Raw genomic sequence first — 115343 nt, forward strand, 5'->3', positions numbered from 1 at the left:
AGGATCTTCCGTTGGAATCAATGATTTCGCAAATGCTTTAGCAACAGCAACGCCATGGCCGAGCCAGGAATGTTCGTTGCCATTCCCTGAACATTGGGAAGCGCTGTCGCAAATTGGTTGCTGAATGGGGTGCTGAGCGGGTTGCTGAATCATAAACAGGGCTCTTAATGTTGTAATGCATAACAGCAAATTAGAGAGCACAAAAAATTACCGGGCACTCTCTTATTCGAAAATGCAGTGTCGTAAAAGTTCCCGGTTTAATTTTTTTATTTAAGGGTACGTGTTGAAGACGTCGTGTTATTTTTATAAATGAATGGTTGTATATATTTGAATGATTGTAAGGCCAATGGACATTAGCGAAAAACTTTTTAATCACTATCCAGAGTTTGCATCGAATACGCAGCCAATATCAGCATTTAAAAATGGCCGGGAAATGGCAGCCTGGCTTGGACTGGTAACCAAACAGCAGTCTACCGGTGGCGTACCCACCTTGCCGGGGATCAGTAAACGGGGCGATACCTACCTGCGAACCCTGCTGATACACGGTGGCAGAACCGTTGGCAGGGTAGTCTATAAACACGACAATCGACGTAATAACTGGATTAAAGAGCTTGATCAGCGCAGGGGCAAGAATATATCAGCAGTGGCTGTTGCCAATAAAAACACTCGCATTGTCTGGGCTGTGTTAACCAGGAAAGAGCCGTACAAGGCAGCAGCATGAGCATCGGCATCAAACTATTAAACATTTGTCGTTAGAAAAGAAAAGCAAAAGCGGTTAATCAGTGTAAGAAGCCTGCAACGAGTTGCGCGGATAAAGTTCAAATGATGGCATAAAAGGTAAGACCTGCACTCCCTTGAACCTGACCGGGGTCAGGGCCCGAAGAGGCCGAAGACCTGATGAGGTGGGAGTGAGCGGATTCCATCAGGGCCAGAGGCATTGAGACCTCACTCCAAAGGCCGGTCTCTTTATTAGGAGAATGGAAGCATTACTCTTTAGTCATGATGGAAAACTTATCCTTGCAAAGCGGGGCGGACCATATATGACGCTGGTTTCGTCGGCCAATAAAACCATAACCTTGACGCCTCTGCGTATTCTGGCGAGCGCGAACACCTATTCTGGTTAGCGTGAACACCTCCAAGCCCTTAACCCGGGTATTTCATAAACATGCTCCCGTAGAGGCAAAGCAGGTTTTACCGTTTGCTTATCCGGAGGACAGTGACCTATACCTTCTTACTTTTAGATTGCTGACTGTTCACTCAGGTTGAGACAGGCTCATTCGGGACGGTAAATATTCCTTCAGCTTGAAGACTGAAAGTGGAGGGGGGAGAGCCATCAAAAATTTTACTGGAACTATGGTTTGTTTCAATTGAATTAGAAGTCAGCGTTAATTCACCGGAGTTTCCAGCTGAATGGATTGACTTGAGATACTGCTTTTTTGCGATATTCGCTTGCTTTGAAGCTTCTTCCTTGTTGGCGGTTTGTCTTTTGATTCTGTCGTAAGTATTCCTATAGATTCTTTGCCCCTCTGCAAAGACGGGATCTTTGCGACGCTCCCTTTGGTACTCCCTTTGGCGCTCTGCGAAAGCGAGATCTGTCTTGTAGCGCTCCCTTAGGCGCTCCCTTTCGCGATCTGCGAAAGCGGGATCTGTCTTGTAGCGCTCCTTTTGGTACTCCCTGTGGTACTTCCTTTCATGCTCTGCGAAAGCGGGATCTGTCTGGTAGCGCTCCTTTTTGCGCTTCCTTTGGCGCTCTGCGAAAGCGGGATCTTTGCGACGCGCCCTTCGGTACTCCCTTTGGTACTCCCTTTGGCGCTCTAAGAAAGCAGGATCTTTGCAACGCTCCCTTCGGCGCTCCCTTCGGCGCTCCCTTCGGCGCTCCAACCGAGAGGCTTTGTTGTCAGTTATTTTTTCTGGTGGGTTTGAAACAGATTTATTACTCAAGTTATCAGCATGAATTATCGGACTGAGTTGCTCCATCACGTTAGAATACTGATGGCTGTTATTAACAGAGTGAGAGCCACCTTCACCAGCCATACTCCAAACTCGCACAATTTTTATTTCTGATTCAGTGCCACTATCAGCTTTCTGAAATGTTTCTGGTCTTACGGATAATTCAGAGGGCTCATCCAGGCAGGTTTCTTTAGAATCAAGAATAGTGATTGACATTTGTTTAATTCTTGAATCATCGAATCGGTTATGGAGTCTATCCCCATCGGGTATGGAGGTGTTATTGATTGGGGCCGTTTGTTCCACTTTCTGACCGAATGCTATAGCATTTTTTTGTGTATAGCGATTGGAAAGTGACTTACCGCCGGACATAAAAGCATCATATGCGGTGAGAAAATTCGAATAACAGCCTTGTAAGTTACAATCTGGATCAGTCATTAATTCATAAATTCATTAAGTTATTGAATCACAGCTTAAGACTCCCACTTCGTTACACAAGTTCCTTCCCAGCTATATTCCGCTGAATATACGCCTTTGAGCGTCTAATAAATATCAAGCACACTATGTTCACAGTACACAAAAAGCGGCCTCCACTCTTGGTGGCTATTTGATGATCAAAAAACTGGAAGAAATAGAGGTGTATTTATTTTTTGTAACCTCGCAGGGCGCGAAAATCACTAAGTCCGTAAAAAAAAATTACGGATTCTGCCATAACCCAGGCAGGGTCAGCACTTAGTTCACACACAGGGAAGGAATATCGAAACTTTTTAGCCCGAATATTTCATAAACGCTGCTACAGTTCGAGTGTTTGATGTTTTTTCGAACAAACATGGTCTGTCAGATTGTATCAGCGTATTTCTCTGCGGTGACATTGCATCCCGACATGTTTTTTTTCAAAAAAAAGACCGATTTACCTGACTCCAGGCGCAATGAACCCTCAACCTCTTTCAGTTGATTCAATAAAACGCCAGGTAACTGACTGGCAATTAAAAAGTCGTGTCTGTTATCCCGGTTTGAGAACTGGCAGGGTAGCAAAAGCTTCTGTCACTCGTTCCAGCAACACTTTCATTGGGTTACTGCTGGGCAGATGTAACTTCACACGATCTTTATACTCAACCACTTTAACGGCAATTTTGAACAACTTGGCGATTACTGTTGAAGGCTGAGCCTTCTGCAGCTCTGTATCCTTCAGTACAGTGGTTCTCATTTCGTAATGCAAAACATAAGCGGCACAGGCATAGTACATCCGCAATGCATTCGCCCGAAAGCCCATATCCGATGTCCGATCACAGGACAGATCATTTTTCAGGTGTTTAATGTAGTTTTCATCCTGACCTCTGGGGCAATAAAATTGCTCATAAATGCACTTGGCTGAAGCGTTTTTGATTGATGTCACGACAAACCGGGGATTGTCACCCATCTGATTCACTTCTGCCTTGTAGATGACTCGTGTATCCAGACCTTTCCAGCTCTTCGCCTGATACTGAGCCTCTCCATACACACGCACCCGGTAGGGTTCCTTCAATTTGTTCGACCGGGCGTATGCTGTACGTGTTTGCAGACAGCGGCGGGCTTCAGCCATGCTCTCGTCCGCCATGGGGCGCAAGGCTGTTGGATGACCAGCACCTTTGCCCAGTATGTAATCAGCCGCTTTATCCTGCTCAACAACGCGCATCAGCTCCGGCTGGGCGAAATGGCTGTCTCCCCGGATGATGAGATGTGTTTTCGGCCAGGACTCCCGAATCAGCGTCAAAAGACGTTTAACAATGGCAGCATTTTCCCGTCCTGAGGGTGTTTTACCCGGCCGCATAATGGCGGTAATCAATTTCCCGCTCAAGCCTTCAAAAATCATCAGCGGCAAGTAGCAGGTATTGCCGTATTTGGTGTTGAACAGGCTGTACTGTTGAGCACCGTGTGTCAGGCTGGCTGTGTGGTCCAGATCAATGACTGCCAGCTTGGGTGGTTTTTTATAACTGCGGAGAAAATGTTCAGCAAAGGGCCAGGTTGTGTATATCCCTGCGGGACAAACCCTTCCCGAGTCGTGAAAATGTGGGGGCTGAAGCCAGATGAGTCTCGACATTCAAAGGGCTGCGACCGACAGCCAGCTTGAACATGGGGTCCTTACGCAAATGGTTGCTGTCATTGGCATCCTGATAACCGCAGGCCATTTGCAGCACTCTTTGCGTCAGAAGATCCTGCATGGAATGGTCAATATAGGATTGATGTCGTTTGTCCTGGATTGCCTTGACAAGCCGGGGAATTAGCTCACTGCGGATGGCCATTTCACGCAGTAACAGCGCGCCAAAATCGGAGGACAACTCTCCTCCGTTAAAATCAGCTCTGACAGTTTTACCATTAACAGGGTGAAAACGAAGGGTTTCTTGTGTATGTTTCGCCATAGCAGGTTCCGGTTTGCTTCTTCCGAAGCTTTCTTTTGGTCGACCCAATCATATCAAGTGATTGGGCGGAACCTGCTCTTATTTATGAAATATTCGGGTTAGAAAAAATCAAGTCCATTAATGAATTGATAAGTAGTAAAAGCGGTCTCAGGAAACTCTGAAAAGGTACATTTTATGGAATCAACTGGTTCTTGCACTGATCATTATTTATGCCCCAATCAAGATGATAACATGTGTAAATGTTCCAGCTTTACATGTGGAGTATTCTGTTGTACTTCCAGTGGGTTTGTCAGCATGGAGCTGGCACAAACTTATACTGCAATGTTTGTCGGCTTTGGGGTGGGGGCAGCAGTAGGCGTTGCGACAGGCACTTCAGCAGTGGCGATATATGTTGCCTGTTGTCGCAAGAATGCGAACGATACCAATGCCGTTGATCATGGTCACATCAGGTCTTTCTTTTTGAACACACTCAAGTTCAAGACCTCACCTTAAACCCTCCATGAGAAGCGAGCCTTCCATCTCGTCAGCACGTGGAGTAGACGGCTTAGCCTTACTCTGGGGCAAATTATAAAAAGAAATATAAAAACGGGGGAACTATTACGCCAATGGACAGACTAACTTAAGCACTTAGTTAATTGTACGGTCATATACGTACGTTTGTTCAGCTTATACCAACAATGCCACAGGAGCTTAAGTTATGTATGGCGTACCATCTAATGCCCCTAAAATTAGTACATTAGTACCCGCCGATTTGGTAGTCTCTGACGCAGCTAATACGGAAACTGATAAATGCAATATTTGCTTTGGCAGTCTGGGTACTCAGCGCACTATTGTGGTGGTTCCCTGTACCCATAGCTATCACAAGTCGTGTATTGATCAATTGCCAAAAGCCCCGGATATTAAAGATTGTCCAAGCTGCAGTCGTAGCGTTACCCATTGTTTATCGTCTGAGGAGATGCCGCTTCTTGTGGCTGCAGCCAAAGGTCGGCCTGATGCTGTCAGTTGCCTGCTTGACCTCGGTCTAAATGTTAATTGCAGCACCAAAGACGGGCTAACTCCCCTCCATTGCGCTGCCATCAAAGGTGATGTAGCGACTATAGAGCATCTTCTCAGCCATGGAGCCAGCGTCAATGCCGTAACAAGCGGTAAGACTCCCCTACATTTTGCGGCGGAACACGGGCAACAGGATGCCATCTGGCTCTTGCTTGAAAAGAGGGCTAATATCAATTCTCAGGCGCTATTGATGGAAACGCCCAGTGAAATCAGTGACAGGCGGTTATTCCACGCGCTTTATTATCAGTCGGAACGGCTCCAGGGCCTCCCTGGCGATATTCACTTAAAATGCCTTTCAACAGAGGCGCAAATAAAAAGCTACGGGAATACTCCCCTGCACAGTGCCATTAAAGCCGGGCAAGAACAGGCTGTTAACGCTCTGGCAAATGCTGGTGCCGACACTGAAGTACTCATTGGTGAAGACAAGACACTGCTCCGCTGGGCAAAAGATGAAGGGAAACTGTCGAAATCTCTGGTCAGTATTTTAGCCCAAGCAACTTGTGATACTGAGGCCCCCTGCAAAGGGACACGTGCAGCGCTGCTAGGTGCATTGATTGAGATCAATGAGTGGAATCTATTTGACAAGTTGCGAGCCAAAACCAGGGGCGTTGATCTTGATAAACTTAAATGTCCGGGGTCCAGTCAGCTTGCATTTTACCGGTCAGTTGAATGCGGTCAGCCAGAAAATATCAAGGCCATGATTAAGAGAGGCGCTGACGTTAACGCCCGTGACGATGATTGTCGGACTCCGCTTTTCTGTGCAGTCAACAAAGGGCGGCCTGAAAGCATCATTGCAACCTTGATTGAAGAAAATGCTGATGTCAATGCCCCTATGAAATTCGGGTGGACCGCCCTTCATCTTGCGGCTCGAAAAGGTCTGGCATCTACTGTTGAACTCTTGATTGACGCAAATGCTAATGTCGATGCCAGCATCTCAAGCGGGGAGCCGACCTCCCCCAGCACTGCGGCTGACAGATATAAGGATAATAATACAAACGGTGGCACTCCCCTTCACATTGCGGTTGAGAGTTGTCAGCCAGAGATTGTTAAACGCCTGATTGCTGCAAATGCTGATGTCAATGCCCACAACACTGCAGGACATACCCCTCTTAAAATTGCACAAGTGCTTGGCAGTATTGAAATTTCACGTGCATCCCGAAATAGCTCTGCCGCTCTTGAGAGGATTGAATCTTACATAAATATCGTTCATCTCCTGAAGAGTGCCCCGCAGGCTGTCTACAGGATGGATTTCCCAGGAACGTGAGATCCAGTGCTGACCTGAGTGCGACAGCCATTGGCTCTATGGCTGAACAGAGCCCCGGCGGAGCGGATGTGAAGCAACACTCAGGAGTCCGGAAGCGAATAATCCATAAGTGACCGCAAAGCTGGGGTCAAAAGCAGGGGGCAGGTCTTTCTTCTTGACGCTAAACCAAGGAGCCCGAAACTGGGTTAGGGCTTTCTTTTGAATGGATTCAAGACCTGGAATGGTCCGCCCCGCTCCCAAAACGGCTTCAACAAAATAGGCCAAAATAGATTGCTAATCTGCCTCAATGCGCTAGGAGGCTGTCCGAGAATAGCGCCCGTAGCGAGGACGGCAGAAAATTGAGGATAAAAATTCGGTTTTGTGAGGTGAATAGCGGGGCTATTTGCCGAACAAAAGCGGATTTTTAGACCAATTTGCTGTCGCCGCAGCAGGGCAGTCTATTCTCGGACAGCCTCCTAGTGCAGGAAAGCGCTAATACCCGTACACCCCGTTCATCCTGAGCGGAGTCGACGGATGGGAGCACCGCACCTCGACTCCGGTCAGTGCGAACGGTATGGATATCAACGCTTGCCTGCACTAGGTACTGTAAATAATTTTAGACTTAAGTTGTAACTATGTTTGTTTTCGAATAAACAACCGGTAAATCTGCTGTGCCTCTGCGGGAGCTCCATTGAAACGTTCAAAAGCTGCGGAGAACTGCCGGTTGTCCGCGAGCATCAACGCCATGGATTTATTGGCTACCCCGAAAAAAACAAACAGGTTCATAACCGTTAGTCTCGAAAGGACGATTTCAATTCGTTGTTACTAGAGGGGCTGAAAAATCTGGGTTACGATCAACAAAGTCAAACTCCCGTATTAAAGCTTGAACTGTTACGAAGTTGCGATATTATCCATGAAAATCAGATGTTTCAACTGGATGATGTTTGTCCTGACTTACTGAATCATCTGGAACCAATAACGGTAACGGGAGAGTCATTAGACTTAAGTGATTTTAACTTTCCAGTAGCATTACGAATTGTCGGTGAAAATCCCACCCTTTCGAAACCCTTGGCCCTCTCCATTGGCACTCCCTTCAATTTGGAATACACAAGAAGAGTTGAAGGTGAATGCCCGAATGATTTCACAAAAGCAATGCTTACATTTCTGAATGATCTTGCCCTTGGAGGTTATAAGACATCTGTTCTGATTGATCCTTTAAAATCAACTACCATAGGGCGGGTGGATCTTGCTGATAAACTGAAAATGGCCTTACAGAATTCATAACACTGACCTGCGTTGTACTTCCGGCTTGAAATCTAACCGGATGCAAAACTGAACGTAAGTATTAATTTTATACTGTCAGCTATTGGCATAAAAATACTGCGGTGTGATAATCAAACGGCACCGCTATGCAGTTCTAACGATTGATACTTAAACCCAAGCATAGAGGTGATCTCTGAAAGCAGGCCTGTTAGGCTAAGTCCTCAAAGTATCCACTATCTCTCCTGCCCTTATTTCAATCAGACTGATCATCCACTCACCAGACAACCACCGACTTTCAAACCGTGATAACGCTGACTTTCGAAGAACTTTACATCATCATTCTAAATATCTGCAGCATAATTTTATGCCTTGTTGTCATAACGAATGGGTTGTTTGTTTTTTGTTTAAAGGCGGAACTATTTTAATAAGAAGAGGTCTGAGTATTGATTCAATAATTCAATAGCCTCATTATGTTTTTTAATACTAATAATTTGCCCCCAGTTCCTTATTTCACATTCATTGGTCCGGTTCCAGTCTATATTAATCAGATCAATAATGAATCACACCCAGCCTTATACCAACAGTTTTCTGTTACCTCTGTACCTGAGGTACAAAGCTTAACTAACGTGTCTGAAGAAACACCTTCTGATCGTGACCCAACTGAAAAAAAACCTGACAACAAGAAATTTATGTGTTCCTATTCAGGGTGTGGTAAAACATTTGTAAGGGAAGGTACGCGCCGGATTCATGAGAGATCGATTCATTTAAGAGAAAAAAATTTTAAGTGTCAAACCTGTAAAAAAAGATTCTTTCACAGATATGATTTTATAAAACATACTTATATTCACTCAGGAATTAAACCCTATCTTTGCCTGAAGTGTAAAACATCTTTTGCTCAGTCTTCCAACTTATTTACCCATATAAAAAAACATCATCATATTCAGCCTGTAAAACAAGATAACTGGGTTAAACTGTGAGTAATCAGGGAATCAGTAGATAGTGATCTCTATCCATCAGGATAAAAAACGGCAAAAACGTGGAGAAACTTTCATATAAACCCTTGGTCTTAGACTATAATTAAATAGTTCAATAACTCAATGAGTCTATCAAATAAGCCAGCTCTATTTGAATCTGCTTTTCCTGATCCTTGTTTCAGTCCATCATATTTATTAGGAAGAATTGGTAAATCTGGTTCAGGCAAATGTCATTTGACGTATCAGGGTATGCCTGTTCAGTCATTGAAAACTCCTTTTCCCATTTACCATAACCAGTCAGACATACCCAAAAATAACAACAATTCTTGTAATTCATTGAATAAATATGGCATTAAACCTATAACGCCTGACGATACAGAAGACTTTATCCGTACTGATGATCCTGACATACCAGAATCAGTGCTTAATCAATATTTACCCCGGAGCTCCAGTGATAAATCTGAAGATGAAACGTTATCATTAATACCAAATATTCCTTTTCTTCAGGGGCTATGCCTATCAGAGAGTGAGCCTCGGATCAGGGAGCCAACAACAGCGAGCCATTGGAACCCCGATGATCAGATAACCAATCTTTCTGTCGCATCTTCCAAGCCACAAAGCCTGAACAAAAAAACAAGTGACAACCACACGAAACAGTCAGAGGAAATTGTTAATAATGACGCTTCAATAGCCAGGTGCCAGACAAAGCATCGCGGAGATCCTGCGTACGTTAAGCGGGAAAGGGTGCTGCACAAAGAGCGTTGCAAATATCCTGCTTACTTGAAGCGCAAGAGGGAGCGCCAAAGAGAGCTTCGTAAAAATCCTGCTTACATAGAGCGCGAAAGGGAGCGCCTTAGAAAACGTTACAAAGATCCTGCTTTCGCAGAGCGCCAAAGGGAGCGTATCAGGCAGCGTCGCAAAGATCCTGTTTACGCCGAGCGCGAAAGGGAGCGTCGCAGGGAGCGCTATAGAGAACGTTACAAAGATCCTGCTTTCGCAGAGCGCGAAAGGGAGCGCATTAGGCAGCACCGCAGAAATCAAGCGAACTTAAAACGTCAATGTGCGCAGCAAACAGCTGGCTGCGAAGAATGATCCCGGTTATACAACAGATGAGTGTCTCAAGCCATCCTGTCCATCTGAATTGACGTAAAGATTAAGTGTGGGTTGTCATCAGGGGAACTTTTTATAAGAACATCTGTCATAAGCCGGAATTCCTTAATTCAAGCATTTAATGGAAATACCTACTTATTCTACTCAATTGATTGCAGCTTCAGATGATTTTTCTAATTATCACGATACTACTTTTTCTGAATTCGGCTTATCAGGTCAGGTATTCTCCCGTGAAGTTGTAGAGGCAGCGAACATTCTATGTGCCATGCATACTGATAAAACCAGAAAATACCTTCAGCAGCCGATGGAGCCTGTTCATTTTTTAACTGATACTCCCCGGCTGGAAAAAAGGTCGATAGTGATCATCACCAGCCATACTAAAGAAGATCAATCACCTGCCGGAAATAAGTTGGATATTACAACTTCGGCTTCCGAACCGGGTCAATCTCAGACCATTTTTCAAGGTAAGACTTGCCAAAAGGCTTACGCAAGATCTGAGAAACGGAAAGCTTACCTGAAGGCTTACGCAAGCACTGAAAAACGAAAGGCTTATCAAAAGGCTTATCAAAAGGCTTACGCTAAGACCGCGAAACGGAAGGCTTACCTGAAGGCTTATCACAAGGCTTACGCTCAGTCCGAGAAAGGGAAGGCTTACCGGAAGGCTTACAGTAAGTCCGAGAAACAGAAGGCTTACCAGAAAGCTTACCGTGAATCAGAGAAAGGGAAAGCTTCCCGGAAGGCTTACGCTCGTTCCGAGAAACGTAAAGCTTACCTGGAAGCTTACTGTAAGTCCGAGAAACACAAAGCTTACATTAAAGCTTACAATAAAGCTTACTCACAGACCGAGAAACGGAAGGCTTCCATACGGGCCTGGGCTCAGTCTGAGAAAGGCAAGGCTTACCATAAGGCTTACCGCCAGTCCGAGCAACGGAAGGCTTACCAAAGAGCTTACTATAAAGCCTTCAAGAATACCGGCGATAGAGAACAAGCAAGAATCGCTGGCAAGCAAGCTTCTACCTTGATAAGAGAATAACATATAGCAGAAAATTTATAATAAAAAGTTCAACTATTGGAACCAAAACAGTAAATCAGCAAAAACGTCAGATCACTTGAGACAAATTAGTTTTTTTTCAGGTAGGAACTTTTTTAAAAAAATAGCGGTCTTAATCTATAATTCAAGAGTGCAATAATTCAATGGACAGACTTAACGTAGACTCATCTTTCGCTTCTGTCTCTTCCTGTGTTCAGGACTCTTCAGACGTAGCTGTAATACCACCTGATGATTCCAGTCCGATGCCCAGCATGACTGGCCATTATGTGCGGAAACATGATCCACCTCACAATGTTTTTTTAGTGGATAGATTGTTCAATCAGGTCACACTACCATCTCCATGCTCACTTAATGATTTTTCAATATCTTATTCACCATTATTTGAAAAAGAAATAATGCGCCCGGATCTTTATTCACCGGAGCCACCTGACGACATTTTTTCCTGTGACCATTCATGCACAGATCCAGCATTAACAAACGCAGAACAAACCGCCCATCAATTACCTCCGGAAAACCCATTGGCAGGTTTGTCTCAGCCGTCATCACACCCAGAGACTACACCTGATCTGTTGCATAAAGACACACAAGAGCAAGTTATAACTGCAACCATTGAGAGTAAGACACATGAATCGTGCAGTTCTGAGGGCCCCCTGCCCCTGACACACGCAGAAGCTAACAAACAGTCCGGGAAAAGGAAGGTAAACGAGAAAGGTTACGCTCAGCCCAGAAATACCAAGCCTTATAAGAAAGCATACCGTGAGTCCAAGGCAGGAAAGGCTCGCATCAAAGCTTACGCTCGTTCCCGGAAGCGAATATCTTCCAAACAAAAATGGGCAAAGTCCGAGAAAGGGAAGGCTTACATGAAAGCTTACCGGAAGGCTTATAATTCAGTTTTAAACGGAGTCGATGGTGATCGGAAAAAGGCAAGAATTGCCGGAAAGGAAGCTGCCGCCATTATCCTGGATTCGTATCGAGTAATAAAAAACTGAGCTTGATTCAAGCTCTATTTTATTTCAATTTATTTAACAACCTGAGCAAATAGTCATAAAAAGCTTTTCATTGTTATTGACTTAAATATTGATTATTCAGAGATGAACTTTTATAAGATAGAGCAGTCTTACTGTAAAACTCAACAACTCAACAATTCAATAATTCAATGGAAATTTCTGATTTTTCTGTTCAATCAAATATTACTTCTGAGTTCTTCCCTTATTTTAAAGATAATACTTATTCTTTATCTGGAGTATCGGTTCAGGCTTTCTCCCGTGAAGTTGTCGAAGCAGCTAATATTCTATGTTCGATGCGTATTGATACAACCAACAAATATGACCCTCAGTGTCCGACAGTGATTTTTCATAAATCATCTGATAATCCAATGCTTGGAAAAAGGTCAATAGCAATCATTAATAACCCTGCAAACGAAGATCAACCTGTAGTAAGTCGTTTATCTCAGGCCAACACTTTCGAAGAAAGTATATCAATGTCGTATAAAAGCATGATGATTAATGATAAAGGATGCGATAAAGTCAGAACGTACCAAGCCAGATACGAAGTATCTGATAAAGCTAAGAAAACCAGAACCAGATACGAAGCATCTGATAAAGGTAAGAAGGCCAAATCCAGATACGAGGCATCTGACAAAGGCAAGGAGACCAGAGCCAGATACCGCACGTCCGACCACGGCAAGATGGTCGTATACAGGGCTAGAGCCAAATATTATTCATCCACCAAAGGCAAGGTGAAAAAGGCCATATACAGTGCCAAGTTAATGGCCTATAAAAAAGCTATAAGTAAAGGCTATAGTGATAAAGTAGCAAGGGAAAAAGGAAAAGAGGCAGCTAATGCAAAACAAGCAGAACTTTCTTCATTGCTCCCCCATCCTCTGCCGTTGAATGAAAGAAAAAATCTCAACAATCCGGTTCAAACCCAACCTATCTAGATTGGACGGTCAACAAACAAAAAGTAAGCAGGTGTTGTTCACTGCTCCCTGGATAGATAGACAGCAAAACTCTATATTTGGTTGACATAAATATTGATCAGTTTTTTCAGGAAGGAACTTTTTTATAAAATAATTGTCTCAGCCTTTAATTTGACAATTTCATAATTCAATGTATCTCTTTAATAACTTACCCTCATTTGAGCCTGCCTGTTCCGATACTCTTTCCTGCTCATTATATTCAATGGAACAACTGATTCCACCTGATTATAACGATCAGCAGCCTTCATATCATGGTAAGTCTGTTCACGCGCTGGAATTATCTTTACCTGCTTACCATAATCAATCAAATTTTTGCCAAAATAATGTTGATTCTTTTCATTCCCTGCTTGAATATGATATTGATAATCTGATTATTACCGATTCAGCAGCTACTTTCAGCAATGAGCTCCCTGACATACAACAATCAGACCTTGATTACTATGTACCCTGGGATTCTGATAATGAACTTGTTGAGGCCAGGCCAGCACCAGAACCAGTTCCCCCTTTTATTCCACAGGCATTCTTATCGGTGAGTGAGCCAGAAACCAGAAATCCAATACCTGCATGCCATTGGCATCCAGATGATCAGAAAATCAATTTTTCTACCGCACCTTATAGCCCACAACATCTAAATCAAACGACAAGTTATAGCAAAATACCCCAAACAGAGGTGTTCGCTGACGGTAACGCTGCAATAGTCGAGGGTCAGAGGAAGTTTTGCAATGCCCCCCCCGCCAACGATGCATGTAAAAGGCAAATAAACAGGAACTCCGTGCGTTACAAAGATCCCGTTTATGCAGAATATTTAATGAATAGAAACAGGGAGTACCAAAGGCAGCGTCGCAATGATCCCGCTCAATCAGAGCTTGAAAGGGAGAAAAGCAGGAACTACCAAAGGAATCGTCTTAAAGATCCTGTTAACGCAGCACGTAACAGGGAGAGAAGCAGGAACTACCAAAGAGAGCGTCGCAAAGATCCCGCTTACGCAGAGTATAAAAGGCAGATAAACAGGGAGTACTACAGGAAGCGTAGTCAGGATCCCGCTTTTTTAGAGCGTAAAAGAATACAGCGAAGGATAAACAATAGACGCCGCAACCAGAATACTTTGAATAATGCAAAGCACCAAAAAGAGATTAGCGACTACCATGCTTACCTGGCGTATGAATGTGAGCTTCGAAAAGCTACGCCTGATCAGGAGATCAACATCTTCAATCAGCCAATTCAGCTGTAAACTCTGATGAATCATTCCATTTGGTGGCGCGCTCGGGAGGATTCGAACCTCCGACCGCCTGGTTCGTAGCCAGGTACTCTATCCAGCTGAGCTACGAGCGCGTGTAGACTGAAACGATTACAAACTGTGTCCTTCACCGTCTGCATTCAGTGGCGTGGATCATACATAAACCAAGGCCCTATGTACAGTACTCATGGAACAAAATATCACCGGTCAATTCAGGGGTGGCAGTCGCCAGTCTATAGGCTGTATTCCATGACTGACCAGATAATCATTGCTCCTGGAAAAAGGTCGGCTGCCAAAAAAGCCTCGATAAGCTGATAGTGGCGATGGGTGAACAGATGTCAGAACCAGGTGTTTACCGGTATCAATAAACCGCCCTTTTTTCTGTGCGTAGCTGCCCCACAAAATAAAAACAATATGTTCTCGCTGCTCATTCAACGCGGCAACAATCCGGTCAGTGAATGTCTCCCACCCCCTGCCCTGATGAGAAGCAGCCTGCTTATGCTCGACAGTCAACACACTGTTGAGCAGTAACACTCCCTGATGGGCCCAGTGTTCCAGAAATCCATGATTGGCCGGCGGAATGCCCAAATCTGACTCCAACTCTTTGTACATGTTAACCAGCGATGGAGGAATGACGATTTTGGGACGTACCGAGAAGCTTAACCCATGAGCCTGACCCGGCCCGTGATAAGGGTCCTGCCCAAGAATCACCACTTTGACCTGTGCAAACGGCGTCAGGTCCAGGGCCCGGAAGTATTCTGCCCCCCTGGGGTAAATCATCTTGCCCTGAGCCTTTTCATGTTGCAGAAAGCTGCGCAGGGTCTGCATATACTCTTTGGTAAATTCATCCTGAAGCATGGCTTTCCAGGAAGGTTCCAATTTGATGTCTGGCATCACCCTACCTCAACTAACATTGACAAATAAATTACCTCCAACCGCATAAGAGCCAACTACACTCTTTGCCAGCCAACGCACTTTAGCACAGCAACACCTTTACTAATAACAACTCAGTCTTCGTTACGGATCGCCTTCAATACAATGCAAACTTTTAATAAAGCATCTATCAGAATTTCTGCGGTTGCAGCCCTTCTTTTTAGCTGCCAGTCCCTGGCAATGCTCGAACGCAGGATGGCCATCGAAATCAATGCCAATTCTATTCATTTTGCTATCGCCGACGTAAACAACAAGACCGATAAAGTTTACCGGCACCTTGATTACGGTTCTCTGGAAGCGGGTTTCTACGATGACCTGTCAGCTAGCGACAACCGTTTTTTCAGCAGCTTTATGCTAAAAAAGGCTCAGAGACTCTTTCAAAAACTGCGAACCCGACAGGAACATTTCAAGGCAGTTCAGGTAAGAGCCATTGCTACTGACATTTTCAGGGAGGCTCATAACGCCGAAGAGCTGGTGCAGAAGATACGGCGTACAAGCGGTATCAATATTCGCATTCTATCCCCTGAAGAAGAAGATCGAATGGATTTTTTCTCAGCTTTAACGGCGACTGATAATTCTGAAACGCCTGTCGTCTGGGATATCGGGAAGGAGAGTTTTCAGTTGATTATCTCCGATCCTGAAGCTGGTCCATTTGCCCACAAAGGTGATTTTGGTTCTGTTTCCTTTATGGAATACCTGAAGGAAGTTGTCCAGAATAAACCAACACATTTGCCGAGGTCATTATCCCCCATATCATCTGAAGAACTCGAAGCAGGTATCACCTTCGCACGATATCTTGCCCGGAAAACGCCGGTCATTATTCGCAATGAACTGAAGAAAGATCAGGTTAAAATCACCGGTATCGGCCCGGTATTTCAGGAAGGCTTCGCAGAAGATATCACCATGCACCAAATGTCTTTGGACAAGGGCAAACTGGAGAGATATATCCTGGATCAGGCCTCATCCATCGGTACCAATGAAGCCAGTCTTTCAAGTGCAATTCTGGTATTTGGTTTCATGGAAGAGCTGGACATTACGCAAATGTTTATCTCCGACCACAACAGCACTGTTGGAATGCTCGAATTTCCAATACTCTGGCACTAATAGACGTTTTCATTAAGTTTGCTAATTCCCTCTCTGAATGGACATTTAGGATGTAGCTGTGAATGCCACAAAGAGTAAAAGGAAAAGAAAATATCTTCTTTTGCTCTTCGTTAATTTGTAGTTCCGTGTCTTTTGCTTCCATGCACTGAAAGAATCGTGAAAGCCTGAAGAATCATGAGAGTTTAAGGGTATTCAAATGGTTCTGCTGGCTTTCCCACGGTGGACGAAGTTGTGACGCAAAAGGCAGAAAATGTCTGTACTAACTGTATACACCCAGCATCAACTCTATCTGACGCTTGAGCATGACCCGGAGCCTGTCCACTGTTGTTTCGTCTTCAAAACCTGCAATTAATCCCTGGTACTCAACATGAATGATAATACTGCCAAATAGTTCAGCATCAATATCAGGATGGTTAGAGCCGATTTTAGAAAAGAATGTTTTGAGACTATCGAGAAAGAACTTTTGGTGACTGAAGGCAATGGGCCTCAGGTTTTCGTTACGCAGGCACTCCTGCTGGAAAGCACGCTCTGCGATCAGGTAGTCACGATGTTCTGCCAGCTGAATCAGCACATACTCAATAGCAAGATCACTGATCCGGTCAGCAAATACCTGACGACTGGCCTGGTCCGATGGCACAAGCTCTTTCATGGCCATTTTCAGCATACTGTCAGACTCTTCCCAGTACGCCTTGAATTTCTGGGCACCCATCTCCACAAACAGAGTGAAGGTGTCAGTGATGAGATCCGTAATATCTTTAAAATAATAAGTGGTTGCAGAAAGAGGAACATTGGCTTCCTTGGCAACAGCACGATGACGGACACCCCTGACGCCATCTCTGACAACGATTCTTAAAGCCGCCTCAAGAATTGTACGACGACGCTGTTCGCTATTGGCACGACTGGTTTTTCGCCCCTGATATTTCAGTTTCATATCACTGTCTTGCATACCAGAGCTTTTCATGCCTTCTGATGAGGAATCCATTGTTGAGACCATATTAAGACTGCCTTACAGTTGCCTGATTGTTTTATAGCGTTCGTCCAGTACCGTCGCTTGAACAAGCATCTTAGTACAGAAATCAACCATACGTATGAAAACCGGCCCTGCCACTATTCAGGGTTATCAGACCGCCATACCTGGAGTACTACCCATATCCTTATAGACCGATTAGACCGGGCGTATGGCAAACTCCTGGCTTCACCAGCAAAGCGCATCGACTTAACTTCAGGCTCCCGGATACTACATGAGCAGGCTTGGCCTGCTCATGTCATCAATCCCGAACTATCAGCGACTCAGAAAATAACTGAGTTAAGCAGGTAATTACTAATACGGTAACCAAACGGCAGGTTCATATAACCAATGCAAATGATACCTGCATCGTCGATTCACATATTTGACAAGTACAAACTTAAGCACAATTACTCCTGCGTCAATATCTACTGAGGACGCATATGAGGGAACAACAACACATCCCTGATTGACGGCGCATCCGTAAACAGCATCACCAGCCGGTCAATACCAATACCTTCTCCGGCAGTTGGTGGCAGACCGTATTCAAGTGCATTGATATAGTCTGCATCATAATGCATTGCCTCATCGTCCCCGGCATCCTTTTCAGCTACCTGTTGTCTGAAGCGCTCAGCCTGGTCTTCTGAGTCATTCAACTCAGAGAAGCCATTAGCGATTTCCCGACCCCCCACAAAGAACTCAAAGCGCTCAGTAACAAATGGGTTGTCGTCATTTTTACGGGACAGAGGCGACACTTCGGTCGGGTAATCCGTGATGAAGGTAGGGTTAAGCAAGTGATGTTCCACCGTTTCATCAAAGATTTCCATCTGAACCTTGCCAAGCCCCCAGATCGGCTTCACATCAATGCCCAGTTTACCGGCAACCTGTGTGGCTGACTCCAGGTTGTCAATATCAGCGGCATCAAGATCCGGGTTGAAATGCAAGATAGATTCAAATACCGACATCCGCGCAAACGGCTTGCCAAAATCAATCATCTGCCCCTGGTACTCGAACTCAGTTTTACCCAGAACGTCCTGAGCCAGCTGTTTCAGCATGGTTTCAGTGTGATCCATCATGTCGGTGTAATCCGCGTAAGCCTGATAGAACTCGATCATTGTAAATTCCGGGTTATGTCTAGTAGACAGCCCTTCATTGCGGAAGTTCCGGTTAATCTCAAATACCCGTTCAAAACCACCAACGACCACACGCTTCAGGTACAGTTCCGGGGCGATACGGAGGTACATATCGATATCCAGCGCGTTGTGATGGGTCACAAACGGTCTGGCCGTGGCACCACCGGGAATCACCTGCAGCATCGGCGTCTCAACTTCCATAAAGTCCTGACCCAGGAAGTAGTTACGGATACCCTGAATGATTCTGGAACGGGTCCGGAAGGTTTCCCGGGAGTGTTCACTGGTAATCAGGTCAACATAGCGCTGGCGGTATCGCTGCTCGGTATCGGTGAGGCCTTTGTGCTTTTCAGGCAATGGACGCAGAGACTTGGTCAGTAGCTGGACAGCACTCATATCAACGTAAAGGTCGCCTTTGCCAGAGCGCTGAACAGCACCTTCTACACCGATAATATCCCCCAGGTCCCAGGTCTTGATGGCATCCAGGGTCTCTTTTGGCAGCTGTTTGCGGTTCACATAGAGCTGGATACGGCCAGACATATCCTGCAGTTCCATGAACGCGCCACGGTTCAACATAATACGGCCAGCCACTTTAACGTGGTGGTTCAGGCCTTCCAGGGCAGCCTTGTCATGATCTTTGAACTGTTCCTGAAGATCGCCAGCCAGCGAATCACGACGGAATTTATTGGGAAATGCCACGCCTTTTGCGCGAATGGCCGCCAGTTTTTCCCGGCGCAGGGTAACCAGGCGGTTCTCTTCATGGGCTTCAGCAGCCTTTTCTTCCTGCACCTGTTGCGACAAAAAATGTTCTTCAGACATAAAATATTCTTCCAGTTACAGACCTTTTTTCAGGCTCGCCTCAATGAACTTGTTCAGGTCACCATCCAGCACAGACTGGGTATTCCGGGTTTCTACCCCGGTACGAAGGTCCTTAATACGGGAGTCATCCAGTACATAGGAGCGAATCTGACTACCCCAGCCGATGTCCGACTTGGAATCTTCCATCGCCTGAGACTCCGCCGTTCTTTTTTGCATCTCCATCTCATAAAGCTTGGCCTTCAGCTGCTGCATGGCCTTGTCTTTATTCTGGTGCTGGGAACGCTGATTCTGACACTGTACAACAATTCCCGATGGCCCGTGGGTAATACGCACGGCAGAATCGGTGGTGTTGACGTGCTGTCCACCGGCACCACTGGAACGATAGGTATCAATACGCAGATCCGCCGGATTGATTTCGATATCAATATTGTCATCAATCTCAGGAGAAACGAAGACGGAAGCAAAGGAGGTATGGCGACGATTACCGGAATCAAACGGTGATTTGCGCACCAGGCGATGAACGCCGATTTCAGTTCTCAACCAGCCAAACGCATAATCCCCGTTAAACTGAACCGTTGCCGATTTGATCCCTGCCACTTCACCGGCAGAGACTTCAATGATGTCCGTTTTGAAACCGTTGGCCTCACCCCAGCGCAGGTACATTCTCAGCAGCATATTGGCCCAGTCCTGGGCCTCAGTACCGCCGGAACCGGCCTGAATATCCAGAAAGGCGCTGTTAGGATCCATTTCACCGGAGAACATACGACGAAATTCAAGTACTTCCAGTTTCCGGGCCAGCTCATCAAGCTCATCCACAACGCCCTGAACACCCTCTTCGTCTTCTTCTTCTACCGACATTTCCAGCAGTTCTTCAGAATCCCCCAGGCCACTGGTCAGCTCATCAATGGTAGAAACAATCGCTTCCAGGGTGGAACGCTCTTTGCCCAGCTTCTGGGCGTACTCCGGATCGTTCCAGACGTTCGGGTCTTCCAGCTCCCGCTCTACTTCCTGCAACCGCTCACTCTTGTGAGCGTAGTCAAAGATACCCCCTAAGCACGTCAGTACGCGCTCTCAGGTCCTTGATACGCTCCTTAATGGGATTGACTTCAAACATTGCCCTATATCACTCACTTTTTCAGGTGCACACGGCACCAACACTTTATACTGCATAGACCCATCAAGAGCTGACCAATAATGACCGCTCTGGAAATACAATGGGAATGAAGTTGGCAGCACATGGCTGCCTATGAAACACTGCTCACAACAACAGCTGGCCGACAAGGCCATTACCAAAACGTGTAATACAACTGAATGATTTTACAACAATAGCCTGTTGGTTGGAATTGCTCCGGTATCCAGATGCCTGGAACTGTCGAAGTTGTCTTCCCAACACGGGGATCCAAACACTGCATACCCGCCCATTGACTCATGTCATGACATCACACTACGCCTTTACTTAACAGTAAGGTAAACTCCCGCCCGCTACTTCACCCTCACCCGTAGCCAGAGCCCCAAAGCCCCACGGCCTGTGTGGCAACAGGATCTTCTGCTCTGGGTACATAACAGAAGCACTCTTCATCATGTCACGTGACACTTTATTGAATGACTCAATGGCACTGGTAGCTGATATCGGTGGCACCAACGCAAGATTTGCACTCTCACTGGGTGGCAAGCTGCAAACAGACTCGGTACAAGTGCTGGCCTGTAATGACTACGATAACCTTGATCATGCGGTCAGCCATTACCTGAAGCATCAACAAGTTGCCGTGGATCATGCCTGCATGGCATTTGCCTGCCCGGTGAGTGGCCAGACGATAAAAATGACCAACAACCATTGGGAATTCAACCAGTCTGACATGAAAGACACGCTGAAATTGCTGTCCTTCAAAGTGATCAATGATTTTACCGCCCAGGCGCTTGCCCTCCCTGCCCTGCCTGAAAACACCCTGGTCAAGATTGGCAACGGAGAGGCAATCCCGGGGGCCACCAAACTGATTATTGGACCAGGCACGGGCCTTGGCGTCGCCGCATTGAAGAAGGCCGGCGATCATTGGCTGCCTCTGCCCGGAGAGGGCGGACATGCGGCGTTTTCGCCCATATCCGCCATGGATAAGGAGATTCTCGGTATTCTTCAGCAGCAGCTGGGCTATGTTTCCTGGGAATCGGTACTGTGCGGTTCTGGCATTGAACGGCTGTATCAAGCCCACAGTATGTTGTCTGGCCGAACACAGACACTGAAAAATCATGAAATCACGGCTCAGGCCCTGGACGGGGAACCCCTCTGTCGACAGACACTACTGCATTTCTGTGAATTGCTGGGCAGGGCCGCCAGTAATGCGGCACTGACCACCGGAGCCCAGGGGGGCGTCTATATTGCTGGCGGCATTATTCCACGCTTCCCGGAGTTCTTCGCCCAATCAGATTTCAGGACATCGTTCGACCTTAACGATAAGATGGCCGATTATCTGGCTGCTATCCCAACCAGTCTGATTATTCACGACAACCCGGGCCTGATCGGTGCGTGTGAAGCATCAGGCAACCCATTCATCCATTGATTTTTCGTGGCTGACCCTGATCCGGGTCAGCTTCCAGAGATACTGGAAGAGCAGCAATTCGTCCACAACTGCCAGACAAATTTTCAAACAACCTGCTCAGGGTCATGACTGATAATCCCTGTAAACCGTACAGGTGATTCCGTCGGGGCTACATGCCGACACTGAACATACACATGCTCGGCGATCATACCTGCAACACCACCTACGACAAAACCTGTCAAAAAACCTGCCAAACTACTTGCATAAGCACCGGCAACCCCCCTGACAACATGTTCGACACAAATGGCAACACCAGAGGCTATAGGCAGGCTAACAACCAGATTAACAGCTGTTCGTTCCAACAGTGAAACCGTGCGTCCCAGACACTTAAACTGACAAGATATCGGTTCTGGAATATCTGGTAAATCAGAGGCTTCCGCACTCTGAGTCGGAAGTATTTGAATAATTGATGACATTGATGTGGATGCTTGCATTAAATTACCCTGAAAGATGTCTAAATCTTTTAAGAGCCTGAATTTAGAAATTAGTTCCATAATTTTTCATTTTTCCGATCTTCTAAAGAGCCCCATAACGCACCTGAAACGGAACCTGCTCATCATTTTGAGGTCTGATAACGATATTTACAGTCTGATGCGCGCAGGGCTTTATTCTGAAAGCAACCACATCAACCTACGCCCACCCAAAGCCTGCTGACCGGTTTCGCCAACAAACCGTTTCAAGCAGGGTTCCTGGCCGCAACGGAAGCACTTTTCATGGCAAAAGAGTCTCAAACCATCCATCCCACAGGGATATAGCCCCACCCCGGGATGATCCCAAAGGTATTGAGGACGCTTTTTGGCAAAAGAGACCATTACAGGGACGGCAAGTCACCCCCGCTGTGGTACTTAACGCCTATGGAAAAGATAGAACCTCTCTCAGAGGTGGCTTTTTTCTGTCAAAACTTTGCTTGCAGAACATTCTACTCAACCGTAGAAAAGTGACCCCGGATCAGGTCATTCAGGAATTCACCCGGAAGCCAGATCGAAATAAGTATCTGGTGGCGATAACGCGCTTCAAAGCAGAATGTTGTCAGAAAGGCCTGCTGTTGAAAGGCCGGCGGATCTCACCGGATGAGGTGGTTAACGAGTTTCAGGCCGCCCGGGCAACACTGGAGCTGGCTCGCTTTATGGAAGAATGTTGTCTGAAGGGCTTGCTGTTAAAGGGCCGACAGGTCACACCGGAAGCGGTGGTCAGGGCCTTCCCGGATAGTCTGCCAGGCAAACTGGGGATCGCACGCTTTATGGAACAATGTTGCCTGAGGGGTTTGCCGTTAAATAGCCAGCAGGTGACACCGGGCGACGTGGTTAAGGCTTTCCCGGAGAGTCCGGAAGGCAAACTGGGAAAAGGACGCTTCACAGCGGAATGCTGCCTGAAGGGCCTGATATTGAATGGCCAACGGGTCACACCGGATGCCGTGGTCAGGGATTATCAGGCAGCCAGAGCAACACTGGAGCTAGCGCGTTTCAAAGCAGAATGCTGCCTGCAAGGCTTGCTGCTGAGAGGCCAGCAGGTCACACCGGATGTGGTGGTTAAGGATTTCCCGGACAGTCCGCAAGGCAAACTGGGTATTGCACGCTTCAAAACGGAATGCTGCCTGAGAGACCTTGCATTGCATGGCCGACAGGTCACACCAGACGAGGTGGTTAAGGATTTCCCGGATAGTCTGCATGGCAAACTGGGTATTGCACGCTTCAAAGCGGAATGCTGTCTGAGGGGCCTGATGTTGTATGGCCAGCAGGTCACACCGGATGCCGTGGTTAACGATTATCAGGCAGCCAATGCGACACTGGAGCTAGCGCACTTCAAAGCAGAATGTTGCCTGAAAGGCCTGCTGTTGAAGGGCAGGCACATTACACCGGATGAGGTGGTTAAGGATTTCCCGGATAATCCGGAAGGCAGACTGGGGCTGGCGCACTTTAAGGAACGATGTTGCCTGAAGGGCATGACATTAAATGGCCAGCAGATCACACCGGAAACGGTGGTTAAGGGGTTCCCGGATAGTCCGGAAGGCAGACTGGGGACATTACGCTTCAGCGAACAATGTTGCCTGAAGGGCCTGGCGTTGCATGACCAGCTGGCCAAACCGGAGGTGGTGTTTAAGAATTATCAGGGGGCCGGGGCAACACTGGAGCTGGCGCGCTTCAAAGCAGAATGTTGCCTGAGGGGGCTGCCGCTGAACGGCCAGCAAGTCACACCGGATTTGGTGGTTAAGGGTTATCAGGCAGCCGGGGCAACACTGGAGCTGGCACGCTTTAAAGAGGAATGTTGCCTGAGAGGTCTGGTGTTGAATGGCCAGCAGGTCACACCGGATGCGGTGGTGAAGGATTTCCCGGATACCCGGGAAGGTAGACTGGGGATAGCGCGCTTTAAGGAACAATGTTGCCTCAGGGCCCTGGCGTTGAATCACCGGCAAGTCACACCGGATGAGGTGGTCAGGGGTTTCAGGGCAGCCAGAGCGTCTCTGCCGCTGGCACGCTTCAAAGTGGAATGTTGCCTGAGAGGACTGGTGGTTAATGGCCAGCAGGTCACACCGGATGCAGTGGTTAAGGATTTTCCGGAAAGTTCGGACGGCAAACTGGGAATAGTACGCTTCAGGGATCAATGTTGTCTGAGGGGCCTGGCGTTCAATGGTCAGCAGATTTCACCGGAGGCGGTGGTTAAGGATTATGAACGCGGTGGCTGGTTGCTCGAAAAAGCTGTTTTTTATTCTCAGCTGGCATTGAATGCAAGAGAGCTGAATAGCGCCTGTCTGGATAATCGGAAAGTACTGGCAGCGTTTAATGAAGTACCCGGGGATCACTCTGCAAAGCAAATCAGGTATCTGATTCAAAAGTTGAAACAATCTCAAAAGTACGAGGAAACCAGCGAAGCTCAGGAGACACTTCAAGAGGCCTGGCAAATCCTGAACAGCGTATCGGTCAAAGACGATGAGCATGATCGACTGCAATGTCTATTGAAATTCATGGCTATGCAGCATGGGCTGACAATTGATCATCAGGTGGTGTCAGCGAAACAGGTATTGCAATCCATCACCCCCCTGAGGCACTCATTCAAGAATTCACGTATACATTTTTTCTTCCTGGCACACTGTTATATCACCAGCCATTCTATTAATGGACAAGTCATCCATAAGGAACAGGTTCTGAATTGCCTTCAGCATTTTCCGGAAGGAAGCAAACGGCACCATGCGTTGGTCTCCTGGTTTGAGCAACGCAACTGCGAAGTTCACAAAGCCAGGATAATTGACAGTATGCTGCGGGCAAATACCGTTGCCTCAGGGGGCAGTCCCCAGGGGTACGCAGCCTCTGCCAGTCAACACACAGCGGATGTTCCCGTGCACAGGAAGTATACCGTAGCAACAGCAGGCGGACCGGGCTTACCGGAAAGGCAGGCTTCCCGGTTAAATGTGCTGATACTGAGAACACTGGAGATCATCCAGGAAATCAATGACGCCTGTGACGTTCCCGCCCTACTGGTGACCGGTTCATACGCGCGCTATTTACAGAACCTCTGCTCATCATTCAATGATATTGACATTATTTGCACGACAGATGAGTCTGCCAGAACCCTCTTTGAAAAGCTGCAGGTACTTAACACCGACAGGGATTCAGAAATCCCCAAGAGCATGACCATCAGCCGGGTTCCGGGATGTCCGGCGATTAAACTCCCGACAGCTTACAATATTCAGCTTAAAGACGGTGATCTGGGTATGAAAGTAATGGACTTTCAGGTCAGTATTGACGCCCTGGTAACAGACAGAAATACAGCACGATTGGTCATTGACGTTCCTGGCGTGAGCAGGCCGGTGTGGTGTTTGTCGTTTGCTGAAGAAACCGGATTACTGAACAATACGCTGGCATACCTTGCCGATAACCTTGACCTGCTGACAGATCGGTTGCAAAGAAGAGAGATATTTTCCATACCACGAACCATTCTGTTTAATTTTCCACAAAACCCGGAGGAGCATATTTATGGCCTGCTGATGCGCTCCCTGCTCACCCTGAATAAAGCCAGGCAGTTCATCGCTCTGCACCGTGAAAGCAAGCCCGAAAAACCTGACTGCCAGACTTACCAGCGGCAAAAACAACAACAGCACCTGCAAGTGCTGACTGAGAATCTTCAAGTGAAATTGAAGAGCCATAGTTACCGCCAAGCGTTTGAGCACAGAGTTAACAGATGGCTATTGACAGCTCCCCATGAGAGTGATTACGAGATCAAAAGAAGGGACTTTATCACAACACTGCTTGCGATGATTCAGCTTGACTAACATCAAGGCCGTCAACCGCTTGCATAAAATGATAAGCCCCCCTAAAAAAGAAGTATGCCCTGAGTTTTCCAACACCTTGAGAAATCACAACAATCACTGCCATTAAGAGGTTGCAAAATAATATGCTTGTATCCGCTGTTACCCATCACAATAGACGACTTATTGATTATAAAAAAACCCCGAAAAACCGTCAAAACAAAAGAAAACAGCGACAGGAAAACAACAATCCCTCGAAAAAGGTCAGGCTGGATACTGTCCGGATAAACCATCAGGGGCGTGTTAAACAGGCGGGATTAAAAAAGAAACTACCGGAATACCAGGTGGCTACGGCAAAAAGTCAGCCTGTTCACCAAAACTCTCAGATAAGTGAACTGCAGATTGATTCAAAGCAGAGCACTGAAAGTCATTCAATTCCCACAATACTGAATAGAGTGCTGGATGATATTCGTAAAATGGATATTGAGTATGCCATAGGTCCTGATAAATCCGCTCAAATGCCAAAGCATAAGAGATTATCCATTCACGGTAATTTCACCTATGTTGAAAAGATTTATAAACATTTACTGGTACCGAAGATTCATCACTTGATACAGGAATTTTCCCCTATTAATGACTTAAAACAACGGCAGACCAAATACGCCATGCAAATAGCAGAGTTAGTCAAAACCTACAAAGTAGCCCAATGCGATGAGATGACTCATTTAATGGCTTCCTGCTGCCTGGAAAATCCGACCATCAGCCTGTTTAAAATGGTGATCAACTTTTTTTTTGCGAGAACCGGATCAAAGAAAGGAAAGCTGGATAGATCCACCACTCATGTCTGTTTGGTGGTATGCCCAAATCGTTCAGGTGATAGTGTGCAGATGCAAAGCCAATGGTATGAAGCGGGATACAAACATGCCTATAGTGATCTGCATTGTGCTGACGGGAGCTACCATCAGCCGTCCTATATGGCTACTTCTGATCTTTACATTGCTGATCCGTGTCAGCATGAATATTGGCCAGGAAGCCAGTGGCAGCAATTTATCAGCAGTATTGCCGATCAATATCTCACACCAACGGGTAAAGATTTTAAGAAAATAAAGGTACAAATAACGCGCTATCACTCGGAAACTGCCGTTAAGGAGCTACCGGCCGCAGATATACAGACAGTGCCAGTTAACAGGGCTACCACAGACTATTCAGCCATACCCGCCTATTTTTATCTTGAAGAATTCGTAAACAAATTAAGGAAAAAAGTTCAGGGAGAAAAACAACGGGCTATTGAGATCACCAAGCAAAGACTGGTAAGAAATGGTGTAAAAATCCCGGCTTTTGACACCGTAAAATCAAAACACAGGAAAAAATGGTCAACAAATTTAATACGCGTTCTGGCCTGGAAAATGAACCTTGATGTTAACGTTCTGTGCCGTGAAGATTTAGCCATTATTAATCCAAAATCAGAGGACTACTATCAATATATAATTGACTTTTTAGGCAAATCAATAATCGAATCATCAAAACATATTAACAATATGACCAACAGCTTTAACAAGTATGGATTTCCATTTCCTGAACCATGCAGTCGATGTTTTTTACCATCAAAAAAGTGGCTGCCGGGCCATATCAGGCATCTGCTTAGAGTGGCCAAACCTGAACGATCATTTTCGGACGGCGAACTGATTAAAGTATTGAGAGTACTGAATCCTGTGGAACTACAAGATACCTATTTACGCTATTTACATGAGTATTTGCAAAATAAGCTGGTTGACAACCAGGGCCCCCGAATACTGGAAAATGCCTTGAGCAGCATTAAAGATGGGCCCCACCCCATCCCCCTCCCGGCCATTGCAGGATTCACCAGCTGGAATATATTGACTTTACGAAAACTGGCTGATTTATGTGTAGAAAAGTTTGGTGGCATCTCCGCAAAAACAGTTACCCCCTACCCTTCTGTTAGCAAAAGAGAAGTGATACCAACCTCACCCGATGAGTTTTCCGCCTGGTTTCTCAATAAAATCACCAATAATCAGTTTAATTTCAATAATTTCGATGGCAAGCTAAAGACTGCAAACCTGATTGTTCATATCCCCCCGATAGAAGGTATCACATTTAACCCCGTACCAAAAAGGGCTGACTGGATATTGTACTATGTCTATCAATACGGTTTTGACAAAAAAGAGATTTTCCATCAGACCTCTTCAACAACACTCTATCAAATGCTGAAACGCATTACCTCGCGGGTAAAGCAATCAGAGCTATACGAAAGATTATTGTATCTCAGCTCAACATGGAGTGACCTCAAAGCCAGCAGTTATTTGACAACCTTGAGAACACACAATATCAAACTGCCCGATGATTTAATGTATTGCACAGCCAAAAGCAGAATGGTTAAGATGCACGCAAGAGCAGAAAAACTGAAGGAATCTGGCTGGCTGGCAGCGGATATAGACCTGTCGCAGCATAGAACACCAAAACATAGAAAAGTTCTCTAACACCTTGAGAAACCATAACAATCACTGCCAATAACAGGTTAAATCATAATATGCTTGTAGCCACTGCTATCAATCAAAACACACGGCTTATGGATTATCAAAAGCCCCCAAAAAACTGTCAAAATAAAAGAAAACAGCAACAGGATAACAACAATCCCTCAAAAAGGATCAGGCTGGACAGTACCCGGATGAATCATCAGGGGCGTGTCAAACACGCAGGAGTACAAAAGAAACTACCAGAATACCAGGTTACTATGGCAAAAAGTCAACCTGTTCACCAAAACGCTCAGAAAAATAAACTGCAAATTGATTCAAAGCAAAGTGCTGAAAGTCATTCAATTCCCACAATACTGAGTAAAGTACTGGATGATATTCGTGAAATGGATATTGAGTATGCCATAAGCTCTGATAAATCCGCTCAAATGCCAGAGCATAAAAGGTTATCCATTCACGGCAATTTCACCTGTGTTGGAATGATTTATGAGCATTTACTGGTACCAAAGATTCATCACTTGATACAAGAACTCTCTCCTGTTAATGACTTGAAACAACAGCAGACCAAATACGCCATGCAAATAGCAGAGTTAGTCAAAACCTACAAAGTAGCCCAATGTGATGAGATGACTCATTTAATGGCTTCCTGCTGCCTGGAAAATCCGGCCATAAACCTGTTCAAAATGGTTATCAGCTTTTTTTCTGAAAGAGCCGTATCAAAGAAAGGAAGGATGAACAGACCTACCACGCATGTATGTTTGATGGTATGCCCAAGTCTTTCAGGTGATAATGTGCAGATGCAAAGCCAATGGTATGAAGCTGAACACAAACATGCTCATAGTGATCTGCATTGTGCTGACGGTAGCTATCATCAGCCATCCTATATGGCTACTTCCGGGATTTACGTTGCTGATCCGTGTCAGCATGAATATTGGCCAGGAAGCCAGTGGCAGCAATATATCAACAGTATTGTCGATCAATATCTAACACCAACGGGTAAAAATTTTAAGAAAATAAAGGTACAAATAACGCCTTATCATTCGGAAACTGCCGTTAAGAAGCTACCGGCCACAGATGTACATGAACTGCCAGTTAGCCGTGGTACCACAGACTATTCAGCCATGTCGGTCTATTCTTATCTTGAAGAGTTTGTAAAGAAACCAATAGATAAACCACGGACTACTGACATCACTATGCAAAGACTGGTAAGAAATAATGTAAAGATCCCTTCATTTGAGACCGTAAAGTCAATACACAGGAAAAAATGGTCAACAAGTTTAATACGAGTTCTGGCCTGGAAAATGAACCTTGATGTTAAAGTTCTGCACCGTAAAGATTTAGCCATCATTAATCCGGAATCAGAGGACTACTATCAATATATGATTGACTTTCTGGGTAAATCAACAATCGAATCATCACTAGATACTATCAAGATGACCAACAGCTTTAACAGGCATGGGTTTCCATTTCCTGAACCGTGCACTCGATATTTTTTACCATCGAAAGAGTGGCTGCCGGGCCATATCAGGCATTTGATTAGACTAGCCAAACCTGAACGATCATTTTCGGACTACCAACTGATTAAAGTATTGAAAGTACTGAATCCTGTGGAACTACAAGATACCTATTTACGCTATCTACATGAGTATTTGCAGAATAAGCTGGTTAAAAACCAGGGCCCCCGGGTACTGGAAAATGCCATCGGCTACATTAGGCGGGGAAAAATCCCTCCCCCTGCCATTCAAGGAATGACCAGCTGGAATATATTGACATTACGAAAACTGGCTGATTTATGTGTAAAAAAATTTGGCGGCGTCTCCGCAAAAACGGTTGTTCCCGATCCTTCTGCTGGCAAAAAAGAAGTTATACCAACCTCACCCGATAAGTTTGCCCACTGGTTTCTCAACAAACTTACTAACTGCCAATTTAATTTCAATAGATTCAATGGCAACCTGAAGACTGCAAACCTGATTGTTAACATCAGTCCGATAGAAGGTATTACATTTGATCCCGTACCGCAGAAGGCAGACTGGATGTTGTACTATGTCTATCAGTACGGTTTTGACAAAAAAGAGATTTACTACCAAGCCTTTTCAACAACACTCTATCAATTGTTGAAACGCATTACCTCACCAGAAAAGCACACAGAGTTATACGATAGATTACTGTATCTCAGCTCAACATGTAGTGGTCTTCACACTCACCATTATTGGAAAAAATTGAAAGAACACAACATCAAACTACCCGATGATTTAATGAATTACACAGTCAAGAGCCGGATAATTGAGATGCATGCAAGGGCGGAAAAACTGAAGGAATCTGGCTGGCTGGCAGCGGATATAGACCTGTCGTACCATAAAAAATCAAAACATAAAAAAGTTTTCTAACACCTGGAGAAACCATAACAACCGCTGCCAGTAACAGGTTAAATCATAATATGCTTGTATCCACTGCTACCCATCAAAACCCACGGCTTATGGATTATCAAAAGCCCCCGAAAAACCATCAAAATAAAAGAAAACAGCAACAGGATAACAACAACCCCTCGAAAAAGGTCAGGCTGGACACTACCCGGATGAATCATCAGGGGCGTGTCAAACACGAGGAAGTACAAAAGAAACTACCAGAATACCAGGTTACTATGGCAAAAAGTCAGCCTGTTCACCAAAACTCTCAGAAAAGTAAACTGCAAATTGACTCAAAGCAGATTTATGAAAGTCATTCAATTCCCACAATACTGAGCAAAGTACTGGATGATATTCGTAAAATGGATATTGAGTATGCCATAAGCTCTGATAAATCCGCTCAAATGCCAGAGCATAAAAGATTATCCATTCACGGTAATTTCATCTGTGTTGAAAATATTTATAAGCATTTACTGGTACCAAAGATTCATCACTTGATACAAGAACTTTCTCCTGTTAATGACTTGAAACAACAGCAGACCAAATACGCCATGCAAATAGCAGAGTTAGTCAAAACCTACAAAGTGGCCCAATGTGATGAGATGACTCATTTAATGGCTTCCTGCTGCCTGGATAACCCGGCCATCAGCCTGTTCAAAATGGTGATCAACTTTTTTTTTGCGAGAACCGGATCAAAGAAAGGAAAGCTGGATAGATCCACCACTCATGTATGTTTGATGGTATGCCCAAGGCTTTCAGGTGATAGTGTGCAGATGCAAAGCCAATGGTATGAAGCTGAACACAAATATGCTCATAGTGATCTGCATTGTGCTGACGGGAGCTATCATCAGCCACCCTATATGTCTAATTCCGAGATTTACATTGCTGATCCGTGTCAGCATGAATTTTGGCCAGGAAGCCAGTGGCAGCAATTTATCAGCAATATTGCCGATCAATATCTCACACCAACAGATAAAGATTTTAAGAAAATAACCGTACAAATAACGCCCTATCATTCGGGAACTACTGCTAATGAGCTAACGACTGCAAAGGTACAGGCGGCAGTACCCGTTAACAGTGATACTACAGACTATTCAGCAATACCTGCCTATTTTTATCTTGCGGAGTTCGCAGCCAATACAGCGAAAAAAGCTAAGAAACTGAAACAACGGGCTGCTTTGGTCACTAAGGAAAGACTGGTAAGAAATGGTGTAAAAATCCCTTCATTTAACACCGTAAAATCAAAGCACAGGCAAAAATGGTCAACAAACTTAGTACGAGTTCTGACCTGGAAAATGAACCTTGATGTTAAAGTTCTGCACCGTAAGGATTTAGCCATCATTAATCCAAAATCAGAGGACTACTATCAATGCATGATTGACTTTTTAGGTAAATCAACAATCGAATCACCACAACATGTTATCAATATGGTCAAAAGCTTTAACAAATATGGATTTCCATTTCCGGAACCATGCAGTCGATATTTTTTACCATCGAAGGAGTGGCTGCCAGGCCATATCAGGCATCTGGTTAGAATAGCCAAACCTGAGCAATCATTTTCGGACAGTGAACTGATTAAAGTATTGAGAGTACTGAACCCTGTAGAACTACAAGATACCTATTTACGCTATCTACATGAGTATTTGCAAAATAAGCTGGTTAAAAACCAGGGGCCCCGAGCACTGGAAAAAGCCTTCAGCACCATTAGACAGGGGAACATCCCCCTCCCTGCCATTGAAGGAATCACCAGCTGGAATATATTGACATTACGAAAACTGGCTGATTTATGTGTAAAAAAGTTTGGCGGAATCTCCGCAGAAACGGTTGCACCCTATCCTTCTGTTGGTAAAAAAGAAGTGATACCAACCTCACCCGATGAGTTTGCCCACTGGTTTCTAAATAAACTTACTAAATATCAATTTAATTTCATTAGTTTCGATAGCACTCTAAAGGCTGCAAACCTGATTGTTAGCATCAGCCCGATAGAAGGTATCACATTTAACCCCGTACCACAGAAGGCAGACTGGATGTTATACTACGTTTATCATTACGGCTTTGACAAAAAAGAGATTTACCATCAGGCTCCTACAAACACAGTCTATCAAATGCTGAAACGCATTACCTCCCGAAAAAAGCATTCAGAATTATACGATAAATTATTGTATGTCAGCTCAACAGGTTGTGGTCTTCGATCTCTCAGTATTATCAGGAGCCTGAAAAGACACAACATCAAACTACCCGATGATTTAATAGATTACTCAGTCAAAGACCAGGTGACTGAGATGCATGCAAGAGCAAAAAAACTGAAGGAATCTGGCTGGCTGGCAGCCGATATAGACTTATCGCACCATAGAATATCAAGACATAGAAAAGCTTTATAGTGTCTTGAGAAATCACAACAACCGCTGCCAGTAACAGGTTAAATCATAATATGCTTGTATCCACTGCGACCAATCAAAACACACGGCTTATGGATTATCAAAAGCCCCAAAAAAACCGTCAAAACAAAAGAAAACAGCAACAGGATAACAACAATCCCTCAAAAAAGGTCAGGCTGGACACTTCCCGGATGAATCATCAGGGGCGTGTTAAACAAACGAGAGATCAAAAGAAACTACCGGAATACCAAATTGCTATAGCAAAAGGTCAGCCTGTTCGCCAAAACTCTCAGAAAAGCAAACTACGGATTAACACTAATAGGAGCACTGAAAGTCATTCAATTCCCACAATACTAAGTAAAGTACTAAATGATATTCGTAAAATGGATATTGAGTATGCCATAACTTCAGATAAATCCGCTCAAATGCCAGAGCATAAAAGATTATCCATTCACGGCAATTTTACCTGTGTTGAAAAAATTTATAAGTATTTACTGGTACCAAAGATTCATAACTTGATACGAGAACTTTCTCCTGTTAATGATTTGAAACAACAGCAGACCAAATACGCCATGCAAATAGCAGAGTTAGTCAAAACCTACAAAGTAGCCCAATGTGATGAGATGACCCATTTAATGGCTTCCTGCTGCCTGAAAAACCCGTCCATCAGCCTGTTCAAAATGGTTATCAGCTTTTTTTTTGCGAGAACCGGATCAAAAAAAGGAAATCTGCTGGAAGGAACCACCACTCATGTATGTTTGATGGTATGCCCAAGTCTTTCAGGTGATAGTGTGCAGATGCAAAGCCAATGGTATGAAGCTGAACACAAACATGCCCATAGTGATCTGTGTTGTGCTGACGGGAGCTATCATCAGCCATCTTATATGGCTAATTCCGAGATTTACATTGCTGATCCGTGTCAGCATGAATTTTGGCCAGGAAGCCAATGGCAACAATTTATCAGCAATATTGCCGATCAATATCTATCACCAACGGGTAAAGATTTTAAGAAAATAAAGGTACAAATAACGCCCTATTATTCGGAAACTGCCGTTAAGGAGCTACCGGCCATAGATATACAGGCAGTACCAGTTAACAGGGATACCACAGACTATTCAGCCATTCCCGCCTATTTTTATCTTGCAGAGTTCGTAAATAAACAACAGGCTACTGAGATCACCAAGCAAAAACTGATAAAAAATAAAGTAAAGATCCCTTCATTCAACACCGTAAAATCAGTATACAGGAAAGCATGGTCAATACGTTTAATACGAGTTATGGCCTGGAAAATGAAACTCGATATTAAAACTCTGTACCGTCAGGATTTAGCCATCATTAATCCAAAATCGGAGGACTACTATCAATATATGATTGACTTTTTAGCTAAATCAACAGTCGAATCATCAAATCATATTAGCAATATGGCCGAAAGCTTTAACCTCCATGGGTTTCCATTTCCTGAACCATGCAGTCGATATTTTTTACCATCAGAAAAGTGGCTGCCAGGCCATATCAGGCATCTGCTCAGAGTAGCCAAACCAGAACGACCATTGTCGGACTGGGAATTCATTAAAGTATTGAGAGTACTGAATCCTGTGGAATCACTAGATACCTATTTACTCTGTCTACATGAGTATTTGCAAAATAAGCTGGTTAAAAACAATAGAGGACGAATACTGGAAAATGCCTTGAATAGTATTAAAGATGGGTCCCACCCCATCCCCCTCCCGGCCATTAAAGGAATCACCAGCTGGAATATATTTACATTACGAAAACTGGCTGATTTATGTGTAGAAAAGTTTGGCGGCATCTCCATAAAAATGGTTACTCCCCATTCTTCCGTTGGCAAAAAAGAAATTATACCAACCTCACCCGGAGAGTTTGCCACCTGGTTTCTTAATAGACTTACCAGATATCAATTTAACTTCAGTAATTTCGATGGCAAGCTAAAGCGTACAAACCGGATTGTTAACATCAGTCCAATAGAAGGTATCACATTTAACCCCGTGCCACAGAAGGCAGACTGGATGTTGTACTATGTCTATCATTACGGCTTTAACAAAAAAGAGATTTACCATCAGGCATCTACAAGAACGATCTATCAAATGCTGAAACGCATTACCTCCCGGAAAAAGCATTCAGAATTATACGATAAATTATTGTATGTCAGCTCAACAGGTTGTGATCTTCGATCGCTCACTGTTATCAGGAGCCTGAAAGAACACAACTTCAAAATACCCGATGATTTAATGGATTACACAGTCAAAGACCAGGTGACTGAGATGCATGCAAGAGCGAAAAAACTGAAAGAATCTGGCTGGCTGGCAGCCGATATAGACTTATCGCACCATAGAATATCAAGACATAAAAAATAAGAGCACTCCATAACCGATAAGGCAACACTCGATGGCCTGATGGCCCGTGACACCAATAATTCGGTATATGTTGGTATTGAAAATTGCTCTCAAACATCCGTTAATCGCCACCCGCAACACCATAACAAGCAGTTGATATCTGAGGGTACACTTGAACGAATTACTATTGATTGGCCAGCTTTTGTTATTTTACGGTATGGTCATTTTAACTTACCGCCTGTTCGGTAAAATGGGGCTCCTCTGTTACACCGTGCTGGCCATCGTGGCCGCTAACATAGAAGTACTGGTGCAGATCAATGCCTTCGGTATGGAGATGACCCTGGGGAATATCATGTTTGCCACCACCTTCCTGGTGACCGATATCCTCAGTGAGGTGGGTGGTAAAAAATGGTCTAACTACGCAGTCAATGTCGGCTTCTTTACCTCGGCACTGTTTATTGCCATTTCCCAGAGTTGGCTGTATTTCATGCCCAATTCACTGGATTTTGCCATGCCGCATATTCAGGCCATCTTCAGCAACACGCCTCGCCTGATGGTTACCGGCCTGCTGGTTTATGCCATTACACAGCGCTTTGATGTGTGGCTTTACCACAAAATCTGGCGCTGGACCGGGTTTACCAAGAATTATCTGTGGCTGCGCAACAATGTGTCCACCATGATCTCCCAGTTCTTGAATGCAATTCTATTCACCTTCGGTGCATTTTACGGGACGTTCCCGGTGCTGGACCTGCTCAGTATCATTATCACCAGTTATGGCATCTTTATGGTGACCAGTCTGTGTGATACACCTGCCGTGTATCTGTGCAGAAACATCAAGGTCAGGGAAATATGGGAGCGTACATGAAAGTCATTATTACCGGAGCCAGCGCAGGTATTGGCCTGGCGGTTTGTCAGCGTTTTCTTCAGGATGAGCGCATCACCGTGGTGGGTATCGATGTTAACCCCGGCGAACTTGATAACGCCCGTTACCACCATTTTGTGGCCGATGTGGCAAACCCGGAATTGCTCCCTGACATTAAGGGCGTAACACATCTGATCAACAACGCCGGGGTGCAAAACACCACACAGGACATCGCCATCAATTTAGGCGGGGTGATGAACTGTACCAGGCTGTACGGCCTGCAACCGGCGATTCAATCCATTGTTAATGTTGCCTCTGCCAGTGCTCATTCCGGTGCTGAATTTCCAGAGTATGTTGCCTCCAAAGGCGGTGTTGTCGCCTACACTAAATGGACTGCGCTTCAGGTTGCTCAATACGGTGCCACCTGCAACAGTATTTCCCCCGGAGGCGTGCTTACCGAACTGAACAGGCCGGTCATGGACGATCCTGAAAAATGGCAGGCCATTATGGATGAAACGCTACTGCCAAAATGGGCCAGTTCTGAAGAAATAGCACAGTGGGTTTACTTTATGGCGGTCATCAATCGCAGTATGACCGCACAGGATATTCTGGTGGATAACGGCGAGATGGCGAAGGCTAACTTTGTCTGGTGATCGATACCAGAGGTAGCGCTGAGTAACCCGGGTCAGAACTCGAAAGGAATTTGCGGCAGGTGATATTCACAATAATGTCATGGGTAAAGTTTATCCTGATTGACACGATATAAGGACTCCACTCTTGAAGACTGAAAAAGATTGAGTTCGCTAACGCTCCCAAAAAACAAAAGCAACGAAGCGTGTTTCAGTATTTCACTGCAAAGGAATTGCAACCATGAAAAAGCACCTTTTTCTACTACCCGGCCTCAAAACTGCCAGAGAACTTTCCGAACAACTGGAAAGTGCTGGGATTGATCACAACCGCATTCATATCGCTCACCAGGATCATTCATGTGACACAAACTACAACCTTAACCATCTCAACTTGCTGAAAAAAAACGACACCATTCACAGTGGTGCTATAGAATTCAAGGTTGGTGTCATTCTGGCAGCGACGGTTGGATTCCTTACCTACAACCTTTGGGAAGGTCATCCTGCCGGCGGTATTGGCACCGTCTTCGCCTGCCTGATCGCCCTTGGCTTCCCTGCCTGGCTCGGCGGGATGATCGGTGGCTCGAGTGATAATGGTCGTCTGCAGCCCTGTCATGATCATATTCAGCAAGGTGGCGCGGTAGTTATGGTCAATATCAAAACCCGAATAGAATGGGAAAGAATGAACGAAACCGTATCAAATTATGCACCCGCAAGAGCTGCCGGTGTGGCCTGTGGACTTGAAAACCCTTTTTCGGGACAATTGATTCCGGGAAGATCTCTACGATAAATCGTCGTTTTCTTCATCAGCGGGCAAATAAGGAGAAGATCAATGACCCTTAGAGAACTGAAAAAAGCCTTTAAAGAAAACCATCTGCCTGTCGAGCTGCTGAGTCAGGAAGGAGATATCTATTTATGCCGGGTGGATGGGAAGCACCTGCTGAGTAATCACGATGCCACCCCCACTATTTTCCATAGCATTAGTGAGGCAAAAGAGGTCCTTGGGGATGATATTGCTCATCACTTGCAGCTGGTTTATTCCGAAACCTATGATGAGATGATCCATCCTGAAAACCAGGCCAACTCATCAAAATGAGCCTGGGAAAAGTATTTCTCAGGCTCATAAGCCAATCATCGATTTGGCGTAGACCGTCCGCTCCATATCAACCACGTCAACAGTAATGGAGACATTATCCAGGGGAGTTCCCTCTACAGCATCCAGCAAAATACCGGACAGTTCCTGTTTCTGTTGCAAACTCCGTCCGGATAGAATTCGAGCCGTTACATGAATAAACCGTATCCCCTGTTCCGTACCTACACGATAATGGTCGTAAGGTAGCGCCCGGACCTTAATGGCCGACGTGTCAAACAGCCCGGAGCTGACAGCTCCCTGATACACACTTTCCATCAGGGCCTCTGGACTGACAATTGCTTCCAGTGGCCGCGAGTATTCGATAATACAGTGTGGCACGCAAAACCTCCTTGCAAATGACATAAGGACGAGATTAACCCAACTTCTGTTTAGATGCCCAGATTGCCAGTTTGTGCTTCATGGTCACCTGGGATACCTGATCCTCTGGCAAAGGCTGGATGAGGTTATCATGGACCAGCAGCCGGTATATATATTCAATTTTTTCATTGGCAGAATCGGTCGCCTCAAATTTCACAACCCCCCGCTTCTCACCATACTTCATGCCATATTCAATGGCCTTCTTTACCAGCTCTTTTTCATTCTTCAGTTTCTTCATTGGTGCCTCATTCGATCCAGTAGTGTATTAGGACATTAGCTTTTATAAACCATTTATGGCAAATCAGGAGACTGACCAGCAACACTATTACCGGTGCAGGTTTACTCTGAAATTCCCAAACACATCAGCCTGTCATGCGCTATTCCCAACGGTTATTACCAAAAGCGCTATTCCCTCACGGGTTCAAATAAGGTAAAAGTTCCTTATGAGAACCCCGAAACGAATCCAACCCCTGGTTGATGAAGGACTGGTGGATGAAGTACTCCGCCAGCTAATGAGTGGTAAAGAAGCCGATGTCTATGTGGTGCGCTGTGGCAATGATATCCGCTGCGCCAAGGTTTATAAGGAAGCGGCCAGGCGCAGCTTTAAAAAAGCCGTCCAATATCAGGAAGGTCGCAAAGAGCGCAACAGTCGCAGGCAGCGAGCCATCGAGAAAGGCTCCAGATATGGCCGGAAACAACAGGAAGAGACCTGGCAGAGTGCCGAGGTTGACGCCCTGTTCCGCCTGGCCAGAGCGGGCGTAAGAGTCCCACAGCCTTATATCTGCCTGGATGGCGTACTGTTGATGGAACTGGTGACGGATGATGAAGGCCAGGTTGCCCCACGCCTGGGTGAAGTGACCATGTCCGCCGATCAGGCCCGTGAAGACCACGCCACCATGATGCATTATGTCATGCTGATGCTCTGTGCCGGCCTGGTTCATGGTGACCTGTCGGAATTCAATGTTCTGGTGGATGATTACGGTCCGGTGATTATTGACCTGCCCCAGGCCGTGGATGCCTCGGCCAACAACCATGCCCGCTCGATGCTGGCCAGGGACATCAACAACATCACGGAATACTATGGACAGTTTGCACCGGACCTGTTGAACAGCCAGTATGCCAAAGAGATGTGGGCACTCTATGAAGATGGCGAACTGATCCCGGAAACCGAACTGACCGGCCTGTTCACCGAAGCGGAGCAAGCCGCCGATGTGGACTCAGTGCTGGCCGAAATAAAAGCGGTTCTGGCTGAGGAGCAGAAACGGCAGGAACGTCTGCGAGAATCTGATAATCCTGATGCCTGACTGAGACGGAAGCCAGCCCTACCGGTCAGGTGGGGCAGGCCCGATCAAAACAACGCTCAGGCTTGGGTGTTGCAGCGCCAATCGATCAGTTACTTCATTTAACTGGCGGTATGTTGATGTTCCTGAATATCTGATTAGCCCTTTGACAACAGGTTTCAGGGAAATATCAACATCATTTTTAATTGATTATTATTTGACCTCTGTCAATCTTTCCAGTTGATTTAATAAATACAATCAGAACCAGAATTTTATCTCATTAATGGTTCTTTTTCCTACAGAACTGTTTTGAAAGCCATGGGACAGAATATATGCAGGAAATATTGATAACAGGAAACAATTGAAACAACGCGTTCATTATTGTTTTCAAAAAATATTTACAGGTGGTATCGCCATCTGAAAAGCAGGCAGGCAAAATCCTTTGCAAGGATTAACGAACAGCAATGCCCTGTGCTACTTACTTTTCTTTTTTCTTTGCCGTGGAAAATCGTTTGTTTATTGCTGTTATTTGTTTTTCTTTTTTTATTTAACAGTGGTACTAGCTGTTTTATTTTGGCATTGATATTTGGATAACAAATACAGCATTCGGTTAGTGACAGAAATTATAAACCTGGTTTTAAGTGAGGCATCAATGGCAACTGGTACGAATCGTGGCTGGGTCGTAGTGACGGCTGGCCTGGCGATTAACTTAATGTTCGGCAGTCTTTACACGTGGAGTATCTTCTCCGAGAATTTTATTAACACTCAGGGCTGGACCGCTTCTCAGGCATCCACACCCTACGCAGCGGCCATTGCCGCGTTTGCGCTGGTCATGCTGGTAGGTGGTAAGCTGCAGGATCGCCTTGGGCCGCGCGTAGTGATCACCATCGCAGGTTTGTGTACTGCGGCAGGTATGTTCCTGTGCAGTGCCATGCCCACGGAAACCGGCGTTATCCTGGGTTTTGGTGTCCTCAATGGTGCAGGCATCGGTCTGGGTTATTCCGCAACGGCTCCGGCAGCGGTGAAATGGTTCAAACCGGAGCAAAAAGGGTTAATTGTCGGTCTGGTTGTCACCGGCTTTGGTTTGGCACCGCTGTATGCGGCTCCACTGGCCAAATACCTGATCGCAGAATACGGCCTGTTTGCCAGCTTTAATATACTGGCGGTGTTCTTCGGTAGTGTGATCGTAACTGGTGCCCAGTTCATGAGTGTTCCGGAAACCACAACAAGCATGGCGACTGCGGATAAAAAGGCCAAAGAGACCCCGGTTGTTGCTGATGGCCCGGAGACCGGTGAGTACAACTGGAAGCAGATGATCAGGACGCCACAGTTTGCCATGTTGTGGCTGATGTTCCTGGCAGGTTCCATGACCGGCCTGATGATGATTGGTCATATTGGTAACATTGCCAAGCTGCAACTGTCCGATACATTTAACATTACCCTGCTGGTTCAGGCGTTCTCTGTCGCCAATGCTTTGGGCCGTCCGGGTGCTGGCTTAATATCTGACAGGATCGGTCGCGCCCGCACCATGAGCATTCTATATACGTTGCAAGGTGCTGTGCTGTTGATGTTCGGTGGTTTTGATACCTTTAGCATGATACTGATGGGTTCATTGGTTATCACCTTCGGCTATGGTGCAATGCTGGCAGTATTCCCGTCTGCAACGGCAGACTTCTTTGGTACCAGAAACCTGGGCTTTAACTACGCTATCCTGTTCAGCGCGTGGGGTGTTGCGGGCATGGCGGGTCCGAAACTGGCAGGTTATCTGCTGGACACCACGGGCGGTTATGAGAGCACCTTTATGATCTGTGCCGGAGTCAGTTTTGCAGCGGCTGCTATCGGTCTTATGGTCAAACCGCCGAAAAAAGCGGCTGATTTTGCGGGAGTGCAAGTTGCTCAGGCCGCTTGAGTATTTTAATCAGGCTCTTGATGGATTTCGGGAGATTCCTGATCAACAACACCTGAAGTCCAGATAGAGTCGCTTGACCACGCTTCTGGATTAAAAGCCCGGCATGTTCCGGGCTTTGTTTTTGCCACTTGCCATCAGAACCATGACAATAATGAATAAATAGCAAAAACTTTACGACCAGAAACCCGCATACAACAAACCAGTCCGCAGCGTAATTGACCTGGGGCTTTCACAGTCCTTGTTGCACCAATGTAATAAAGAATTTTCGACAGTCTGGATGGCAATGGGGCCTCCTATACCAAGTTTACCGATGCAGAAACCGGAACCTATGTAAGTCATGGAATGAATCCACTCTTGTGTATAGGTATCTGACAGATTCAGATAACTAAATGGCTTAACTGTTTTTATATCATTGACAACAATTTCGTTATAACAGGTCATCACTTTTTTAAAAGAGAATCTGTTGACTCCACAGTGTAAAAAATGTTCAAACTGATGACAGGATGATTGCTGATCCTTACTGTCTTCGGAAGTCGTACAGTAGCTTTCTCCTTGTGAAATCCACTTGATAAATCGTTTCCCCCAGGCGACTGGAGGGTGATATTCATACTCCCTGCCATTCTGGTCTTTGGCAACAAAAGAAATGTCATCATCCTGGCCTTGAAAAAGCGACCTTATGTATTCATCAGTGCCCTCACCACAAATTGCTTTATAAGCCCTTCCTCCGATTTCAAAGCGGTGAATTATTGTTTTATTGGTAATAGCGGGATTAATTAATGACTGATCTGTCTGTATAAACGATTCCTTTATATAAATCTTAACAGTCTTTGCATGGCCTGTTTTCTTACTGGCAAATAAAGTGTTACTGCTGTCCTTCTGAGGACTGTTCGCTGTTTGTATGGGGTAAAGCTCTGTGGTTGCGTTAGAGGGTATATTCATTATTCATGGCTTCGTGATAACTTGGGGGTGCATCGTGCATGGGTTCATACGGCGGTGGATGGAGAGGAGGAGCAGTTATGTCCTGAGCCATAGACAAATTGTTATTGTGATACAAGGGTTGAGTATCAATAATCTCAGCGTCGGTAACCGGGACCGGTATCTTCTGGTCTTTTGCACCAGTACGATTAGAAAGCATATTGGCCGCAATATGGTCATCTTTTTTGCCAGTACAGGTTGATAGCTGCTCCCGGTTCGCGTAAAGATATCCCACCAGGCCTCCTGCCAGGCCTCCGGCCATTGCCATTGCTCCGGTAATGCAGTAACAGCCACAAGCCTTAACAGTCAACGTACAACAAGCGTCTACCCCCTTTGACATATTCTTGCCCGAAAAATTCCCATGCCAGAAATAAAGATTCAGTATTCACCTTGTCGATTGTAAACAGACAGTTCCTTTTACTAGTTTTGCGACAACGGATGAAATATTCGGACTAATCCATAGCAGGCCATGGACGATAAAAGTAAAGCTGGAAACAACATCACAGGGACGAACCATGATCATCAGAACTGCTACCACCATAACTCTTATTGCAGGATTAGCCATCAGTGCCGCATCAGCCATCGCCAACGAGAGAAGGGTCACTGGAGGTGATAATGCCTACTACATTGCTGACCATTCAGGCCCCACCTTCAGTTCCACCGACTTTGTCTGGCCTGAGAGCCGATTCAAAGGGGGTGACGGTTATGACGGCCCCGAAGATAACAGCAGCGCCTTTGAAGTTTATGTAATCCATGAAGAGAAAAAAGGCGGTGATAATCAATAGTTGATCCAAACCATTAAAAAAGCCCTCCGGAGAGGGCTTTTTTTTATACTACAGGCACAAGATGCCCATCTTCCAGGCGTAATGCCCGGTCCATCTGCCGGGCAAATACCATATCATGGGTCACGACAATAAAACTGGTGGTCAGCTGTTCACTGAGGGATTTCATCAACTCATGAATCTTGCTGGCGGTATGGGGATCCAGATTGCCCGTTGGCTCATCCATCAGAACCAGGTCCGGACTGCCGACCAGTGCCCGGGCAATAGCCACCCTCTGCCGTTCACCACCGGAAAGTTCTGCCGGCTTATGGCTGGCCCGTTTCGACAGCCCCACTATACCCAGCATTTCTTCAGCTCTCATGCTTGCCTGCCCCACGGATACCTCTTTTCGCAGCAGTAATGGCATGGCAACATTTTCCAGGGCCGTAAATTCTGGCAGCAAATGATGGAACTGGTAAACAAACCCCAGGTGACGGTTCCGCAATTCACCCTGTTGTTCAGATACCTTCATCAGCTGATGGCCACAAAGTATTACCTCACCGCTGGAAGGGTGATCCAACCCGGCCAACAGCTGCAGCAGCGTTGTTTTTCCTGAACCGGAAGTGCCGACAATCGCTACTCGTTCAGAGGGTGATACCAACAGGTCTATGCCTCTTAGCACCTCCAGTTTTTCAGGCCCTTCAGCAAATACTTTGGTGAGACTGCGGCACTCCAGAACTGCTCGGTTTTCAGGATTATTCATAACGAAGAGCCTCCGCAGGCTGGGTTCTGGAGGCTCGCCATGCCGGATACAGGGTTGCCAGGAAACTCATCAGCAAACCGGACACACTGATCACTGCGACATCCTGCCACATTAACTCCGATGGCAGGTAGCTGATAAAATAAACATCAGGGCTCAGAAAGTGGATACCCAATAATTTTTCCAGGGCACCTACAATTTCGGAAACATTCAGCGCACCGGCAATGCCCAGGGCAACCCCCAGCAGCGTCCCGATAACACCAATCAAGGATCCCTGAACCATAAATATTCCCATAATCATTTTGGGGGTCGCACCAAATGTGCGGAGGATGGCGATATCCCCCTGCTTATCGGTCACCACCATGACCAGCGTGGAGACAATATTAAAGGCGGCAACGGCAACAATCAGGGTGAGAAGCAGGCCGACCATGGTCTTTTCCATCTGAATCGCCTGAAACAGACGTCCATGGCTGCGGGTCCAGTCCTGAACGTAGTAGCGACCGGGCAAGGTAATCGCTACATCCCAGGCCAGTTTCGGTGCGGCAAACAGATCATCCATTTTCAGTCGTATACCTGTTACCCCTTCAGGCACCCGCAGAAAACGGGCCAGATCTTCACGATGGGCGTAGGCCAGGTTGCCATCCACATCGGCACCTACCGAGAAAGTACCAACGACAGTGAATCGTTTCAGGCGAGGCAAAACACCCGCCAGGTTGACACTGGCTTCAGGCAGAACCATGGTCACTTTATCGCCAACGGCCAATCCCAGATAATTGGCCAGAATATCACCCAGCAGAATACCAAACTCTCCGGGCTGCAGGTCTTCCAATGCGCCCTGCTTCATATGATCGGCAATAATAGAGACCCTTCTTTCATAGCCGGGATCAATACCGTAAACCAGCGTTCCCCGCACCAGATCACCATTGGCCAACATACCCTGGGCATCGACAAACGGCGCAGCCGCTTCGATGCCTTCTTTGTCCGGAATGGTATTGACCAGCGCCTGCCAGTCTTCAATACCACCACCGGCCGCCGTGATGGTGGCATGGGGAACCATACCCAGCACTCGCTGCTTTAGCTCCCGATCAAAGCCATTCATCACTGACAGCACAATAATCAGTACCGAAACACCCAGCGTCAGCCCCACCATGGATGTTCCGGAGATGAATGAGATAAAATGATTCCGTCGCTTTGCGCGGGTATAGCGCAAACCGATAAAAAAAGGTAATGGTCTAAACATTTATTCTGCCAGTATTCCTTGCGCCATCGGCGTGTCAGGGGCGGATTGGCCACTTGTTTGAAAAGCCAGTAAGCTGGCATTATGCCATAAAGCCGCATAATTCCCGTCGAATTTTCCTGCGCTTTGCGACTGTTTCCTCCCCCCTGTACGACGCAAGAAATATTAGCTTTTCGGTCTTACATGAGCAATGACGGTAAATAGCTTCCTGGGCAGATGCGGATTGTGGCTGGGAAAATAATTAGAACTCACTTTCAATGAACCACTGGCAGGAGTAATCTCTTTGCGTGATGCCTGATTAGCGCTTCAGCCTTCTTTTCGAGTCAAGCAGGACGCAAATATGATGAAAACACTTGTTGGTACTCTTTCCGTGACTATAGCAATTATTTGTTCGTCGTCTATTGTCCAGGTCACTGCCAATGAGCTTGCTCCCGACCAGACTCCGTATTCCGAAGGCATCACTGTGACCCCCGTGGGCAGTCAGTCTCAGGAGTTGCGCCAATCTCTGGCTTTACCAAAATACGGTCAAACCATGGATACAGTCAGGGAGATGCTGGGCAACCCCAGCCAGACGGAAACCATTGGTGAACCCGCCATCACCCGCTGGTATTATCCAGACCGGAAATTGACGGTGTACTTTGAAGGTAAACGGGTCTTGAGGTCAGTGGTTGATATCACGCCCTGAGTTATAAAAGCTGTTTTCTGAATTGCCCCGGCGGCATACCAAAATAACGCTGAAAAGCTTCATAAAAGCGGCTGAGAGAACTGAAACCACAGGCATAGCCAATATCGGCAATGGGCCGCTTGCTGTCCATAAGCAGCAATTGGGCTTTTTGCAGGCGCTGGAACTGCAGATATTGCTTGATAGAGACCCCCATCACACTGGTAAACAGGTTGGTCGTATAATTCTTGTGCAGGCCAAGATGAGCCGCCACATCGGCGGTTGAAATAGGCCGATGCAGGTTTTCCCCGATAAAGTGAATCATGGTAGAAACATGGTGAGCACCTTTCAAACGACCACTGCCCGGATGACCGGCAGCCGGTGCCTGCTCAAGATGGTCTTCGGCGAAGACACTTTCCGGGTGATCCCACCCCTGAAAACTGATGCGTTTCAACAGCAGTGACAGCTCTCCCAGAATAATCTCCTTTAATTCCGGGTGATCGCTGCGAAAATCCTCATGCCAGCGACTCAATCTCATGACCAGGTAGTCATGGTCCGGCTTTGCCAGGGCAATAGCGCCGGACATCACCTCCTGACGAAGTTGTCCCATCAGTGGCCACTGAAGAAATTCCGGTAAAGGGATATAGAGATTATAAAGGGTACCTTTTCCCGGATTTTTTTCCACCAGGCCCACCAGTCGATGGGGCATGTTGGCCCAGAAGATGGCCAGCCGGTTTTCAGGAATGCACTGCTCCCTGCCATTGACAATATAAGTGGCCGAGCAACCCAGCAGATAGTTCAGTTCAACATGGCCATGAACATGGCCACTGTCCATAATATAAGGGGCCCGGTTTTCGACATAAAAGATGTCCCCCTGAATATCGGAAATCGAGCCGGGCATGGGGACCACACCTTCGGTTCTGCGACCGGTTCCACGACACTGCCTGGCCGACAATAGCTGCTGACTGCTCACAAATATTGACCCTTATCAAAAAGCCCCACAATGATACCCATTGCCGTGGCACAAATCTTTGTTTTCGGGAAAAACAGAAAAAAAACCGTAAAAGAAATATCCTGCTGCCTGTTCGTAAAATGACCACAATCGATTATTTAACAGGCAGACAAACTGCCTGAACGAGGTAGACAATGAGTATCCTGATCACCGGCGGGGCTGGCTACATTGGCAGCCACACCTGTCTGGAATTACTGAATGCCGGTTATGACGTGGTCGTCGTAGATAACCTGTGCAACAGCCATGAGACCGCGCTACACCGGGTGGAAAGCCTGACGGGTAAGCAGCCCGCTTTTTATCCTGTTGATATACGCGATAAAGAGGCGCTCCGCACCGTATTCACCAAACACAGCATTGAAGCGGTGATTCATTTTGCCGGGCTAAAAGCCGTTGGTGAGTCTACCCGGATACCGTTGGCTTATTTTGACAACAACGTCAACGGAACAGTAAAACTTCTGGAAGTCATGGATGAGTTTGACGTACGACACCTGGTCTTCAGCTCTTCTGCCACCGTGTATGGCGACCCCCATGAAGTGCCGATCAGGGAAGACTTCCCGGTTGGCCAGGTTACCAACCCCTATGGACGCAGCAAATTCATGGTGGAGGAGATCCTGCGTGATACGGCGGCTTCTGATGATCGATGGAATTTCAGTATTCTACGCTACTTCAACCCGGTGGGAGCCCACGAATCCGGCTTTATCGGTGAAGACCCCAGTGGTATACCCAACAACCTGATGCCGTATATTGCCCAGGTGGCCGTTGGCAAGCTGGAGCTGCTCAACGTCTTTGGCAACGACTACGCGACCCACGATGGTACCGGTGTGCGTGACTATATCCATGTGGTTGATCTGGCCCTTGGCCATCTGGCGGCATTGCGAACCCACTGGACCGATCAGGGCGTCCACACCTACAACCTGGGTACCGGCAAAGGCAGCAGTGTTCTGGATATGCTGCACGCCTTTGAAAAAGCCTGTGGTAAACAACTGCCTCACCAAATCCAGCCACGCCGTCCCGGGGATATCGCCCAGTGTTACGCCGACCCTGCCTATGCAGAACAAAAGCTGGGCTGGAAAGCCACCCGCACCGTTGACGATATGACCATCGATACCTGGCGCTGGCAGTCAGAAAACCCGAACGGATTTAACCAATGACACAATTTAATCCTGTTGATCACCCACACCGTCGATTCAACCCGCTGATTGGCGACTGGGTACTGGTATCTCCCCATCGAGCCAAGCGCCCATGGCAGGGGCAGGTGGAAAAAACAGCGCCGGACTTTCGCCCCGTGCATGATCCGGAGTGCTTTCTCTGCCCGGGCAATGACCGTATTACCGGTGACCATAACCCGGACTACACCGATCCCTACATATTCCCCAATGACTTCCCGGCGCTGCTGACGGATACCCCGGATGCCACCAGCGAGTCAGACCTTTTCCAGAGCAGCTCTGCCAGGGGGGAAGCACGGGTGATCTGTTTTTCACCGGATCACAGTAAAACCCTGCCACAGTTGACCGAACAGGAAATCCGCAAGGTGGTGGATACCTGGGCAGAACAGGTCATCGAACTGGGGGAGACTTACCCCTGGGTGCAGCTGTTTGAAAACAAAGGGGCGGTGATGGGCTGTTCCAATCCCCACCCCCATGGGCAAATCTGGGCCAGCAGCTTTCTGCCCAACGAAGCCCGCAAAGAAGACGACAACCAGCGTCAATGGCTGCAGGAAAAAGGCACCAATCTGCTGGTTGAGTATGCCCTGCGGGAATCTGAGTCCGGTGAACGTACCGTCGTTGAAAATGATCACTGGATTGCCGTAGTTCCCTACTGGGCAGCCTGGCCGTTTGAAACGCTGCTGCTGCCCAAGCGACAGGTACTGCGCATGCCGGATCTGACCGAAGTGGAACGTGATGCCCTGGCCGACATCCTGAAAAAACTGACGACAAAGTACGACAATCTGTTCCAGACGTCATTCCCCTACTCTATGGGCTGGCACGGTGCGCCCTGTCATCAGGGTGAAGTCAGTACCGATGATAGCCACTGGCAACTGCACGCTCATTTCTATCCACCGCTGCTGAGATCAGCAACCGTTCGCAAGTTTATGGTGGGATTTGAAATGCTGGCAGAAACTCAGCGTGACCTGACCGCGGAACAGGCTGCTGCTCGTCTGCGCGAACTGTCCGATGTGCATTATCTGGCAAGCAGCCCAGAGCCTGCGAAAAGCCTTTAAGATTGCTCCGAGTTATGGAAAGTAAGATGAACCAGAAACAAACCCTGACTGCACTGTTCGAGAAAACCTTCGGCCATCAGCCAACCCACTATTTCCAGGCACCTGGCCGGGTCAATCTGATTGGTGAGCACACCGACTACAACGATGGCTATGTACTGCCCTGTGCCATTGACTACCAGGCAATGATTGCGGCTTCTCCCAGGGATGACCAGAAAGTCATGGCCACTGCGCACAGTTACGACGGGCAGGTCACCGAGTTTGAACTGTCCCTGCCGGTTCCGCACAGTGAAGAGGCCTTCTGGAGCAACTACGTCCGTGGTGTCGCCACCGTACTGCTGGAAAAGGAAATGAGCCTCAAGGGTGTCAATATTGCCATTATTGGCAATGTTCCCCAGGGTGCCGGCCTCAGTTCATCCGCCTGCCTGGAAGTGGTTACCGGTCTGACCCTGACCCGAATGGCCGGGCTGGATGTCAGCCTGAAAGAGCTGGCATTGATTGGCCAGCAGGCAGAGAACGAGTTTGTTGGCTGCAAGTGCGGTATTATGGACCAAATGATTTCCGCCTGTGGCAAGGAAGACCATGCCATGCTGCTGGACTGCCGGTCCCTGGATACCCGACTGGTGCCCATCCCTGAAAACGCGGCGGTGGTGATTATCAACTCCAATGTCAAACGTGGCCTGGTAGACAGTGAATACAACACCCGTCGTACACAGTGCGAAGCAGCAGCACAGCACTTTGGCGTCAAAGCCCTGCGGGATATTACCCTGGACCAGCTGGAAGCCAGCCAGGGCGAACTGGATGAACTGACCTACCGCCGGGCCCGCCATGTGGTGACTGAAAATGATCGCACCCTGGCCGCTGCCGAAGCACTGGGCAGGGGTGACCTGGAAGCCATGGGCAGATTAATGGCTGAATCCCATCTCTCCATGCGGGATGACTTTGAGATCACCGTACCACCCATCGACGGTATTGTTGATATTGTCAAAACTGTTATTGGCAATGAAGGCGGTGTCAGAATGACCGGTGGCGGCTTTGGCGGTTGCGTCGTTGCACTGATTCCGGCAGAAAAAGTGGATGCGGTCAAACAGGCGGTTACTGAACACTATCCGACCTGCTCCAATGGCCTTGTGGCTGATATCTACGTTTGCCGTGCCTCCCAGGGGGCTGGTGAAGTATAACCCTGCTAATCAATGGGACCCCTCAAGGGGTCCCTGTCCTGAAGTTATTGACTTCAGAAACCCGGTTCCCGGGAATAATATCGATACACATAAAAATACCTCTGAATCGCTTCAGAGGTATCCTCAGCCAGATGTTCACCTGATAAGTGTCACGCTTCGTCGCTGCTATCTCCGCTGAGAGGCATTGTTAACGACTCCATTGTATACATATCCCTCGTACTACTCACACTATGGTAGGTAATTTCCGAACGTGATCCAGAGTCAAAATTCTCATTTAATAGTTCCTGAATGTCAGGGTAAGGATCACGAAAGGAGTAATCCTCCGAGGATGAAAAGCCGTCCCCATAACGTCCCATCGGTGTCAGGCCACCTCTCAAACTGGAGCTGTCCTGCATGTGGGTCGGCCTTGATGAAACCATTGTTCCATCAGCTGTCAATTGACTCTGTAATTGCAATGAAGTGTACGCTGAATCCACACCAGCCTGGTTCAGACTACTCTGGCCGACGGCTGCACCCTCAACAACCCCCAGGTCGGCAGCAAGCCCTCTTTGGATCTCATACTGGGACACGCCATCAAAGCCTGACGTACTCGTTATCAATGAAGAAGAGCCTGACTCAATAGACCTCTCTTCTCTTTTAATGGTGACACTTGTCTTGCTACTACTTTCCATCAGCTCTGTTCTTGATTCCAGAGAAGCAAGTCTATTTTCGTTCTGTCCCTGCTCCGTTCTTATGGTCGAGAACTCTTTACCCAGTCCTTTTAAATCACTCTTTATATCATTCACCATTGAGGCAAAGTTCGGGATATTCATAATTGGTTCTATGTTGCGGATAAATTCCTGTATTTTTTCCTCACAACGCTGTAAACGACCACTGAAGTCATCCATACGCTTACCAGTCATTTGTACACCACCTTTTAGTTCAAGAATGCTTTTTTTAATACTGTTGATTACCTCCAGTTGTTCTCGTAACTCCCGGATCTCAACTTCTGCTTTATTCATTATAGAAATATGACCATTGATGGTTGCCGCCCCCTTCTTGCAATCCAGTTCAGATTCAGCCAGTTTTTGCTGCAGCTGATCGACCTGTTCACGCAGCGTATCTATTTGTGTCTGGGATACCCTTTGCTGTTCCTGAAGTATGGCAATTTTTTGCTCTTTTACTGCAACATCCTGGCGTAGTCTTTGAATTTCTTCCTTATTACCTTCAGCTTTAGCGGTAGCCAATTCGGCACTAAGGCCGCGTACCTGAGTGTTCAGATCACGAATCTCTTTCTCACGCGCCGAAATTGATGACAAATGAGTCTGAATTAATTCCTGCTGACTCTGGGTCGTTTGTTGAAAATTTTCAATATCTATTTTATGAGATTTCTGCTCCTTCATCAGAGCCTGATCCGTTTTACCCTTTTCAAGTAAAGCTGCATCGTACAGGGCCCGGTTATCCCTGGCCTGCTTATGAGCTGTTTCCAATTCACCCGTTAGTTTCTGATTTTTCTGCTGCAACTCTGTATTAAGGGTTTTTGTATTATTAAACTCCGTTCCCATGCGATGCATAGTGCCAAGTTCTGACACCTGTTGTTCGATTCGTTGCTCTAAACCTTTAATATTTTTTTCACTTTCTTTCAGTTCTTGCTCCAGATGAGCAACCCGTGCCTTACTTTGACCCACCTCCTCCCGTAAAGAGTCAACTTCTTTTCCCATTCGTGCACGTTCAGTCTGGAGATTTTCTATTAACTCCAGTTTCTCCTTTAGCGTGGTCTGCAGTTGCCTGGCGCGTTCCGATACGTGATTTTTATCCGCCTGAACCCTTGTCAGCTGCTGTTCCAGGGAAAGTGCCTCTTTCTTTACTTCCGAAAGTTCTTTTTGTGTATCACTTAATAAATTCTCCGAGCGGGTCAGTTGACCATTGGCAGCCTCCAGACTGGTTTTCGTGTTATGTAGTTCATTTTGCAACCGGGTCTCATTTTTCCGATATGAGTCCAACTCTTCTCTTAACTGGTTCTTCTTCAGGTTTATTGCAGACAGCGCCTGCCCATCCCGCTCAATCTCTTTGTTCAAAAAAGCCACGCGACGATCCATATTCTCAATAGTCGCTGACAGCTCTGACTTTTCAGTCACCAGCTCTGACATTGTGGTTTTCAGCTGAAGATTCTTCTCAGCCTCTGCATACATCTTTTCTTCAGCATTGCTTGCATGGTCTAACGCGCGATTGAGCTGACCTTCCAGAGACTGTTTATCGGCATGCGCAGATTGCAGCGCATTGTTTAGTCGGGCTACCTCTTGCTCTGCCTCGCTCCATTTCAATTGAACCTGCTCCGATTGCTCTCTCTCCCCTTTGAGCTCATGGTTGACAGTATTAAGAGTGTCTCTCGTCTGCTCCTGTAACTCAGTTAATGATGTTTTCTCAGCCAGTAGCTCCACGATTGTTTGACGAGCCATCTGGTGAGAGTCCAGGAGTCGCTCGGTACAATCAGTCATACGCTGGCTCGAATCCTCCCATCTTGAGGCCCTTCGCTCCTTCGCTAATAATTCAGTATATCTGTCAGGAGGAATATCAGCTCTTTTTGCCAGGTGACGATTCCGTTGTTCACTGGCTTTTAGTTTTTCCTCAGTGTCACGAAGTGCCATGCGAAGTTCGTTTTTCTGCATCATTAGCTCATTGTTGTGTTCCTTCAATCTGGACATAGCCTCAGGGTTAGCATGATCAACAACACGACCACCAAAAGGGGGGGAGCCATCAAATGATGGAGCTGCCCCTGCATACTGATGTCCTGACAAATGAGGCGTGCCAGCCTCGTAATTAGCTACTCCACTCCCCCCCCAGGAAACCTGCCTCTGCCCCTTTTCGGGAACAGAAGATGGCACACCAGTATATAAGCTGGGTTGTGACACCGCGGGGGGAGGTGTCATGATATTGCTATAAGACATTTTATTACCTTGCATTTTTTGTTGGGCCAAAATAACAATGCTTGGAGAAGATAAAGCTGGAGAAAGTTGCATGAATTCATATTTTTTTTAAAATCAAAAGACAGTGTTTTAATTTCAATATCCGATAACTCATTATCTGAAAACCAGGGAGAGACAACTCGACAATCGGGTTGTTCGGGGTTTTAGACCAATTTCACGACTACATGGATGCCGGCGCAGGCACACCGTTTCAATGAGTTTGAGGTGTAATCTCCGCGCAGGATGCACGGACGAAGGGTGATTGGCGCAGTCTTGGGTATGGTGTTTACACCCTTCGACTCCGCTTGGGACGAACAAAGTTTGGGCGTCATTGATAGAGAGAAACCATCAATTACATTGAAACCATGTACCAGGGGAACACAGGAGCGGTTGCCGCGCAGGACAGTTTAATACGGCAGGGTTCTCGGAGGCTGACTATGCAAAGCATAAACCAGATAGCATAGCCGTAGCTATACTTCCGGATTATCGGGTACAGTTGAAGCATCCGCTTCCGGCCTGGAAGACACTGGCAGACTGTCCGTGTTAGCGCCGGAATCGGCCCGATCAGGCGCTTTTGCCCATATCTTCCGATTAAGCCAGCCGGTGTTCTGCCGTATAGCATCGACAATAGCCGTACTCTTTTTCCATGTCCATGAGGCCATGGGCTTCGCTCCGTAATCAAAAGCCAGATACAAGGATTTGCAGAGCTGGCTATAGGGCCACTTCACTAAACCAATCATGGCATTATCCAGCCGAACTGCAGCCACCGCGTTGCTTGCTGTTGATAAGGCCTGATCTATCCCTGGAGGACCATTATCAGAAGCCCCGTCTACCATAGTGGGACATTCAGTCATCAAAGCTGAGCGCTGATCTTGTCCGGCTGTCTGCTCATTTAGACTTACAGTCCAGGGTAGTATGTCAGTCTGCAATTGGTGCAAGGTGGAAACATCTGTTCCACCTGTTGCTTGCGATAATGCCTTCCTTTGGGTTGCTACTGGCGTTATGGCTTTTGTTCAACATTTTCGGATTCTACTACCTCATTTGCAGCTACTGACCCAGGCGTTTCAGTCCGAGGTAATTCAGCGGTACTTGGATCGTCTTGCTTTTGTTGTTTCTGCTGCGCCTTAAGTTCAATGAATTTTTCCTGTTGTTCCTGCAGCGCCTCAAATTGATTGACTGCTTGCAATAAACGCTCATTCTCGTAATGCAATTCCTGATTTTTTGTCAGCAGTTTGCGCTTTTCTTCATCAATAGCTTTTGATTTAGCGTCCAGCTCCCCGATTGTCATAGCGTCAGCTTCAAGCCTGTCTTTTAATGCTTCTTTTAAACCTGTTAAATCCGCACTATCCGAACGTTCTCCACTAATCAACATTTCCAGAGAATTTAAATCTTCATCTTGCTTTGCTTTTTCTTCTGACAGTTTTTTATTTTCTTCCACCAACCGAGCTACATCACCTTCGTTACTTTTAAGTTTTTCCATGAGGTTATGCAACTCATTAGAAAGGTGGAGAACATTGTTTTCTGCAGCATGAAGCTGATCGGTTATATTTTCCAGCTCATGTTGAGTACCGACATTGACGTTTACCTCTTCCTGCTCCGAGTTACCGTGGACAGGCATACCCAGCAACTCTTCGTCCTCAGAAACTGCCTGTTTTATCAGTAATTCAAGCCCCGCTCCTGGCAGGGCACCTTCGACCATGTGGAACTCAGCATCCGAGGAACCAATCTCTGTCTGGGTATCCGTATTGACCAGCACCGTTAGTGGTTGCTCCTCTACCTGGGAAGCTGTGTCGACACGCTCCCGGGATTCACTTACTGTGACTTCAGATGTCTGCACTCCACGTGAATCCTTTGGAATATCCAGTGTCGCCTGAAGCTCCTTAATACGACTCTCAAGCTGTGATCGGGTATGAATTTCGGTCTTTGCTTTCGCTTCTTTTTCTTTAAGCAGATTAATGTATTGCTCCTTCAAACTCGTTAATTGATCACAAGATTTACTGTATTGTTGTTCAAGCTGAGATACCTGGGCTCTAAGCGATGTTTCCACAAACTGCAGACTTTCATTATTAGCACATTGATCTTTCATCCTCTGATTCAATTCGCGGCATTCCGCCCTCAGCTTTTGAACCTGCTCTTCGTTTTCAGCCTCGATAGCCTTAATAGTTTCTTCATAACCACCCGCTAATGTATCCATTTCAGATTGAAGCGTCGCCGAAAGCTCCTTCAATTCAAGCTTATGCTGATTATCTGACTTCATCGTTTCAAAGAGATGCCGACCTGATAATCTGCATATCTCTGCCTCGTAACGCCCCTCTAAATCAGACATTTGCTGCTGGTCTGCTGCTAATTTGCTCTCAAGATTATGAATTACATCAGCCTGTTCCTGTCTGGTCCGCATATCACCTTCCTGATCATGATCATGTTGCTGCCGGGCTGCTTCAAGCTCTTTGGAAAGCTCTGCAATACGTACCGATTTTTCAGCCAGTTGTTTGTCCAATGCAACTCTTAAATCCTGATAACGTTTACTGTTTTCTTCATTATTGATCTCAAGACCATCTGCACGATTGGCTAAACGTTCCAGCAGAACATTGAGCTGATGATTTCTCTTCTGCTCCCGTTTTAATTTAAGCTCCAACTGCTTAGCCTGATCATTAACCTGATCGTTCAGGCTCTTTAACTCACCCGAGTGGGTCTTCCAGGCTGCCAGCTGGGCAGAAACTTCTGCATGCCTCGAATCAATTTGTTGTTTGTGCTGCTTAAGCTTTCCGGCTTCCTGAACCTGCTTTGCCATCATTGGCAGAAGCTTTTGAACCGGCTCTTCAACCCCGGTGATCTTGCGGAACAGGAGTTTCATGCCTCTGCCCGCATCATAGGCCAGGGAGGCAGGGATAAGTATCGGGCTAAGCACAATAGTGGCAAAGTATCCAAACGGGCCAAGCTTGCCAACAAGCCATTTTCCCCATTTGATCAAACCGGGCTTGTTAAAGCCCAGGTCATCAACCGCAGCTTTGGTTGTTTGATGTATTGCATTGGCTCCATCGTTCACACCCTTGATAGCGGATGAATAAGCCGCATCCGGCCCAGCATTGGCAGCCAGGGTTTTTACCGGATTATCAGTTACAGGTCCCATGATCATTCCCTCTCTATGTTTTTATTTAAAATCGATAAAATTGAACTCTTGTTTTAGAGTGGAAAGTTATTAATTAGTTTCCCAGCCAAATAAATATTTTATAAATAAAAAAATAATTTTTAATATCATTAAAGAATAACGAGTTATTTATTCCCGATTCACTGTTAATGTGATTGTCCAAACCGGTGCTCCCACAAGTGAAGGCAGCGGATTATGGTGTCTGAGTTTTCAGCAGCAAAAAGAACTTCCTATGCCTCTCTTTGACCACTCTACAAAAGTTAATTCAATATTCACCCACGCCTTGAGCAGGCATATTAACCGACATAACGTTGTTCTGTGAGCAGGGCTGTGCTTTCAGAGTTTCGGGAGGATGCCCCTGAACGGAGTTCTCAACAACAATAACAAAGAGAGAAGGTTAGATGGACGTTATAGTCAATATTTCGCTGCTGGTTGCCCAAAGCATCATTATGTTTTCACTGGGCCTGGGCCTTGAAATCAGTGATTTTAAACGTGTACTGGAACGTAAAAGGGTGGTGGGCATTGCACTGACGGCCCAGGTCATGGTGCTGCCCCTGCTGGCCTATCTGACGGTGCATTTGTTCTCGTTTTCCCCCGCCTTTGCCGCAGGGCTGATGATCCTGAGCTTCTGCCCCGGGGGCGTAACCAGCAACATTATTTCTAAATTAGCCAAAGGCGATGTGGCGTTATCCGTCTCTTTAACCGCCGTTACCAGTATTCTGGCCTTTGTGTCTGTTCCTTTTTTGGTGTCACTGTCATTGACCCATTTCCTGGGTGATGCATTAAACGAGTATTCCTTCAGTGACATTGCCTTAGTCACCTTTCTGATTACCACGACGCCGGTATCACTCGGGGTGATCTTCCGCCATTTTAAAACGTCAATTGCAGTAAAAATTGAAACCGGGCTCGAACGTTTGGCTTACGTATTGTGGACCATCATCGTGCTTGGTGCAGTGGTGTCCTCCGCCGAAAATGTTATGAATAACTTTTCCCAAGTGGTTTTGGGACTTCTTTTCTTACCCATTGTGATGACGTGTTTTGGTTTGATACTGGGACGATTGTCTAATCTCACCCGTACCGAGTCCAAAACCCTTGCCATTGAAGCCAGCATTCAGAATTCCCCCATGGCGCTGACCCTGACGGTGTTGATCAGTGGCGTGAGTACAGGCTTGCCAGACCTCGCCCTGCCAGCAGCGGTGTATTCGCTGACGATGTATGCGGTTGCGTTCCCGTCCGTGATTTTGTTACGTCGATGGGGTGATGGGGCCAAACAGACTCCGGGCTTTAACCCGACAGCGGATTCACCCAGTCAGGCGGGGTGATACCGGGACATTTGGACAATGGCGATGGGACGGGGAGATTGTTCTCAACCTCTGAAGCTGACCATGGGTTGGCAATAGTACATGAGATCAAGTTAAAATAGCCTCATCATCGCTTTTTTATAACTCATCCCGACAGCTAACCGTCCAGGACAACCGTTTGCGAAACTCATCCCGTCATTGCATGCAACAGAAAACAGGTGTGCCTGAGTCATTGAAGACGTTGAAAATTAACAAGGAATCAAGGATCAAACGTGTGAATCATTCTCCTGCGTTTATTGTTCGTTCAGTTGTCGTAATGGTACTGACACTCTTTCCCGCTTTGACGTTTGGCACTGAACCCGTCTCTTACGATGATCCACTGGAGGGCTGGAACCGCCGGGTGTTCAAACTGAATGACACCCTGGATCACTATGCCCTGAAGCCGGTGGCAAAGACCTACCACTTTGTCACCCCCGGGCCGGTGCAAACATTAGTCAGCAACTTCTTCAGCAACCTCGGGGAACTGAGAAATATCGCCAGTGCCGGCGTCCAGCTCAAAGGGCAGGATGCACTGGTGTCATCAGGCCGCTTCATCATCAATTCAACGGCGGGTATTCTTGGCCTGATTGATGTAGCAACGCCCATGGGGCTTGATAAGCGCTACAGCGATTTCGGGCTGGCTTTTGCCAACTGGGGGATACCTTCCGGACCTTACCTTGTGCTTCCGTTACTTGGCCCGAGTACGTTCCGTTCCGGCGTTGGCCGAATTCCTGATGCATTCACCAATCCGGTAGCCTATCATGACACTGAGCGGGATCGCTGGATTCTCGACGGCATTGACCTTATCAATCGTCGCGCTCAATTCCTGGATGCTGAAGAGCTGATTCTTGGAGACCGTTACACCTTTATCCGGGACACTTATTTACAAAGACGTGAATATTTGATCACCGGCCAGCTGCCTGAAGATGACTTCTAACTATAAACCGTCAATGACAATCGCATCAGCCATTGGCTCCGATGACTTTAAGCAAACACATTAATTTGCCAATACTCCCGCTTGCAGCCAAGGCAGCTTGGGAGTATTTTTCCCTTAACTTTACATTTTAATGTGGTTTTTTTATCCGAATGTATCGGGTTCACGCGGGTCCTTATCTTCACTTTACTTTGCGGGTGTATCCATGACCGGCAGTACCATTCTGGTCATCGACGATGACACTATAGTACGTGAAAGCATTGTCGCCTACCTGCAAGGCATTGGCTTCAAAACCCATGAAGCCGGAAATGGACAACAGGGCCTGCATATTTTTCGTGACTGCCATCCGGACCTGATTCTGTGTGATCTTCGCATGCCGATCATGGATGGACTCACCATGCTGAGCCAGGTGCGCAGTGAAGCCAGTGACATACCCTTTATTGTTGTCTCCGGCGCTGGCGTTATGACCGATGTGGTAGAAGCCCTGCACCTTGGTGCCAGCGATTTCCTGGTGAAGCCGATCGTGGATCTTGAGGTATTAGAGTACGCCATCCACCGGGCTCTTGAAAAAGCCCAGTTACTGATGGAAAACAAGCGCTACCGGGCCAGCCTCGAAGAAGCCATCAACTCTTTGAAAAGCAGCCTGACCCTGCTGCAGGAGGACCAGAAAGCCGGCCGTCAGGTGCAGATGAATATGCTGCCCAGACACCCGCTGGAATACAAGGATTTCAAAGTTGACCACAACATTATCCCATCCCTTTATTTAAGCGGGGATTTTGTCGACTATTTCACGCTCAGCGACCACAGTTTTGCCTTCTATCTGGCCGATGTTTCCGGGCATGGCGCGTCATCTGCTTTTGTTACCGTGCTTCTCAAGCACATGTCCATCAGCCTGCTTCAGGACTATCACAACAACGGCGGTAAAATCAGGGTCAAACCTTCACATGTCCTGAGCTACATTAACCAGAGCCTGCTGAAAACCGGACTGGGAAAACATGTCACCGTGTTTGGTGGCATAGTCAATACCCGTGACCAGACGCTTACCTACTCGTTTGGCGGACATTTTCCATTACCTGTGATCGCTGAAGAAGGCAAAAAGGTCCGTTTTCTTGAAGGCAAAGGCTTACCGGTAGGATTGTTTGAAGATGCTGCCTATGAGGATGTTATTATAGACTTGCCCCGGCAATTCAGCTTAACTATTCTATCTGATGGTATTCTTGAGGTTTTGCCCCAGAAAAGCCTCAAAGAAAAGGAAGATCATTTATTATCGGTTATCGGAGAAGGTGCCGACACCATAGCAACATTGACCGAAAGGCTGGGGCTCAATGATATTCAGGAAGCCCCTGATGACATTGCAATGTTAATACTGGCTCGATACTGATTATGACACCCGGAAAAATTCAGTTTGCCGAAAGCGAAGGTACCTACGTACTTAAGCTGATCGGAGAAGTTCGACTCACCCTCTGCTCCAGTCTGGAGAATCTGCTTCAGGCCATGTTCGAAGAGCCGCAATTTCGTTCGGTGATTGTTGACCTTTCAGAGGCGGAAACCATCGACAGCACGTCACTGGGGCTATTGGCGAAATTATCCATTATGGCCAGAAAGCAGATAGACCAGCGGCCAGTGCTGATATCTCCCCGCCCTGATATCACCAGAATCCTTATGAGCATGGGTTTTGAGCGAATCTTTATCATTGTTGAAGATGTCGCCGGTCAGACCTGCGAATACCAGGACATTGAATGTGAGGAGTGCAGTGAGGAATCCATTCATGCCCGGGTACTGGAAGCCCACAGAACGCTTATGAGCCTGAATGAAGACAACCAGAAGGCCTTCAGTGACCTGGTTAAACAACTGGAGCGCTGCAGGCAGCCAGAGCTGACTGCCTGACGTTTGTTTTCACATTGCCTTCAGGTATTACACGCTTTCCACAAGCCTGACAGCATCAAGCAGCACATCAATCCCGGCACCGGCTTTATGGGCATTTTCACTGATGTGCCTGCGAAAACGACGGCCGCCGGGTACACCATGATAAAGCCCCAGCATATGGCGGGTAATATGGCTGAGCCATGTTCCCCTGGCAAGCTCTGACTTAATATAGGGCAGCATCTTCTCGATCACTTCAGCGCGACTCTTCACGGGCTGCTGACAACCATAGAGCCGACCATCCACCTCGGATAGCAGATACGGATTCTGGTAGGCTTCACGACCCAGCATCACTCCATCCACATACTGCAGGTGATGATCGATCTCCTCAAAGGTCTTGATCCCGCCATTAATAGAAATATTCAGCCCGGGAAACTGAGTTTTAAGTTCATACACCCAATCTGGCTTTAACGGCGGAATATCCCGATTCTCTTTCGGAGAAAGCCCTTCCAGAACGGCAATACGGGCATGAACGATAAAGGTATCGCACCCCGCCTCTGCCACAGTACCGACAAAGTCCAGCAACTCTTCCCGGGACTCGCGACCATTAATACCGATGCGATGCTTTACCGTTACCGGAATGGCCACACGCTCTTTCATGGCTCTGACAGCATTGGCTACGGTTTCCGGCTCGGCCATCAGACAGGCACCGATACGGCCATTTTGCACCCGGTCACTGGGACAACCCACGTTCAGGTTAACTTCCTGATAACCCCGTTCTTCCGCCAGCCCGGCGCAAAAGGCAAGGTCGCTGGCATCATGTCCACCGAGCTGAATGGCCAATGGGTATTCAAATGCATCATGCTGTAAAAAGCGGTCTTTATCGCCGAATACCAGGGCACCGGTGGTGACCATCTCGGTGTACAGCAGTGCCCGTTCTGACAGGACACGGTGGAAGTAGCGACAGTGTCTGTCAGTCCAGTCCATCATTGGTGCCACGGAAAATCGCCGATCCGGTGAAACCACCGTTGTCTCTTTATTAGCTATAGGTTGATTCATTAACCACTAAGGTCCACTGAAAAAATCTGAAAAACCCCGAAATCGACTGCCATTTGCTACGTATTTGCTACGCATTTACTACCCAATAAAAGTAGTGAAACACGACCTCAGAACCCTGAAAAAAATAGTTATCAAGTATGACAACCTCAACAAGAAAAACAAAGTCGGGAAATGTGCGGTATACCGTTCAGATTCAAAAAACTATAAAAGGTGGCAAGTGTACTAGCCCGGATATTTTTTTAGCAAAAAACAGTGGGAAGGCTATTCTTGCTTAAAACCGAAAGGCTACGGAGGGCAAAGGGTGATTGCCTGTTCTCCTGCGCTGGTGATAATTACTTCAATAAAAATTGCCATATCAATTTCCACGGGCCAACCTTTTTGAACCAGCAAAAAAGTTGAAAATGGCAGCATAAAGACGGTAAAAAGGACAACCATTGGAATTTCTATCCTGAAACAGCCTGAATTCAAATAGCTATGTCCGCACCAGCACTAGAAATACTCAATTCCGTCTTTGGATACGATGCATTTCGCTCACATCAGAGCGCCATTATCGACAACATACTGGCTCGTAACGACACGCTGGCCATCATGCCCACCGGTGGTGGAAAGTCTATCTGTTACCAGATCCCGGCTCTGATCTTTCCGGGACTGACCCTGGTAATCTCACCGCTGATCTCCCTGATGGAAGATCAGGTCCATCAACTGACTTCTCTGGGCATCCCCGCCGCCCTGTTAAACAGCACCCTGAGCAGTGCGGATTATCATAACACTCTGGGCCAGGTGCGCAATGGCAACATCAAACTGCTGTATATGGCACCGGAAACCCTGATGCTGGAACGTACGCAACAGTTGCTCAGCACCCTCAACATTGACTGCCTGACCATTGATGAAGCCCACTGCATCTCCGAATGGGGTCATGATTTCCGCCCGGAATACCGGCAACTGGCAGAGGTGCGCCGACTCTTTCCAAATGCCGTCTGTGTGGCACTGACAGCCACCGCCACACCGAGGGTACAGCAGGATATAAAAACCAGTCTGCAGATGTCCGACACCAATGAGTTTATCGCCAGCTTTAACCGGACCAACCTGTTTCTGGAAGTGATGGAAAAAAAGAAGCCTGTTGACCAGACCCTGAAACTGATTGAGAAATACCAGAATCAGTCCGGCATTATCTACTGCAATTCCAGGAAACAGGTGGATGAGCTGACGCAGATTCTGGCGGATAACGGTTGTTCCGTAGCGCCCTATCATGCCGGGCTCTCCAGTGAAGAAAGGAAGACTAACCAGTCCGCTTTTATCCGGGATGATATTCAGATCATGGTGGCCACCGTAGCGTTTGGCATGGGCATCAATAAATCCAACGTTCGTTTTGTTCTCCACTTTGATATGCCTCAGAATATTGAAAGCTACTACCAGCAGATCGGCCGTGCCGGGCGGGACGGACTGCCTGCCAACTGCCACTTCCTGTTCAGCTATGGCGATATTCAGAAGGTCAAGTTCTTTATCAACCAGAAACCCGATTCGGAACAGCGCATCGCCAACCTGCACCTGAACGCTCTGATCGGCTATGCAGAATCCGAGGAGTGCCGGAGAGCACCGCTGCTGCACTATTTCGGTGAAGCCTATAGCCAGGAAAACTGCCAGCTCTGCGACAACTGCTTATCCGAGAAACAGCCGTTTACTGATGTGACCGTACCCGCCCAGAAACTGCTCTCCTGCATCTATCGCACAGGACAGCTCTTTGGTGTGTCCTATATCATTGATGTGCTGCGGGGATCAAAATCCAAAAGAATCCGGGAACGGCAACATGACCAGATTCCCACCTACGGCATCGGTACTGAATTGACCAGACCCCAGTGGCAGCAGCTGGCCCGTAAATTGATCCAGGAAAACCTGGTACTTCAGGATGCGGAATACGGCAGCTTAAAACTGACCGACAACTCCCGTGCCGTACTCAAAGGGGCTCAGCAAATCCAGATCAGGCTTACGCAAAGAGCAGAACCTGCCAGTAAAGCAACAGCAGAGAAACAGAGCAGTCTGGAGTATAACCACGAGTTGTTTAATATTCTCAGAGCCTGTCGCAAGGTGTTGGCAGATCAGGAGAACGTGCCGCCTTACGTTATTTTTTCCGATAAAACCCTGATTGAAATGTCGGCCAGATTTCCACAATCCAGATACAGTCTGCTACAGATCAGCGGTGTTGGTCAGGTAAAACTGGATCACTATGGCGATGCGTTTCTCCATGAAATCATCTCATTTTGCGAAAAACATCAGATAGAAGAGATCGCAAAACCCTCTGCCATTGACAGCCGCCCCCGTCATCGAACAGTAAGCCGGGGCAGACATGTTGAGGTTGGGGAGTCGTTCAGCAAGTATAACTGTCTCAACCGTCTTCAGGACGAGTTCAATCTGAAGCTGCCTACCCTGCTCAGCCATCTCTATAAATACCAGACGGAAGTCGCTCATCTGCCGGTTTCGGATGCTTTTCTCCAACAGTCCCGGCTATTGCCTGCACAACAGGCTCGTGTTCTGGAAGCCATAGACACCCATGGTACTGATCGTTTACGACCACTGTTTGATGCGATGCAGGAACAGGTTTCTTATGATGAGTTGCATCTGTTAAGACTGCACTATCTGGTTCATCATCCGCAATCACTCACGGACAAAACCGACGACAACAGATAAAAAATCAAAAAGGGATCCGGCTCGTTGCAGGATATAAACTCGCCGAAGAAATATCCGTTCAGATGGCATACAGATAAAATATTGACCAAATTCACACAAACTATAGACACAAATTGACAAAGCTGATTAATATATGTCCAGCGATTGTAGGGATGTTAGTACCAATCGCTCCCAAACCGATCACATTTATAAAGTTAGTAAAAGGATTATTAACATGATCAGGCAATTGATTCGCGATTTCCTTAAAGAAGAAGATGGGCTGGCTGCTGTTGAGTATGCGGTTTTAGTTGCTGCCATTGTTGCGGGAGCTACTGCTTTCACTTCACAATTCAGCGGTAATGACGGTATTTTCGCCAGCATAGCTAGCCAAATCAAAACACAGATAAATAAATTGACTAGTTAACCTTGTTCGCCTCGTTCCCAGGTTTCTGCGTGGGAGCGCATACAACATCCAAAGACACCCCAAAGCAGACAAGTAGTACTGTCTGCATTCCCACGTAAAGCATGGGAACGAGAATCATAAAAAAAATTAAAATACGGAAAACCCATGCAGGTAGCGGATTACCCGCAGGCCCTGATTCTTCTGCTATGCAGCACTCTGTTACTGGCCTGCTATTTCGATAGTCGATACAACCGAATTCCCAACTGGCTAAATGGCACCGTGATTATTCTTGCCATTGCCTTTCACACCATCACCGACAGCACTGGCGGCCTTATGTTTTCCACACTGGGCACCCTCACCGGCTTTGCCTGCTTCTTCCCCGGCTACCTGTTTAACAAAGCCATAGGAGCCGGTGATGTAAAATTAATGACCGCATTGGGTGCCATACTCGGCAGCCAGGCAATCTTTATTTCCGCCCTGTTTACCCTGATCGCCGGCGGCATACTGGCACTGCTTTATATTGCCCTTAAAGGCCAGCTGTTACCCACAATGCAACGTTACTGGCTCAGCACACGACTAATGACTTATTTATCACCGGTTGATGGCGAGGTGGCCACAGGCAAATTTCCCTATGCCCTGGCCATTACCACCGGAGTTATTCTGCAATTTTATTATCAGACACTGGTTTAGCCGTTGTTTCCCGACAACCTAGACCTTATCAACATTGAAACAGCAAGGAAGCACCCATGAACGGACGCACATTGGGTATGTTGGGTTTCTCCGCAGTGATGGGACTCACTGCCGCCTGGTATGCCAGCACACAACTGACCGGGGCAGAATCCACCCAGCCGGTTCAGGCCCAGCAGCAGGGTATCCCCATGGGGCAGGTGCTGGTGGCAAAAGAGACCATTCCCTTCGGCACTCTCCTGACCAGTGACCTGGTCTCCACCATGGATATTGCCCTTGAACATCTGCCCGACGGTGCGCTGACCAGGCTTACAGAGATAAACGGCAAGATGGCCCTGAATGCACTGTTGCCAGGGGATATTATTATGTCCGCACGGTTAACCGATGCCGGTACCGGTGGTTTGCTGGCCACCCGGGTACAGCCGGGCATGCGGGCGGTGAGCGTCCGGGTAAACGATGTCAGTGGTGTTGCCGGTTTTGTACTGCCCGGTGACCGGGTGGATGTGCTGTCCATCCAAACTGCCCGCAACGGTGGCTCCAATAATACGGACAACTCCGAAATTCTTCTTTCAGATGTGGTAGTGCTGGCAGTAGACCAGCAGGCTATCAACGACAGCGGTCGTCCCCAGGTGGTGCGCTCGGTGACCCTGGAAGTCTCACCACGGGACAGCGAATCCCTGGTGCTGGCCAGCAGCCGTGGCAGCCTGCAACTTTCTTTGCGCAATCCGGAAGAATCTTTGTACCCGGAGGTGGAAGATAACCGGCTGCAGATTATCCGGGGCACCTCCCGGGAGCTGACCCGACTGAAAGGCCAGTCTGTCAGTCCTGGTGCTTCCGGGCAACCGGCCTCTCTGGCTTCCAGCAACTGATCAGGGGTAGTGTTTACGATGTTATGTTCACCGAATCGACTTATTCTCAAGAAGCTGGCCAGAGGGTATTTCAGAAAGTGCATCAAAGGCTGCGCTCTCGGCAGTCTCTCACTGTGTCTGTTATCAACCCCACTGATACCCGAGCATGCTTTTGCGGCCAGCGCCATTGATATCTCACGGGGCAGTCATCATCAGCATCAGGTGGCTATTAATCAGTCCCGGCTGATCAATCTTGCGGGCAAGCCGGGCCGGATTTCGGTGGGAAATCCCGATATTGCCGACCTGCTGGTACTGGACAGTGGTCAGGTATACGTGGTTGCCAAATCCCTGGGACAAACCAATATTCACGCCTGGGACAGCAAAGACCAACTGCTGGCCAATCTCAATATTGAAGTGACCCACGACCTGAATCTGCTGAAGCGTAAACTGTACCGCCTGCTGCCCGGAGAAACCATCGAAGTGCGCAGCAGTGGCCGGGATATTGTGCTCTCCGGTGAAGTTTCCGATGCCATCGTTCAGGATTCCGCTATTCGTCTTGCTCAGAGTTTTGCTGCCGGAACTGATGACGATGCCAGTGTCATCAGTTTGATGAGCATCGGCGGTGCCCGCCAGGTGATGCTGGAAGTTAAGGTGGCCGAGGTCCAGCGTAACCACCTCAAACGTTTGGGCATCAAATTTAATGCCCTGACCAATGGTGGACGCTGGAGTGTTGGTGGTTCCAACGGTGGCAGCAGTTTCCCCAACCTCACCACCGCCGACAGTGGTGATACGATTCCCTTGATTCGGGACGGTGGTGTCTGGGGGCCTCCCCTGAAGCAGTTTACTCCGAATGATATCACCCTGCCCGGCTCAGGGCTGTTTGCCAGTCTGCTGACCGGTGACAGCCTGTTTAATCTTTATATCGATGCAGCAAAAGACAACAGCATTGCCCGGATTCTGGCAGAGCCAACACTGACCACCATGAGTGGCCGGGAGGCTAAATTTATCGCCGGTGGCGAGTTTCCGATTCCGGTCAACTCCGGTGATGATCAAGTGACCATCGATTACAAGGAATACGGCGTTGGTCTTCAGTTCCTTCCTATGGTACTGGACTCTGGTCGTATTAACCTGCAGCTCGATGTCAATGTCAGCGATATTATCAGCTATAGTGCCTCCTCTTTCGGTTTTGCCAATAACTCCAATGTGCTGGTGATTCCCACCCTGACCAAGCGCAGTGCCCAGTCCACGGTTGAACTGATGGATGGACAGACCATTGCCATTGCCGGACTGGTCAACGAAAACCTGCGGGATGTGGTGGATAAATTCCCCGGCCTGGGCGATGTACCGGTGCTTGGCTATCTGTTCCGCAGCCAGGAATTCCAGAAAGGCCAGACGGAACTGGTGATTATGGTGACACCCCGTCTGGCAAGACCATTACAGAATCCAGAGCCCTCCCTGCCTACCGATACGTTTGTGGCTCCGGATGACCGCGCCTTTTATCTGCTTGGGCAATTCCAGCCGGAAGCTCAGTCGGCAACCGATAACCCGCAGAAACGGATAGCCCATGCCGGTGCGGAAGGCCAGTACGGTCATGACCTGGGAGGTGATTACTAATGATCCGGTTAAACAGTAAACGTTCCATACTTCTTCTCACCCTGGTATCAGTGGCATTAACCGGTTGCGTGATGAAAGAACGGCATCACTTTACTGATGAAGCCGCTGACACACGCCGTCTTGCCGTTAAGTCCATTATGGTCAGTCAACGGTTACACCCGAACGCCTCTGAACAGAACTCTGACAAACTGTTAAGCGGTGAAGATGGTGGCCGGGCGGCCCAAAGTCTCGGGGAATATCGGGGTAGTGAAAGTAGTGAATCATCGGAGAACAACAGTATCACTCTTGATTTAGGTAACTGACCACACAGCAGCCTTATTTTGGAAGACAGCCGTTATGCAAGATAAACGACGTTTATCCCACATTTTCATTAAACGGAAACAGCGTGGTGCTGTTGCCGTGGTGGTTGCCATTACCCTGACCGGTGTTATGGCAATGATGGGGCTGGCAGTGGATACCGGCAATATGCTTGCCCAGCGGGACAGGCTGCAGAATATGGCCAATGCCGCTGCACTGAGTGCGGCGAAAAGTCACTTCTTTCCCAATGAGACCTATAACGCACCAGAAGCCAACGCTCTCGCCACCATTCAAGCGATGGGCGGCAATACGGAATCTTTGAATATCGATATCTCTGCCCCGAAAGGAGGAAGCACCGATTTGAGCGGGCGTTTTGCCGTCAGTATTTCAGAAACAGTATCCCCGATTTTGCTGGGTCTGGCGGGTGTTGGTGATACCACATTAACAGCGACGGCTGTCGCCGGTCCGGCACCGGAGCCTGCCTACAGCGTTGCGCCGATTATGGCCTGCACCAATAATCTGGGTAATCCCGGGCCGGCTGACACCAATGATCCACAAATCTATCACTTTCTCGAATCGTTTCTAGACGACACGGATCTGGAAAATGTGGTTGGTTTCAGAATGTTTATTGATACCACCGGTTTTGAACAACAGGTATTGAATATGCCTTTGCTCTATGAAATCACTTCCGTAATGCTAGGGAGTGGAGAAAATGTGCTGATGTATGAAGATACCCCCACCAGGGTAGTTGATGAGTTTGGTTACGACTCATGGACTCTCAGGCCCGGCACAATGCTGAACACTAGACTGGGTATTACTAATTTCGGCAATGATGTTTTCAGTGCTGATTACAATTCAACGTTCTCTTCTCAGGATGAGTTAGCCTGTGCTGATTGCAGAGAACGTGATGCCTTTTCACGGCAGTTTCGCCCAAAGGCCAATATTGATGGCAAAGTTGAGTTTTTTCAGGAATACCTGGGTTTACTTACTGAGATACTTGGACGCTGGGGCAGAGAAGTAGCTATCGCAGATTATCCCTATATCTATGCAGATTATCTTCAAGACAATGCCAATCAAAACATGCAATGCAACACAAGTGAGTGTGAAACCAACCGGCGTATTTTGAAAATGCCCGTTGCCCCCAGCTGTGGCGTTGAAGATTTGGATAACAAAGAATTTGCCTGCTTCTTTATGCTGGAACCGGCCCGTGTGTTCATTGATGATGTAGATGAAGAGCGGGGTTGGACCAACATTGATCTTGAATATCGTACAGAGTTTATTGCACAGCATATCCCCTGTCCTGCCATTACAAATGAAGAGAAGATCAGTGGTGCCTATGATGTGGTTCTCTATGATGGGCCAGGGTCATGAGCAGAGATAACGAGAACACCAACATGCAGCAAGGGATGGCAGCCGTTGAATTTGCCATGGTTTTACCTTTTTTGGTAGCACTGTTAATTACCACAGTTGAATTTGGTCGAATGTATTACAGTTATCAGCGCCTGCATATGGCAGCGTTTGATGCTGCACGTTATATCTCTGCCCGACTTCCCAGCAGTGGCCTTTTTAATCTGGAGAATTTAAAAGCTAATCTGGAAAATGAGTTACGGATTCAGGCTCGCCAGGTAGCAGTTTATGGTATTGCCAATTCTAAAGGAGATCCCGTCCTTCCCGGGTTATCTGAAAACCAGGTCCACATGAATTTTAACGCCCTTGAAGCTGTTCAAAACAGCAATACAAGCACATCAAGACAATCCCTCTGCCGGGTTCGAGCGTATCTTGAAAGCTACAACATTCTCAGTGAACTGGTAGACCAGATCAATGGCGAACGCTACTGCAACGAAATAGACGGCAATCTGATGGTACAGATTGATTACACCTATCAACCCATTTTCAACGAAATCCCCCTGCTTGGCCTGGATCTCAGCATTCCCATGCAAGCGCAGGCATCCATGAGGGTTTTCTAATGATAGGCACCTGTTTTGATGTGTTAAAGCGACAACAGCAAGGTGTCGCCGCTGTAGAATTTGCCCTGATTGCCCCGGTGCTGTTTGCCCTGATTCTGGGCATTATTGATTTTGGTCGTATGATGTTCACCATGAACCTGCTACAGGAATCCACTCGCCGGTCTGCGGAAGCCGCTACATTCCTGTTTCCCAACGCCAGTGGTATTCAATCCGCCAAAGCGGCGGGAATGCTGAAAGCTGACGGCAGCCGCAGTGCATTAATTAATGGACTGACCACCAGTCATATTGATCTGGCCTATCTGGATGTGGATGGCGGTGTCATTGCCTCCCCGGCTAACTGTGCTGCCTATGATTCCATACGTTTTGTCAGGGCACAACTGACCCAGGGGGATGGCGGCTATTCATTTGAATTTGTCACTCCGGTCAATCTGATGGGGTTCCCCAAAACCATGGCCATGCCCCCTTTCCAGGTTATTCTGCCCAGAGAGAGCCTGGGTTGGACAAACAGTGGTACACCGTGCAGTAGCTGATAAGCACATTACACATAATAAAGTCAGAAGACAGATGTCAGTGAGTTTACCAATGAAAAATACCAAACCAGCCAGCTGTGAATCCCTCTATCCGGAGCAAAAGCAGGAACAACTGGAAGTACTGTTAACGGGTGATTCAGAGCAATCCCTGGATTGGCTGAATGCTATTCTGGCACCGGTAGTGGAGATTAATAGCCAACGCCTGTTACTGCAGAGTGAAGACAGATTCACACAGCTACTCCGGAAACAACAACCGGTTGACGTCATCATTCACCGACTGGGCCAACAACCGGAACAACAACTTGATGCCCTGTCATCGCTGCTTCCGGTAATAAACAACACTGCGGGAAAAACGACACTGATCGTTATCGGCCCTGCCGATCAACCATTGCTGATGAGAGCCGCCATGCGGGCCGGAGCCAATGATTATCTGCCAGAGCCATTCAGCAACCAGGAGTTGCTTTCTCTTCTGGAAACTCTTTTTGAACATCGTCAGGCCAACTCAAGCATCAGGCAGGCAAGGATAACTGCCGCGCTGTCTGCCTCCGGTGGTGCCGGTGCCACCTTTCTGGCCTGTAACCTGGCCCATATCAAGGCAACCAATCACCAGAAATGTCTATTGCTGGACCTCAACTTCAGAATGGGCTCGGTGCTGCAGTTTATGGATCTGTACAGCGATTATGGCCTTGAAGATGTACTGGCTGAATTACCGTCCCTGGATCAAACGGCGCTGGCCGGTTATCTGGCCAGACACGAGAGTGGGCTTGAGGTGCTGGCCATGAAGCAGCCAGATCTGATGGCGTATTCTGACCCGGATACCGACCAGCTGGCCAGGCTGCTAAAACTTCTGAAGCAGGGACGGGACGATGTGGTGATTGACCTGCCTATGTTTCCCACCAATATCAGTACCTTTATTCAGGATCAGGCAGACGATATCTGCCTGGTTATTCAGCAGGATATGCTTTCCCTTCGCAATGCCCTGCGCTGGCTGGACTTGTCGGAAAGTGAACTTGGGCTTTCCCGGGATCAATTCACTATCGTCGTCAACCGGTATCACCCCCGCCTGCCTATCAGGGTCAATGATATCTGCAACACGCTCAAGGTGGGCGAGGTTGTCACCATTCCCGGTGATTATCACCGGGTAAGCAACAGCCTCAATTCTGGTAAGCCACTGCTTAAGCAAGCCCCGAAGGCCAGTGTTACCAAAGCGGTGGTGGCTCTGCACAGCCGTTTTACCGGGCAGACTGAAGCTCCATCAAGACTGTCGGCACTGGTTAAACGCCTGTTCGGTTAAACCAATAGATTAATAGCTGGAGATAAAATACAGGGATCGTATTTATGGCATTCACCTACCATCCTGAGCCTACTGTTGATAGGAAGGCAGAAAAAAAACGTCGTGAGCCCGTTATCAGCGACACTGATACAGCGCCATTGATCAAAGAGACCAGCGAAGAAGATGACCTTCAGGCCCGTCGCCTCAGGGAGTTGCAGAACCACTGGCAGCAACGGGTTCATGAAGAGTTACTGGAACGTCTTGATCTGCCCCGCCTGGGCAAGCTCCCCCATGACCAGGCCCGTCGACAAATAGAGGAAACAGGACAACAGTTGCTCAGCGCCATGAGCGCTCCCTTAAGCATGGAGCAGCGAGGAACCATTCTCAGTGAGATTGTTGATGAATTGCTGGGGCTGGGTCCCCTTGAGAAATTACTGCGCAGCGAGGATGTGTCGGATATTCTGGTCAATGGCGCAGAGACCATCTACATGGAAAAGCAGGGAAAGCTGACACTGACCGGCTTAAGCTTTCGCAATAATGAGCACCTGCTGAATGTCATCGAAAAAATTGTCGCCCAGGTTGGCCGTCGTATTGATGAATCGTCGCCTATGGTGGATGCCCGATTGCCCGATGGTTCACGGGTAAACGCGATTATTCCGCCATTGGCACTGGATGGTCCCTCCCTCTCCATTCGCCGTGCCACCGTTGACCGGATGAGCCTTCTGCACCTGGCGGAACTGGGTGCCATGGCACCACAAATGGCCCGAACCCTGGAGGCCATGGTCAGGATGCGCTTGAATATCCTGGTCTCCGGTGGCACCGGCACCGGGAAAACCACACTGCTTAATGCCCTCTCTGGCTGTATTCCTGAAGATGACCGCATCATCACCATAGAAGACTCTGCCGAACTGCAACTGCAGCAACCCCACGTGGTCCGCCTGGAAACCCGTCCTGCCAATCTGGAAGGCAAAGGGGAAATTAACCAGCGGGAGCTGGTCAAAAACAGTCTGCGGATGCGACCGGATCGTATTGTGGTCGGTGAGGTCCGGGGAGCCGAGGCCCTGGATATGCTCACGGCCATGAACACCGGGCACGATGGCTCTCTGACCACGATCCATGCCAATACACCCAGGGATGCCCTGCAACGTCTGGATAATATGGTACAGATGACTGGCCTGGCATTTTCCCAGCAATCCCTCCGGCAGCAGATCGCTTCTGCCATTGACCTGGTTGTGCAGCTGGAACGCATGGAAGACGGTAAACGTCGCATTGTGAGTATTCAGGAAGTGAACGGAATGGAGCAGGATATCATTACCATGACCGAGATTTTCCGCTTCCAGCGCCGAGGCCATGACGAGTCCGGTCAGGTTACCGGTGTTTATAAGGCAACCGGCCTGGTGCCTGAACTCTATCACCGTCTGGCACTGTATGGTATTGAACTGTCCAGGGATGTCTTTGATACCGAATGGCAGTATGGCCCATCAGGTGAGCTGGGGGTTGCCCCATGAATCCACAACTGATATTCGCCCTGCTGGTATTTATTGCTGTGTTTGCTTTACTCAGTTCACTCACTGTTCCCCTGGTTGGCGAGAAGCGTGAAGTCCGCCGTCGTTTAAAGAGCCGGATGCACCGCCTTGAACTGGCAGACCATACACCGACTCTGCAGCGTATTCTGCGGGAAAAATACCTCAGAAATCTGCAACCCTGGGAACGTCGACTGGAAGAGCTTCCCCTGATGGAGCGTCTGAGCCTGTATATCGAGCAATCCGGCCGGGAAATGCTGGCGCACAGACTGGTAGCTACCGGATTGCTGGCGGGAATCACGGCCGGTTTTAGTCTCTGGTTTTTTACGGGTTCCCCAGCGTTCTCCCTGACGGCCTTTGTGGTGGGCACTGCATTGCCATTTGTCCGGATCATCATGGATCGGAAAAAACGCCTGGATCGTATAGAGGAACAACTTCCGGACGCCATAGAAACCATGGTCAATGCCCTGCGGGCCGGACACCCCTTTATTGAAACCGTCCGCATTGTATCGGAAGAACAGGCCAACCCACTGGCAGGGGAGTTCGCCCTGACCTTTGCCGACATCAACTACGGCAATGATATGCGGCGAGCGTTGCTTGCCATGCTGCAGCGGGTACCTTCCGTGGCCATGATGATGCTGGTGGTGTCAATACTGGTGCAGCGGGATACCGGCGGCAATATTACTGAGGTGCTGGGCAGGATTAATCAGCAGATGCGGGAACGCTTTCGTTTTCAGCGCCGGGTCAGAACCCTAAGTGCTGAAGGGCGGATGGGTGCCTGGGTCCTGAGTCTGCTGCCATTTGGCATGTTTGGTTTGCTGTATATCATTAATCCCGGTTACCTGACGCCTCTGCTGGCAACGGAAAGCGGTAATCATCTGTTGATGACTGCCCTGGCCATGATCGTTATGGGCATTCTCTGGATTCGGCAGCTACTGAAAGTCCGTATGTAGCAAAATATGTGGGAGTGGTTATGGAAAACCTGTTAACTGAATTACAGATTGCCCTTGGGGATATGCAGGCAGGACGACTGGTGCTTTTAACACTGATCTCCCTGTCCGTCGCGACACTGTTGATGGGCGTGTACACCTTTGCCACTGGCATGACCGATCCGGTTCGCCGTCGTTTGAAACAAATCTCCGATATCGAAAGCCGAACCGCACCGGTCGGAGTGGATATGTTTCAGGTTTTGCGTCCGATACAGGCTTATATTCTGCCCAAAGATAACTGGGAACGCAGTCGGGTACAGGCCCGTCTGGTTCAGGCTGGCTGGCGTGCGGACAGTGCCTTATGGGTATTCTACGGGTTAAAAGTGATACTGGCCGTCGGTTTGCCCATTATCGTATTGTCGGTGTGCGCCCTGGTGGTGGAGAAAATGTCTTTCCAGCTCTGGCTGTTTGCCTTTTCGGGCAGTGCCTGGCTGGGCATGATGCTACCCAACCGGATACTCACCGGCTTGATTCAACGGCGGCAGCAGCGGATACGCCTTGCCATTCCGGATGCGTTGGATCTACTGGTGGTGTCTCTGGAAGCAGGCCTTGGTCTGCGCAGCGCTATACAACGACTGTCTGATGATCTCTACATCAGCCATCCGGAACTGGCCAACGAACTGGAGCTGGTCAATGCGGCCATGCGTGCGGGTGTTCCGTCCGATAAGGCGCTTCAGGATATGGGCATGCGCATCCGGTTGAAAGAGGTGGACGGCCTGATCAGTACACTGAGTGACAGTATCCGGTACGGCTCCAGTATTGCCGATACCCTCAGAACATTTTCAGAAGATTTCCGGGACCGGCGGATTCAGTCTGCGGAAGAGCAGGCGGCCAAAATTGGCACCAAAATGATCTTTCCCCTGATTCTGTTTCTGCTGCCCGCCTTTTTCCTGGTGGCGGTTGGGCCGGCAATCATGCAGCTGATCGAGTCATTCAGCCAGTTTTAACCGACACACTACCAATAGCAAAGAAAATATGCATCGGGAAGTTACCATGCCGTTATCCATACCCGCTTTACTGCAACGCTGCTTACCAACCGAAAAGAACTGTTACCCATTACTGATATCGACTCTGTTATTGGCTGGCTGCCATGGACTGCCGCAAAAGACATCGACGGACTCCGTTGCTGCAACAGCTCAGACGCCAGAACTTTATAAGGGTACATTGACTGCAGAGATGCTGGGTATTGAACAGAGCCTGACCATGGAGCAGGCTCTGATGAAGGGGGATATTGCCTGGTCCGGGGGAGAAACGGATCGGGCAGCGGCCTACTATGTCAGAACCATTGAGCTGGCAAACAATGCTATAAAGGCTGAATTACCAGATGCGCTCAACCCCGGAATGGAGAATGCAGAAATAAAAGAGACAGATAACGCCAGGGATCAGGGTTATCTGGCCAGCCTGAAACTGGCAGGACTTTACCAGCAGACAGGGCAGCAAGCGCTGGCAGAGCGTATTTACCAACAGGTGGTGAACGATCATCCCTACCCTGTTGCGGCGTTGGAAGCTCTGGGGCTCACCAGGCTGCAAGGCAGGCAAAATGAACAGGCAGAGGCACTGCTCAACAGGGCAGTGTCACTTTGGCGACAGCAGTCTGAAAATATTGGTGAGCATTCTGAACGTAATGCGATGACTGGCTATCAGCCAATACGATCACTCAATGCTCTTGGCGTTCTTGCTGATCTGAGCAAAGATTACCAGCGGGCAGAACGCTTTTATCGGGAGGCACTGACCCTCACCCCTAATGATCCAACCCTGCTTAATAACCTGGGGTATTCACTGTACCTTGCCGGTCAATGGCCACAGGCGGAAAGCCACTTCAGAAAAGCGCTGAATATCAAGCCCGGCTATGGTCGTGCCAGCCGTAATCTTGCCTTGCTATACCTTCGTCAACATCAACAGGAAGAGGCCATCTCATTGCTCAACACCACCATGAAGTCTTGGGAGGCCTTTAATGATGCGGGTTATCTTTCGCTACTGGCGGGAAATCAGGCGTTAGCAGAACAACTGCTTAAACAGGCACTGGATCACTCGCCCAGCCATTATGAGCTTGCCTGGAAAAACCTGGGCAAGGTGCAGCAGGTGAATGAGTCTTTATCAAGTCCAGCAGACAACCTGAACCCTGATCAGTAGGCTGCCTTTAGGAAAATGTCTCAAAAAAAAGAGCTCACAAGAGCTCTTTCAGAAGCAGAGATCAATCCGATCAACTGGTTCCGGCATTCTGCATAAGTAACATAGCTTCCTGCTTCTGTTCATCACTGCCCTGCTCCATAACTTCCTGCAGGATTGCCGAGGCCCCTTCGCTGTCTCCCATATCCATATAAGCCCTTGCCAGATCAATCTTGGTGGCAACCTCATCGCCTTCGGAGAGGAAGTCCAGATCATCATCCAGAGAAGCTTCAAGGTTGGAACCACCCTCATCGGAGAAAGCGGCCTGACTATCCCGGGCAAGCACATCGTCTGACTCAACACCAAAATCAAGGTCATCCAGATCATCAAGCTCACTGGTCTCAAACTGTTCAGCGGCTTCAGGCTCTTCATCCAGATCAAAATCATCCAGATCAAAGTCCAGGTCATCCAGAGAGTCAAATCCCTGCTCATCACCATCCAGCTCAAGGCCATCCAGATCAAGGTCTGGCATCTCATTGATCTGGTCCGGCGCTGAAACACCTTCAAATGCGTCAGAGAACCGTGCCTTGAACACCTCCGCTGCACGCATGGCAGCATGATCACCGGTTGCCTCAAGATCAGCCAGGACCTGGTTGAACTTTTCAAGATCACCACTTTCTGAATGAACCTCAAGAAGTTTCAGCTTAAGGTCAGATCTTCCCGGTTCATTCAAGATTGCCTGAGTCAATAGTTCCTCAGCCTGATCCAGGCGACCATAGGCAATATAAATATCGGCTTCACTCAGCGGGTCTTCGGTCTGCCCAGTGGTTTCCCCATCAGCGTCTACTTCATTAATGATCGAATCATCGATGGCCAGCGCTTCATCAAACTTAAGCTCATCCTCTGCGCTGGGAGAGGCTGTTGGCTTTGGGGAGGCATCAATCGGTGCCTCCTTATTCAAATTGACAGGTTGAATGTCAACATCTTCATCGTCCAGCGCTTCCTGCTGTTTCCTGCGCCGCTGATAAAAGAGCCAGCCAGCGCCTCCCAAAGGTATCAAAGCCAGCAGGAGCATAATCAGAGGGTTACCAAAGAGCGTAGCCATCATGCCCGGCCCGGATACTGTCTCTGCCTGGCGCTGGGTGGGTAATGACCGGGACTGGTTCTGCAAGGCCGCCATCTGATCGTCTTTCAGGGCAACCAGGCGCTTCAGGGTAGCAATCTGATCATCCAGATCTTTCAACCGGCTCTTGAGCTCGGCATTCTCCCGGCTCAGCTTATCAAGCTGTTCACGGGTCATAGCCAGCTCGGTCTGCAACACGGCATTGCCACCGGCGGCATCGCCACCGAGATCCTGTCCACGCCCGCTGGCTGCATCACCGGAAACGATGGCCAGCTGACCATCCAGAGACTTGCGGGAATCCGAGGCGATGGATGATGTTCGCCTGGTAGCATCCAGTTGCGCAACCTGGCTGCGCCCCCGCCACTCACGATTCTGTCTGGATACATCAGCAACGGCTTCACGGACCGTCAAACGGGTCATCTCATTACGACCCGGAATCCGCAGGACCTGCCCGCTCTTGAGGCGATTAATATTGTTATCAATAAATGCCTGTGGGTTGCCACGCTGAATCGCCAGCATGGTTTGCTGTACCGTCACTTCGGAGTCGGGGCGCACTTTCTCAGCGATTTCCCAGAGGCTGTCATTTCTGTTCACCCGGTAAGTCCCGGGTGTGCTACCGGGCAGATCTGAAGAGGCGTCATCGCGACGGGAGGAGACCCGCTGGACCTGTTGCCGCTGAATGGAGTCACGATATTCAATGGCTTCCTGTGACGGCGTATAGTTGCGGTTTATCCGGTTACCATTGACCCTTGGCGGCTGGTCCCACACAGGGTTAGTCCCATAATGGGGCGGAATGGATGCGGGCTTGACAACAGGGGCTGAAGTTTGACCATTGAAAGCTGGAGGATCAAGAAGAAGCGTATATTCCTTCAACAGGCGACCACTTGGCCAGTGCACCTCCACCAGGAAATTCAGATAAGGCTCATGGACCGGGCTGTCACTGGTGACCTTGATCAAACCTTTGCCATCAGGGCCAACTTTGGTGGTAAACCGCAGATTATTCAAAATGAAAGGACGTTCAACACCGGCCCGCTCAAAGTCTGTTTTGCTGGCCAGGTTAGAGAGGATCTCGTTGCGAGTGAGATCATTGACCTGCATTAACTCTATCTCAGCCACCAGGGGCTGATTCAAAGCTGAATACAGCTTCACCTCCCCCAGACCCAGCGCATGGGAATTCATTGCAGCGATTCCCCCTGCCAGCGCTGACATCACTACGACAAGTTTTTGCAGTTTCATCATGAATCCTTGTTTTATGCTTAGACTGTTTGAGCCCCTTCTGCCTTCAGCTGTAGAGAAAGCAGCCCCCCCCTTTCTCGATACAGCGAGGAACCCCAAGCAGTTAAACTAAGTTATCACTTAGCAAAGTCTTTTATCAATAACCCAATTAATTCAACAGCATGAACAGCACTTCTCTTGAAGCTATCGGCCACCATCCAGAAACTCAAGTCGGTTGCATAATCTGATTGTTGCCGGAGTTTGCCAATATGCAGCTGATCACTTCCCGCAGCGTCTTCAAGGGTAGGCATGCCAAGGCCATCTGCCGCTACTATTTCAGGGAGTTCTGATAGTAAAGACTGTATTTCCTGAAAATCAACCGGTTGGACAGTATCCAGATCAACAACATAACTGTCACCGAAAAATACCGGGGCTGTGATGCAGGTCACACGGATGTCCAATTCCTCTCCCAAAGCCACCAGCAGCTCATTGCGCATATTGGCTTCATTGCCGATTTTCTCACCCTCTTCGGCATCAACTTCCGGAATCAGGTTGTAGGCCAGGCGAGTGGAAAAATCACCATGCTCTGCCGGCTTGCCGTTCAGCAGCTCAATGGTTTGCTTACGCAGGGCATCGACACCCTTTGTACCAAGGGCCGCCACCGGCTGCATAACCACCAGATTGATACGGCTGAGAGTAAACCGCTGGTGCAGCTTTTGCAGCAGAGGGAGTAAGCAGGCAACGGCAGATCCGGGTACGGCAAAGTAACGGTTATCTATCGCCTCTTCGATAAAATGCCTGTTCAAGTCAACCATCACCGGCACGGTATAGCCCTGGGATGCAGCCCCTTTTGCCGCATCAATAATAACACAGCCACTCTCAACTGCCCGGGTCATCAACTGGGCATTTCGCTGACACCCGGCGGGCATCACCAGAAAATCAGTGGTGGAAAAGTCGGCTTCCTCAGCGGGAATAAATTCCAGTGTTTCGCCATGAAACTCAACGGAACCTGAAGCCTGTGCAGACTCCACGAGCGGATAAAGGCTCATTACCGGTAGCGGCTTACCATCAAACAGTGATTCTTCCAGTTGCCGAACCAGAGTTTCACCGGCCAGTGTGTCGGCAGCGTAAATAGCGATATTGTATGTTCGGTTCATGGATAAAAGGCCCCGCAAGCCAGAGAAAGTATGGGCATCGTTGACCTTGTGTCAGCCAGCACCACATAAATGATAAAAAACCATCGACTTTATACAGGGCGTTAATATCAGGCAAGCAGTTTCAGGCCGTTCCCCTGGAAAGTTTGAAATGCCCCCGGGCGATGGCTATTGGTAACTCCCTTTTACTCTGCCAGGCGGTCACGGCCACATTGGCCACCCTGGCCCCCTGTCGACAGACCTCACAGTGGGCAAAGATATCCCTTGGCTGCCCCGAGCGCAGGTAATCAATGGAAAAGTCAATAATTTTGGGCAGCCTCGGCTCTTCCATAAACAGCATTAAATGCAGAGCCGCAGACATCTCCATAAAACCACCAATCACCCCACCATGGATGGCAGGCAGCAGGGGGTTACCAATATTGCTCATCTGATTCGGCAGGGTAAACAGGGCATCATCGCCCATCGGCGTGCACTGCATACCGATCATACTGGCATAGGGAATACCACTGGTCAGAACACTGTATTCTCTTGACTCCCGGACATCCTTAATAATGCTGGCAAACCCTGATTGTTCGATCTGGTCCTTCATTGCATATACTCCTGCACTGGCTTCATGGAGTGTTGTCCTATTCGCATAAAGGTGCCTACGGCATGGGCAATGGGTTGATCACGGTGTTCCTGGTAGGCAACACCGCGGGTAAAGACCATGGAACGGGTTATATGATAAGCCTCGGCAAATGCCCGGACCGGCTTACCGGGCTGAGCAGTGGTCATATGGTCAATACGCAGATCCAGTGTCGGGCAGGCTTCCAGCTGCTCCATACGGGTGTACACGGAAATGCCGCAACAGGAGTCCATCAGGGTGGTAATGGCACCAGAGTGAATGACGCCGGTTTCCGGGTTGCCTATCAGCCGGTTGTCGTAGGGCATTTCCAGTTCAATGCCGTTACGATCCGCTTTGACCAATGACATATTCAAATGCAGGCAGTGGGGAATAACTTTGACAAAGTTGCTGGCAAAGTCTGTTAGCTGTTGTTCCGTTAACATAATTAATTCATTTTTTCTGATTATTTGTTATTTATACAGAGGCAGCAAGACACGAAGTAACGGGAATGCTTCATGTCTTTCACCTTAGTGTGAAATCTCTGTAGTCTATGGAACTCTATTTCAATGCAGGAGCAGACACTCAGAGCAATATGGTCAACATACGACGCAGTGGCTCTGCCGCTCCCCACAACAGCTGGTCACCCACAGTAAATGCCGTCAGATAGTCAGGTCCCATATTCAATTTGCGCAGGCGGCCAACCGGAATATCCAGACGGCCGGTGACCGCTGCGGGTGTCAACTGATGCATGGTCTCTTCCCGGTGGTTTGGAACCACGGATACCCAGTCATTGGCACCGGCAATCATCGCCTCAATATCCGCCATGGGAATATCGTTACGCAGTTTGATGGTCAATGCCTGACTGTGACAACGCATGGCACCAATGCGAACGCAGATACCATCCACAGGAACCGGAGAAGCCTGATGCCCGAGAATCTTATTGGTCTCGGACTGAGCCTTCCACTCTTCGCGGCTCTGGCCATTATCCAGCTCTTTGTCAATGTAAGGAATCAGGCTGCCTGCCAGTGGCACACCAAACTCACTTTGCGGAAGATCAGCACTTCTCAATAAGGAAGAGGTCTTACGATCAATATCCAGAATGGCACTGGCCGGGTCAGCCAGCTCGGCAGCAACATTGCTCTGGATAGAGCCCATCTGGCTGATCAGCTCACGCATGTTTCTGGCACCGGCCCCACTGGCTGCCTGATAGGTCATGGCACTGACCCACTCCACGGCATCGTGCTGAAAGAGCCCACCAATGGCCATCAACATCAGGGAAACCGTGCAGTTACCACCGATAAAATTTTTGACACCATCATTCAGCGCACGGTCAATCACAGCACGGTTGACGGGATCAAGAATAATCACAGCATCGTCGTTCATCCGCAGGGAGGAAGCGGCATCAATCCAGTATCCCTGCCAGCCATTGTCACGCAATGGCTGAAAGACTTTGCCGGTATAATCGCCACCCTGGCAGGAAATAATAACGTCCATTTCTCTGAGAGCGTCTATATCATGGGCATTCTGAAGGTCGCCCACGGGCACGCCAACATCGGGTCCGGGCTGACCCAGTTGTGAGGTGGTGAAGAAGACCGGCTCGACACCCTTGCCCTGTAAACGGGCAAAGTCGTTTTCTTCCTGCATACGCTCCATTAATACGGAGCCCACCATGCCTCGCCAGCCAACAAAACCTACTTTTTTCATACTGCGCTCCCCCGAAAAAACGGCCCCTGCTAAAACAGACAACAGAAGCCGCCAACATTATATATTTGTTATGCATTTAACAAACAGTCAACAACCGCATCACCCATTGCAGCGGTGCCCACCAACTGACAACCTTCAGAGGCGATATCCCCGGTACGATAGCCTTTATCCAGAACACCGCTGACCGCTTTTTCAATGGCATCCGCTGCGGCAGCTTCGGCCAATGAATAGCGAAGCAACATCGCCAGGGACAAAATCTGCGCCAGAGGGTTCGCCTTGTTCTCCCCGGCGATATCCGGTGCCGAACCATGCACAGGCTCATACATCCCCTGGTTCTTTTCGTTCAGGGAGGCTGATGGCAACATACCAATCGAGCCCGTCAACATCGCTGCACAGTCGCTGAGGATGTCGCCAAACATATTACCGGTCACCATCACATCAAACTGTTTCGGAGCCCGAACCAGCTGCATGGCGGCATTATCAACGTACATATGGCTCAGCTCAACATCGTTGTAACCGGCAGACTCGGCAATAACCACCTCCCGCCAGAGACCGGTCACTTCAAGCACGTTGGACTTATCCACCGAACAGAGTCGTCCACTCCGCTTTCTGGCTGCCTCAAAAGCCACCCTGGCGATACGACGGATTTCAGACTCCCGATAGACGTAGGTGTTATAACCTTCCCGTTCGCCATTTTCCAGAGTACGAACGCCACGGGGCTCACCAAAATAGATGCCCCCGGTCAGCTCCCGCACAATGAGAATATCCAGACCAGCCACCAGCTCAGGCTTCAAACTGGAAGCTTCGGCCAGTTGCGGGAAAAGCATGGCCGGACGAAGGTTGGCAAACAGGTCCAGTTCAGAGCGTAGTTGCAACAGCCCTTTTTCTGGACGGTTCGCCATGGGTTGATCATCCCACTTCGGACCACCCACCGCACCGAACAGAATCGCATCGGCGTGCCTGGCCAGCGCCAGGGTTTCATCGTTCAGCGGAACACCATATTGATCAATGGCCGCACCGCCAACCAGACCATGACTGACTTCAATATCGAGCCCAAAACGCAGTTTGGCCGCATCCAGTACTTTAAGGGCCTCAGCCATAATTTCCGGGCCAATGCCATCACCGGGAAGACATAAAATCTGCTTGCTCATGAAAAGCTCCGCTTATAATTATTTACTGGCAAACAACCAGGGGTTATCTGCCTTGTAACGCTGTTCGAAATTGCGGATCTGATCCGCATTCTGCAGGGTCAGACCAATATCATCCAGACCGTTGACCAGGCAGTGACGGCGAAATGCATCAATACTGAATGGCAACTCTGCACCATCAGGCTTAACCACCACTTCGCGCTGGAGATCCACCGTCAGCTGATACCCTTCATTCGCTGCCACTTCATTGAACAGCTGCTCTACCACCTCGTCCGACAGAGTGATGGGGAGAATACCGTTTTTAAAGCAATTGTTATAAAAGATATCCGCAAAGCTCGGCGCAATAACGCAGCGGAACCCAAAATCATCCAGGGCCCAGGGGGCGTGTTCCCGGCTGGAACCACAGCCAAAATTCTGCCTGGCCAGCAGGATGGACACGCCCTGGTAACGGGGCTGATTCAGGACAAACTCCCGATTCAGTGGACGTTTGGTGCAATCCTGCCCCGGATAGCCTTCGTCCTGATAGCGGAGTTCATCAAACAGATTGACACCAAAGCCGGTGCGTTTGATGGACTTGAGAAACTGCTTGGGAATGATCATGTCCGTATCCACATTGGCACGATCCAGGGGAGCCACTAAACCCTGATGAACGGTAAAAGCCTGCATGATTCTCCCCTTTTACACTACGGATGTCTGATGACGGACATCGACAAAATGGCCCGCAATGGCCGCCGCAGCTGCCATGGCCGGACTAACCAGATGGGTTCGCCCGCCAAAGCCCTGACGACCTTCAAAATTCCGGTTAGAGGTGGATGCACAGTGCTCGCCCTGCCCCAGTTTGTCGGCATTCATGGCCAGACACATGGAACACCCCGGCTCACGCCACTCAAGGCCAGCAGCCAGAAACACCTTATCCAGCCCTTCTGCTTCAGCCTGGGCCTTTACCAGACCAGAGCCCGGTACCACAAGAGCCTCTTTAACCGTGTCAGCCACTCGCCTGCCCTTTACGACAGCTGCCGCCTCACGCAAGTCCTCAATGCGCGAATTGGTACAGGAACCGATAAACACCCGATCAACAGGAATGTCGGTAATCTTCTGGCCAGCGGTTAATCCCATATACTCCAGGGCACGGGCGTAGCCCTCTTTACGGGTTTCATCCGGAGCATCCTCCGGGAAAGGCACCCGGGCATCCACCGGCAACACCATCTCCGGGGAGGTTCCCCAGCTGACCTGTGGCTTTATCTCATCGCCATTGAGCACAACGATTTGATCAAACACCGCATCACTGTCTGAATGAAGGGTTTCCCAAACCTTGACGGCCTGCTGCCACTGTTCTCCCACCGGAGCAAACGGCCTGCCCTGCACATAGTCAATGGTGGTCTGGTCAACCGCCACCATGCCTGCCCGGGCTCCGGCTTCAATGGCCATATTACAGAGCGTCATACGCCCTTCCATGGTCATATTACGAATAACGTCGCCCCCAAACTCGATGGCAAAGCCGGTACCACCGGCTGTACCGATACGGCCGATAATGGCAAGGATCACATCTTTAGGAGTGACTCCGGTGCCCAGGGAACCATCAACCCGAACCAGCATGTTCTTCATCTTCTTGGCCACAAGACACTGGGTCGCCAGCACATGCTCAACTTCCGAGGTTCCGATACCGTGGGCCAGTGCACCAAAAGCGCCGTGTGTTGAGGTGTGCGAGTCCCCGCAGACAACGGTCATGCCGGGCAGAGTCGCGCCCTGTTCCGGGCCAACCACATGGACAATGCCCTGGCGTTGATCCTGCATATCAAACTGGGTGATGCCAAAATGATCACAGTTGTCATCCAGCGTCTTGACCTGGATTTTCGACACCGGATCGGCAATCCCTTCAATACCGTGCTGCCGCTCATTCAACGTAGTGGGTACATTGTGGTCTGGTGTAGCGAGGTTGGCATCCAGCCGCCATGGCTGGCGACCAGCCAGCTTCAGCCCCTCAAAAGCCTGTGGTGATGTCACCTCATGGAGCAGCTGCCGGTCGATATAAATCAACGCGGAACCATCGTCACGCTGAAGCACAAGGTGGGCATCCCACAACTTGTCATAAAGCGTTTTACCCCTGCTTTTCACATCGAAAGCCTGGCCAGCCATTGAACCACCCTCATTGCTGCAGTAAACAGAAAAAGACTGTTTTTGTTTGATTTATGTGCAGTTTTATTACGATTTCTTTCGCGCACATGACACTTTTATGTGAACCAGACTGCGCTTCCCGATAGGTCCGCAACGATACGTCAACAAACCCTGGTATTTTTATCAAGAATTTCAGCTTATCCCTAAAAATGCCTATCCTAGTCGCTCATAGAAAATTACTCAAATTCATCTTTTTTCTGGTTTTGATAACTTTCTGGAATCAAAGGACACCCAGATTGCTGATTCAGAAGCATCCTAATTAAAGAGTTTTACTGCTTTTGCGAACAGGTTGACGGTTTTATGCCTAGAATAGGCTGGCTGAGAATAACGTGAACATTAATGCCTTAGTGTGCTGGTAACTGAAAAGTCAGGAAACACCACTATGAATACTATCGGCCCATGCTCCCTGTACTGCTCGCAGCAAACCGGTCCTGCAGACGCCATCGATGCTTCAGCAACCGGTGATTTCGACGGGCGCTCTCTGGTCAGGACTAATTGCTGCGGGCGCACCGTTCACCTGGGGTGCATTGCTGAAATCCTGGAATGCAGGCCGGGCCATGAACATGAAATTGCAGAACGAAACTGTTGTCAATGTCCACCCTTCTTGAAACCGGCAGTGCCGTTGGAGCGTCTGGCCGGGGCCCGGAAAATTGAAACCTCACCCTATTGCGAACCTCTGGCACTTTGTGCCTGCCGACAAGCTTGCCGTGGGGATATGGACACGTTCAAGACACTATTGGCGCAGGAACCCGGCATTGCCCGACAAGATTTTCGTGAAGCCGTGACCGGTCAGGGTGTTCGGCTGTTACAGGTTGCTGTCAAGGCAGGCCAGGCGGAACTCACGCAGCTTCTGCTCAAGTATTCTGCCGATATCAATGCCGCCGATCACCGGGGCAATACGGCCCTGCACCTGGCCACTGCCGGAGGCCATGACCAGTGCCTGAGGGCGTTGCTGAAGCATGGGCCGGAACTTGATTGCAGGGACAATACCGGCTCTACCCCCCTGTATCTGGCCGTCGAAAATAATAATGGTGAGTTTCTGGAACTGCTGTTGGATTACGGTGCAGACCCGACGGTTGCCGACGATGAGGGTCTCACCCCTCTGCACCTGGCTGCGAAAAAAAGCCACATCTTTAACCTGCGGCAGCTTCTGCAGGATAACAGGGTGGCCATCAATGCCGCTGACAAGTCCGGCAAGACGCCTCTGCACCACTCTGCCCTGAGCCACCCGGAGGGCAGCATAGATTGCATGCAGCTGCTGATCACCCACCAGGCGAACGTGAATGCCGTTAATGAGTCCCTATGCACGCCCCTGCACCATGCCGTCGTTTACAGCGCTGCCATGGGAAATATGGAGAAGGTACAGTACCTGATAGAGCATGGGGCGGATCTGCACAGCAAAGATGAATCAGGCCAAACCCCATTACACCGGGCCGCTGAATGGTGGCGTCTCGAGGTGGTGCAACTGTTAATCTCTCACCATGCGGATATCCACAGTATCGATAAGAATGGGATGACGCCGCTGCATCTCGCCACTAAACAAGGCCATATTGATAACGTGAAGCTGCTGATACTCTGCGGGGCGAAACTCTGGGCCACTGACAAATCCGGCAAAACACCTCTGCACCTGGCCGCCTGGTGGGGGCGTACAGAGGTCTTGAAAATGCTGATGGCCTTAGGTGGGAAGCTCAATACAACCGATGCGTCTGGCAGGACAGCGCTGCACCTGGCCGCCTGGCGAGGCCATACCGGGATCGTGCAACTGCTGATGGACATGGACAAGGTAAAAGATATCAATGTAACCGATAAGACTGGCAAGACCGCGCTGCACCTGGCTGCCTGGCTTGGCAATACGCAAGTCCTGCAACTACTGTTGGACCAGGGGTCGAATCTCAATGCGTCCGATAAGTTTGGCAGTACACCACTGCACCTGGCCGCCCAGAGTGGCCATACCGGGAACCTGCAGCTACTGATTGACCAGGGCGCGGATCTTAATATGGCCGATAATTGTGGCGATCCCCCCCTGCAAGTGGCCATAAAACATGGCAATATCCATTGTCAGCAGCTGCTGACTGATGCGGCGAGGCAACGGTGGGTTTGCACTGTTCAGTGACCGCCCAAAAATGTTGATGCTCATCGAAAGTCTCCGTCGTTTTCTTGTTGACGGATCATCCATAATCCCATTCCATGGGAACCACCTCATCACGCTTCATCATTTGCGCCTTTTTATCCTGTTCCCTCTTCCTGATGGTTTCAACGGCCGCCACGGCATGACCCAACGAGTGGCTTAAAAATGACTCACCGGCGCTGAAGCCAATACAAAATAAATTCTGACAGGCATTACTTTCCATCGTCTCAGGACAAAGATCCAGATATCCATTACTTTTAGTCAAAGAAGACCTTAAAGTATCAGAAAAGAAGGAATAATCCACTTTTACCCCGATCAACAGAGCAATATGATCAAATGCTAAGTGGAAGTGCTGTGCCTCCGTCCCTGGCAATTCCTGAACAATATGGCACACCCGTTGGTTTTCAATACCAGCCAGCCTGCAGTTCAATCCCTGTTCATAAGTGTCTTGATATTTTTCAGGGCATGCCATTGCCTCTGCCACCGAGTAATGGGGTTTTGATCTTTTATAATTCAGATGCTGGATCAACGGATGTCTTCCCCATTTACCCGGCTGGTTTTTCACACTTACGGCTTCTTCTTTAATTTTGGCAGGCAGCAGATGGATAACTTTCATGCCTTTTTGCCAAGCCTCATAGATCGTATCACTGGCTGAATAACTGTTGCCAACCACTAAAACTTTACTGCCCGGTGCTAATTTATCCATCGCCCGGCAGGCCTCATGGGTCCAATGAGAGACATGGGGATTATCCCGCTCCCCGGGGATATTTAACAAGTTTGGCTTTTTCTTGCCGATCGCCAGCATTAAATAATCACACTGAATCAGGGTCTCCTGCCCGGCCGCTCCCCGAACGATGACTTCCCAGAAAAGACCACTTTGCCACACAGAACCGGCCTGAGTTGCACAGACCACTCGCCCCGGAATTGCGCGGGATTCCGTCAATATTTTTTTCCCATAGTCCTGGTAATACTTGAGCAGAGATTCACCGTCGGTCACCACCCGCTGGCAAGGCCGTGGTGGAGGTGGCAAGGGAATTTTGCGTACATCACATTGTTCAATGGGATAGTCAGGCAATCCCATCTCACGATAATCGCTCAATGTCCGCTGTGATGGTAGATAGGTGTTCCAACTCCCCCCCACGGGTTCGTCTGAGCACATCATCCAGTCCACTTTTTGCCCACTATCGAAGTGCCATTCCAGGCAACGTTCATAGCTGTGCTTTTTTTTATCGTAGAGGGATGCAAACTTCTGCCCCGATAGCATTTTAACGTCATTAGGGTTATGGCCCTGGGGAGACATATCATGAACCAGCACTTTTCGATCGAGAAATGAATTTTTATTACTGCCAGTACACAGTCTTTCGTTATGGTAAAACTGCAACCCTTCCAATTGCTGCATGGCAAAAAGGCCGATAGGGCCAGCGCCAACCACAAGTACCTTCACCCGAACCTTCTGACCAGTGACATGGTTATTCTCAGAAGCAACAGTGGAAGGCGGGAAACAAGGAAACGAACTTCTTAATAATGCATTCATAGCTGCCCGGGTAAAAAATATAACCTTTCCAATTGAATCAGGATAAAAGCAGCAATAATCAATCCTCGCCACCTGCCAATTGCAGGAGTATAGTTCACGCCCTGACCTTTTTAGAGATTATCGTTTATGTTCAAGGCGCTAGTACTGAACCAGCAGGACAACAACACTGTCGCTTCCATAGAACAGCTGGATGAATCCACCCTGCCCGCCGGGGATGTTATTGTTGCTGTTGACTATTCATCACTGAATTACAAGGATGGCCTGGCCATCACCGGGAAGGGAAAAATTATCCGTGATTTTCCGATGGTTCCGGGTATCGACTACGCGGGCCAGGTCATTTCCTCAAGTGATGACCGGTACCAGCCAGGTGATTCCGTTATCCTCACCGGCTGGGGTGTTGGTGAGAACCACTGGGGTGGTATGGCCGAAAAAGCCAGCGTGCCTGCTAACTACCTGGTTTCCATGCCTGCTGGACTGGACAGCCGCAAGGCCATGATTATCGGTACTGCCGGCCTGACGGCCATGCTGTGTGTCATGGCGCTGCAAGACGCAGGCATTACCCCTGAGAAAGGTGAGATTCTGGTCACCGGTGCCAGCGGTGGTGTTGGCAGTGTTGCCATAACGCTGCTGGATCAGCTGGGTTATCAGGTGGTTGCCGCTTCCGGTCGCCCGGAAAACAGTGACTGGTTAAAGTCCATCGGGGCTGACCGGGTGATTGATCGTGCAGAATTGCTTGAACCCGCACGTCCGCTGGAAAAACAGCTCTGGGCAGGTGCCATTGACACCGTCGGCAGCAAGGTTCTGGCCAAGGTACTGGCACAGGTTGATTACCAGGGGGCGGTTGCCGCCTGCGGCCTGGCCGGTGGGTTTGATCTGCCAACCACGGTTATGCCTTTTATTCTCAGAGGCGTTAAGCTTCTGGGTGTTGATTCGGTCATGTGCCCGATTGAACAACGTATGCAGGCATGGAACCGTATTGCTGAGCTGCTGCCAGAGTCTTTCTACAGCGACGCGGCCAAAGAAGTGTCACTGGATGCCGTGCCTGAACTGGCAGAGGCCATCACTAATGGACAAGTCACCGGCAGAACACTGATTAAGTTGTAATAACGCTCTCACCTTCTAAACTTCTTCAAGTCAGATGCGATCACCCAAAAGCATCTGACTTCCCTCCAAACGATGCGTACCAACTTTTTTATTTCTCAGTAAATGCCATTGAAAAGCAATGAAACACCGTCCGGTATTCTATGTGATTGGCCTGTTCCTGACTGCGTTGGCCAAGTTTATGCTGATTCCGGTCATCTATGATCTGTTGACCGGTGAGTCGAATATCTGGGAATTTGTCGCCGCTGCAGCCATTACGCTGATCAGCGGCGTAGCCCTGACCATCAATTTCAAACCAGAACACTTCAATATGAAGCCCAGGCAGGTGTTTGTACTGACCACACTCTGCTGGGTGGCAGTATGCACTTTTGCAGCACTGCCCTTCTGGTTCAAACTTCCCGTCAGTTTCACCGATGCCTTTTTTGAAACCATGTCAGGTATTACCACCACCGGATCCACCATATTGACAGGTCTGGATCAGATGCCCCCCAGTGTGCTGATCTGGCGGTCACTGCTGCAATGGTTTGGCGGCATCGGTTTTATTGTGATGGCGGTTGCCGTTCTGCCCTTTCTCAAAGTGGGTGGTATGAGGTTGTTCCAGAGCGAATCTTCTGACTGGTCCGAGAAAGCCATGCCCCGTTCAGGCAGCATTGCCAAGGGTATCGTTACTGTCTATCTGATCATGACTGCTATCTGCGCGTACCTTTATTTCCTGGGCGGTATGACCGGCTTTGAGGCCATAAACCATGCCATGACCACAGTCTCAACCGGCGGATATTCCACCTCAGATGCTTCCATGGGGTTATTTAAAAACCCGTTTATCATCTGGACCAGCACCATTTTCATGATACTTGCCAGCCTCCCTTTTGTTCTCTTTGTTCGCTCTATGCGGGGTGACGTTAACTGCTTTTACCAGGATACCCAGGTACAGGCCTTTATCGGTTTTCTGCTGGTAGTCTGGCTGGTTCTGAGCATCTGGTTATGCTGCCACTCTGACTACACCTTTCCCCAGTCACTCACCCTGGTCTCATTTAATACCACGTCAACCATCACCACCACCGGCTTTGCCTACGGTGACTATACCCTGTGGGGTGGTCTAGCCAACCTCACCTTCTTCTTCCTGTTATTGGTGGGAGGTTGTTCAGGGTCAACTGCAGGAGGCATCAAAATTTTCCGGTTTCAAATTGGCGGCAAGCTCCTGAACATTCAGTTAAAGCAACTGGTTCATCCCAGGGCCTGTTTTGTACAAACCTATAACGGTCAGCAAATCAGCAGTGACATACTCCGTTCGTTAATCGGTTTCAGTTTCTTCTTCATCCTGTTAATCGCATTAATGAGCCTGTTACTGTCGCTCTGCGATCTCGACCCCATCACCAGTCTTTCCGGAGCCACGACAGCGGTTGCCAATGTCGGTCCCGGCCTGGGAGCCGTCATTGGCCCTGCAGGAAACTTCAGTTCTCTACCGAATGCCGCCAAGTGGCTATTAAGTGCCGGCATGCTGCTGGGCAGGCTTGAGGTTATTACCGTACTGGTACTTTTTACGCCAGCCTTCTGGAAGGGCTGAGGGATTTACTCCTGACAACCATGGCCAAAAGCCATAAACCTTCTGGTAACCTGGTCAACTTCTGCAGGAATCACATTCACCTTTGCCGCGAAAGATACGCGTTGTTTTTCTTTTTTGCGGGCATCCCTGGAAGGGTTCAACCAATTAGCCAAAGAGCGCATCTGATCATCACAATGTTTATTAAGATTTCGATACACATACGCCAGAGAGCTTAAATAAGCAGCCACATTGAGTCCTGCGGATGAGCCGGGGGTTATCTCAGGATGCGTTTTAAGTCTATCCAGACCATATTCAAAATTGCCATAAATATTAACCGGTATAAAACTTTTGACTTCAGGGTAACGGTCCAGATAGTGACGCAAACCTTTCAATAGCAGCTCAGCGGCTTTTATTTCATCGCCAATAAGATGAAATCCCCAACCGGCAGAATGAAGAACCCATATATCATTTGGGAAACATTGACTGGCTTCCCGGGAAAAGCGCTCGACAGTATCCCGGTATCGGTGAGGAAGGTGATAATAATCCAAAAACAGCGCATTCAACTCTCGCCAGTAATCCCGCCCACTTTTCATGCTTCCTGGCTCTGAAGAATCGGTTGCCTCTGCCTCTGCCTCTGAAGGTATAACATGTGCCGTGTCCTGTCTGGCTTTTATTGACGGGCAAGGTCGGTCAGCTGGACAGGATTGAACAGATTCTGTTTTTTCAGCAGGTTGGGAAGAACGGGAAGGAATTGCATGATGTTCGCCCCCTCGTTTAGCTTTGTTTTTTCGATTCACTTTGTGCTTTTTACTGCTGTCGGCTTTAGATTGTGGTTCAACATCAGGCTGCATGGAGCTGACATCAATATCATCCATGTTTGCCATGACCAGCATATAGTCGGCAGCCTTGTGCTCATAGTACTCCTCCCGCCATTTAATATCTTTGGCTCTATAATAGTCAGCAGCACTTATGCAGCCCTGAACAATAGCACCGATATCGCCCAGCTTTTCCAGACAGGTAATCCATTCTTCGTATACGGGTACCTGGCTTTCCCCGCTGACCAAAGACTGGTAAATTCGGCTTGCTGCATCAATAGCGCCGGATTTTTCTTCGCACTTGGCCAGCATATATTGTTTCAATACACCTGCGGAAGGCTGTAGATAGGAAAAGCAATTGTAACAGTCAAGCAATTTGCGAGCATCCTCCCCGGATCTTTCCAAAGCGCACACTGTTGCGGAAAACAAAAACTGCAACAGCCCAAGATACTCGGTAAATTTTTTCCTATCACTCAAACCCGTTTGCTGATATCTCTGACAACCATTTTTTACACGGGAAATCAGCATTTCCAGGTCAACATCTTTTCCTGCCAGCAAACTGAATTGTAAAGTATGAATATCTGATTCATCATCCCCGCGTCTCTTTTTTATTTCCAGAAATTGTTTTTCCTGTTCAGTTACACCAGGAATTTGCTGTAAACATCTCAATGCCAACTTCACAGGCAGCTCAGGGCTAAAGAATGATGCACAACGCTCACTGCCATCCATATTCACGCAGCAGGCGATAATATTAGAAACATAATAAAGATCCCACCCTACGTGCCAAAACTCTGATACAAACCCCACATCATCCCTGCTAAGTACAATTTTGTAGATTAGCTCAATAATTCCTCCACACTGATTCTTTACGACTTCGGTTAATACCATATTTGTTTCAGCACTCTGATCACTTAACACTTTATGTAGAATGAAAAACATACATTGCATAAAATATCGAGGACTGTAAAAGTCAGACAATATCTCAAGAAAACAAGCAACATCCTGCTGCTTTATTTCTTTTCCGGCATTGATTACATATAAGATTCGCGCTGTAAGACGCTCCAATTCGATCAACTTTTTATCATTTTCAGCTTTTAATTCACTCTTCTTTTTTCTCAGTTGGGAAACGGTCATTTTTTTCCTGGAAACAGGACCAAGCTTATCATCATTAAACGCTGGTCCTTTCTCCATAACACGGATGGCTTTTACCAGTAGAAGGTATTCCTGAGACCCGGTATCAAAAAAAGCAGAACTGAAACCTGAATAACCAAGGTAATTATTAGTGAATTTGGGCTCTACAGTGCGCCTGGAAAGGTTATCAGTCACCGTAGCGTGAGCTGGATCCTGTTGGCTTTGTAAAAGCGTGTCATGTGTTTCAGACTTGTTAATCCCGGCACCTGAGGATGCAGGTTCACAGTGGAACAAGTTATATTCTGAGGGAATCATAATAATTCATTAATCCATTAGGTAATGGCTCACCATCAGCTGTGCTGAGCACAACGCAGTGGCCAATAAACGCATATAAAAACAGATTTTGCAGACTCAATGATGGTATAATCTACGTATATCTGACAATAATGGCGGGGTTTGTTTACATCCAGCAATTATCGTTACTAACCGTTACATTTTCCCGCTCAGAATTTCACCAAAAATGATCTGGATCAATTTTGGTCTTCCAAGCCATCCTGTAACATTTGGTTTCTTGTTGTCTACATTTCATCCAGCTGTTGAGAATACGTTCCGTGCCGATGAACTCCACCTTGAATATGCACCTGATCAGCCAGATCCGTGATCGTGCCCAGCGCAACCCGGAACATATCGCCATGCGCTTCATCACTCAAAGCGCTGATCAGGATGCTCGTCAGTGGCAGGAAGTCAGCTGGCATCAGCTCAGCAAAAAGATTGACCAGGCTTCCCGCACACTGTTGCAGCAAAACCAGCAGGTACAGGCAAAAGTAGGTATATGGTCACAGAACATGCCTCAGTGGACAGTCACCTCCTAGAGTTTTTATCTGCTTGCCCGTGGTGCCACCAATGTCTATCTCAAAGACCCTCATCATGTCAGCGAGACGCTGAAAACCGTTAAGGGTAGCATTGCCAAGAACATCGTTATTGTCTACCAGATCATGACTGCCCTCTGCTCGTATCTCTATTTCCCGGGCGGCATGACCGGCTTTGAGGCCATAAACCATGCCATGACCACGGTCTCAACGGGCGGATATTCCACCTCAGTCACTCACCCTGGTTTCATTTAATACCACGTCAACCATCACCAGTCTTTCCGGAGCCACAACAGCGGTTGCCAATGTGGGTCCCGGACTGGGGGCCGTCATTGGCCCGGCAGGGAACTTAAGTTCTCTACCGGATGCCGCTAAGTGGCTATTAAGTGTCGGCATGCTGCTGGGCAGGCTTGAGGTTATTACCGTCATTGTGCTTTTTACGCCTGCTTTCTGGAAGGGCTGAGGGATTTACTCCTGGTAGTCATGGCCAAAAGCCATAAACCTTCTGGTAACCAGGTCAACTTCTGCAGGAATCACATTCACCTTTGCCGCGAAAGATACGCGTTGTTTTTCTTTTTTGCGGGCATCCCTGGAAGGGTTCAACCAATTAGCCAAAGAGCGCATCTGCTCATCACAATGTTTATTAAGATTCCGATATACATACGCCAGAGAACTTAAATAAGCAGCCACATTGAGGCCTGCGGGTGAGCCAGGGGTAATCTCAGGATGGGCCTTAAGTCTATCCAGACCAGTTTCGACGTTGCCATAAATATTAACCGGTATAAAGCTTTTAACTTCAGGATAATGACGGTCCAGATACTGACGCAAACCTTTCAATAACAGCTCAGCGGCTTTTTGTTCATCACCAATAAGATGAAACCCCCAACCAGCAGAATGAAGAATCCATATATCCTTGGGAAAAACCTGACAGGCTTCCCGGGAAAGACTCTCGACAGCATCCCGGTATTTGTGAGGAAGATGATAATAATCCAAAAACATTTCATTAAGTTCTCTCCAGTAATCCCGCCCATTCTTCCCGCTTCCGGGCTCTGGAGAATCGGTTGCCATAACCTCAGATAGCATAACCTGAGCCGTGTCTTTTTCGACTTTTCCTGCTGAACAAGGCCGAGCGGTTGCACAGGATTGAACCGATTCTGTTTTTTCTGCAGGTCGGGAAGAATGTAGAGAAGTTGTATGATTTTCTGCCCCCCGTTTAGCCTTGTTTTTTCTATTACTTTTGTATTTTTTACTACCAACGGCTTTAGCTTGTGGTTCAACATCAGGCTGAACGGAGCTGACATCAATCCCACCCTGACCTGTAGAGTAATCAACGCCTTTTATATCATCAATATCATCCTTGTTTGCCATGAACAGCATATAGCTGGCAGCCTTGTGCTCATAGTACTCTTCCCGCCTTTTAATACCTTTGTCTCGATAATAATCAGCAGCGCTCATGCAGGCCTGAACAACAGCATCGTTATCGCCCAACTTTTCCAAACAGGCAATCAATTCTTCGAACACTGGTACTTGATTTTCCCCACTGACCAAAGACTGGTAGATACGGCTTGCTGTATCAACAGCACCGGATTTTTCTTCACACTTGGCAAGCATATATTGTTTCAATACTCTTGCAGATATTGTAAAGGAAAAGCAGTCGAAACAGGAAAGCAATCTGCGAGCATCCTGATCAGATCTTTCTAAAGCGCAAAATGTTGCAGAAAGTAAAACCTGCAACAGTCCGAAATACTCCATAATATTATTCTTATCAATCAACTCCGTATGCTGAAACCTCTGACAACCATTTTTTACACAGGAAATCAGCATTTCCAGGTTAACATCTTTTCCTGTCAGCAAACTGAAATGTAAAGCCTGAATTTTTAATTCATCATTCCCCGATATCTTTTTCTTCAAGTTCAGAAATTCTCTTTCCTGTTCAGTTAAATCAGGAAATCGCCGAAAAATTTTTAAAGCGAATTTCACAGGTAACTCAGGGTTAAAGTATGATGCACAATGCTGACTGCCATCTATATTCTGGCAACAGCCAACGATATTAAAGGTATAATAAGTATCCCAAGCCAAATACAAATTTTGAAAATTTGGTACAATAGTAAAATCATTCCTGCTGAGTAAAAATTTATAGATCAGCTCAATGACTTCTCCACACTTATGCCTTATAGCATTGACTAATAACATATCTCCATCATTACCATGATCGTTTACCACTTTATGTATAATGAAAAACATACATTGTATAAAATAATAATGATTGTGAAAATCAGACAATATCTCCAGAATACAAGTAACATCTTTTTGCCTTATTTTTTTTCCGGGATTATTTACATCAGAAGATATTTTTTCTGTAAGACGCTCCAGCTCTCTCAACTTTTTATCATTTTCAGATTTTAATTCACTCTTCTTTTTTCTCAGCTGAGACACTGTCATTTTTTTCCTGGAAACAGGACCAAGTTTATCATCATTAAAAGCTGGACCTTTTTCCATAACACGGATAGCGTTTACAAGGAGAAGATATTCCTGAGACCTGACATCAAACAAAACCGAACTGAAACTTGAAGAACCAAGGTAATTATTGGTGAATTTGGGTTCTACAGTGCGTTTGGAAAGACTATCAGACACAGTAGTTTGAGCGGGCACCCGTTTGCTTTCTGAAAGCGCGTCATGAGTTTCAGACTTGTTAATCCCGGCACCCGAGGATGAAGATTCAGAATGGAACAAGTTATATTCTGAGGGAATCATAGTAATTCATTAAACCATTAGGTAAATGGCTCATTATCAGCATTGCTGAGTACAACGCAATGGCCAATAAACGCATATAAAAACAGATTTTTCAGACTCAGTGATGGTATAATCTATACGTATTTGACAAAAATGGTGGTGTTTGTTTACATCCAGCAATAATCATTACTAACTGTTACAGTTTCCCACTTCGGATTTCACCAAAAATGATCTGGATCAATTTTGGTCTTCCAAGCCATCCTGTAACATCATGCATCCGTCATTTTGTTGTTTACATTTTCATCCAGCTTTTGAGATTACTTTCTGTGCCGATGAACTCCCCCTTGAATATGCACCTGATCAGCCAGATCCGTGATCGTGCCCAGCGCAACCCGGAACATATCGCCATGCGCTTCATCACTCAAAGCGCTGATCAGGATGCTCGTCAGTGGCAGGAAGTCAGCTGGCATCAGCTCAGCAAAAAGATTGACCAGGCTTCCCGCGCACTGTTAAAGCAAAACCTGCAGGTACAAGCGAAAGTGGGCATCTGGTCCCAGAATATGCCTCAGTGGACCGTAGCCGACCTGGCCTGCCTTCAGGCACGACTGGTTACCGTACCACTGTACCCCACCAGCACCACCGAGCAGGTCAGATACATTCTGGATGAGACAAAAGCCAGTCTGCTGTTTGTGGGTGAACAGGCACAATACCATAGTGCGCTTGAGTTACTGGCCCGGTCATCCACATTAAAGACCATAGTTATCTTTGACCGCTCGGTTGATATTAACAGCTGCCCGCAGGCTATCTACTTTGACGACTTTATCCAGCACGGTGTTGAACCGGCCATTCTTGAAGAAAGGCTGAATTCCCGTTGCATGGAAGACCTCTTTACCCTGATCTATACCTCAGGCACCACGGGCGAGCCAAAAGGCGTTATGCTGGACTATGCCAATATGGCAGCCAGCTTCCGTGGCCATGACCAGATCATCCACCTGGACAGTCTGGACACCTCTTTGTGTTTCCTGCCACTGAGCCATATTTTTGAGCGCGCCTGGAGTTTTTACGCCCTTGCCCGTGGCGTTACCAATGTCTACCTCAAAGACCCCCATCAGGTCAGCGAGGCGCTGAAAACCGTGAAGCCGACGGTGCTTTGTGCCGTTCCCAGATTCTTTGAAAAAGTCTATACGACCATTCACGGGAAAGTTGCCACAGCACCCTTTATTCGTCGTATGATTTTTAATACTGCGGTTACCATTGGCAACGCCCATATGGAATACCGCCGCAAAGGTGTTGAGGTGCCTGCTTATCTGGAGAAGCTCAACCGTATCGCCGACAAAATGGTGTTCAGCAAAATTCGTGCAGGCCTGGGCGGTAACATCCGGTTTATGCCCTGTGGCGGCGCTCGTCTTGATGACGACATTAACCGTTTCTTCCATGCCATCGGTATTAATGTGAAAGTGGGTTACGGCATGACGGAAACCGTGGCAACCGTGACCTGTTTCCGTGACACTGAATTTGAGTTTGGTTCCTGTGGTATTCCTTTACCGGGCATACAGGTACGCATCGGCGCAGAAGGTGAAATTCAGGTTAAAGGCGACAACGTCATGCGCGGCTATTACAAAAAGCCGGAAGAAACCGCAAAAACCTTTACTGCGGACGGCTGGCTGCACACCGGCGATGCCGGTCTGATTGATGAAAACGGTGCGCTGCGTATGACCGAACGTATCAAGGAGTTGATGAAGACCTCCAACGGTAAATACATCGCACCACAATACATCGAAGGTACGCTGACCAAAGACCACTTTATCGAACAGATTGCCATTATTGCCGATGCCAGAAACTACGTAACGGCATTGATTGTTCCCGCCTTTGAGGCTCTGGAAGAACACGCCAAAGCGCTGAATCTGAAATACCAGAGCCACAGGGAACTGATTCAGCACAGCAGCATTCAGGAACTGATTCAGGAGCGGGTCAATAAAATCCAGCAAGGGCTGGCTAAATTTGAACAGGTGAAGAAATTTACGCTGCTGCCCAAAGAGTTTTCCATCGAGCTGGGTGAGATCACGCCAACCCTGAAACTGCGTCGTAAAATTATTATGAAGCGATTCAAGAAAGAGATTGAGGCCATGTACGCTCCCAGCAAAGCCTGATGACTATCCCTTGTGAATATCACAACAAAGGCATCCAAACGGATGCCTTTATTCCAAAAACACTGTTTTATACCGGCCGACTCACCCGTCGAGCAACGCATCACTCAATGAATGATAAAATTTCACCACGCCTTCTACAGGCTCAACACCGTCACAGCTGGCATTGTAATTCGCTGATCAATAACCGGGTATAGTGCTTTCTGTACGGTTCAATCAAGGTTGTTGCTATGACAGCAGCTTGCTAAACTCCGGCGCTAAACGTACATACCAAGAAACTGGCAGAAGGAAGCTGACTGTTGTTCTCAGGAACTTATTTTCATATTGAAGAGCGCTACCGGTCACGCTTGGAGCAACTGGGTATTACTTCTTTTGAAAAAGCAATGACGTTGCCGATAGGCGATGTGCTGGAAAAAGAGCTATCCAGAGAGAGTCGTCGTATCAAACAGAGTGGGCAAGTTGCTTACTTGAAACGACAGTTTATTGTTTCGAAAAGATTGTGCCTTGAGAGCAATATGCTGCTGCACAAAGCTTACACCCCTGCTGTTAATGAAGCCATTTATATCAAACAGCTCAAATCCCATGATTTTCAGGTCATGGACGTGATGGCGGTGGGGGAGCGCCGGAAAAATGGTTTTCCTGTCGAAGGTTTTATTCTTGTAGATGAGGTTCCCGGTTATCAGCTGGACCGTTATCTGACCGATACTGAGGACGAAAAAATGACTCATGACCTTCTTACAGCTTATGGCACATTGATTGCCAGACTTCACCAACAGGGTTTCTTTGCACCATTGCGAGTGAAAGATGTGATTATTCGTGATGTGAAAAGATGTGAGCTGGTTATGATTGACCGGGAAATCCGTAACCCATATCCACGTATGCGTACGAAAAGCAGGGCCCAGCGCTCGCTTAGAGATGGCTTTCGTCGTACAAGGAGAGAGTTCAGGAAGTTTAATGATGATATGGAAGCGATCATCATGAGTGCATACCAAAGACAGTAGGGATAAACCCTTCAACTGGCATGGCTGGCCCACTGTTTTAATAGCAGACAGAAAAGACAGCCATGCCCCATCAGGTCAATTTAACAGTCAAACATCGCATAACATTATTATTTATACTGACCGACTCACACGTCCAGCAAAGCATCATTCAATGAATGATAAAATTTCACTACGCCTTCTACAGGCTCAACACCGGCCCGGACCAGGTTTTTTAATGGCTGGAACTGTAATTCACTGATCAATAGCCGGGTTTGGTGCTTCCTGCACTGTTCAATCAATCGCGTGAGGGCCGAGAGACCGCCAGCATCCAGCAGATAGACATTTTCCATCTGTAAGATAATCGTATGTTTATCCTGGCTTAAACGACTGATCTCTCCAAATACGTGATCAGCAGCGGCAAAAAACAGCGGCCCCTCAATGCGAAGGACGGCCGTCGTTGGCGTTACTGGCGTATCTACATAGCGTTTATCCCTGGTGATATCCCTGACCTGGATCATCTCAGCGACTTCTTTCATAAACAGCAATGCGGCCAGTACCACACCAACGCTGATGGCAATGACCATATCAAAGACAACCGTCAGGAAAAAGCAGACCAGAAAAACCAGCACATCACTGCGCGGAGCCGTTTTCAACAGGTGCACCGCTTTAGGTGCTTCGCTCATGTTCCAGGCAACCACCAGCAGCAAAGCAGCCATCGCAGACATGGGAATACAGGCAAGAATACCGGTCAGTGCTACCAGCGCCAGCAGCACAACCAGGGCATGAACCATCCCTGCTACCGGGCTCTGTGCCCCGGCCTTGACGTTGGCAGCTGACCGGGCGATGGCGGCAGTGGCTGGAATCCCACCAAAGAATGGCGCAACCATGTTGCCAATACCCTGCCCTAACAGCTCACTGTTTGCACTGTGTCGTTTACCCGTCATGCCATCCAGCACGACGGCACACAACAGCGATTCGATAGCCCCGAGCATGGCAATGGCAAAAGCGGAAGGAAGCAGGGCCTGAACCAGTGACCAGCTGATACCGGATGGCTGACCATCGACACCCGCCTGCATCCACGGCCAGGCAAACTCGGGAAGGACCGGAGGAATCCCCATACCCATGGAGCCATCAGGTAGCAGGTACTGGAACCGGCTACCAATCGTTTCAACATCGAAACCATAATGGCCAATGATCAGAGCGAGTAGACTGCCAGTAATCACCGCCGGTAAATGAGCGGGAATGGGCAACCTTAACCGGGGCCACAACAACATAACGGCCAGTGTTACGATGGCAATCAGCAGGCTTGGCCAATGGGTGCTGCCCACTCCATTGACCAGAGCTGTTACTTTTTCCCAATAGTGCTCAGGCATGGCGCTGATGGTCATACCAAAGAAATCTTTCAGCTGCAGTGTGGCAATCACAGCACCAATACCAGCGGTAAATCCCAGTGTGATCGACTCCGGTATATACTGAATCAGACGTCCAAGGCGCATTAGAGCCATCAGCACCAGAATGACGCCTGACATAACCGTTGCCAGCAGCAAGCCAGCAAGACCGAATTTTTCTGCAATAGGAAATAACAGCACCACAAAGGCGGCGGTGGGGCCGGATATGCTGTAACGGGACCCACCCAGCAAGGCGATAATAAATCCGCTGATGATCGCCGTATAAAGACCGTACTGCGGCGCAACACCACTGGCAATGGCCAGCGCCATGGATAATGGGATGGCAATAATTCCGACGGTTAGTCCCGCCAGCAGGTCGCTGGCAAAATGTTTGCCAGTGTACTTATCGGCAATGCAGGCCTGACTCAGGGCATGGCAGAGCTTCAGTGACAATAAATGGGCTCGATGTGGCACGGTAATGGCCTGTTCAAGAGAAGAGGAAGAAGAAAGGCGCAGTATAATATGCCTAAATCCGGACAGCGGCTATGCGTATTATGTGCTGCCAAAGCTTTTCTTTCTCACTGGGCAGCGGCAAGAAACGCTGCCAGGTGCCGGGTTGCCTATTGCACAATGACAAGCGCTTCCATAAGGTTTTGGATTAAACAAACTCAATATTCAAAACCTGAACCTGCGTTTACACTATGCAGGAGTTCAATGATAGTTTCGTAAGATTCAATCTTATTGACAGCGGCAAAGTCATTCAGTTGATTCACACGGTCAATTGCCGTGTCGCGAAGTACTTGTGCAACTTTAAGAGGGGTATGTACTGCAGTATTGAGGGCATTGACATCAGCACTTGCAGCAATCAGGCGTTCAACAATCTCTGGCTGACAATTTTCAACTGCAATGTGAAGAGGGGTACCCCCGTTTGTACTATTGGTTGTATATCTGTCAAACGCTTTATCGGGGGGGAACGGGATCTCCCCGTCTGAGACACAGGCATTGACATTAGCGTTTCCGTCAATCAAGAGCTGAACAATGGATGCCTCACCTTTTTTAGCCGCAAGATGGAGGGCGGTCCACCTGTAGTTTCCCATAGTGGCATTGACATTAGCATTTCCTGCAATCAGCGTTGCAACGCTTTCAGGCTGGCCTTCGTCGACTGCACGGTAAAGTGGAGTCATACCACGATCGTTAAGGCAGTTAACGTCAGCGCCTCTGGTAATCATGGCTTTGATAATATCTGTCTGACCGCATTCAACCGACCGGAAAAAGGCGAGCTGACTGGACCCCAGGCATTGAAGTTTATGAAGAGCAACCCCCCTGGTATTGGCCGACAATTTGTCGAATAAAGCCCAGTCATTGATTTCAGTCAATGCACTAAGCAGCTCTGCACGTGCCCCTTCGCAGTAGGCCTCAGTATCACAAGTTGCACTGGCTAAAGAACTGATTATGGGTTTCGTCAGTTTCCCTTCACTTTTTGCCCAGCTGAGCAGTGTCTTGCCTTCACCAATAAGTACTTCGATGTCGGCACCTGCAACGGCCAGATCGTTAACCACCTGTTCATGCCCGGCTTCAATGGCACAGTGCAGGGGAGTTTTCCCGTAGCTTGTTATTTGTGCATCGCTTCCATGGTATTCGAGAGTGGATCCCAAAGGGAGGCCCTGCCACTTTTCCACCGAAGCCAATAAAACGTTCCAATCCCGCCTGTCTTGGATTTGACTGGGCGTTTCCATCACATTTGCCTGGTAATTGATATTTGCACCATTTTCAAGCAAGAACCAGATGGTATCGTGATGACCGCATTGCGCCGCAAAATGGAGTGGAGTCATACCTCTTGTGAGGGCGTTGACGTTGGCACCATGGCGGACAAGGTGCTCTAAGGTCGCTACATCACCTTTGATGGCAGCGCAATGGAGCGGAGTTAGCCCATCTTCGGTGCTGTCATTGACATTTACCCCGAGGGCAAGCAAGCCACTGATAGTATCAGGCCGACCTTTTGCAGCTGCCACGAGGAGCGGCGTTTCATCAGGTGATAAACAATGGGTAACGCTATGATTGCAGCCCGGGCAAGTTGTATTCTGTGGGACTTCCAGAAATTCACCAATGCACAACTTATGATAGCTATGGGTACAGGGAAACAATACAACAGTACGCTGATTACCCAGATTGCCAAAACAGAAATTGCACTTTTCAATTTCCGGATTATCCGCTTTAGAGACTTCCGAATCAGCGTGTGTCATCACGCCCTGCCAAGGGTCTTTTGATTGTAAGCCATGCATAACTTTTAACTCAGGTTATATTAAAGAAATTCGAACGATGGTACGCGAAATACTGGACAATCGACCAAATAGTATTGTGTTTGTCCATTAAATGACGCAAAAGTTCCCATCTGATTTTTATACAATTAATCAGGTAAGCAGCATGCCTGTATTAAACGAATAAAATGAACCGTGCGGCATCTTATTACCATGCAGATTCTTACATTCTCTCTTTGACGTGTTGGTTGACCCTTTTGTGTTTTCATAATCAAAACCATTGATTGTGTCATTATATTGATCATTTCTGCCCTATCCCGGCATCAAATCACAAAGCGTTGGTTTTATTGACTACAATTAGCACTTATCAAATCCAAAGGAATGCTGGAGAAATACTATGGATAGCTCGAGAGTTGTTGGTTCGACACTACAAAATATTCAAGCACCGCCATCCGATGCTTCTCTCAACGATGCCGCTCCCGTTAAAAAATCCTTCCTGGGTAAGTTAGTGACAACCTTTAAAGGTAAGAAAGAACCAGGTCTGGGCAGGGCTAATGATACTGATTGTCTATCCAAGCCAAAGAAAATAATTACAAAGTTATTTAGCCGCAAAATCCAAAAAACCAATTGGGGAAGGGTAAATTATTTTCAGCAGGAGAGAATCAGTAAAATACAAGGTCAAGATGGAAAATCAGACTCAATAAATTCCGCAAAGGCATACAATGAACTGGCTTCAAAATTAAAAGAAAGTAAGAAAGAAGTTGAAGTACTTGAGAATAAGGTCAAAGAGTTTGAAAGTTCATACTCAGATGCCTTGAAATTATTTAATAAAGGCAATTTTAGTGATAAAGACCTAAAGAAAATAAAAAATCTGAAAATCCCTATCAATAGCGGTTCTGAAAACATAAAAATACACTCAAGCAGTAAGGGCCAGATACAATCTCAAGTCAAGAATATTAAAGAGCAATTCCAGAGTTCTGAAACACAGGATTGTTTTAACAAACACTGTGATAATAAGGGCAAGTTGACTGAAGCAAAAGAGGCTCTACGCAAGCTGGAAGGACAGATTTCCTTTGCTTACGGTAAGATAAGCAGGGAACTGGGCACTGCAGCAAGTCAGGAATACCAACAGGAAATGGCAAATGCCAAAAAGGCAATGAAAGCTGACATAGCGAAGCAAGAAGCAGATTATAAAAATAGAATTGCAGAACTTAAGCAGAGTTATCACCAGAATATTGAAAAAGGGGGCCAGAAAGCGGTTCATGTTAATTCCAGTCAGGATCAGTACAAGGCGAACAAGAATCTGTTCAAGGATCGAAAAGAGAGAAATATTGCCAAGGCAAAAAAGGCTTACAAAGTTCGTATGGAAGAAATCAAGAAAGCTCGCGCCACGAACCAACAAGTTGCACAAAACTTGATCAAACCAAAACAAGCCACAGCACCATCTGTCATGCCCGTGAATATGGAAAATGGGGCCAGCAAACTGTTAGAAAAATTCAACACTCCTGGTTATATAGAGGGTGAGCAATGGCAGGATGATATCAAAGCAATCTTTGACCGTGGTGATGTTGATGGTTTGGAAACTGTCGAAAAAACTCTAAAACAGTGGCAAGCAAACCAGAGCCAGAGTGCTTTCAAAGAAGTATTGAAATTTATTAAGCTTGAGAAAGCTATCAGATTGGCTCGCCCATGATCTGAAAGTCCTGTCCGTGTAAAGACTCAGCATGAACATTCAGGCCAGTGCCCAATTTGGTTACTGGCCTTTTTTATGCTTTACACAACCGGTATCGGACTAACCACATCGGCATTCTGTGCCCGGTGCCGCAGAAAATGATCCATCAGGGTAATCGCCATCATCGCTTCAGCAATGGGTACTGCGCGAATACCTACGCAGGGATCATGGCGCCCCTTGGTGACGACCTCCACCGGCTCGCCCTGACTATTAATCGACTTTCCTGAGGTGGTAATACTGGATGTTGGCTTCAGGGCAATATGAGCAACTACGTCCTGCCCGGTACTGATACCACCCAGGGTGCCACCAGCATGGTTGGAAAGGAAGCCATCCGGGGTAATCTCATCCCGGTGCTCCGTACCTTTCTGGCTGACACTGGCAAACCCGTCACCTATTTCAACGCCTTTGACCGCATTAATGCTCATCAGTGAATGGGCCAGATCCGCATCAAGGCGGTCAAAAACCGGTTCCCCAAGCCCTGGCGGAACACCGGTCGCCATCACGGAAACACGAGCGCCCACGGAGTTACCTTCGGCCCGAAGGCTGGTAATCAACGCTTCCATTTCCGGGACTTTGTCCGCATCTGGCGAGAAGAACGGGTTGTTTCGCACCTCATCCCAGTCCAGCTTCTCGACCTGAATATTGCCGATCCGGGACAGCCAGCCAAGCACTTCTATACCCTTGGACTGCAAGTACTTGCGGGCAATAGCGCCAGCCGCCACTCGCATGGCCGTTTCCCTGGCAGATGAACGGCCACCACCGCGATAATCCCGAACACCGTATTTATGGGCATAGGTGTAATCCGCATGACCGGGTCTGAACAGATCCTTGATATTGGAGTAATCCCTGGAGCGCTGATCCTGGTTTTCAATTAACAGGCCGATGGGGGTACCGGTGGTCACCCCTTCAAAAACGCCGGAGAGGATTCTGACCTGATCCGGCTCACGACGCTGGGTGGTGAATTTGGAGGTACCGGGCTTACGACGATCCAGGTCAACCTGAAGATCCGCTTCTGTTAACGGCAACCCCGGGGGGCAACCGTCAACAATACAGCCCAGTGCCAGACCGTGGGATTCACCAAAGGTAGTGACCTTGAACAACTGTCCTATACTATTTCCTGCCATACTTGAGCGATCTCATTGTTATTTTCAGAAAATTCCCAAAATGGTTAAAAACCCCTTACAGGGCTTTTAACCGATTCTTGAACAAAGACTGATATTTTCTGCAATCTTCAGCAGACAGCACCAGAACACCATGACCGCCTTTTTCGAAATCAGGCCAGACAAACGGTACTTCCGGATACTCATCCTGTAAAGCCCACTGGCTGTTGCCAACCTCCAGCACCAGCAGCCCCTGGTCATCCAGGTAATCAGCTGCCTGCGCCAGAATGGTACGGGCGAAATCAAGCCCGTCATCTCCGGCAGCCAGACCCAGCTCGGGTTCGTGGGTGAACTCTTCCGGCATATCGGACATATCTTCAGCATCCACATAGGGTGGATTACTCAGAATCAATTGATACCTGGGACGCTCTGGCAAAGCATCCAGAAAATCAAACAGATCCGACTTAATGGCCTGCACCCTGCCCCAGAGTTCGTGGCGATCAATATTGATATTGGCCACTTCCAGGGCGTCTTCAGAAATATCCAGCAGATCCACCTGGGATTCAGGAAAAGCATGGGCTGCACCAATGCCAATACACCCGGAACCGGAACACAGGTCAAGCACACGGCTGATCTCTACATCTCCCAGCCACGGCTGGAACTGCTGGAGAATCAGCTCGGCAATGGGAGAACGGGGGACCAGCACCCGCTCATCCACATAAAATGGCATATCACAGAACCACGCCTGATTGACCAGATAGGCCAGGGGTTTACGACTGACCGCCCGCTCTTCAATCAGGTTGGCCAGTTTTTCACGTTCACGATGGGTTAAACGACTGTCAAGATAGTTGTCGGGAAGATCCCAGGGCAGCTGCAATACCTGGAACACCAGATGCAGGGACTCATCCAGCGCATTATCACTGCCATGACCAAAGAACAGACCCGCCTCATTAAAGCGGGTTGCTCCCCAGCGTACAAAGTCTCGAATAGACACCAGCCCTTCGCAGGACTCATTGGAACCTGTCACATTTGCTCCTTCGGATTCGCAACGCCCGGAATTTTCACGCTGAGCCGAACCCTTACTGCCTTATATAGGCGGCTTAAAATAGCATATTCCCTGCTCAGGGGTAACGGCTGTTTAACGCAGATGACCTGCCGTGATCCTTAATCGGAGAGATAATACTCGATTGTCGCAACCACACGGACTTTCTTGATATGAGGGTTATTCCGGTCACGATCACTGATGGAAAACTGCCCCTGGGAAGCTCTCTTGATTTTGCCCAGCTCGCTTTGTGAATCCGAGGCAAACTTTTCCGCCACTTCCCGGGCCTTACGGGTCGCTTCCTCAATCATTTCCGGCTTAACATCATTCAGGCGGGTAAACAGGTACTCCGGCTGTGAACCGTAATGACCACCGGTAAACACAATGCCCTCCCGGCCAAGGTCCGACAGATTGCCCATCACCGAGCGCACCGCTTCAATATGACTGGAATAGATAGTCATGGTTTGCAGGGCGGTATAACGAAACTCCGGGCGACTGCTGCTGCCATAATTATTAGCCGATTTATCGGTAATATCAGGCGACATCAGGCTAATGTCTTCAGCCGCGATACCACTCTTTTCCAGGAACTCCCTGATGCTGTCAATATTGTTTTCAATCGTGCCATAGAGAGCTTTCAAATCATTATCGGCCGCTGAAAACTGAATAGGCCAGATCACGACGTCTGCCTGATACTCCCTCTCTGACAACCCTTTGACCGTGACACTTCTCTCATACTGCTTGAATTCAATGGCAGCATTCGCCAACAAATACCCCAGACAGGAAAGCCCGAGAAAAACAGAAATGCCCAGTATCAAGGCACTGACTCTACCGGTACTCATATTGCTTACACCTGATCATTTTGTTGAAAAAATAACGAACCCCATCTTTGGGCTCACCCGGTAAATTATCAGATTCTACGCTAAACTTGAGTATTTTATATTTCGGGCTACCACATAAGACAAACCTCAAGGGACATTCGCCGCTTATGTTGCCACGGAGTACATTGCCCATCTCACAAGACACGCTAGAATTCTGGTGATTAAACGTGAAGGAAGCATATAACATGGCGTTTAACACGCTCTTTCCGGTGGACAGTAATGCATCGGCGCATGGAGATTCTACGTTTCTGCCCATTAACTTTATGTTATGCGCTGCCTCAAGTACTCATGTCTATAAATAAGAAAAGGAAAAGAATATGCTCAAGATAGGAAGTATAAGAGATACACCATCATCCCCACGTACTCCTGATGAGGAGCCCGCGAAGAAAGCGATTAAAAAAGAAATACCTGACAGTGATGACCAGCATTCACGAAAAACAGGCCTTGTTGAGCGCACAATTGCTTCAATATCCGGAAGCAGTTCAGAGAGTGACTCTTCCTCAACAATCACAGAAAGCAGTTCAGAGAGTGACACCCCCCCAACAATAACTGAAAGCAGCTTAGGTGACTCATTCTTAACGGTAACCGGAAGCAGCTCAGAGAGTAGCTTAAGCTCACCATCGTCATCAAGCATGTCTGAAGGAACAACTTTCAGAGTTAGTAATATGCCGATTGACGTGCTTTCTCAAGTGCAATTACTTGACCGGCTTAGCTACATGTTATCAGATTATCCAGAGCTATCTTCTATTACCAGAATTGAAGGGATTCCAACCAGAAGTGAATTTAACACAATTTACGCAAAACTTCTTATCCAGTTACATTATGAAAATATGGGTCATGATTCCGCAAAAATATTTTCGTTAATTGAGCCAATATGCAAAGGAATTTTTGAAAAACTAAAGTAAATTGCTATCAGACTTTTTTTGCGGATTGCATCAGTTCCACCCGCTTATTCATCATATCCTGATATGAGCCTTGTTGGGTGACACTATCCAGAACCCGGGTAAGGTGCTCTTGCAAATGCTGCCTGAGACTCCCGGGTGTTTCATCGGATGTATAGCGATCAACAATCTGCTCAATGGCCGTGGTGATCAGGCTTGCAGAGTTCAGTACTTCAGCAGCCACTGTCGGTTCACCGGCTTTCAGTGCTGCAATGGCCTGCTTCAGTTTGTCCACCACTTCTTTATTCTGGCCTTCTTTGACCAGATCTTCTTTGATCTGTTCTTCCCGTAAGCGCTCTTTCAAGAGCTCGAAAAATTCAGCATTAGACATAGCTTCAATGGCAAGCAGTATACCCCTCTGGGCGACCAGAATACCCTCCAGGAACTCTTCACGGGTTCTGATTAATGGCTGCAGATCAATGCCCAACCTCTGGGACAATAGACTTAGCCGCACATGTTCCGGTATTCCATAGAGATCTGCACTGTTGTGCTGACTACCCTTTGCGCCATGGACAGATGCATCCCCACTGTTGCGATTGATCGAAACAATATTATCAATCACCCTTTGCAGCGCCAGTGAGCCCGTATTCGCAACAGATGGGGACACATCAGCAGCAACAACGTTTAACACCTGAAGAGGGGCTGATAATCCTGCCGCAGAAGCTTGCTGAATGGTCTCTGTCAGCTGTCTGACATTACTTTCATAGACGCCCATTACTTCATCCGTATCCGTGGCTTCTGCCAGTGCCGACTGCACCTTTGTCACCATATCCTGTAATGGGGTAGATGCAGGCACGTTGACGGTTGAGCGTTGAGTCCCTGCTACCTGGTTATCAACGGTTGATCGCTCCCCTGGTGGCTGTCCCGATGCCTCTTCTGACAAAGACGCTGATAAGCTACCCGGCAAAGGCTGGGCAGCTTCTCCTGTAGACTTTTGACCCAGAGAGTCTCTGATCACCAGGGCAGTTGATAGAAGCCCCTTAATTTCTTCAGACGAAGCCACCATTGCACCAGGCAGAGCCGGTTGCAGGGCAGGAACCGGTATCACAGATGCAACAGGGAAATTTTCAGTCCTGGCTGCCTGGCCCTGTGAGACAGAGTTCGACTGCTGGTAACCGGAAGCCACCTTGTCAACCTTGTCTTTTACGGGCTGCCCGGCCAGAAACTCTGCCGGCACAGGCTCCAGTCGGCTGGGCTGTATATCCCCGGATACCTCACTCATACCCTCACTCCTTGCAGTACCATCAAAACTCGTTAATCATTTTTTCTACCCGGCTTACCTCAGGACTGGTGGTGCCGGATTCATGGGCCATTAAAACCGACGCCCGATAAGCAAGCCTCGCTTTTTGATAATGCTCCAGGGCGACATAACAATCGCCTACATAAATCATCGGATGTGGGTCATTGGCATCAAGAGAAATTGCGTACAGATACGTATCAATGGCCTCACCATAAAGGTTCACCATTTGCTGGCAGGCACCGAGGCCAGTGAAAAAGCGGGGATTCCACTGATCATAGAGACAGAGAAATTGAAACAGGCGGGCAGACTTCTCATACAAACCATTATTATATTTCAGATACGCCAGTTCATAGATGGCTTCCTGCGCCTCCTCACTGATATTACTGGCTTCAGCAAGACTCCCTCCCCTGGCCATATAATCCTCCACAATGGCCATTGCCTGGGCATCAGGCGAGCTGAACACTGAATCATTCATGTGCTGCTTCCCTGCAGATTAGAAAGACGAGTTGTTCTATATAGGTATAGTACCTTTACAGACCAGCTCGAAGGTTTTTAACAGACTCTTGAGCCCGGGGGACACAATGCCACAGAGAATTGAAGATGGAATGGGACAACATCATTTCCAGGATCAGCCACCAAAACAACCTGAGCCTGTAAAAGGCTGCCTTGGCAGGCACCCTGTAACTCCGGAGACAGGACAACGTTATGTGAACGCAAAAACCGCCAGGGCAGTCAATGGGAAAACTCAAAGACACCTTTTACAACGAAAAGTTTACTCCAATGCAGCCCTTTATCTGCAGCGAGCAGCACCTATTACCTTACAGGGGGCCACTATCGACAAAGAGTACAATTACCCGATCGTGCCTAAAAAAGATTTACTTAAGGTCAGGAAGTTAGGCAAAGGGACTTATGGCTCAGTGGTGCTTGTGATACACAGATATACCCATCAATACCTTGCCCTGAAAATGGTTGGTAACGATACCGATCGAAGGCAAGAGTGTGCACAGTTGATAAGAATTCAACGGGCAGTAGCAAAAATCCATGGTAACACAGAGAATATTGTCAACCTTATTTCCCTGAGTCGTGGAAGGTCAGATAGAAAATATGTTCTTATGGAGTATGGGGGGCGGGATTTACTGGGCTCATCAAAAAAGTATGGCCGTTTCAGGGGCAACGAGCTTAAAAAAACTTTTTTCCAGGCTGTTAAGGGCGTCAACACCCTGTTTAGAGCCGGTTACCAGCATCATGACATTAAACCAGAAAATATCCTGATTAGCAGAAAAGGTGTTGTGAAGATCTGCGATTTCGGCCTGGCAGAAAAAATGGGCAGGGGAGCTCAAATTGGCAGAGGAACACCAGAGTATATGCCTCCGGAAAAACTGTATGATTTGCGCGGCGGCCCCATTTACAGAGCTGATTCCTGGTCCCTGGGGTGTACATTTGCTGAACTGCGCTTAGGTTACCCTGTCATGATCGGTACTCGCACCTTATGGGAAAGTCACAAGCTCCCTGGTGAGACAATAGCTCATCTGAAAACGATGCGAGAAGAGGCATACCAGCAGCTTCTGCAACGGGAAGGCAGGCAAGCAGCTGAGTTATTCAGGGCATTAACCAAGCTGCATCCTGGTGACCGGCTGTCCACCACCCAGGCGCTGAAGCACCCTTACTTTGCTGCTTGCTATTCTTGATATATTCAGACAGATTTATAACATCGGATCATGACATGGAACGTTTCAACGTAACCTCGCCCTCAAATATAAACCCTGAACAAATCAATCTGGCTGAACCAAAAGCAGCAAACTATTCGGGGATCAAAGAAAAAAAAGATACCAAGATACTGAATAGCGATGGAAAACTTGTCTCTAAATGGGGGCGGCGTATTGAAAATCACTTTAATAAAACGTTTATTGACGAAGAAAAATCCGTTCCGAAAGCCAACATGTATGAATTTGAAAAAGGCATAACCAAGAGACGTATCGAAGTATTAATGGAAGAAGTTCAAGAAGATCAGGAAGGTAAAAACAGATCAGACCACGTTGACAGTATTTTAAAACTTCCCGATGAAATACCAGAAGAGTGTACGTTTTTTGACAAGAATCAGTTCAGGAAGCTTATCGAATCAGATACTGAAGTCTATCTATCCCATGAAATACATCGTTGCAAATCGGGTGCAAGCCTTGTTGCATTAAAAAAAGAAGTCAACCGGCTTAAGGCAGGCAATAAGCTATCAGCCAACGTGATCGATTCACTCAATCAGAAAATACATGATCAGATGGCAGTTCTGGTGAAGGCAATGCCGGGCCATCTTAAAAGTATCCCATACGATGGAGACCCGGAAAAAGACTTTAATATGGCTATAAAAAAGTGCCATGCCATCAAAAACCTGTTTAATGCCGCTGAGCATATTGATAAAAACCTGGCTGTCAGGCTTGAAAAAGAAGCATGTGAGATGATGGTTAATACATTTTCAAGCGATGTAAGTGAAATAAAAAAGTTATGCCTTGCACGGAACAATCTGAAAGAGAGTGAACAACTATCAAAAGACATTAAGAATTTAAGAGAAGAAACAGTAAAACCATTTCTTAACACGGTTGCCGTACACCCGGAAAAATACTGCCAGAAAATTCAAGTCACTACAGAAAAAGCAATAACGGAATTAGAAAATCAACGCAAGATAATCCCTGACAACACAAGCAACCTGAACAACAAAGTCAGAAGAAGTTCGATAACAGAGAACACTGAAACGCCTCTTTTGCAAAAAGATGGGCAGTCCAATGTGCTTCTTGATCTTCAACCAGCTGAACCTATCACTTTTCAGGGTGCCCCTATCGATCCTGAGTACAATTGCGCGATCATACCCAAAAAAGAATTAAAAAAGACCACGACATTAGGCAAAGGGGCTTTTGGCTCTGTGGTTCTTGTAAAACACAAGCGTACCAAACAAAAATTCGCCCTTAAAATTGTTGGTGATGATACTGCACGCAGAGATGAATGTGCAAAGATGGTAAGAATTCAGCGGGCAATAGCAGCAACCGGTGAGAACACCGAGAATATTGCCAACCTTGTTTCCCTGAGTCGTGGAAAATCCAATAAAAAATACATCCTTATGGAATATGGAGGAGAGAATTTACTGGACTCATCAGAAAAGGATCGTCTTTTTAGAGGTGAAGACCTAAAAAGTGCTTTTTTTCAGGCAACCAGGGGTATTAACACGCTATTTAAAGCCGGTTACCAACATCATGATATTAAACCTGAAAATATTCTGATTAATGGAAAAGGTGTTGTGAAGATATGCGATTTCGGGTTTTCAGCAAAAATGGACAGGGCTACTCCAGTTCGCAGCGGAACACCAAGTTATATATCGCCGGAAAAACTGTATAATTCGACCAACAAACCTAACGTCAGAGCAGACTCCTGGGCCCTGGGATGTACTTTTGCTGAAATGTGTTTAGGTGGTGATCCTATAATGCCTGTTACCAAGGATATGTGGAAAGGTAAGACGCCTTATAAAGAGGCTTTAGCCAAGCTAAAAGAAGCGAGAGAGGATGCTTACCAGAAACTTCTGGAAGTGGAAGGCGAACAAGCTGCGGATTTTTTCAGGGCGCTGACAGAGCCGGACCCTGAAATGCGCCTGTCCCCCACTGAAGCGCTTGAGCACCCTTACTTTGCGTCTTACCATTCCTGACGAAGCAATTCTAGTGTTCCATTTATCCGGATCCGAGTCGCCACGACAGGCATCGATAAAGTCTCTCCTGACTTAAG

General features: G+C 47.9%; 93 protein-coding genes, 1 tRNA gene and 2 pseudogenes. 56 read left to right on the forward strand and 40 right to left on the reverse strand.

Annotation, left to right across the window (positions count from 1 at the left end; translation table 11 throughout):
• Positions 1 to 346: 346 nt before the first annotated feature.
• Positions 347 to 721 (forward strand): transposase, encoded by a 375-nt coding sequence (locus tag J7438_RS07375; protein WP_209204317.1) that lies wholly within the window; start codon positions 347 to 349, stop codon positions 719 to 721.
• A gap of 536 nt (positions 722 to 1257) precedes the next feature.
• Here J7438_RS07375 and J7438_RS07380 read toward each other — a convergent pair.
• Together J7438_RS07380 and J7438_RS07385 are read right to left on the reverse strand one after the other, a co-directional pair.
• Entirely contained in the window at positions 1258 to 2166 is a 909-nt protein-coding gene (locus tag J7438_RS07380; RefSeq protein WP_209276050.1) for a hypothetical protein, read from the reverse strand.
• A gap of 784 nt (positions 2167 to 2950) precedes the next feature.
• A pseudogene (locus tag J7438_RS07385) lies at positions 2951 to 4346 on the reverse strand (IS1380 family transposase).
• A gap of 697 nt (positions 4347 to 5043) precedes the next feature.
• Between J7438_RS07385 and J7438_RS07390 the strand changes: the two are divergent.
• Positions 5044 to 6663, forward strand: a complete 1620-nt coding sequence (locus J7438_RS07390) for an ankyrin repeat domain-containing protein (RefSeq protein ID WP_209276051.1) — start codon at positions 5044 to 5046, stop codon at positions 6661 to 6663.
• Positions 6664 to 7275: 612 nt separating this feature from the next.
• Here J7438_RS07390 and J7438_RS07395 read toward each other — a convergent pair.
• Positions 7276 to 7428 carry a hypothetical protein gene (locus tag J7438_RS07395; protein WP_209276052.1) on the reverse strand — a complete coding sequence of 51 codons (153 nt, stop codon included), beginning with the start codon at positions 7426 to 7428 and terminating at the stop codon, positions 7276 to 7278.
• 138 nt (positions 7429 to 7566) lie between these two features.
• Between J7438_RS07395 and J7438_RS07400 the strand changes: the two genes are divergently transcribed.
• From J7438_RS07400 to J7438_RS07430, 7 genes are all read left to right on the forward strand, one after another.
• Positions 7567 to 7926, forward strand: a complete 360-nt coding sequence (locus tag J7438_RS07400; RefSeq protein WP_209276053.1) for a hypothetical protein — start codon at positions 7567 to 7569, stop codon at positions 7924 to 7926.
• 449 nt (positions 7927 to 8375) lie between these two features.
• A complete protein-coding gene (locus J7438_RS07405) occupies positions 8376 to 8882 on the forward strand; it encodes a C2H2-type zinc finger protein (protein WP_209276054.1) in 507 nt (168 codons plus the stop codon).
• Between the two features lie 231 nt (positions 8883 to 9113).
• Positions 9114 to 9971, forward strand: a complete 858-nt coding sequence (locus J7438_RS07410) for a hypothetical protein (RefSeq protein ID WP_209276055.1) — start codon at positions 9114 to 9116, stop codon at positions 9969 to 9971.
• 139 nt (positions 9972 to 10110) lie between these two features.
• A complete protein-coding gene (locus J7438_RS07415) occupies positions 10111 to 11022 on the forward strand; it encodes a hypothetical protein (RefSeq protein WP_209276056.1) in 912 nt (303 codons plus the stop codon).
• A gap of 413 nt (positions 11023 to 11435) precedes the next feature.
• Positions 11436 to 12029, forward strand: a complete 594-nt coding sequence (locus J7438_RS07420; protein WP_209276057.1) for a hypothetical protein — start codon at positions 11436 to 11438, stop codon at positions 12027 to 12029.
• Between the two features lie 167 nt (positions 12030 to 12196).
• Complete coding sequence (locus J7438_RS07425; protein WP_209276058.1) at positions 12197 to 12979, forward strand: hypothetical protein; 783 nt, start codon at positions 12197 to 12199, stop codon at positions 12977 to 12979.
• Between the two features lie 847 nt (positions 12980 to 13826).
• A complete protein-coding gene (locus J7438_RS07430; protein WP_209276059.1) occupies positions 13827 to 14249 on the forward strand; it encodes a hypothetical protein in 423 nt (140 codons plus the stop codon).
• Positions 14250 to 14273: 24 nt separating this feature from the next.
• Here J7438_RS07430 and J7438_RS07435 read toward each other — a convergent pair.
• Both J7438_RS07435 and ung read right to left on the reverse strand, forming a co-directional pair.
• A tRNA-Arg gene (locus tag J7438_RS07435) sits at positions 14274 to 14350 on the reverse strand.
• A gap of 112 nt (positions 14351 to 14462) precedes the next feature.
• Positions 14463 to 15149, reverse strand: a complete 687-nt coding sequence (ung, locus tag J7438_RS07440; RefSeq protein WP_209201521.1) for a uracil-DNA glycosylase — start codon at positions 15147 to 15149, stop codon at positions 14463 to 14465.
• A gap of 219 nt (positions 15150 to 15368) precedes the next feature.
• On the opposite strand from ung, the gene J7438_RS07445 reads away from it, so the two are divergent.
• Positions 15369 to 16292: a Ppx/GppA phosphatase family protein gene (locus tag J7438_RS07445; protein WP_209276060.1), complete on the forward strand. Its 924-nt coding sequence runs from the start codon at positions 15369 to 15371 to the stop codon at positions 16290 to 16292.
• 259 nt (positions 16293 to 16551) lie between these two features.
• On the opposite strand, the gene J7438_RS07450 is transcribed toward J7438_RS07445, so the two are convergent.
• The 3 genes from J7438_RS07450 to prfB form a co-directional block, all read right to left on the reverse strand.
• Complete coding sequence (locus tag J7438_RS07450; RefSeq protein ID WP_209276061.1) at positions 16552 to 17274, reverse strand: TetR/AcrR family transcriptional regulator; 723 nt, start codon at positions 17272 to 17274, stop codon at positions 16552 to 16554.
• Between the two features lie 452 nt (positions 17275 to 17726).
• Positions 17727 to 19247 carry a lysine--tRNA ligase gene (gene lysS, locus J7438_RS07455; protein ID WP_209276062.1) on the reverse strand — a complete coding sequence of 507 codons (1521 nt, stop codon included), beginning with the start codon at positions 19245 to 19247 and terminating at the stop codon, positions 17727 to 17729.
• Between the two features lie 15 nt (positions 19248 to 19262).
• A protein-coding gene (gene prfB, locus J7438_RS07460) for a peptide chain release factor 2 (RefSeq protein WP_209201517.1) occupies positions 19263 to 20361 on the reverse strand; the annotation gives its coding sequence in 2 pieces (ribosomal slippage) (positions 19263 to 20285 and positions 20287 to 20361; 1098 coding nt in all).
• Positions 20362 to 20827: 466 nt separating this feature from the next.
• Between prfB and glk the strand changes: the two genes are divergently transcribed.
• Entirely contained in the window at positions 20828 to 21802 is a 975-nt protein-coding gene (gene glk, locus J7438_RS07465) for a glucokinase (RefSeq protein ID WP_209201516.1), read from the forward strand.
• An 83-nt stretch (positions 21803 to 21885) separates the two neighbouring features.
• On the opposite strand, the gene J7438_RS07470 is transcribed toward glk, so the two are convergent.
• Complete coding sequence (locus J7438_RS07470; protein ID WP_209276063.1) at positions 21886 to 22335, reverse strand: hypothetical protein; 450 nt, start codon at positions 22333 to 22335, stop codon at positions 21886 to 21888.
• 443 nt (positions 22336 to 22778) lie between these two features.
• On the opposite strand from J7438_RS07470, the gene J7438_RS07475 reads away from it, so the two are divergent.
• The 9 genes from J7438_RS07475 (at position 22779) to J7438_RS07515 (ending at position 38297) form a co-directional block, all read left to right on the forward strand.
• A complete protein-coding gene (locus tag J7438_RS07475) occupies positions 22779 to 26108 on the forward strand; it encodes a hypothetical protein (protein WP_209276064.1) in 3330 nt (1109 codons plus the stop codon).
• A gap of 122 nt (positions 26109 to 26230) precedes the next feature.
• On the forward strand, positions 26231 to 28582 hold the full coding sequence (locus tag J7438_RS07480; protein WP_209276065.1) for a hypothetical protein: 2352 nt from the start codon (positions 26231 to 26233) through the stop codon (positions 28580 to 28582).
• 50 nt (positions 28583 to 28632) lie between these two features.
• A complete protein-coding gene (locus J7438_RS07485) occupies positions 28633 to 30963 on the forward strand; it encodes a hypothetical protein (RefSeq protein ID WP_209276066.1) in 2331 nt (776 codons plus the stop codon).
• A gap of 50 nt (positions 30964 to 31013) precedes the next feature.
• Complete coding sequence (locus J7438_RS07490) at positions 31014 to 33362, forward strand: hypothetical protein (RefSeq protein WP_209276067.1); 2349 nt, start codon at positions 31014 to 31016, stop codon at positions 33360 to 33362.
• A 50-nt stretch (positions 33363 to 33412) separates the two neighbouring features.
• Positions 33413 to 35734 carry a hypothetical protein gene (locus J7438_RS07495; RefSeq protein WP_209276068.1) on the forward strand — a complete coding sequence of 774 codons (2322 nt, stop codon included), beginning with the start codon at positions 33413 to 33415 and terminating at the stop codon, positions 35732 to 35734.
• Between the two features lie 151 nt (positions 35735 to 35885).
• On the forward strand, positions 35886 to 36578 hold the full coding sequence (locus tag J7438_RS07500; RefSeq protein ID WP_209276069.1) for a queuosine precursor transporter: 693 nt from the start codon (positions 35886 to 35888) through the stop codon (positions 36576 to 36578).
• Positions 36575 to 37228 carry an SDR family NAD(P)-dependent oxidoreductase gene (locus J7438_RS07505; RefSeq protein WP_209201508.1) on the forward strand — a complete coding sequence of 218 codons (654 nt, stop codon included), beginning with the start codon at positions 36575 to 36577 and terminating at the stop codon, positions 37226 to 37228. The genes J7438_RS07500 and J7438_RS07505 overlap by 4 nt, the downstream gene beginning before the upstream one ends.
• Before the next feature lie 217 nt (positions 37229 to 37445).
• Positions 37446 to 37991, forward strand: a complete 546-nt coding sequence (locus J7438_RS07510) for a hypothetical protein (RefSeq protein ID WP_209276070.1) — start codon at positions 37446 to 37448, stop codon at positions 37989 to 37991.
• 42 nt (positions 37992 to 38033) lie between these two features.
• A complete protein-coding gene (locus J7438_RS07515; RefSeq protein ID WP_209276071.1) occupies positions 38034 to 38297 on the forward strand; it encodes a DUF6482 family protein in 264 nt (87 codons plus the stop codon).
• Positions 38298 to 38321: 24 nt separating this feature from the next.
• Here J7438_RS07515 and J7438_RS07520 read toward each other — a convergent pair whose 3' ends face one another.
• Complete coding sequence (locus J7438_RS07520) at positions 38322 to 38672, reverse strand: 5-carboxymethyl-2-hydroxymuconate Delta-isomerase (RefSeq protein WP_209276072.1); 351 nt, start codon at positions 38670 to 38672, stop codon at positions 38322 to 38324.
• Positions 38673 to 38706: 34 nt separating this feature from the next.
• Entirely contained in the window at positions 38707 to 38949 is a 243-nt protein-coding gene (locus J7438_RS07525) for a DUF5062 family protein (protein ID WP_209201504.1), read from the reverse strand.
• 205 nt (positions 38950 to 39154) lie between these two features.
• On the opposite strand from J7438_RS07525, the gene J7438_RS07530 reads away from it, so the two are divergent.
• Positions 39155 to 40015 (forward strand): PA4780 family RIO1-like protein kinase, encoded by an 861-nt coding sequence (locus J7438_RS07530; RefSeq protein WP_209201503.1) that lies wholly within the window; start codon positions 39155 to 39157, stop codon positions 40013 to 40015.
• A 628-nt stretch (positions 40016 to 40643) separates the two neighbouring features.
• Complete coding sequence (locus J7438_RS07535) at positions 40644 to 41900, forward strand: L-lactate MFS transporter (protein ID WP_209276073.1); 1257 nt, start codon at positions 40644 to 40646, stop codon at positions 41898 to 41900.
• A 171-nt stretch (positions 41901 to 42071) separates the two neighbouring features.
• Here J7438_RS07535 and J7438_RS07540 read toward each other — a convergent pair whose 3' ends face one another.
• Both J7438_RS07540 and J7438_RS07545 read right to left on the reverse strand, forming a co-directional pair.
• Positions 42072 to 42839, reverse strand: coding sequence for a hypothetical protein (locus J7438_RS07540; protein ID WP_209201501.1), 768 nt, complete (start codon positions 42837 to 42839; stop codon positions 42072 to 42074).
• On the reverse strand, positions 42823 to 43215 hold the full coding sequence (locus J7438_RS07545) for a hypothetical protein (protein WP_209276074.1): 393 nt from the start codon (positions 43213 to 43215) through the stop codon (positions 42823 to 42825). The genes J7438_RS07540 and J7438_RS07545 overlap by 17 nt, the downstream gene beginning before the upstream one ends.
• Before the next feature lie 175 nt (positions 43216 to 43390).
• On the opposite strand from J7438_RS07545, the gene J7438_RS07550 reads away from it, so the two are divergent.
• On the forward strand, positions 43391 to 43660 hold the full coding sequence (locus J7438_RS07550) for a hypothetical protein (protein WP_101748677.1): 270 nt from the start codon (positions 43391 to 43393) through the stop codon (positions 43658 to 43660).
• A gap of 43 nt (positions 43661 to 43703) precedes the next feature.
• Here J7438_RS07550 and J7438_RS07555 read toward each other — a convergent pair whose 3' ends face one another.
• Positions 43704 to 44399: an ABC transporter ATP-binding protein gene (locus J7438_RS07555; RefSeq protein ID WP_209201499.1), complete on the reverse strand. Its 696-nt coding sequence runs from the start codon at positions 44397 to 44399 to the stop codon at positions 43704 to 43706.
• Positions 44392 to 45636, reverse strand: coding sequence for a lipoprotein-releasing ABC transporter permease subunit (locus tag J7438_RS07560; RefSeq protein WP_209201498.1), 1245 nt, complete (start codon positions 45634 to 45636; stop codon positions 44392 to 44394). The genes J7438_RS07555 and J7438_RS07560 overlap by 8 nt, the downstream gene beginning before the upstream one ends.
• Positions 45637 to 45973: 337 nt before the next feature.
• Here J7438_RS07560 and J7438_RS07565 point away from each other — a divergent pair, with 337 nt between their 5' ends.
• The gene (locus tag J7438_RS07565; protein ID WP_209276075.1) at positions 45974 to 46318 is read left to right on the forward strand and encodes a hypothetical protein; all 345 of its coding nucleotides are present in this window, start codon (positions 45974 to 45976) and stop codon (positions 46316 to 46318) included.
• Between the two features lies 1 nt (position 46319).
• Here J7438_RS07565 and J7438_RS28210 read toward each other — a convergent pair whose 3' ends face one another.
• Positions 46320 to 47267 (reverse strand): helix-turn-helix domain-containing protein, encoded by a 948-nt coding sequence (locus J7438_RS28210; RefSeq protein ID WP_209276076.1) that lies wholly within the window; start codon positions 47265 to 47267, stop codon positions 46320 to 46322.
• A 173-nt stretch (positions 47268 to 47440) separates the two neighbouring features.
• On the opposite strand from J7438_RS28210, the gene galE reads away from it, so the two are divergent.
• From galE to galK, 3 genes are read left to right on the forward strand one after another with little or no spacing between them, the layout of a single operon-like run.
• Positions 47441 to 48457, forward strand: a complete 1017-nt coding sequence (galE, locus tag J7438_RS07575; protein WP_209201495.1) for a UDP-glucose 4-epimerase GalE — start codon at positions 47441 to 47443, stop codon at positions 48455 to 48457.
• Positions 48454 to 49527: a UDP-glucose--hexose-1-phosphate uridylyltransferase gene (locus tag J7438_RS07580; RefSeq protein ID WP_209276077.1), complete on the forward strand. Its 1074-nt coding sequence runs from the start codon at positions 48454 to 48456 to the stop codon at positions 49525 to 49527. Before galE ends, J7438_RS07580 begins: the two co-directional genes overlap by 4 nt.
• 26 nt (positions 49528 to 49553) lie before the next feature.
• Positions 49554 to 50705 (forward strand): galactokinase, encoded by a 1152-nt coding sequence (galK, locus tag J7438_RS07585; protein WP_209276078.1) that lies wholly within the window; start codon positions 49554 to 49556, stop codon positions 50703 to 50705.
• A 149-nt stretch (positions 50706 to 50854) separates the two neighbouring features.
• On the opposite strand, the gene J7438_RS07590 is transcribed toward galK, so the two are convergent.
• From J7438_RS07590 to J7438_RS07600, 3 genes are all read right to left on the reverse strand, one after another.
• Positions 50855 to 53704, reverse strand: coding sequence for a coiled-coil domain-containing protein (locus J7438_RS07590; protein ID WP_209276079.1), 2850 nt, complete (start codon positions 53702 to 53704; stop codon positions 50855 to 50857).
• A gap of 416 nt (positions 53705 to 54120) precedes the next feature.
• Positions 54121 to 54486, reverse strand: a complete 366-nt coding sequence (locus tag J7438_RS07595; protein ID WP_209276080.1) for a hypothetical protein — start codon at positions 54484 to 54486, stop codon at positions 54121 to 54123.
• A 164-nt stretch (positions 54487 to 54650) separates the two neighbouring features.
• Positions 54651 to 56621: a coiled-coil domain-containing protein gene (locus tag J7438_RS07600; protein WP_209276081.1), complete on the reverse strand. Its 1971-nt coding sequence runs from the start codon at positions 56619 to 56621 to the stop codon at positions 54651 to 54653.
• A 578-nt stretch (positions 56622 to 57199) separates the two neighbouring features.
• Here J7438_RS07600 and J7438_RS07605 point away from each other — a divergent pair.
• From J7438_RS07605 to J7438_RS07620, 4 genes are all read left to right on the forward strand, one after another.
• Positions 57200 to 58120 (forward strand): bile acid:sodium symporter family protein, encoded by a 921-nt coding sequence (locus tag J7438_RS07605; protein ID WP_209201489.1) that lies wholly within the window; start codon positions 57200 to 57202, stop codon positions 58118 to 58120.
• A 253-nt stretch (positions 58121 to 58373) separates the two neighbouring features.
• A complete protein-coding gene (locus J7438_RS07610) occupies positions 58374 to 59075 on the forward strand; it encodes an MlaA family lipoprotein (RefSeq protein WP_353620105.1) in 702 nt (233 codons plus the stop codon).
• Positions 59076 to 59277: 202 nt separating this feature from the next.
• Positions 59278 to 60453 (forward strand): SpoIIE family protein phosphatase, encoded by a 1176-nt coding sequence (locus J7438_RS07615; protein ID WP_209201487.1) that lies wholly within the window; start codon positions 59278 to 59280, stop codon positions 60451 to 60453.
• 2 nt (positions 60454 to 60455) lie between these two features.
• A complete protein-coding gene (locus J7438_RS07620; protein ID WP_209276082.1) occupies positions 60456 to 60959 on the forward strand; it encodes an STAS domain-containing protein in 504 nt (167 codons plus the stop codon).
• A 27-nt stretch (positions 60960 to 60986) separates the two neighbouring features.
• On the opposite strand, the gene dusA is transcribed toward J7438_RS07620, so the two are convergent.
• Complete coding sequence (dusA, locus tag J7438_RS07625) at positions 60987 to 61994, reverse strand: tRNA dihydrouridine(20/20a) synthase DusA (protein WP_209276083.1); 1008 nt, start codon at positions 61992 to 61994, stop codon at positions 60987 to 60989.
• Between the two features lie 285 nt (positions 61995 to 62279).
• A complete protein-coding gene (locus tag J7438_RS07630) occupies positions 62280 to 62429 on the reverse strand; it encodes a hypothetical protein (protein WP_209201484.1) in 150 nt (49 codons plus the stop codon).
• 39 nt (positions 62430 to 62468) lie between these two features.
• Here J7438_RS07630 and recQ point away from each other — a divergent pair, with 39 nt between their 5' ends.
• From recQ to J7438_RS07700, 14 genes are all read left to right on the forward strand, one after another.
• The gene (gene recQ / locus J7438_RS07635) at positions 62469 to 64679 is read left to right on the forward strand and encodes a DNA helicase RecQ (protein ID WP_209276084.1); all 2211 of its coding nucleotides are present in this window, start codon (positions 62469 to 62471) and stop codon (positions 64677 to 64679) included.
• 214 nt (positions 64680 to 64893) lie between these two features.
• Positions 64894 to 65082: a Flp family type IVb pilin gene (locus tag J7438_RS07640; protein WP_209276085.1), complete on the forward strand. Its 189-nt coding sequence runs from the start codon at positions 64894 to 64896 to the stop codon at positions 65080 to 65082.
• Positions 65083 to 65226: 144 nt separating this feature from the next.
• Positions 65227 to 65751 (forward strand): A24 family peptidase, encoded by a 525-nt coding sequence (locus tag J7438_RS07645; RefSeq protein WP_209276086.1) that lies wholly within the window; start codon positions 65227 to 65229, stop codon positions 65749 to 65751.
• Positions 65752 to 65807: 56 nt separating this feature from the next.
• The gene (gene cpaB, locus J7438_RS07650; protein WP_209276087.1) at positions 65808 to 66617 is read left to right on the forward strand and encodes a Flp pilus assembly protein CpaB; all 810 of its coding nucleotides are present in this window, start codon (positions 65808 to 65810) and stop codon (positions 66615 to 66617) included.
• Between the two features lie 18 nt (positions 66618 to 66635).
• Entirely contained in the window at positions 66636 to 68210 is a 1575-nt protein-coding gene (locus J7438_RS07655) for a type II and III secretion system protein family protein (RefSeq protein ID WP_286196461.1), read from the forward strand.
• The gene (locus J7438_RS07660) at positions 68210 to 68512 is read left to right on the forward strand and encodes a hypothetical protein (protein ID WP_209276089.1); all 303 of its coding nucleotides are present in this window, start codon (positions 68210 to 68212) and stop codon (positions 68510 to 68512) included. Before J7438_RS07655 ends, J7438_RS07660 begins: the two co-directional genes overlap by 1 nt.
• Before the next feature lie 34 nt (positions 68513 to 68546).
• Positions 68547 to 69878: a pilus assembly protein TadG-related protein gene (locus J7438_RS07665; protein ID WP_209276090.1), complete on the forward strand. Its 1332-nt coding sequence runs from the start codon at positions 68547 to 68549 to the stop codon at positions 69876 to 69878.
• A complete protein-coding gene (locus tag J7438_RS07670) occupies positions 69875 to 70474 on the forward strand; it encodes a TadE family protein (RefSeq protein WP_209276091.1) in 600 nt (199 codons plus the stop codon). The genes J7438_RS07665 and J7438_RS07670 overlap by 4 nt, the downstream gene beginning before the upstream one ends.
• Positions 70474 to 71004 (forward strand): TadE/TadG family type IV pilus assembly protein, encoded by a 531-nt coding sequence (locus tag J7438_RS07675; RefSeq protein ID WP_209201476.1) that lies wholly within the window; start codon positions 70474 to 70476, stop codon positions 71002 to 71004. The genes J7438_RS07670 and J7438_RS07675 overlap by 1 nt, the downstream gene beginning before the upstream one ends.
• Before the next feature lie 52 nt (positions 71005 to 71056).
• Positions 71057 to 72298, forward strand: a complete 1242-nt coding sequence (locus J7438_RS07680) for a CpaE/TadZ family protein (RefSeq protein WP_209276092.1) — start codon at positions 71057 to 71059, stop codon at positions 72296 to 72298.
• 44 nt (positions 72299 to 72342) lie between these two features.
• Positions 72343 to 73785, forward strand: coding sequence for a TadA family conjugal transfer-associated ATPase (locus tag J7438_RS07685; RefSeq protein WP_209276093.1), 1443 nt, complete (start codon positions 72343 to 72345; stop codon positions 73783 to 73785).
• Entirely contained in the window at positions 73782 to 74753 is a 972-nt protein-coding gene (locus J7438_RS07690; RefSeq protein ID WP_209276094.1) for a type II secretion system F family protein, read from the forward strand. Before J7438_RS07685 ends, J7438_RS07690 begins: the two co-directional genes overlap by 4 nt.
• A gap of 20 nt (positions 74754 to 74773) precedes the next feature.
• A complete protein-coding gene (locus J7438_RS07695; RefSeq protein ID WP_209276095.1) occupies positions 74774 to 75736 on the forward strand; it encodes a type II secretion system F family protein in 963 nt (320 codons plus the stop codon).
• A gap of 28 nt (positions 75737 to 75764) precedes the next feature.
• On the forward strand, positions 75765 to 76922 hold the full coding sequence (locus J7438_RS07700) for a tetratricopeptide repeat protein (protein ID WP_209276096.1): 1158 nt from the start codon (positions 75765 to 75767) through the stop codon (positions 76920 to 76922).
• 70 nt (positions 76923 to 76992) lie between these two features.
• On the opposite strand, the gene J7438_RS07705 is transcribed toward J7438_RS07700, so the two are convergent.
• From J7438_RS07705 to leuC, 8 genes are all read right to left on the reverse strand, one after another.
• Entirely contained in the window at positions 76993 to 79260 is a 2268-nt protein-coding gene (locus J7438_RS07705; protein ID WP_209276097.1) for a motility hub landmark protein FimV, read from the reverse strand.
• A gap of 113 nt (positions 79261 to 79373) precedes the next feature.
• Positions 79374 to 80393 (reverse strand): Asd/ArgC dimerization domain-containing protein, encoded by a 1020-nt coding sequence (locus tag J7438_RS07710; protein ID WP_209276098.1) that lies wholly within the window; start codon positions 80391 to 80393, stop codon positions 79374 to 79376.
• 121 nt (positions 80394 to 80514) lie between these two features.
• Complete coding sequence (locus tag J7438_RS07715) at positions 80515 to 80979, reverse strand: PaaI family thioesterase (RefSeq protein ID WP_209201468.1); 465 nt, start codon at positions 80977 to 80979, stop codon at positions 80515 to 80517.
• The gene (locus J7438_RS07720; RefSeq protein WP_209276099.1) at positions 80976 to 81437 is read right to left on the reverse strand and encodes a PaaI family thioesterase; all 462 of its coding nucleotides are present in this window, start codon (positions 81435 to 81437) and stop codon (positions 80976 to 80978) included. The genes J7438_RS07715 and J7438_RS07720 overlap by 4 nt, the downstream gene beginning before the upstream one ends.
• Before the next feature lie 139 nt (positions 81438 to 81576).
• Positions 81577 to 82698 (reverse strand): aspartate-semialdehyde dehydrogenase, encoded by a 1122-nt coding sequence (gene asd / locus J7438_RS07725; protein WP_209276100.1) that lies wholly within the window; start codon positions 82696 to 82698, stop codon positions 81577 to 81579.
• A gap of 68 nt (positions 82699 to 82766) precedes the next feature.
• On the reverse strand, positions 82767 to 83849 hold the full coding sequence (gene leuB / locus J7438_RS07730; RefSeq protein WP_209276101.1) for a 3-isopropylmalate dehydrogenase: 1083 nt from the start codon (positions 83847 to 83849) through the stop codon (positions 82767 to 82769).
• Between the two features lie 18 nt (positions 83850 to 83867).
• Positions 83868 to 84512 (reverse strand): 3-isopropylmalate dehydratase small subunit, encoded by a 645-nt coding sequence (leuD, locus tag J7438_RS07735; protein ID WP_209276102.1) that lies wholly within the window; start codon positions 84510 to 84512, stop codon positions 83868 to 83870.
• 12 nt (positions 84513 to 84524) lie between these two features.
• The gene (leuC, locus tag J7438_RS07740) at positions 84525 to 85982 is read right to left on the reverse strand and encodes a 3-isopropylmalate dehydratase large subunit (RefSeq protein WP_209276103.1); all 1458 of its coding nucleotides are present in this window, start codon (positions 85980 to 85982) and stop codon (positions 84525 to 84527) included.
• Positions 85983 to 86403: 421 nt separating this feature from the next.
• Between leuC and J7438_RS07745 the strand changes: the two genes are divergently transcribed.
• On the forward strand, positions 86404 to 88134 hold the full coding sequence (locus tag J7438_RS07745; protein WP_209276104.1) for an ankyrin repeat domain-containing protein: 1731 nt from the start codon (positions 86404 to 86406) through the stop codon (positions 88132 to 88134).
• 55 nt (positions 88135 to 88189) lie between these two features.
• Here the strand turns inward: J7438_RS07745 and J7438_RS07750 are convergent, their stop codons facing one another.
• The gene (locus J7438_RS07750) at positions 88190 to 89593 is read right to left on the reverse strand and encodes an NAD(P)-binding domain-containing protein (RefSeq protein ID WP_209276105.1); all 1404 of its coding nucleotides are present in this window, start codon (positions 89591 to 89593) and stop codon (positions 88190 to 88192) included.
• Between the two features lie 216 nt (positions 89594 to 89809).
• Between J7438_RS07750 and acuI the strand changes: the two genes are divergently transcribed.
• Positions 89810 to 90787: an acrylyl-CoA reductase (NADPH) gene (gene acuI / locus J7438_RS07755; RefSeq protein WP_209201461.1), complete on the forward strand. Its 978-nt coding sequence runs from the start codon at positions 89810 to 89812 to the stop codon at positions 90785 to 90787.
• A 118-nt stretch (positions 90788 to 90905) separates the two neighbouring features.
• Positions 90906 to 92348, forward strand: coding sequence for a TrkH family potassium uptake protein (locus tag J7438_RS07760; protein ID WP_209201460.1), 1443 nt, complete (start codon positions 90906 to 90908; stop codon positions 92346 to 92348).
• A 5-nt stretch (positions 92349 to 92353) separates the two neighbouring features.
• Here the strand turns inward: J7438_RS07760 and J7438_RS07765 are convergent, their stop codons facing one another.
• Complete coding sequence (locus tag J7438_RS07765) at positions 92354 to 93871, reverse strand: hypothetical protein (protein WP_209276106.1); 1518 nt, start codon at positions 93869 to 93871, stop codon at positions 92354 to 92356.
• A gap of 1037 nt (positions 93872 to 94908) precedes the next feature.
• On the opposite strand from J7438_RS07765, the gene J7438_RS07770 reads away from it, so the two are divergent.
• Positions 94909 to 95145: an AMP-binding protein gene (locus tag J7438_RS07770; protein ID WP_286196463.1), complete on the forward strand. Its 237-nt coding sequence runs from the start codon at positions 94909 to 94911 to the stop codon at positions 95143 to 95145.
• Here the strand turns inward: J7438_RS07770 and J7438_RS07775 are convergent.
• On the reverse strand, positions 95110 to 95334 hold the full coding sequence (locus J7438_RS07775; RefSeq protein ID WP_209201457.1) for a hypothetical protein: 225 nt from the start codon (positions 95332 to 95334) through the stop codon (positions 95110 to 95112). The genes J7438_RS07770 and J7438_RS07775 overlap by 36 nt on opposite strands.
• A 79-nt stretch (positions 95335 to 95413) precedes the next feature.
• On the opposite strand from J7438_RS07775, the pseudogene J7438_RS07780 reads away from it, so the two are divergent.
• Positions 95414 to 95605, forward strand: a pseudogene (locus J7438_RS07780) (potassium transporter TrkH); the annotation flags it as partial.
• A gap of 5 nt (positions 95606 to 95610) precedes the next feature.
• Here the strand turns inward: J7438_RS07780 and J7438_RS07785 are convergent.
• Positions 95611 to 97896, reverse strand: a complete 2286-nt coding sequence (locus J7438_RS07785) for a hypothetical protein (RefSeq protein WP_209276108.1) — start codon at positions 97894 to 97896, stop codon at positions 95611 to 95613.
• A 329-nt stretch (positions 97897 to 98225) separates the two neighbouring features.
• Between J7438_RS07785 and J7438_RS07790 the strand changes: the two genes are divergently transcribed.
• Both J7438_RS07790 and J7438_RS07795 read left to right on the forward strand, forming a co-directional pair.
• The gene (locus J7438_RS07790; protein ID WP_286196464.1) at positions 98226 to 100025 is read left to right on the forward strand and encodes an AMP-dependent synthetase/ligase; all 1800 of its coding nucleotides are present in this window, start codon (positions 98226 to 98228) and stop codon (positions 100023 to 100025) included.
• A gap of 296 nt (positions 100026 to 100321) precedes the next feature.
• Entirely contained in the window at positions 100322 to 101023 is a 702-nt protein-coding gene (locus tag J7438_RS07795; protein ID WP_209276109.1) for a lipopolysaccharide kinase InaA family protein, read from the forward strand.
• Between the two features lie 125 nt (positions 101024 to 101148).
• On the opposite strand, the gene dauA is transcribed toward J7438_RS07795, so the two are convergent.
• Both dauA and J7438_RS07805 read right to left on the reverse strand, forming a co-directional pair.
• Positions 101149 to 102864, reverse strand: coding sequence for a C4-dicarboxylic acid transporter DauA (dauA, locus tag J7438_RS07800; protein WP_209276110.1), 1716 nt, complete (start codon positions 102862 to 102864; stop codon positions 101149 to 101151).
• A gap of 194 nt (positions 102865 to 103058) precedes the next feature.
• Positions 103059 to 104672 (reverse strand): ankyrin repeat domain-containing protein, encoded by a 1614-nt coding sequence (locus J7438_RS07805; RefSeq protein ID WP_209276111.1) that lies wholly within the window; start codon positions 104670 to 104672, stop codon positions 103059 to 103061.
• A gap of 373 nt (positions 104673 to 105045) precedes the next feature.
• On the opposite strand from J7438_RS07805, the gene J7438_RS07810 reads away from it, so the two are divergent.
• Positions 105046 to 106341, forward strand: a complete 1296-nt coding sequence (locus J7438_RS07810; protein ID WP_209276112.1) for a GumC domain-containing protein — start codon at positions 105046 to 105048, stop codon at positions 106339 to 106341.
• A gap of 80 nt (positions 106342 to 106421) precedes the next feature.
• Here the strand turns inward: J7438_RS07810 and aroC are convergent, their stop codons facing one another.
• From aroC to J7438_RS07825, 3 genes are all read right to left on the reverse strand, one after another.
• On the reverse strand, positions 106422 to 107504 hold the full coding sequence (gene aroC, locus J7438_RS07815; protein WP_209276113.1) for a chorismate synthase: 1083 nt from the start codon (positions 107502 to 107504) through the stop codon (positions 106422 to 106424).
• Between the two features lie 55 nt (positions 107505 to 107559).
• The gene (prmB, locus tag J7438_RS07820) at positions 107560 to 108507 is read right to left on the reverse strand and encodes a 50S ribosomal protein L3 N(5)-glutamine methyltransferase (protein WP_209276114.1); all 948 of its coding nucleotides are present in this window, start codon (positions 108505 to 108507) and stop codon (positions 107560 to 107562) included.
• 137 nt (positions 108508 to 108644) lie between these two features.
• Complete coding sequence (locus tag J7438_RS07825) at positions 108645 to 109361, reverse strand: SIMPL domain-containing protein (protein ID WP_209201446.1); 717 nt, start codon at positions 109359 to 109361, stop codon at positions 108645 to 108647.
• Between the two features lie 356 nt (positions 109362 to 109717).
• On the opposite strand from J7438_RS07825, the gene J7438_RS07830 reads away from it, so the two are divergent.
• On the forward strand, positions 109718 to 110305 hold the full coding sequence (locus tag J7438_RS07830) for a hypothetical protein (RefSeq protein ID WP_209276115.1): 588 nt from the start codon (positions 109718 to 109720) through the stop codon (positions 110303 to 110305).
• A gap of 7 nt (positions 110306 to 110312) precedes the next feature.
• Here the strand turns inward: J7438_RS07830 and J7438_RS07835 are convergent, their stop codons facing one another.
• The gene (locus tag J7438_RS07835; protein WP_209276116.1) at positions 110313 to 111563 is read right to left on the reverse strand and encodes a hypothetical protein; all 1251 of its coding nucleotides are present in this window, start codon (positions 111561 to 111563) and stop codon (positions 110313 to 110315) included.
• Positions 111564 to 111585: 22 nt separating this feature from the next.
• Positions 111586 to 112056 (reverse strand): SycD/LcrH family type III secretion system chaperone, encoded by a 471-nt coding sequence (locus tag J7438_RS07840; RefSeq protein ID WP_209276117.1) that lies wholly within the window; start codon positions 112054 to 112056, stop codon positions 111586 to 111588.
• A 106-nt stretch (positions 112057 to 112162) separates the two neighbouring features.
• Here J7438_RS07840 and J7438_RS07845 point away from each other — a divergent pair, with 106 nt between their 5' ends.
• Positions 112163 to 113269 carry a serine/threonine-protein kinase gene (locus J7438_RS07845; protein ID WP_209276118.1) on the forward strand — a complete coding sequence of 369 codons (1107 nt, stop codon included), beginning with the start codon at positions 112163 to 112165 and terminating at the stop codon, positions 113267 to 113269.
• Between the two features lie 35 nt (positions 113270 to 113304).
• Entirely contained in the window at positions 113305 to 115266 is a 1962-nt protein-coding gene (locus tag J7438_RS07850; RefSeq protein ID WP_209276119.1) for a serine/threonine-protein kinase, read from the forward strand.
• Positions 115267 to 115343: the final 77 nt, after the last annotated feature.

This window comes from Thalassotalea sp. G20_0, from assembly GCF_017744175.1.
In the GTDB taxonomy this organism is placed as follows: domain Bacteria; phylum Pseudomonadota; class Gammaproteobacteria; order Pseudomonadales; family Endozoicomonadaceae; genus Endozoicomonas.

Coding starts and splice junctions, on each gene's coding strand:
- J7438_RS07375 (WP_209204317.1), top strand. CDS start 347: ATGGACATTAGCGAAAAACTTTTTAATCACTATCCAGAGTTTGCATCG.
- J7438_RS07380 (WP_209276050.1), bottom strand. CDS start 2,166: ATGTCAATCACTATTCTTGATTCTAAAGAAACCTGCCTGGATGAGCCC.
- J7438_RS07390 (WP_209276051.1), top strand. CDS start 5,044: ATGTATGGCGTACCATCTAATGCCCCTAAAATTAGTACATTAGTACCC.
- J7438_RS07395 (WP_209276052.1), bottom strand. CDS start 7,428: ATGAACCTGTTTGTTTTTTTCGGGGTAGCCAATAAATCCATGGCGTTG.
- J7438_RS07400 (WP_209276053.1), top strand. CDS start 7,567: ATGTTTCAACTGGATGATGTTTGTCCTGACTTACTGAATCATCTGGAA.
- J7438_RS07405 (WP_209276054.1), top strand. CDS start 8,376: ATGTTTTTTAATACTAATAATTTGCCCCCAGTTCCTTATTTCACATTC.
- J7438_RS07415 (WP_209276056.1), top strand. CDS start 10,111: ATGGAAATACCTACTTATTCTACTCAATTGATTGCAGCTTCAGATGAT.
- J7438_RS07420 (WP_209276057.1), top strand. CDS start 11,436: ATGCGCCCGGATCTTTATTCACCGGAGCCACCTGACGACATTTTTTCC.
- J7438_RS07425 (WP_209276058.1), top strand. CDS start 12,197: ATGGAAATTTCTGATTTTTCTGTTCAATCAAATATTACTTCTGAGTTC.
- J7438_RS07430 (WP_209276059.1), top strand. CDS start 13,827: ATGAATAGAAACAGGGAGTACCAAAGGCAGCGTCGCAATGATCCCGCT.
- ung (WP_209201521.1), bottom strand. CDS start 15,149: ATGCCAGACATCAAATTGGAACCTTCCTGGAAAGCCATGCTTCAGGAT.
- J7438_RS07445 (WP_209276060.1), top strand. CDS start 15,369: ATGCTCGAACGCAGGATGGCCATCGAAATCAATGCCAATTCTATTCAT.
- J7438_RS07450 (WP_209276061.1), bottom strand. CDS start 17,274: ATGGATTCCTCATCAGAAGGCATGAAAAGCTCTGGTATGCAAGACAGT.
- lysS (WP_209276062.1), bottom strand. CDS start 19,247: ATGTCTGAAGAACATTTTTTGTCGCAACAGGTGCAGGAAGAAAAGGCT.
- glk (WP_209201516.1), top strand. CDS start 20,828: ATGTCACGTGACACTTTATTGAATGACTCAATGGCACTGGTAGCTGAT.
- J7438_RS07470 (WP_209276063.1), bottom strand. CDS start 22,335: ATGGAACTAATTTCTAAATTCAGGCTCTTAAAAGATTTAGACATCTTT.
- J7438_RS07480 (WP_209276065.1), top strand. CDS start 26,231: ATGCTTGTATCCGCTGTTACCCATCACAATAGACGACTTATTGATTAT.
- J7438_RS07485 (WP_209276066.1), top strand. CDS start 28,633: ATGCTTGTAGCCACTGCTATCAATCAAAACACACGGCTTATGGATTAT.
- J7438_RS07490 (WP_209276067.1), top strand. CDS start 31,014: ATGCTTGTATCCACTGCTACCCATCAAAACCCACGGCTTATGGATTAT.
- J7438_RS07495 (WP_209276068.1), top strand. CDS start 33,413: ATGCTTGTATCCACTGCGACCAATCAAAACACACGGCTTATGGATTAT.
- J7438_RS07505 (WP_209201508.1), top strand. CDS start 36,575: ATGAAAGTCATTATTACCGGAGCCAGCGCAGGTATTGGCCTGGCGGTT.
- J7438_RS07510 (WP_209276070.1), top strand. CDS start 37,446: ATGAAAAAGCACCTTTTTCTACTACCCGGCCTCAAAACTGCCAGAGAA.
- J7438_RS07515 (WP_209276071.1), top strand. CDS start 38,034: ATGACCCTTAGAGAACTGAAAAAAGCCTTTAAAGAAAACCATCTGCCT.
- J7438_RS07525 (WP_209201504.1), bottom strand. CDS start 38,949: ATGAAGAAACTGAAGAATGAAAAAGAGCTGGTAAAGAAGGCCATTGAA.
- J7438_RS07530 (WP_209201503.1), top strand. CDS start 39,155: ATGAGAACCCCGAAACGAATCCAACCCCTGGTTGATGAAGGACTGGTG.
- J7438_RS07535 (WP_209276073.1), top strand. CDS start 40,644: ATGGCAACTGGTACGAATCGTGGCTGGGTCGTAGTGACGGCTGGCCTG.
- J7438_RS07540 (WP_209201501.1), bottom strand. CDS start 42,839: ATGAATATACCCTCTAACGCAACCACAGAGCTTTACCCCATACAAACA.
- J7438_RS07545 (WP_209276074.1), bottom strand. CDS start 43,215: ATGTCAAAGGGGGTAGACGCTTGTTGTACGTTGACTGTTAAGGCTTGT.
- J7438_RS07550 (WP_101748677.1), top strand. CDS start 43,391: ATGATCATCAGAACTGCTACCACCATAACTCTTATTGCAGGATTAGCC.
- J7438_RS07555 (WP_209201499.1), bottom strand. CDS start 44,399: ATGAATAATCCTGAAAACCGAGCAGTTCTGGAGTGCCGCAGTCTCACC.
- J7438_RS07560 (WP_209201498.1), bottom strand. CDS start 45,636: ATGTTTAGACCATTACCTTTTTTTATCGGTTTGCGCTATACCCGCGCA.
- J7438_RS07565 (WP_209276075.1), top strand. CDS start 45,974: ATGATGAAAACACTTGTTGGTACTCTTTCCGTGACTATAGCAATTATT.
- galE (WP_209201495.1), top strand. CDS start 47,441: ATGAGTATCCTGATCACCGGCGGGGCTGGCTACATTGGCAGCCACACC.
- J7438_RS07580 (WP_209276077.1), top strand. CDS start 48,454: ATGACACAATTTAATCCTGTTGATCACCCACACCGTCGATTCAACCCG.
- galK (WP_209276078.1), top strand. CDS start 49,554: ATGAACCAGAAACAAACCCTGACTGCACTGTTCGAGAAAACCTTCGGC.
- J7438_RS07590 (WP_209276079.1), bottom strand. CDS start 53,704: ATGCAACTTTCTCCAGCTTTATCTTCTCCAAGCATTGTTATTTTGGCC.
- J7438_RS07595 (WP_209276080.1), bottom strand. CDS start 54,486: ATGGTAGACGGGGCTTCTGATAATGGTCCTCCAGGGATAGATCAGGCC.
- J7438_RS07605 (WP_209201489.1), top strand. CDS start 57,200: ATGGACGTTATAGTCAATATTTCGCTGCTGGTTGCCCAAAGCATCATT.
- J7438_RS07615 (WP_209201487.1), top strand. CDS start 59,278: ATGACCGGCAGTACCATTCTGGTCATCGACGATGACACTATAGTACGT.
- J7438_RS07620 (WP_209276082.1), top strand. CDS start 60,456: ATGACACCCGGAAAAATTCAGTTTGCCGAAAGCGAAGGTACCTACGTA.
- dusA (WP_209276083.1), bottom strand. CDS start 61,994: ATGAATCAACCTATAGCTAATAAAGAGACAACGGTGGTTTCACCGGAT.
- J7438_RS07630 (WP_209201484.1), bottom strand. CDS start 62,429: ATGGTTGTCCTTTTTACCGTCTTTATGCTGCCATTTTCAACTTTTTTG.
- recQ (WP_209276084.1), top strand. CDS start 62,469: ATGTCCGCACCAGCACTAGAAATACTCAATTCCGTCTTTGGATACGAT.
- J7438_RS07640 (WP_209276085.1), top strand. CDS start 64,894: ATGATCAGGCAATTGATTCGCGATTTCCTTAAAGAAGAAGATGGGCTG.
- J7438_RS07645 (WP_209276086.1), top strand. CDS start 65,227: ATGCAGGTAGCGGATTACCCGCAGGCCCTGATTCTTCTGCTATGCAGC.
- cpaB (WP_209276087.1), top strand. CDS start 65,808: ATGAACGGACGCACATTGGGTATGTTGGGTTTCTCCGCAGTGATGGGA.
- J7438_RS07655 (WP_286196461.1), top strand. CDS start 66,636: ATGTTATGTTCACCGAATCGACTTATTCTCAAGAAGCTGGCCAGAGGG.
- J7438_RS07660 (WP_209276089.1), top strand. CDS start 68,210: ATGATCCGGTTAAACAGTAAACGTTCCATACTTCTTCTCACCCTGGTA.
- J7438_RS07665 (WP_209276090.1), top strand. CDS start 68,547: ATGCAAGATAAACGACGTTTATCCCACATTTTCATTAAACGGAAACAG.
- J7438_RS07670 (WP_209276091.1), top strand. CDS start 69,875: ATGAGCAGAGATAACGAGAACACCAACATGCAGCAAGGGATGGCAGCC.
- J7438_RS07675 (WP_209201476.1), top strand. CDS start 70,474: ATGATAGGCACCTGTTTTGATGTGTTAAAGCGACAACAGCAAGGTGTC.
- J7438_RS07680 (WP_209276092.1), top strand. CDS start 71,057: ATGAAAAATACCAAACCAGCCAGCTGTGAATCCCTCTATCCGGAGCAA.
- J7438_RS07685 (WP_209276093.1), top strand. CDS start 72,343: ATGGCATTCACCTACCATCCTGAGCCTACTGTTGATAGGAAGGCAGAA.
- J7438_RS07690 (WP_209276094.1), top strand. CDS start 73,782: ATGAATCCACAACTGATATTCGCCCTGCTGGTATTTATTGCTGTGTTT.
- J7438_RS07695 (WP_209276095.1), top strand. CDS start 74,774: ATGGAAAACCTGTTAACTGAATTACAGATTGCCCTTGGGGATATGCAG.
- J7438_RS07700 (WP_209276096.1), top strand. CDS start 75,765: ATGCATCGGGAAGTTACCATGCCGTTATCCATACCCGCTTTACTGCAA.
- J7438_RS07705 (WP_209276097.1), bottom strand. CDS start 79,260: ATGATGAAACTGCAAAAACTTGTCGTAGTGATGTCAGCGCTGGCAGGG.
- J7438_RS07710 (WP_209276098.1), bottom strand. CDS start 80,393: ATGAACCGAACATACAATATCGCTATTTACGCTGCCGACACACTGGCC.
- J7438_RS07715 (WP_209201468.1), bottom strand. CDS start 80,979: ATGAAGGACCAGATCGAACAATCAGGGTTTGCCAGCATTATTAAGGAT.
- J7438_RS07720 (WP_209276099.1), bottom strand. CDS start 81,437: ATGTTAACGGAACAACAGCTAACAGACTTTGCCAGCAACTTTGTCAAA.
- asd (WP_209276100.1), bottom strand. CDS start 82,698: ATGAAAAAAGTAGGTTTTGTTGGCTGGCGAGGCATGGTGGGCTCCGTA.
- leuB (WP_209276101.1), bottom strand. CDS start 83,849: ATGAGCAAGCAGATTTTATGTCTTCCCGGTGATGGCATTGGCCCGGAA.
- leuD (WP_209276102.1), bottom strand. CDS start 84,512: ATGCAGGCTTTTACCGTTCATCAGGGTTTAGTGGCTCCCCTGGATCGT.
- leuC (WP_209276103.1), bottom strand. CDS start 85,982: ATGGCTGGCCAGGCTTTCGATGTGAAAAGCAGGGGTAAAACGCTTTAT.
- J7438_RS07745 (WP_209276104.1), top strand. CDS start 86,404: ATGAATACTATCGGCCCATGCTCCCTGTACTGCTCGCAGCAAACCGGT.
- acuI (WP_209201461.1), top strand. CDS start 89,810: ATGTTCAAGGCGCTAGTACTGAACCAGCAGGACAACAACACTGTCGCT.
- J7438_RS07760 (WP_209201460.1), top strand. CDS start 90,906: ATGAAACACCGTCCGGTATTCTATGTGATTGGCCTGTTCCTGACTGCG.
- J7438_RS07765 (WP_209276106.1), bottom strand. CDS start 93,871: ATGGATGGCAGTGAGCGTTGTGCATCATTCTTTAGCCCTGAGCTGCCT.
- J7438_RS07770 (WP_286196463.1), top strand. CDS start 94,909: ATGCACCTGATCAGCCAGATCCGTGATCGTGCCCAGCGCAACCCGGAA.
- J7438_RS07775 (WP_209201457.1), bottom strand. CDS start 95,334: ATGGTTTATGGCCTCAAAGCCGGTCATGCCGCCCGGGAAATAGAGATA.
- J7438_RS07785 (WP_209276108.1), bottom strand. CDS start 97,896: ATGATTCCCTCAGAATATAACTTGTTCCATTCTGAATCTTCATCCTCG.
- J7438_RS07790 (WP_286196464.1), top strand. CDS start 98,226: ATGCACCTGATCAGCCAGATCCGTGATCGTGCCCAGCGCAACCCGGAA.
- J7438_RS07805 (WP_209276111.1), bottom strand. CDS start 104,672: ATGCATGGCTTACAATCAAAAGACCCTTGGCAGGGCGTGATGACACAC.
- J7438_RS07810 (WP_209276112.1), top strand. CDS start 105,046: ATGGATAGCTCGAGAGTTGTTGGTTCGACACTACAAAATATTCAAGCA.
- aroC (WP_209276113.1), bottom strand. CDS start 107,504: ATGGCAGGAAATAGTATAGGACAGTTGTTCAAGGTCACTACCTTTGGT.
- J7438_RS07825 (WP_209201446.1), bottom strand. CDS start 109,361: ATGAGTACCGGTAGAGTCAGTGCCTTGATACTGGGCATTTCTGTTTTT.
- J7438_RS07830 (WP_209276115.1), top strand. CDS start 109,718: ATGCTCAAGATAGGAAGTATAAGAGATACACCATCATCCCCACGTACT.
- J7438_RS07835 (WP_209276116.1), bottom strand. CDS start 111,563: ATGAGTGAGGTATCCGGGGATATACAGCCCAGCCGACTGGAGCCTGTG.
- J7438_RS07840 (WP_209276117.1), bottom strand. CDS start 112,056: ATGAATGATTCAGTGTTCAGCTCGCCTGATGCCCAGGCAATGGCCATT.
- J7438_RS07845 (WP_209276118.1), top strand. CDS start 112,163: ATGCCACAGAGAATTGAAGATGGAATGGGACAACATCATTTCCAGGAT.
- J7438_RS07850 (WP_209276119.1), top strand. CDS start 113,305: ATGGAACGTTTCAACGTAACCTCGCCCTCAAATATAAACCCTGAACAA.